This is a genomic window from Ruegeria sp. CDSC021 (genome assembly GCF_059610845.1).
The window spans coordinates 1-110,881 of the sequence record NZ_JBXWOK010000007.1 but is presented as its reverse complement, the minus strand read 5'-3'; the positions used below and the strand labels follow the sequence as shown (position 1 = coordinate 110,881).

Genomic DNA, 110,881 nt, shown 5'->3' with positions numbered 1-110,881 from the left:
AGCCTGTTTTGATGCCAATGGAGGGCTGTTTGAGCCTTTGTTAGGGCCTGAAGATGCCATAATCTCGGACGGTCTGAACCATGCCTCAATCATCGACGGGGTACGGTTGTGCAAGGCCAAACGTTATCGTTATCTGAACAACGACATGAACGATCTGGAGGCCTGGCTGAAGCAGGCACGCGAGGACGGCGCGCGTCACATCATGATCGCGACAGACGGTGTGTTTTCGATGGATGGCTATCTGGCTAACTTGCCGAAAATCCGCGAACTGGCGGACAAATATGACGCCATTGTCATGGTCGATGACTGCCATGCCACCGGATTCATGGGTCCGAACGGGGCCGGTACACCGGATCATTTCGGTGTCGCTGTGGATATTCTGACGGGAACCTTGGGCAAGGCACTTGGGGGGGCAATCGGCGGTTATATCGCCGGGCCGCAGCCGGTGATCGACCTGCTGCGGCAGCGGGCGCGGCCCTATCTGTTCTCAAATTCGCTGCCGCCTTCAATCGTTGCTGCCGGGATCGAAGCCATCCGTCTGGTCGAAGAGGGCGACATGCTGCGCGCGCAACTGTTCAGCAACGCCAAATATTGGCGCGCGGGGTTGGAAAAGTTGGGTTTTGACCTTCTACCCGGCGAACACCCGATCATCCCGGTTATGCTGGGCGAAGCACAACTGGCGCAGGACGTGGCCGCAAAGCTGTTTGACGAAGGCGTTTATGTTTCGGGCTTTTTCTTCCCCGTCGTCCCGCGCGGTAAGGCACGGATCAGAACGCAGATGAATGCGGCGCTGACAAAGGATGAGCTGGACCGTGCGCTGGCCGCCTTTAGCAAGGTCGGCAAAGAGCTGGGGATCATCTGATGCGACCCAATACGATGAAAGCGCTGGAAAAATCCAAGCCCGAGGAGGGCTTGTGGATGGTGCAGGCCCCGGTCCCCGAAATCGACCCTGATGAAGTGCTGATCCGCATCAACAAGACCGGCATCTGCGGCACCGATATCCACATCTGGAACTGGGACGACTGGGCCGCCGCCACGGTGCCCACCCCGATGATCACCGGCCATGAATTTGCCGGTGAAATCGTTGAGATCGGGCGCAACGTGACCGGGCTTGAGATCGGCCAGCGCTGCTCCGGCGAGGGGCACCTGATCACAACCGACAGCCGCCAAAGCCGCGCTGGCAAGTTCCATCTGGATCCCGGCACGCGCGGAATCGGCGTCAACGAACAGGGTGCCTTTGCGCAATACCTGAAACTGCCTGCCTTCAACGTGGTGCCCCTGCCCGATGACATTCCCGACGAAATCGGAGCCATTCTCGACCCGTTGGGGAATGCTGTGCACACTGCACTCAGCTTTGATCTGCTGGGTGAGGATGTGCTGATCACCGGTGCAGGCCCCATCGGCATCATGGCCGCCGCCGTGGCCCGCCATGCAGGCGCGCGGCATGTGGTGATCACCGATATCAATCCGGACCGCTTGACGCTGGCTGCGCATGTTGTGCCAACATTGCGCCCTGTCGATGTGACCAAGGAAGATTTGCAGGACGTGATCGCCGAACTGGGCATGCAGCAAGGTTTTGACGTCGGGCTAGAGATGTCAGGTTCACAAATTGCACTGGACCAGATGGTCGAGGCACTGGTGATGGGCGGCAAGATCGCTCTGCTGGGCATCCCACCTGGAAAATCCCCCGTGGACTGGTCCCGCATCGTATTCAAGGCCATCACCATCAAAGGTGTCTATGGGCGCGAGATGTTCGAGACCTGGTATAAGATGATTGCCATGTTACAGAACGGTTTGGATGTCAGCCGAGTGATCACGCACCGTTTCAAGGTTGATGAATTTGCCAAGGGCTTTGGCGAGATGAAATCAGGTCGATCCGGCAAGGTTGTTCTGGATTGGACCTAACCCTCTGGCGTTAAACGGCTTCACCCCCTAAACAGGAGGGAACTCAGGTGTTTGGAGGAGCAGATGAGCGACAAGGACAACCGGTATCTTGAACGCGGGATCGAGGACACTCTGGTCACGGATTTCGCCGAAACCCACCGCAAGAGCTATGGCGACTTCCTGCAGCTCAAAACCCTACTGAATCTGCAAAAGACGTTTCAGGATCCCGCGCAACCAGATGAGATGCTGTTCATCATCATCCATCAGGTCAGCGAGCTGTGGCTGAAGCTGATGCATCACCAGCTGGTCGAAGTGCGCCGCTTTCTGCAAGAGGACGAATTTGGCCCGGCAATGAAGAATCTCGACCGGGTCAAAGCAATCCAGCGGCAGTTGATTTCCGCGTGGGAAACGCTTCTGACCATGACCCCCGCCGATTACATGACCTTTCGGCAAGCACTTGGCAGCTCCTCGGGATTTCAAAGCTATGGCTATCGTCAGATTGAATTCATTCTGGGCAACAAGGATGCCTCGACCCTGAAGGTTCACCAGCATGATCCCGAAGTCATGGAATTATTGGATGCCGCACTGACCAAGCCTTCGCTTTACGACGAAGTGCTGCACATGCTGGCCCGGCAAGGGTTTGACGTGCCTGATGACCTGCTGAACCGTGACTTTGCACAACCCTATTCCGGCGACCCGCGCGTGGTGAAAATCTGGGCTCAGGTGTTTCACAATACCGATCAGTATTGGGACCTCTATGCGCTGGCCGAAAAGCTGATGGACGTTGAATCCCTGTTCCAGCGCTGGCGGTTTGACCATGTCACCGCGGTCGAGCGAGTTATTGGCAACCAGCCAGGTACAGGCGGGTCTAGCGGTGTGTCGTTCCTGCGCAAAGCGCTGGACTTGCGATTCTTTCACGATCTCTACGATGTGCGCACCGAATTGATGTATAGCGGGCAGGAGTAGGCGATGCTGTATCGTGGTTTCACTCAGACAGAGCTGGAGCAGGAGTATTCTCCCAGTTCGATGGTTGGCGGCGATCTGACACCCTATCTTGAAAGCTACGCCGCGCTGAGTGCGCAGAACCGCGCCCGGATGGAATGCCGGGAAAACCTGCCCTTCGGCGAAACATCTGAACAGGTGCTCGACTTCTTTCCTGCGTCGACGGCCAACGCTCCGCTGCATGTCTTTATTCACGGAGGTTACTGGCAGGCGCTCAGTCAGCGTGAGTCCGCGATGATGGCCCCTACACTGGTGGAAAACGGGCAAGCCTTTGCAACGCTGAACTATACGCTCGCACCTGAGGCCCGACTGGATCAGATGATCAAAGAGTGCCGCGATGCCCTGCTTTGGCTGGGATCACAGGCGACGGCCCTTGGGTTCGATCCGGCGCAGATCACCTTGTCGGGGCACAGCGCCGGGGCACATCTGGCGGCCATGATGATGGCGACTTCAGCCGATGCGCTAGCCCGCGCCGGCTTGCGGGTACGAGAGGTGATTCTGATCAGCGGCGTCTATGATCTTGAACCGATCAGCCTGACGCCGGTGAATGACCCGCTGCAACTGACCCCGGTCGAAATACACGATCTCTCACCCATTCTGCACCTGCCCGCCCCCGGTCCGCGTTACCATATAACCGTCGCCGAGCGTGACACACCCGAATTCATTCGTCAAAGCCGGGACTATGCGGAATTGCTGCGTAAGGGCGGGCATTCTGTCAGTTTTGATCTGCAGAAAGGGATGCAGCATTTCGACATCATCATGCACGCAAGCACGTTCCTGCCGGCTCCTCGGTAGTCATAGGTGTTGGGCGAAAGAATATTCTGACCTTTGCGTCATGCACTGAGCAAGTCGCCATATCCCTGCATTTGTGGCGGTACCGCAAGTGTCCGGTTTGAGCCCAGAGTGACAGATGCTGCGCTAGCTAGGAATGGCAGCGGTGCGCCAATGTCGACTCTGCAAAGTTGAACGAACGGAGTACACGGAACTTTTATCGCGCTCTCATCCATTCTGGTGCAGAATTCTCCAAACCGATCGATGATCGAATTCGCAGTTGGTGAAAAAAATCACGCTTTGACTGTCATCTGAAGCATTAGTCACTGGCTCAAAAGAGCCGAAAGCTGCTTTGCTCCCTTCTGAAGTATGCCCAGAAACGACATCAGACTGTTGACGTCATGACGTTGTGTCGGCGCGTGAACCGAAAGTGTGCCTACCAATCGGCCTTGTCCATCCTGAACGGGTACTGCTAGGGCAGTCATTCCGGTCATGAATTCCTCGTCATCGGTGGAATAACTATTCTCAGAGATACGTCGGATCTCCGATCGCAATGCCTTGGGGTCGGTCAGCGAGCGTTCGGTTTGTGGTTGTAGATGTCCTGCCGAAAGAAACCCATCCAGCTTTCTTTGCCGTAGTGTGGACAGGTACATCTTGCCGCTGGCCGTGCAATGGAAGGGCACCTGTGTCCCGACCGGCAGTTGAATTCGCAGGGGCCACTTCGTTTCCACCCGGTCGAGATAGATCATGCCCTCGCGGTCTGGAATGGCGAGATTACATGTCTCGCCAACAGTTTCAGCCACACTGCGCAAGATCGCCAGTCGCGCAGTGCGCAAATGCTCGGACGACATAGTGTTGACCGATAGCAGTCGCAGCCGGTGTCCCGGGCCATATGATCTGCCATCGAGATCCCGCTGCAGAAACCCTTCGGCTTCTGCGGTTTGCAGCAGACGGTGAATTGTTGGCTTGGCCAGACCTAATGCCTCAATCAGATCCGATGGTTTTACGGAAACGCCACGCCGCGCCACCTCCTCGAGGATCAGCAGGAGGCGGAGGTTGGTCGGTATTTGAGTTTCTTTTTCTTGTGTTTCCGTCTCGGCCATCCTGCAACAGTCTAGCTATTTGGAAGCAGTATCAAGGCCAGATCGGGCACAAGCGACACTAAAATCCAAACCGAAAGAAGCGCCACCAGATAGGGTACCGTATACCGAAGCAACCGGAAATAAGGTACTCCTGTTACTCCTGAAGCCACATAGAGGTTCAGCCCATAAGGTGGTGTGATGAATCCAATGGACGCCCCCACAAGGAAGATCACCGAGAAATGGATTGGATCAATCCCAACCGAGGCCGCGATTGGCGCAAGAATTGGGGCGAGAATTATGGTTACAGGTAGGCTTTCCAAAACCATTCCAGAAAAGAAAACGATCACCATCGATGTGAACAATACCGCGTAGTACCCGCCCATCGAGGTTACGAAATCTCCAATGGTTTGCTGCGCGCCAAGCAATGACAGGATCTGTTGCATCACCACTGATATCGCGATCAGAGGCGCGAGGATGCCGGTGATCTGGGCCGAGCGGATGACGATCGAGGGGATCTCGGGGATCGTAAAGCCTTCGACCACGAACATTTCGGCGTAACTCTTCTCGGTTGGCGATATGTCGTTTCTGGCCCCCATAATCCGGTTGATCGGATAGCTGACCAAACCAGCGATCACACAGAAGCCAACTGTCACGCCCGCGGCTTCTGTCGGGGAAAACTTGCCTGTGTAGATGCCCCACAGCACCAGCCCAATGGCGAAAAATCCAAGCCAGGCGCCAAATGCCGTTTTCAGTATCCGGTTGAGCTGCAAAGGGATCAGATGGCCCCACCCGTTCATGCGGCAAATGATCCAGCACGCGAATTGCATACCAAAGACCATGAGCGCGCCCGGAAGAATGCCCGCCACGAACAACTCGGAAATAGGAAGGTTCATCAAGAAGCCATAGACGATGAAGATAATGGAAGGCGGGATAATGATCCCTACAGTACCCCCTGCCGCAGCGGTCGCCGCGCTGAACCGTTCGTCATAGCCACCTTTGACCATCTCGGGGTGCAGCATCGAACCAATTGTGGCTGTCGTCGCCGAGTTTGATCCCGAAATCGCCGCGAATAACCCGCAGGCACCAAGCGATGCCATCGCCAACCCACCACGTATCCAGCCCAGACAGGCATAGGCGAAATCGCTGAGCCTTCGGGCAATACCAGACTTGTTGATCAGGTCTCCGGTCAGGATAAAGAGCGGCATCGCGAGCAGGGCAAAGCCTTTGTTGAACACGTTCAACAGTTCGGCCCCCATATTGTCCAGCGTCAAGCCTAGGACGAATGAGCAGCCGATCACCCAATAGCCGATGACCAAAAACACCGGCACGCCCAGCATGAACAGAAAGGTAACCCCAAGTGAGATCAGTGTAACCAAAGTTCCGTCTGTCATCAGTCTGCTCCGATCACGGCCTGCTTGATCAGCGGCTCACCTGTTTTCCAGTTTTGCAGATCGTCGGTGAGGTTCTGAAACACACGCCCGATCATCAAAAAGAACGAAAGAGGCGCGGCCAGCAAAAACCACCACTGCATGATATTGTCCGTGCCGAGAACGATCTGAAAATTTGACGCCGATAACGCAACCAGTCGCGTGGTCGTCACGATGACGATCACCGCAAAGATGAACCACAGCACCGCATCAAGGATCAAACAGGCCAACTGCCCGCCTCGGGGCATTGCGGTGCGGAACTCACTGAAACTCAGATGCGTCCGCAGGCGAACATTGTACGTGGCCCCGAACCACGCCATCACCATAAACAACAAGGGAGGGATAGTGGTGGACCACGGTTCTTGATCGTTGAACACGAATCGGTCGATCACGCCCCAGAAAATGATCAACGCAATGGCGAGGTAAGAATATACCATCACCGACCGCTCCAGATGGCGCTCGATAAACGGCACTGTCCGATAGATCAGCATGATCACGAATCCGCCCATGGCTGAAACAACCGCGCCCAACACCCATGCGGCGTCCGATTCCAGCGCTGATTGAATCTCGAACGAATCCTGGCTGAGAAAGGCACTGAAGATCGCGCCTGTGTCTGCCCAAAACGACATGTACCCCGTCCTCCCAGTCGGTGTGTATTAGAACCGGCCCGCTTGGGGCCGGTTCGTCTTTTGTATCAGGCTTCGCCTTTCCACCAACGGCGCGGTTCTACGTTTTCCGGCAGGGTGTCTGCCGGAATCTCACGCGCGATGTCGTAGATTTCCTGATAGGTATCGATGCCACCGGCCCATTTGTTCAAACGCTCACGCCACTGAGCCCAAGGTTCGGGGTTGTAGTTCGGGGCGCACATCTCTTCGGCCAGTTTGATCTGATCATCTGGCAGGAATGCCGGACGTACTCCATTTTCGGCGAAGATAGTATCAGGCAGCTGCGGTTCCGAGAAACCGACAGTGTTCAGCAAAGCCGCTTCATTGGCACCTTGAATCAAAGCCTGCGTAAAGTAGGAAGACTCCATCACAGCATCCTGCAGCTCCCCGCCCAGACTGTCGAACACTTTGGCCGACATTGAGGTATGTTCAGTGCCGCAGAAGAATTTCAGGTTGACTGACTGCGACACTACTGGAGCCATGTTGGCATATGCGACGGCCGATGCCCACGTTTCAGCCCCGTCGATCAGACCAGTCTTCAACGCATCCAGAGTTTCTTCCCATGCAACCGGTACCGGATTCAGGTTCAACAGCTGCATCGCAATGCGTCCCAGCTGTGTACCCGTCACACGGTTCTTTGTGCCGAACAGCTCTTCCAGTTTGGTGACGGTCGGCTTGTCGGCAAAGGTCGAACCCATTTGCAGGCCGCGCAATTCACAGTGGGTAAACAGGAACTTCAGGCCGTGCCGTTTCTCCAGCGGATCACGCAGAATGCGCTGGCTCGCCGGGCTGTAGAAGAAGTGATACTGCGCTGCCCGGCTGGGGAACATGTAAGCATAGTCCAGCACGTTGAGATACGGCGCGCCTCCAGCCGAGTTCTGGGTCGAGGCCGCGTAAATATCAACAATGCCCTGCTGAGTTTTTTCAACACAGCTCAGCTGCCCGCAGATCTGGTTGTCGCCAATGAACTCGATCCGAATTTCACCGTCCGTGCGCTCTTCCAGATCGCGTGCAAACTCGATCGCGCCGGCGCGTTCGATCAGCAGATTGCGGGTGTTAAAGCCCGATGCGCCAAATTTAAGCGTGTGCTTTGGCTCTTTCGAGAAGCGCTTTTCATAGGTTGATTCGGCTGCCTGCGCCAGATTCGCCAGGCTCATCGCGCCACCGAACCCACCTGCCGCCAGCAGTGTCGAACTCATGCCATACCGCCCGGCCACACGAAAAAAATCTCGCCGGGAAATGCCACTTAGTTTCTTACCGATCTCCATTGCCTACCTCCCTGATCGCAATTAATGAGACGTTTTGTATCAAAAAAGGCTAGTATATTTCTCGCATCTTGCATAGAGTTTTTTTCAGTCGCGTCGGGAGGAGACAGTTATGGAAGTCGATTATGCGGTAGTCGGAGCAGGATCTTCGGGCTGTGTCATTGCCAACCGTTTGAGTGCTGATCCCAATACGACCGTCGCATTGCTGGAGGCTGGCGGTCGCGACACCAACCCGTGGATTCACATTCCGGTCGGTTATTTCAAAACAATGCACAACCCGTCGGTTGACTGGTGCTATCGCACTGAACCCGATCCGGGGCTTAATGGACGATCCATAGACTGGCCACGAGGCAAGGTGCTGGGCGGCTCATCCTCGCTGAACGGGCTGCTTTATGTCCGCGGCCAGAAAGAAGACTACGATCGCTGGCGGCAAATGGGCAATGAGGGATGGGGGTGGGACGATGTCTTGCCCCTGTTTAAACGTTGCGAAGATCAAGAACGCGGTGAAGATGAGTTTCACGGCATTGGCGGGCCTTTGTCTGTTTCGAACATGCGCATTCAACGCCCCATCTGCGACGCCTGGGTTGCCGCAGCACAGGTTGCAGGCTACGCGTTCAATCCCGACTACAATGGCGCCGAACAAGAAGGCGTAGGTTATTTCCAATTGACCACACGCAACGGTCGTCGCTGCAGCGCGGCTGTGGCTTATCTCAAACCCATTCGAAGTCGTCAGAATCTTAACATCATCACCAACGCATTTGTGACGCGCGTGGTTTTGGACGGGAAAAAGGCGACCGGGCTGGTTTACCGTGACAGGTCAGGGGTCGAGCAAACTCTGAAGGTTCGACGCGAGATTATCCTGTCTGGTGGCGCGATCAATTCGCCCCAGATCCTGATGTTGTCGGGGATTGGAGACCCGGACCACCTCAAAGAAAACGGAATCGAACCGCTTCACGCCCTGTCTGGCGTTGGTAAGGGCTTGCAGGATCATTTACAGGCGCGCCTGGTGTTCAAGTGCAATGAACCAACACTGAATGATGAAGTCCGCAGCCTCTTCAATCAGGCGCGCATCGCTCTGAAATATGCACTGTTCCGTGCCGGGCCTATGACAATGGCGGCCAGCCTTGCCACCGGCTTTATGAAAACGCGCCCGGATGTAGAGACACCCGATATACAGTTTCATGTCCAACCCTGGTCCGCTGACAGCCCGGGCGAGGGCGTACACCCGTTCTCGGCCTTTACAATGTCGGTCTGCCAGCTGCGCCCGGAAAGCAGGGGGGAGTTGCGCCTGAACGGCCCCGATCCGTCCAAACATGTCAAGATCATACCGAACTACTTGTCCACAGAAACAGATTGCAGGACCATAGTCGATGGCGTGAATATCGCGCGGCGAATTGCCAAGAAAAACCCTTTGGCCTCGAAGATTTCGGAAGAGTTTCGACCAACAGAAGATCTGAATTGCAATGACTATGACGCTACGCTGGATTGGGCCAGGTCGAATTCGACCTCAATCTACCACCCAACCGGCACCTGTGCGATGGGAAGCTCTGAGGCATCTGTTGTCGATCCTAAACTAAGGGTTCACGGACTAGAAAATCTGCGCGTGGCCGATTGTTCGATCATGCCCGAGATCGTCAGTGGCAACACCAACGCACCGGCAATCATGATCGGGGAAAAGGCGAGCGATTTGATAATCGCGGATGCCTGACAGGCCCTCCATCTTGCCTGTGTGCGATGCAGAATGCCCAAAACACCCGCAACCGATGGATCGGTGTGCCAGTCGCGCAAGCTCAAGCTGTTCTGTTGATTATGTCTGATCGCAACTCGCACTTTGCCAACTCTTGTCTCATGACTGACCGTGATCTGGGAGGGCGACTCTTGGTCAACGATCTGTGCAGCATCCAGCTCAGATTTTGACGTCAAACCAATCTCGCGAAACATGCATAAGCGGTCGCGGACACTACTTGCTTTTCCAATAGTTCAAATCGGAACCTCCACTTTCCTATTTTTGGCGTACAAGTACTTCACTTGCAGAGAGATATACACAGCACGTGGTCGCGAGCCTGAGCCTGGCTACGGGCACTGCGTCGGTGAACCCTATTGGCCGCTAAGTCCGCATAGCCGACAGCAACCTAGATTTACTTTGCCTCTTGAACCAAGGCTACCCGGTGCGACTTGATGATTAACCTCAGAAAAACTCGCGCGAAAAGTCAAAGGCTCACGTCAGCTCTCCAAAAGAAAAACAGCGGCCCGTTGGAGCCGCTGTTTTCCGAATTTCAGTTCTGTCCGGATCAATCCAGTGTCCGGGTGACCTCTTCGCGCTCGAAGATTTCGATGACGTCGCCGGCGCGGATATCGTCGTAGTTCTCGAATGCCATACCGCATTCCTGACCCGACTGAACCTCGGCCACTTCGTCCTTGAAGCGCTTCAGCGTTTTCAGCGTGCCTTCGTGGATCACGACGTTGTCGCGCAGCAGGCGGACACCTGCGGAACGACGCGCCACGCCTTCTGTAACCAGACAGCCAGCAACCTTGCCAACGCCCGTAACCTTGAAGACTTCGCGGATCTCGGCATAACCGATGAACTTTTCGCGGATCTCGGCGCTCAACAGGCCTGATGCGGCGGCTTTCACGTCGTCGACCAGATCGTAGATCACCGAGTAGTAGCGGATTTCCACGCCCTTTTGGTTCGCGGTGTTCCGGGCTGAAGCATTGGCACGCACGTTGAAGCCCAAGATTGGGGCTCCGGACGCTTCCGCCAAGCCGACATCCGTTTCGGTGATCGCGCCGACGCCTGAATGCAGCACCCGCACGCGTACTTCGTCGTTGCCGATCTTCTCCATCGCCTGAACGATGGCTTCGGCAGAACCCTGCACGTCCGCTTTCATCAGAATTGGCAGCTCGGTGACGTTTTCGTCTTCCTTGGCCTTCTGCATCAGCTGTTCAAGGGTGGTTGCGGCACCGGCGGCGGCGCGTTTGTCCTTGGCGGCCTGTTCACGGTAGGCGGCGATTTCACGCGCCTGCGCTTCAGTCTCGGTCACGTTCAGAACGTCCCCGGCCTCGGGCGTGCCATTCAGACCCAGAACCTCAACCGGAACCGAGGGTCCTGCCTCTTTGACGCGTTCGCCCTTGTCGTTGATCAGCGCACGGACTTTACCGTATTGCTCACCCACAACAAAGATATCGCCCTGACGCAATGTACCGGTTTGAACCAGAACGGTAGCAACAGGTCCACGGCCCACATCCAGCTGCGCCTCGATCACGGCACCCTGGGCGGCGCGATTCGGGTTGGCTTTCAGCTCAAGAATTTCGGATTGCAACGCGATGGCTTCCAGCAGCTCGTCCAGACCCTGACCGGTGATGGCGGACACTTCGACGTCCTGAACCTCACCCGACATTTTCTCAACGATGACTTCGTGCTGCAGCAGATCGGTGCGCACCTTGTCCGGGTTTGCGTCCGGCTTGTCGACCTTGTTGATCGCAACGATCATCGGGACACCCGCCGCTTTGGCGTGGTTGATCGCCTCGATCGTCTGCGGCATCACCGCGTCATCCGCAGCAACAACCAGAACCACGATATCCGTGACCTGTGCCCCGCGCGAACGCATCGAGGTAAAGGCCGCGTGGCCCGGTGTATCCAGGAAAGACAGCGTTGTGCCGCCATCGGTTTTCACCTGATAAGCGCCAATATGCTGGGTAATACCCCCGGCCTCACCCGCCACAACGCGAGCGTCGCGGATCGCGTCCAGCAACGAGGTCTTACCGTGGTCAACGTGACCCATGATGGTAATGACCGGCGGACGCGACTGCAGATCGCCTTCGCTGTCTTCGATCTCTTTGATGACGTCCTCGACGTCAGAGGCCGAGACGCGCGTGACCTTGTGGCCAAATTCTTCGATGATCAGTTCCGCAGTATCAGCGTCAATGGTCTGGTTCTGCGTGACCATCATGCCCATGTTCATTAGCGATTTGACAACGTCCGCGACACGCTCGGCCATACGGTTGGCCAGCTCGGACACGACAATCGCCTCGGGCAGCTGTACGTCGCGGATAACCTTTTCCCGCTCGACCGCGCCGCCCATGGCTTTCTGACGCGCGCGCTCTTGCTTACGCTTCATGGCTGCCATCGAACGCTGACGATTACCTTCACCACCGGTCGCCTGACCCAGAGTCAGCTTGCCTGAACGGCGGTTATCGTCACGGCCCTTGGTGCGCGTGCCGCGTTGTTCACGCTCGCGATCCTGCTTGCGTGGCGTTGCTGCGGGCGCAGGCTTGCTGGCCGGGCTGCGGGCGGCTTTTGGCTCTTCAGGAGTCGGGGTCGCCGCGACACGCTTAGCGGCATCTTCAGCCTCTTTGCGCTTGCGTTCTTCCTCTTCGGCCTTGGCGCGCGCGCGTTCTTCGGCCTCGCGCTGTTCGCGCTCTTTGGCCTCTAGTTCCGCACGGCGACGGGCACGCTCTTCCTCGCGCGCTTTTTCAGCGGCCTGACGCTCGGCGGCCTCTTCGACCTCACGCGCCTTGGCAGCCTGCAGCGCCTTCATCCGGCGCGCCATTTCCACGTCGGAAATCCCGGCAGGACGACGCGACGGATCACCTGATGGCGTAGCTCCACCACCGGTTTTGGCCGCACCCGGCTTGGGGACCACCACGCGCTTGCGTTTGGTTTCCACCACGACATTCTTGGTACGTCCGTGGCTGAAACTTTGTTTCACATTTCCGGGGCGCGCCCCGCCACGAAGACCCAATGTCTTTTTGCCGTCACTATCGCTCATAAAGCTTCTTACCCTTCCGCGCGGCCCTTGCCGCCGTCATCCGTTTCGCGCAAGCCATGCAGGCGCTGCGCTTCCTCTACAACACGTTTGGCGAGTCCGCCAGAGGCCAAGGCCGCATGAATCACGGTTTGGCGCCCAAATGCCGCCCCAAGTTCGTCTGCGGTCAACCAGCCGATGTATTTCCCAAAGTGCGGCGTGCTGAGTTTCGACTTGCCGCGCCCCGATCCATCGGACGCCTGAAGCAATATCTGGGCCTCTTCCCGGTCCAGCATTGCCTTGACCTTTTCATAGCCAGCAACCGCATCACCGGACTTGCGCGCGAGGCTCAAAAGCTCGATCACGCGCCGCGCAATCTGCTTTTCAACCTCATCGGCCAGATCCTTTGACACAGTGACCTGCGCCTTGAACCCCCGCGCGAACAATTTCTTGCCGATGGCTTTATCCAACGCGCTACGGTCGGCCGAGACATAAACACCGCGCCCCGGCAGTTTTGCCGCGACATCAGGAAAGACCTGACCGTCTGGCCCGACCACAAAGCGGATCAGCCCATATCTAGGCTGAACCTCGCCAGTGGCAATGCACTTGCGTTCGGGTCCGTCAGACCGATCCTTATGGACGCCACCGCGACCCATGTGCGCCACCCGAAGCCTGCGATCAGGCCTCGGCTTCCTCGTCGGCCGCTACGCCGTCTTCTTCAGCTTGCTCCAATTCGGCAGGATCAACCCAGCCCAGCATGATGCGTGCGGTCATGACCAGATCCTGCGCCTCTTCCAGCGTTATGCCAAAAGGCTCCAGAACGCCGTCATCCTTGATACGCTCACCATCAACTGTGGTCCAACCACCAGCCAGTTCCCAGTCAGCGCAGGTGGCAAAATCTTCCAACGTTTTCACGTCGTCCTTGGCCAGCGCTTCTACCATCTGGGGTGTCAGACCTTCGAATTCAATAAGGCTGTCCTCGACACCCAGCTCACGCGCTGCATCCAGCGCTGCTTTGGCCTGTGCTTCCAGGTGCTCACGCGCACGAGTCTGCAGTTCCTGCGCGGTGCCTTCGTCGACGCCGTCAATGACCAACAGCTCGTCAAGCTCGACATAGGCGACTTCTTCCAGGTTGGTGAAGCCTTCCGATACCAGCAACTGAGCAAAGAATTCGTCTAGATCCAGGCTTTCCATAAACAGGCCGGTGCGGGCTTCGAACTCTTTCTGACGACGCGCCGATTCTTCGGCCTCGGTCATGATGTCGATGTCCAGGTTAGTCAGCTGGCTGGCCAGACGTACGTTCTGACCACGGCGACCGATGGCGAGGCTCAGCTGTTCCTCGGGAACCACAACTTCGATCTTGCCGGCTTCTTCGTCCAGAACCACCTTGGACACCTCGGCAGGCTGCAGCGCGTTCACCAGGAAGGTGGGCTGATCTTCATTCCATGGAATGATGTCGATCTTTTCGCCCTGCAGCTCATTCACGACGGCCTGCACACGGCTGCCGCGCATACCAACGCAGGCACCGACAGGGTCGATCGAGCCGTCATAGGAAATGACAGCGATCTTGGCGCGCGATCCGGGATCACGAGCAACAGCTTTGACCTCGATGATGCCGTCATAGATTTCCGGCACTTCCATCTTGAACAGTTCAGCCATGAATTCAGGCGCGGTGCGCGACAGGAAGATCTGGTGGCCACGAACCTCGCGGCGAACTTCCTTGATATAGGCGCGCACACGGTCATTGGGGCGATAGCTTTCGCGGCCAATCTTGTCGTTGCGGCGCAGAACAGCCTCGGCACCGCCCAGATCGACGATGACATTGCCAAACTCTTCGCGCTTGACCGCACCGTTGATGATGGTACCTGCGCGATCCTTGAAGTCTTCGTACTGGCGATCGCGCTCGGCTTCGCGGACCTTCTGCAGAATCACCTGCTTGGCGGATTGCGCCGCGATCCGGCCCATTTCGACCGGAGGCACTTCTTCGACATAGACGCTACCGACTTCTGGCGCTTCCATGTATTGCTTGGCCTGCTCGACGGTCATCTCGGCCTGATAGTTCTCAAGCTCCTCATCTTCAACCACGGTGCGGACACGGGTAAAGGTCGCCTTGCCGGTCTTGCGGTCGATGCTGACGCGGATATCCATCTCGGCGCCGTAGCGGCTTTTGGCGGCACGGGCGAGCGATTCTTCCATCGCTTCGACAACCAGACCGGGGTCGATCATCTTTTCGCGGGCCACGGCCTCGGCGGTCTGCAGCAGCTCCAGCTGGTTGGCTGAGGTGATTGCCATCAGTTCGTCTCCTCTTCGGACCCTTCGGTCTCAATCTCGTCGAAAGCGTTTTCGTTCAGGGCACCGGCGTCCTTGCGCTGGCGCAGCATCTCTTTGATCAGATCATCGGTCAGGACCAGCTTGGCATCGCTTAGCCAGTCAAACTGCAAGCCGATGGTGATTGTCTCATCTCCCTCGGAGATATTGATCAAAACCTCATCGCCTTCGATCCCGGCCAGCTCACCTTTGAAGCGGCGACGGCCGTCGATCAGTTCGGCGGTTTCAATCTTTGCCTCATAGCCCTCGAACATCTCAAAATCCTTGAGACGTGTCAGAGGCCGGTCGATGCCGGGGCTGGACACTTCCAGCGCATAGGCGTCAAGGATCGGATCTTCGACATCCAGTGTGGCACTGACTGCGTTCGATATCTCGGCGCAATCATCCACTTCGATGCCACCATCGGGCTTGTCGGCCATGATCTGCAAGGTGGTCTGCTTGCCGCTCATCAGGCGGATACGGACCAGCTCATACCCCAGATCTTCGATCACTGGGGTGATGATCTCGGCCAGTCTCCGATCGATGGCAGCTTTGGCTATCAGTTCGTTTGTCATCAGCTACTCTACCCTGTCAGTCGGGCACAAAAAAACGGGCGCGCGGCCCGTCGAAATTCCCGGTGGAGCCCCAGACCAGAAGTCTGACACGCCGCTGTTGCAACTGCATATACGCAGGGATTCCCGAGTCTGCAACCCCCGGCAGGAACCCTGACCGGAATTTACGCCAACCACCACCGTTCAGCGATGCGTCCGTCGTCCAGCGCGCGCGCGCCGCCGATCTGCTGGGGCATACCAACATGAGCAGCAGCAGCCAGCGCAATATCCGATTCGCTGGGGTGAAGGCGCAGACCGCGCAGTCCATTCAAGCCTTCGGATGATGGCAGGGCAGCAATATCCACATAGCCATCCCGCAATGCTTCGGCCCGGACGCGGGCATCAGGAATGACGATAATCTCAAAAGCATCCGCCCAGCCGGCCTGAGTGCTCTTATAATGGTCAACAACTTTGCGGCCCAGAAAGTGGCGATCATCCTCAGCCCGTTCGACACGGTAGCATCCGGTGCCATTGGCGATCTGCAGCGGTTTGACGCTCTGACCAGCCCGCGGGATGACAAATTGACTTTCGGCCAGCAGGAAAGGCAGGCCGGGATTAGGTTTAGCCAGTTCAAGGTGCAGCCGGTTAGGGGCCAGCGCTTCGGCGCGCCCGACTTCGGCCAAAACCGCCATCACATCAGCGATATCCAATGCTACGCCGTCGTGGAACACCGCATCATCGCGCAGATCAAACGTCCAGATCCGGGCATCCGTATCGGTCTGCCATCCTGTTGCCAGCTCACCTCGCAAGGTACCGTCAGGTGCGATTTCGGTCAGCGTGTCAAACACCGCCCCCCGTGCAACCTGTTCAAGACTGTCGTCACGCGGCACCGCAAGCCGCAGGGTTCCGCCCGGCTTGGGCGTATTCGCCAGTGAGGCGCCTGTTGCGGCCAACAGCGCCGCAGCGGCACCTGATGCAAACAACGCGCGGCGGTCAATGCGGGTCATGCTACCCCCTCGGCCACGCGGTTCATAATGCGGACCAGTTCGGCACTGATGCCGGGTTCAGACAGGGCATGGCCTGCCTGACGGACCATCTTCAATTCGACATTCGGCCAACGCTCGGCCAGGTTCCAGGCAGAATGCGGTGGGCAGATCATGTCATAGCGGCCCTGAACGATATGGCCGGGAATATGAGCGATCCGATCCATCTGCTCCAGAATCTGTCCGTCCTGATCAAGGAAAGCCCGATTGATGAAATAGTGATTCTCAAGCCGGGCAAAGGCGCGCGCATACTCACCCGGGCTTTCTCCGGTGGATCCGTTCGAATGGATTGACGCCAGCGCATTTTCCCAAGCGGACCAGGCCCGTCCGTACAGAACCTCAGTCGCCCGATCCCCTGAGAACAGACGTTTGTTATAGGCCCCAATCGTGTCGGAAAGCTCAGTCTCGGAGAGCAGAGCGGTGAACTTGGACCATTGCTCGGGCCAGAACTTGCCCGCGCCACCACCATAGAACCAGTCCAGCTCGGCCTGCGTTGCCAGAAACACGCCGCGCAATATCAGCCTATTCACCCGGTCGGGATGCGCCTGCGCATAGATCAACGCCAGGGTTGCGCCCCAGCTTCCACCGAAAACGGCCCAGTCACTGATGTTCAACAGGGTGCGCAGCCGTTCGATATCGGCCACCAGATGCCAGGTTGTGTTGTCTGTGACCGACGCGTGCGGGCGCGAGCGTCCACAGCCTCTCTGATCAAACAGAATCACCCGAAAGACGTCCGGATCGAAATAGCGCCGCATTGCGGGGCTGCATCCGCCACCTGGGCCTCCGTGCAACACGACCACCGGCAGGCCATCCGGATTGCCGCATTGTTCCATATAGATAAGGTGACCATCGCCCACATCGACCATTCGCTGATCGAACGGGTCGATCGGCGGGTAAAGATATTGCACTGCGCGCTTTTGGTCCGGGTACTTGTCCATTATGGCCCTATATAGTCCTTAAACGTAAAAGAGCATACGGAGACAGGAATGCAAGCGCATCCGAACACGGTAGACCCGTCCGAGATCGCAAAATTCGAGGCGATGGCCGCCGAATGGTGGGACCCGCATGGGAAATTCAAGCCCCTGCATATGCTGAACCCCTGTCGTCTGGATTATATCACACAGCAAATCGCAGGCGAATTTGACCGTGATCTGAAGGCCCCGCGCCCGTTCGAGGGCCTGCGCCTGCTGGATATCGGATGTGGAGGAGGCTTGCTGAGCGAACCCATGGCTCGCCTTGGCGCCGAGGTCGTGGGCGCCGATGCCGCCGAGGGCAACCTGCCCGTCGCCCGCATCCATGCCGAGCAATCGGGGCTTGGGATCGACTATCGCCACACCACTGCCGAGGCTATGGCCGCCGCAGGTGAGCAGTTTGATGTGATTCTGAACATGGAGGTGGTCGAACATGTGGCCGACCCGCTCAGCTTTCTGACAGCCACGCGGGATTTGTTGAAACCAGGCGGACTTGAGATTTGTTCGACCATCAACCGCAATCCGAAATCCTATGCGATGGCCATCTTTGGTGCCGAGGTGATCATGCGCTGGCTGCCGCGCGGCACGCATGAGTGGAACAAGTTCATCACCCCTGACGAGTTGTTCGACCTGTTGCGTCAAGCCGGGTTGGACCCGGTGGACCGCAAGGGTTTCGTGTTCAACCCGATACTATGGAGCTGGTCGATCTCGGACCGGGATTTGAGCGTGAATTATGTGACGGCGAGCGTGAAGCCGGGGTGAACCTACTCCCCCTCCAACTGCAATCGCAAATCCCGCAGCACGGGCAGCGTGCTGCGGACCCGCTCCAGCCCCAGCTCTCCGACCACGCGATTGATCAGCGGCGCAATGGAGGAGATCGCCTGATCCCGAGCACTCCGCCCAGCGGGGCTGATGGCGACCATCTTGCGGCGGGCGTCGTCCCAGTCGGGGCGGATGTGGATATATCCGGCCCATTCCAGCTTGGCCAAGGTATTGGTCATGGCACCTCGGGTCACGTGAAACGTATCGGCTAGCTGTGCCGGGCTGCGTTCGTTGCCGACAAAGACAAGATGGTTCAAAACCGAGAAATGCGAAATTTCCATGCCCCTGGGCAGCACCCGGCTGAGCCGGTTACGCAATAACTGGTCTGCGGTCAGGATCTCGCTGAACAGCGTGACCGCGAGGGCATTGGTATCGTTTGTCATAGTCCAGATTCTGGATCAGGGGCCGTCAAAGGGACGGACATGTGTCAGCGAAGGCACGCGGCTTCGTGCTTCTGTAACAGAACTATCATCCAAATTGAAAAAGTGAATGCCCTGATCGGTCCCTGCGTCGATGACGACCTCTCCCCATGGGGCAACGACCATGCTGTGACCGTAGGTTTTGCGGGTCTTTCCCCTGGTTTTAGGGTGTTCACCGGTCTGCGCCGGGGCCAACACCCAGCATCCGTTTTCAATCGCCCGCGCCCGCAACAGCGACTTCCAATGGGCCTCACCCGTGACCGGTGAAAAAGCGGCTGGAACCGTCAGAATGCGCGCTCCAGCCTGCGCCAGAGATTCGTACAGTTGGGGGAAGCGGATATCATAACATATACTCAGACCCACCTTGCCGAAATCTGTCTCGGCTATGACCGCTCGTGTGCCGGGACGGTAGTTTTTGGACTCGCGAAACGTCTCGGCCTCGGACACCTGCACGTCGAACATATGGATCTTGTCATACCACGCCACGATCTGCCCCTGAGGATCAATCATGAAAGACCGATTGGCAAACCGACCATCCGCATCATGTGTTTTGATCGCCAACGAGCCGATCAATAACCAGATCCCCAGGCTCGCGGCCTGCTCGCGCAGCCCCGCTAGTGTCAGGTCATCTTCTTCGTATTGCAGGATTTCCCGCTGCCGTGTGGACGAGGTGGACACGCAATTCGTCACCTCGGGCGTCAGAACGAACCGCGCACCCTGCCCTGCCGCTTCGGACATCAGGGCGCGCACCATTTTCAGGTTTTCAGCCGGATCATCCGACGAGGTGATCTGAAGCAGGGCGCTCTTCATCAGGCCGCCAGCAAACCGTCCAGCTTGCCCTGACGTTCCAGCTCATACAGGTCGTCGCATCCACCCACATGCTGCGATCCGATAAAGATCTGGGGTACGGTGCGCTTGCCACCGGCGCGCTGGATCATTTCAGGTTTGCGTTTTGGGTTCCTCAGGACATCGACTTCCTGAAACTCGACGCCCTTCTGATTCAACAGCCGTTTTGCAGCGTGACAGAAGCCACAGAGCGGCGAGGTATATATTTCTACCGATTTCATATTCCGTACCTTTGGGTTTCGCACAATCCTGGGCGAGTTAGGTATCCTTGGCAACGCGCGCTAGGGTCAACACAAAAATATGATTTGCCCCGGATGCACGACAGACACGTGCACATGAGGTCAATGTTGCGCCTGATGTCATGACATCATCGACCAGCAGAATATCGCGCCCCTGCATCTGCCGAAGCCGCCTGGGATGCGCTGCAATCGCATTCTCCAGCGTTTCCATGCGCTGTGCGGCTGTTTTTCCATCCAAAACCGGCGTTCTTGTCCGTCGGACCAAAAGGTCCGGACAGGCCTCCAACCCGGTTTGCCGCCCCAGATGCTGCGCCAACAGGGCGGATTGGTTGTACCTGCGTTTCAGCAACCGGGACCAATGCAGCGGTACCGGCGCGATCAGCATGTTCTCGCGAAACAAATCCCGACCCGCCAGGGCCATCCAGCGCGCCGCAGGGCGTGCAAGCTCGGGCCGGTCCCCGTGTTTCAGAGCCAGAATCAGGGATCGCGCCTTGCCATCATACAAAAGCGCAGACCGCCCATCGCGCCAGGGGCGCGGCGTTTTCATACAGTCATCACATTCGATTCGGTGGCCATCGGCCTCACCCGGCAAGGGCACGCCGCAGCTTTCACATACAGCGCCACCGATAAAGGGCGTTTCACGCCAACAGGAGCCACAGAGGCCGAAATCCGACTCGGTCAAATCACCGCATCCCAGACAGCGCGGGGGATAGATCATCTGGACAGCGGTTTGAATCCGCTGCCACATGCGATAGTTGCGCCCTATGAAACTGCCTGATTCCAACGCACCCTCACTGTTCGACCGCGCACTCCTTGCACGGCGTCGGTCCCGCGCACGGGAAGATGCCTTGTTCTTGCACCGCGCCGCAGTTGACGAGGTTCAGGATCGGCTCGCCTTGGTTAATAAAAGCTTTACGGACCCGGCGATCGTGACCCCTTTTGCGCAAGTCTGGCAGGATGTGTTGCCAATGGCGCGGATCATCCCGGATAACGAGGTGCTGGACTTGACCCCCGGTGCCCATGATCTGGTGATCCATGCCATGGCTCTGCACTGGGCTAATGATCCGGTTGGGCAGTTGATCCAGTGTCACCGCGCGCTGCAACCTGATGGGCTGTTGCTGGTGATCTGTCTGGGCGGTGAAACCCTGCGGGAACTGCGCGCCGCACTTGGGCAGGCCGAGGTTGAGGTCACGGGCGGCCTCAGCCCCCGCATCGCGCCTATGGCCGAGCTGCGCGATCTGGGCGGGTTGCTGCAACGCGCCGGACTGGCCCTGCCGGTTGCTGATACCGCGCGGCTGACGGCGGAATATCGCGATCTGACCCACCTGATGCATGACCTGCGGGCAATGGGTGAAACCAACAGCCTGCAAAACCGCATGAAACACCCCACAAACCGGCAGGTCTTTGCCCGGGCGCAAGACATCTATGCCAATCATTTCAGCACTGATCAGAAACGCCTCAAGGCAACATTCGAGCTGGTCTGCCTAACTGGCTGGTCGCCCGATGAAAGCCAGCCAAAACCGCTGCGTCCGGGCTCGGCCCAGATGCGGCTTGCGGATGCTCTGGGCGCAAGCGAAGGCAAACTGTCCGATTGACGAATGCGGAATTCCGGTTATCTCAGCCCGAAGCAAAGACATCTCAGGAAGTGAAACATGTTTGACGCCACACGCCCCGATCATGCCCCGGCGGATCACCCCAAAGTCAAAACGGGCCGCGTCGGCATCCTGCTGGCCAATCTCGGCACCCCAGACGATTACAGCTATTGGCCCATGCGCCGTTATTTGAACGAGTTTCTGTCGGACCAGCGCGTGATCGACTATCCCAAGTGGAAATGGCAACCAATCCTGCAGGGGATCATCCTGACCAAACGGCCCTTCAGCTCGGGTGAGGCGTACAAGTCGATCTGGAACCACGACAAGGGCGAAAGCCCGCTGATGACGATCACCAAAGAGCAGACCGCCAAGATGCGGGACGCGATGACGGAACGCTATGGCGACAGGGTCATGGTCGAGTTCTGCATGCGCTATGGTAACCCATCGACCAAATCAAAGGTCCGGGAAATGGTCGCAGCGGGCTGCGACCGGATTCTGTTCTTTCCGCTTTACCCGCAATACGCAGGCGCCACGACGGCCACGGCCAATGATCAGTTTTTCCGCGCCCTGATGGATGAAACGTGGCAACCCGCCAGCCGTACCGTGCCCGCCTATTTTGACGAACCCGCCTATATCGACGCATTGGCGGGCTCGGTTGAAAAGGCCTATGCCGCGATGGTGGACAAACCGGACATACTGGTCTGTTCCTACCACGGCATGCCGGAACGCTACTTGCAACAAGGCGACCCCTATCACTGCCAATGCGCAAAAACGACTCGGTTGCTGAAAGAAAGGTTGGGCTGGTCTGACGACCAGCTTGTATCGACCTTCCAGTCACGATTCGGCCCGGAAGAATGGCTCAAGCCATATACGGTCGACCATGTGGCCGAGTTGGCAAAACAGGGTAAGAAGAAGATCGCCGTTATCGCACCAGCGTTTTCCTCCGATTGCATCGAAACGCTGGAAGAGATCAACGAAGAGATCAAAGAGAGTTTTGAGGACGCGGGCGGCGAAAGCTTTACCTATATCCCATGCCTGAACGATGACGAATCGCACATAGCGGCCCTGGGCAAGGTGATCGAGGATAATTTGAAGGGTTGGCTGGACTAAGCCACCCAGTCGACTAGGCACAAAAAAAAGGCGGTGGAAAGCTCCACCGCCTTTTCTTTAGATATCGCTTGTCGAATTAGCTTGCTGCAACAGCTGCGGCAACAACAACCAACAGGATCAGCGGCAGGATGATGCCGTTTGACGAACCCTGAGTTTCTTCAACAACAACAGGTGCTTCAACAACCGGCTCTTCCAGGTTGCCTGCATAAGCGGTCGAAGCAGCAGCAGTCAGTGCAGCGGCGAGAACGAGTTTCTTCATATTAACCTCCAGGATACGCACGGTTCCGTATAGTGAAACCATGCACTCAAGACTTACCTCGTGTTTTTTTCTAATCAGCTATCCAACTGGAATGCAAATGGAAGTTGCGCCACAAGCGGGTACCTGCGCGGAAATGTCGTCAAATTAGCAACACTTGCGTGCCAACCCTGGCCATTGAGAACAGTTCGGCAATATCGTTGTTGAAAAGACCGATGCACCCATTCGAAGATCGGCGCCCAATTTTGCGCGTATCATGGGTTCCGTGAATTCGGTAATATTTCCAGCTTAGATATAAAGCATGTGTTCCCAGAGGGTTATCCGGACCCGGCGGGATATAGTCTGGCCATTCCGGATTTCTTTTCTTCATCGAAGGTGTTGGCGACCAGCTTGGGCCCTCGACCTTGCGGATCACACTGGTCCGGCCGCGGCGCGTCAGCTCTTCGGTCAGGGGAACCGACGACGGGTATAGTTTGTACACCGATTGATCGTCAGACCAGTAATGCAGCGCCCGCGACACTGTATCGACAAGGATAGCGCCGTTTTTCGTGTTGGAAAAATAGGGCTGCCAGTCCAGCGCCCTGAAGCCAGAGATGTTACGGCGCACCGCGGGTTCGTCCTCGGGTGCGGGGCGCAGCGGGTCTCCGGGGGTGTATTGGGCAATCGCAGGCGAGGCGACCAGAGCCGAGACACCCGCGACGAATCCGCGTCGGGTTGTATGAGTAATGCTTTTCTTGACCATGATCGCAGGTCCTTTTCACAGAAAATCTAAAAATCCTGTGCATTTTATTGCCAGAATGCTTCAGTCGCAATTGAAACCGGCAGAATCACGCAGAACAAAGCCATTGTGCGTTTGCCCACAGCCTTCTGTCACGCTATGCCGTATGGCAACACAATAATCAGGTCGATCATGACGCGTATCATTTCATTACTGTTTGCTAGCTTTATTGCACTGGCCGCCTGTACGCCGGGTGGATCCCCAACCTATGGGGCAGATGGGCGCCCCCTGCCAACGGTGTACAAGATCCGTGGCAATCCAGAAAAGCTGCAATTCCGGATGTTGGATTCGGTTAACGCCCTCCGCCAGGCATCGGGCCTTCAGCCGGTACAACTGAATGCTCAGCTCAATGCCGCGGCCGCCACCCATTCCAAGGATATGGCGCGACAGAATCGGCCCTGGCACTTTGGCTCGGACGGATCTTCGCCGTTGGATCGGGCGACGCGCGTCGGCTATTACGGCACCTTCCTCGGCGAGGCGATCTCGGAAACCTATGAGACCGAGACCGAAACGCTGGCCGCCTGGATGCAGGAACCCGGACCGCGAAATGTCATCATGGATGCCAAAGCCACTCAGATGGGCTTTGCCTGGCACCAGGAGAACGGCGGGAAAATCTGGTGGACCCTGGAAATGGGAACCGGCGGTTAAAACGCAAAAGCCCCCGAAAACCGGGGGCTTTTTTATTGCCTTTGGGACAGTTAAGCCGCCTGGACCGACTGCGCCTCGGTCAAAATTGCATAGAGCTTGACCGGATCAGGATTGGCGCGCAGCTTTGCGCAAACCGACGTATTGCGCAGCGTTCTGGACACCAGTGCAAGCGCCTTTAGGTGGTCCACACCTGCCTCTTCCGGGGCAAACAACGCAAAAGCGACATCAACCGGCTGGCGGTCTACCGCACCGAAATCAATCGGCTTTTCCAGCATTACGAAAACGCCAGCCACTTCGGCCAGATCACCCAGCCGCGCATGTGGCAGGGCGACTCCATGACCAACGCCTGTTGGGCCAAGGCTCTCCCGCTCGAGCAGGCCATCCACAACAACCTGCGCTTCAAGACCAAGGGCCCCCTCGGCAACATCGCCGATTTCCTGAAACAACCGCTTCTTGCTGGAAGCGGCGGACAATACACGTACCGCCTCGGGCTTCAGTATGCTCGAAAGCTCCATGATCACGCTCCATGGCCTTGCCCCTGCTTGCGCAGGGGCTTGCCTTGCTATTCTTGCCTGTTACGGATCAATCCAGCCGATGTTGCCGTCCTCACGGCGATACACGACATTCAATCCGTCCTTGTTTTCATTCCGGAACACCAGCACCGGGGCGCCGGCTAGTTCCATCTGCATTACGGCTTCACCAACACTCAACGATGGGATCTTGGTTTCCATCTCAGCCACGATCATCGGCTGCAGCGATTCAGGTTCATCAGCCGACTCTGATTCGTCAGAGGCGAGGATATAAGAGGAAGCACCAAAGAGTTCAACCGGCTCGGATCGGTCCTTGTGATGGTCCTTGAGGCGGCGCTTATACCGGCGCAACTGCGTTTCCATCTTGTCACAGCAGGCCTCGAATGCTGCGTAGATTTCGATAGCGTGGGCCTTGGCCTGCGCAGTCAGGCCGGTCGAAAGATGCACGGTGGCTTCGCAAACATACTCATGCGCAGAACGGGAAAAGACGACATTGGCGTCGGTCGGGCGCTGGGCATATTTTCCAACAACCTCCCCTAGCTCGGTCTGCACATGGGTCTGCAGTGCCTCGCCGATGTCGATCTGTTTTCCGCTAATTTGGTAACGCATGTGATCTCCTTCACAATTCACACCCATTTTGACGCTGCGTTACGCAGCGCACGTGTTTTTATCGGGTGGGGGATATCGGCATATTCCGCAGTTGCTGAGAAACGTACCCCTTAGCAAAGGTGTACCGCGATCCCGACTGGAACTGAAGAAATGCCATAACCCAATTGAGGCAAGAGACGGCGGCAGAGTCAATCAAAACAGGCGTGTATATACGTGATTTCGGCCATGCGCTGGGCGCAATTCCGCGCAAGCCTATGAAATACGGAAGTTTTCGCCCAAATAAACCCGGCGGACATTTTCGTTCTCGACGACTTCATCCGGCGTGCCCGACATCAGCACCTGACCATCATGCAGGATATAGGCCCGGTCCACGATTTCCAGTGTTTCGCGCACGTTATGGTCAGTGATCAGCACGCCGATGCCGCGCTTTTTCAGGTCCGCTACCAGATGGCGGATATCGCCGACGCTGATCGGGTCCACGCCTGCAAACGGCTCGTCCAGCAACAGATATTTCGGATCAGCCGCAAGACAACGGGCAATTTCGACACGGCGACGCTCGCCACCCGACAATGCCAATGCCGGGGCGCGGCGCAGATGTTCGATCGAAAAATCGGACAACAGCTCTTCCAGCCGCTCTTTCCTGCGATGGCTGTGCTTCACGGTGATGTCCAGAACGGCGGCAATGTTGTCTTCGACACTCATCCCGCGGAAAATCGACATTTCTTGCGGCAGATATCCGATCCCAAGCCGCGCGCGCCTATACATCGGCAGGGTCGTCACGTTTTGGCCGTCAATGGTCACAGTGCCAGCTTCGGGAAAGACAAGCCCGGCGACCGAATAGAACGTTGTGGTCTTGCCTGATCCGTTCGGACCCAACAAGGCAACCACCTCGGACCGGCCCAACGTCATCGAGACTTCGCGTATCACGGTCTTCTTACGGTATGATTTCCGCAGTTTCTCGATCCTGAGGCCGGAACCGCCTTCGGCCAAAGACAAATTCGGACGCTCCATCAGTTGCTATCCGGATTCAGAATGGTTTTGACGCGGCCAGTCATCTTTGCCGTTCCGGTCGTCAGATTGGCATTCATCTGATCGCCGCTGATAACGCTGGGGCCTTGCGTCAAAAGCACATTTCCGCGCATCACGATTTCGCCCGAGTCGATTGTGTATTCGGCCCAGTCGCCTTCGGCTGCATCAGGCGGGCTGACAAGAACCACATCATTTGTCGCCTCCATCCGCTCGATTCCAGACCTGTCGGCGTTGTAGATGACCAAGACCCGCTCGGCGGTCAGGCGCATCTCACCCTGCACGATCAGGACGTTACCGATAAACTCGGCCGTGCCGTCTTCTTGATTGACGTTTAGGGATTCCGAGGTGACCTCGACCGGCTGGCTTGGATCCGCCTTGGCTGACCCGAAGGCGACCTGCGTTTCCTGTGCCGACGCCGAAAAGGCACCGACCATCAGCGCAAAACTAACAACAGCAAATCGCAAATCAATCACGGCTTATCTTTCTGTTTTTTCAGGCTCGTATACCAGCTTAACACCATCTGTAAAAAGAATATGGACCGGCCCATCCTTTTTTTCGGTTCCAAATGTCATGCGTCCCGCGGAAAAATCTCCGATGATGCCGGTGCCATCGACCTGACCCGGAGTGTCGCCGCGGATTTCATCCAGAGAGGTATTCAGAAGATCAGTTCTGACCTGAATTCCGTCTGTCGTCGTTATCAGGACGTCCCCAACAAACGTTGCGGAATTCTTGTCCGGGCGGATCATACCGGAATTTGAATCCATCGTTATGACGCCGCCATTCAACAATCCCAACCGCCCTCTAAATTCGGCAGTCGTGGGCAATGACCCTTCGCGCCCCTGGGTCGCTTGGGCCGCCTGAATTTGAACTTCCTCGCCTTTTCTGGTTGTTCCAAGATAATGGGGTTGGGTCACCACTTGGTCGGCCAGACGTTCATCTATGTCTTTTTGGGTAAACGGAACGGACACGCTGGTTTCGATGCTGCGTGACAGCAGGAAAACCGTCGACAGCAGCACAATGGCTGCCAAAGGCAGCAACACCTTCAGAAATTGCACCATCCGGGAATGTCCGTCCATCGAACGCCCCTCTACCCCAAACCAACGCGCAGGCAATCGTGGATATGTAGCACGCCCAGGGCCTGGCGATCACTGCCCTCTTCGACCACAAACAAAGAGGTGATCTTGCGGTCATTCATGATGGCCACCGCCTCTTCGGCCAACGCGCCGGGCGGGATGGTTGTTGGGTTCTGCGTCATCACCTGCTCGGCCGTTTTGCCCAGCAAGCCCTCCATATGACGCCGCAGGTCGCCATCGGTGATGATGCCCACCACCTGACCTTGCGGATCGGTAACCCCGGCAACGCCAAAGCCCTTGCGGCTGATCTCGATCAGCGCATCGCTCATGGGTGTTCCGACCGAAACCAGCGGCAACGCATCGCCCTTGTGCATCAGATCCTGCACCGTGCTCAGCTGTGCACCTAGTTTGCCACCGGGATGAAAGGCGCGGAAATCTTCGGGTTTGAAGTTGCGATACTTCATCAACGCTATCGCCAGCGCGTCGCCCATGGCCAAAGTCAACGTCGTGGAGATCGAAGGCACCATGCCATAGCCGCAGGCCTCGCCCAGTGACGGGATCAAAAGATGCACGTCTGCCTGTTTCATCAGCGTGCTTTCCGGCTTGCTGGACAGGCCAATCAGTGGAATGCCAAAGCGGCGGGTAAAAGCCAGCAGGTTGGCAAGCTCTGGCGCTTCGCCCGAATTCGAGATGGCCAGAACCACATCGCCTTTTGAAACCATGCCCAGATCGCCATGGCTGGCCTCGGCCGGGTGCACGAAATAGGCCGGTGTACCGGTGCTGGCCAGCGTGGCCGCGATCTTGTGCCCGATATGACCCGACTTGCCGATGCCGCTGATGATGATGCGGCCCGAGGCCTGCAAAATCAGCTGAACCGCTTGGGCAAAATGTTCATCCAGACCGTCGGCCAGTACCTCCAGCGCGCGGGCCTCGTCTGTCACCACCTGACGGGCGGTTCTCAGAAATGCTTCGGTATCAGTCATGAGTGCGCAAAAATATCCGTTTCTGGCCAACCGGCGAGATCGAGTTTCGCACGCATCGGCAAGAAGTCAAAACAGGCCTGCGCCATCTCGGTCCGGCCCTCTCGCGCCAGGCGCTTGTTCAACTCCTCCCGCAGGCGGTGCAGATACAGAACATCCGAGGCGGCATAGTCCAGCTGCGCCTCGCTCAACGTTTCGGCGCCCCAATCGCTCATCTGCTGCTGTTTCGAGATATCGACGCCGATCAACTCGTTGCACAGGTTTTTCAGCCCGTGCCGGTCGGTATAGGTGCGCACCAGACGGCTGGCGATCTTGGTGCAATAGACTGGCGCGGCTAACGCACCAAAGGCATGATACATCGCGGCAATGTCGAAACGGCCAAAATGGAACAGTTTCAGCACATCCGGGTTTTCCAGCATGGCACGCAAGTTCGGTGCCTCGGTCTGGCCCTTTTCGACCTGAACGATATGCGAATTGCCATCGCCGCCCGACATCTGGATCACGCAGAGGCGATCGCGATGCGGGTTTAGACCCATGGTTTCACAGTCAATGGCCACCACCGGCCCCATATCCAACCCGTCCGGCAGGTCGTTTTTGTACAAATAGTTAGCCACCCGAGTAATCCTTTGCGCGGTATCGCCACCGAGATAGGCGCTTTATTCCCTAAACTCAACGCCATCCCTGTACGCCAGCCGGTTGCCGCTGTCGCAGTTGGTCAAGACCTAAACGAAGGTTTGGGGTGACAGAGCCTTTAGACTGCGGCAGATATCAATCAATGTTAAGCGTTCTAAGAAACCGGACCTATCGCCACCTGTTGGCCGCGCAGATCGTTGCCCTGACGGGCACTGGGCTGGCCACGGTCGCGCTGGGTCTGTTGGCCTTTGAACTGGCAGGGGATGCGGCCGGGCTGGTGTTGGGCACCGCGATGACCATCAAAATGGTGGCCTATGTCACGGTTGCGCCATTGGCGGCCGCGTTTGCCGAGCGGCTGGACCGGCGCAAGATGCTGGTGGTGCTTGACCTGATCCGTGCGGCTGTCGCGCTGTGTCTGCCTTTTGTGACCGAGGTCTGGCAGGTCTATGTCCTGATTTTCGTGCTGCAATCCGCCTCGGCCGGATTTACCCCTGCATTTCAGGCTACAATCCCCGATGTACTGACAGATGAGCGCGAATACACCCGCGCCCTGTCCCTATCGCGGATGGCATATGATCTGGAGAGCCTGCTAAGCCCCGTATTCGCCGCAGCCCTGTTATTGTTGGTCAGCTTCAACAGCCTTTTCTGGGGCACCGCCCTGGGATTTGTCGCTTCGGCGCTGCTGGTGGTGTCGGTGGCTTTGCCATCACCCAAACCAAGCAAACCGCGTGGGATATACGAACGGACAACACGTGGCATACGCATCTATTCGAACACACCCCGGCTGCGGGGCCTTCTTGCCCTGAGTTGGAGCGCGGCGGCACTCAGCTCAATGGTGATCGTCAACACTGTGGTCATCGTGCGATCAGATCTGGGGCTGTCCGAAAGCGCCGTTGCCGCTGCGCTGGCCGGTTTTGGTGGCGGCTCTATGCTTGCCGCTTTTATCCTGCCCCGGATGCTGGACCGGATCGAGGATCGAAAGGTCATGTTGGCCGGCGCCCTTCTGTGCTGCACCACCATGGCCGGGGCCGCCGCGATATTTGCGACAACCCCGCTGTCTTTGGGTCTGTTGATCGTTTTGTGGGCCCTAGCTGGCTTTGGCTATTCCACCACGCTGACTCCGTCTGGCCGCCTGCTGACCCGCTCGGCCCATCCCGAAGACCGCCCCGCCGTCTTTGCGGCCCAATTCACGCTGTCTCATTGCTGTTGGCTGGTGCTGTATCCTCTGGCAGGCGGGCTGATGACCCTGTTTGGAGCCCCAACCGCCCTGAGCTTTATGGCGGCGATGTCCTTTCTGGGTATTATCGGTGCGGTCACCCTTTGGCCGCGTTCTGATCTGCATTCGGTGATCCACGACCATCCTGACCTGCCGCGTGATCACCCGCACATGGCCGGCCCGCCACCGCATGCTCACCCCGTCATAATAGACGACCTGCACCCCCGTATCCCGCGTGAGCCTTGAGCCCTGCTGTCGTTTTGCCCTAAACCGGAAAAACCAGACCCGCACCGGAGCGCCAATGGATCAGCTTGACCGCCGCATCATCTCAGTCCTGCAACATAATGCCCGCGAGTCGACCACAAAAATCGCGGCAAAACTGGGCGTTGCCCGGACAACCGTGCATGAACGCATCAGCCGGATGGAAGAACGCGGCATCATTGCCGGCTATTCCGTGATCCTGAACAGCCCCGAAGATGCCCCCCGCGTCCAGGTTGTCGTTCTGCTCGAGGTCCAACAGAAGGAAACCACCCGTATCATCAAGCGGCTCGAGGCCTATCCCGAGGTTAAACTCTGTCTTTCGATCAACGGTGACTTTGACCTGCTGTTGACCGCTGACGCGCCAAGGATCGAGGATCTGGATATTCTCGTTGATGATCTGGCACGAATCCCCGGTGTTCTGCGCACCAATACGAGCGTTGTTTTTGGCCGGCGGATTGATCGAATCTGATTGACTGATAACCCTCTGTAAACCAAGGCAAGGCTAGCGTGGCCCGGACTGATCAGAATCCCGGACCGGCAGAATGCCAAATCGCCTATTCATTGTCATAGCATGTGTTGCGTTGCTTCTGGCAGCGCGTCAGAGCTTTGCGGGCGCGGAGACCCGGATGTCTCAGACATGTGATCAGGCCGCCCGCCGCGCGGCCCTCGCCCAAGACATACCGCTTGATGTTTTGCGCGCCATAACGCGGGTTGAAACTGGCCGCGCGATCAAAGGCCGACTTGAGCCTTGGCCATGGGCAATCAATGTCGAAGGGCGCGGCCATTGGTTCCGATCTGAGCAGGAGGCTAAAGCCTATGTCGCGGATATTTTCCAAGCCGGAAAACGCAGCTTCGATATCGGGTGCTTTCAAATCAACTATCGCTGGCACGGGCAGGCCTTTCAGTCGATTGATGCCATGTTCGATCCCGAGACGAACGCCAATTACGCGGCCCGGTTTCTGAAACAACTATATTCCGAACTTGGGTCGTGGCCGGCAGCGGCGGGGGCCTATCACTCGCGAACCCCGGCTTTGGCCAAGACCTATTCCAGCCGCTACCAGATTGTTCATGCTCAGCTTGACCCGGGCACGGCGGTGCAAACTGCCCGCATGTCGCGTGATCCCTTCACACAACCCGCCGCACCGCTGTTCCCGGTGCAAATCACCCAGTTTCCGACGGGTGCGATGGGCTCTTTGATGCCAGCTGCGGACACCCAAACAGCCTTCATCGCCTTCAACTAGGAGAAATACGTGCCCAGACTTGATGTCCGCTCCCTGTTTTCTCCGACTGTTTTGCTGGCGCTTGCGTTGATGACCGTCATCGTGATGATGATCCTGCCCATGCCGTCCTGGGTTCTGGATGTCGGACTGGCCACGTCCTTCGCCCTGGCGATCCTGATTTTCACGCTGACCCTGTTTATCGAGCGGCCGCTGGATTTCTCTTCCTTCCCGACCATCCTTCTGGGGTCATTGATGCTCCGGTTGTCGTTGAACGTCTCATCGACCAAGCTGATTATCGGTCAGGGGCACACCGGCCCCAATGCCGCCGGCGATGTGATCGAGGGATTCGCAAGCTTCGTCATGGGCGGCAGCATATTCCTGGGCCTTGTCGTGTTCGGCGTCCTGTTGATCGTGAACTTTATGGTCATCAACAAAGGCGCGGCCCGCATGGCCGAAGTTGGTGCGCGATTTGCCCTGGATGGGATGCCGGGGAAACAGCTGGCCATCGACAGCGATATGTCCGCGGGCGCCATCGATCATCAAGAGGCCAAGGAACGGCGCGAACGGGAACAACAGGAAACCACCTTTTTTGGCTCGCTCGACGGGGCGTCGAAATTCGTCAAAGGAGACGCGGTTGCCGGGCTTTTGATCACCCTGCTGAATCTGGTCATGGGTCTGGTCATGGGCGTGATCGTGCATGGGATGCCGGTGTCATCGGCGTTCGAAACCTACGCCATCCTGACTGTTGGCGATGGCTTAGTCTCGCAGATACCGGCTGTGATCATCTCGATCGCCTCCGCTTTGCTTCTGGCACGTGGTGGCACGCAGGGCGCAACTGACACCGCCATCTTATCGCAACTGGGGCGCCACCCGGCCGCGCTGGGCACTGTTGCCGGTCTGATGGTGCTGTTCGCCCTGGTTCCGGGTCTGCCGTTTCTGCCCTTTATTCTAGGGGCCTGCGTTTTGGGCTACGCCGCCTATGCGGTGCACCGAAAACAGCACCAGCGAGAAACTCCGGCACAAACCGCGTCGACCGAGGCAGACGAAGCGGTATCACAAGCGATTGGCGATATTCTCGACCTCGATGATGTTCACCTGGAATTCGCACCGGATCTGGTCAGCATGGTCCTGAACCAGGGCACCGGACTGGATGCACGCATTGCGAATATGCGGACCTATGTCGCCTCGACCTTTGGATTGATCCTGCCCGATATCCGTCTGACCGATCGGGCCGAGCTGCCGATGGGGACATATGTGATCAAGGTGCACGGCGTGGAACAGGCCCGCGGTGCCCTGAACCCCGATCTGATCTTGGCGCTTGTTCAGGACGGGCACGATCTTTTGCCCGAGGGGAGGGATGTCACCGAACCCGTCTATGGTGCGCCTGCACGTTGGATCCTGCCCAAGGATCAAGAGGCCGCAGCCATGAGCGGCGCTACGATTGTCTCGCCCCCGGAAATACTGGCCACGCATCTGCTGGAAATCATCAAACAGAACTTCTCGCGTCTGTTGACGCTGAAGGCGCTACGCAAGCTGCTGTCCGAGATGACCCGGCTCAGCGACCCGGTTCGCGCCGAGGCAAACCGGAAAATGCTGGACGAGCTGATCCCCGACAAAGTTCCAATCGACACACTTCACGCCGTCCTGCGCCTGTTGCTGGACGAACGGGTTTCGATCCGCAATCTGGCGCTTATCCTCGAAAGCATCGCCGAGGCGCGCCTGACCACCACGCAACCCGAGGGGATTTGCGAACTGGTGCGGCAGCGACTTGGGTTCCAGCTTGTGGCTGACATGAAACGCGAAGACGGGTCGATCCCGCTGATCCAGCTTGCACCGGAATGGGAAGACACATTTGCCACCTATCAGGTCGATGCACCCAATGCAGGGCTGGATGTCGCCCTGCCACCGAACCTGTTCAACAAGCTTGCAGATGGCGTGGTGAACAGTGTCTCACATTCTGCTGACCATGGCATCTTTCCCGCCGTCGTGACCTCGACCCGGCGCCGCAGGCTGCTGCGTACGATCATGCATGCGCGCGGCGTGTCCAATCCGGTCCTGTCATTTGAGGAAATCGGGCTCGAGGCGCGGCCCGCACTTGTAGGCACGGTACCCGCATGATCGCCCTCCCACCCGAACTCTTGCCGCACCTGGGCTCTGGGGCCTGGCATTTCTTTGGTGTTTTCCTGCGCGTTTCGGCAATGGTATCCTTGATGCCTGCATTCGGAGAACGCAGCATCCCCACCCGTGTCAAACTTGGCACTGCCGTTGCCTTTACGTTGATCGTGGCGCCAGCAGTGCCGACAAAGGAATTCGATCCCGAATTCCTGTCCATGGTCCAGCTGATCGGAACCGAAGTTTTTGTCGGAATGGCGTTGGGGATGGCGCTGCGCATCTTTGTTCTGACCCTGCAAACGGCAGGATCCATTGCGGCACAGGCGACGTCACTCTCGCAAATTCTGGGTGGGGCCGCCGCCGATCCAGTTCCGGCCATGGGTTATCTGCTGACGCTGGCCGGGTTGGCCCTTGCTGTACTACTTGGCCTTCACATCCGTTTGGCAGAGTTCTTGATCCACAGCTACGATCTGTTTCCCACCGGAACCACACCTGCGGCGCCGGATTTGTCCCAATGGGGCGTGGAACGGGTCTCGTACAGTTTCAGCCTGGCATTCGCCCTGGCGATGCCTTTTGTGATTGCCTCTTTGATCTACAACCTTGCGCTTGGTGTCATCAACCGCGCCATGCCACAGCTGATGGTGGCATTTGTCGGCGCCCCGGCCATCACATTTGCGGGGCTGTTCCTGCTGTTCGCCGGCGCGCCTCTGATCCTGTCGGTCTGGTCCGATGCCCTGTTTGATTTCATGCAGAACCCGCTGAAAGATCCGAGATGAGCGGACAGGACGACGACAGCGACAAGTCATATGACCCGACGCCGCAAAAGCTTCTGAAAGCGCGGGAAAAGGGTGAGGTCGCCAAGTCGAACGACCTGTCCGTGGTCGCGGCATATGTCGGGCTGCTGATCGGTTTGCTTTTCGCAGGCCAGATGGGCGTTCAGCATCTGGGCACCTTGTTTGTCGTCCTGATCGACCAATCCGATAAGATCAGCACCATGTTGACGGCTGGCCCCGCCGACGGCCTGGTGGGTGGGATGCTTGGCAAAGCTGCAATCTCGATGGCAACGATATTTGTTCTTCCTGCGACGGCGGTTCTGCTAAGCCTGATCGCCCAAAAGGCGCTGGTTTTTGCCCCCAGCAAGTTGCAGCCCAAGCTGTCCCGGATTTCGATCCTCTCCAATGCCAAGAATAAATTCGGGCGCGGTGGTCTGTTCGAATTTGCCAAAAGCTTTGCAAAGCTGCTGATCTACGGCATCTGCTTGTTTTTGTTTCTGCGCGCCAATCTGCCCGAGATTCTGACCGCCAGCGCCGCACCGCCGCAATCGTCGATCGTATTGATGATGAACCTGTTGTTCCGGTTTCTCTTCATCGTCGTCACCATCGCACTGGCCATCGGAGTCGTCGACTATATGTGGCAATACTCCGAACACATGCGCAAAAACCGGATGTCCCGCAAAGAAATTCAGGACGAGACCAAAGACGCCGAAGGCGACCCGCATGTCAAACAACAGCGCCGCCAGCGCGCGCAGGAAATTGCGGCAAATCAGATGATGGCGGATGTCCCAACTGCGGATGTAGTCATCGTGAACCCGACCCATTATGCGGTGGCTCTTAAATGGCAGCGGACAGCCGGGTCAGCACCGATCTGCGTGGCGAAAGGTGTCGACCAGATTGCCGCCGCCATCCGCGCCTCGGCCGCCGAGGCCGGGGTTCCGATCCACTCGGATCCCCCCACCGCGCGGGCCCTTCATGCGACCGTCGAAATCGGGAATGAGATCGCCCCCGAACACTATCGCCCTGTCGCTGCGGCCATTCGCTTTGCCGAAGCCATGCGCAAGCGCGCGAAGGACAGAATTTGATGCGGTTTACCGGACTTGCCGATCTGAAGCGTTTATCCGACGCGGCCTTCCAAAAAGAGCAGCAGGCCCTGCGCCCCTATATCGAAGCCGAGGCCGAGATTTTGCAAAAACTGAGCCGATTGGACGCACAGCTTCAGCAGACCCGTCAAAACAGCGGCCAAGCTGATGGATATCAGGTCACCGGCACTGATGTTCTGTGGCGTGGATGGGAAGAGGCAACCCGACGAAAACTCAATACAGACCTTGCGCGCGTCCGAGCGCAAAAGCTAACCAAGATGCAAGCCTTGCGGAAAGCGTTCGGACGCAAACAGGCCTTAGGACAGCTGCTTGAAGAACAACAAAAGGCCCGCCGAGACATGCTTATGAAAAAGCGATCGCGGCAATAAGCGGGCCGAAACAGGCTTCAAGTATCCTGACGGTTAACACTCATGATCAGGACTTGCAGCACGTCATCACCCAAATCCTTCTTGGCGACCTGCAGCAAAGCCTTTCGGACCAAATCCAGATTGTCGGATTCCGTAAAGTTGCCGTTGAAACCACCGGTATTTGCGTGATCGAAAAGAACCTGCAGAAACCCATCTCTCAACTTTGGCTCAAACTCATAAATCGTTTCAGCAACGCCGGGTTTGGTTTCCAGGCTCAGCGACATTGTGACCAACGCGGCAATCCGGTCGGACTTCACGACCGGGATCACAAACTGTTTCGTCATCTTCAGATATTCATACTTGCTGGACGTATCCTTTTTGTCCGACTTGGTCTTAGTGGCCTTCTCCTTGGCTTTCTTGGGTTCGGCGGCAGCGGATTTATCCATGTCACCATCTTTGGTTTTTCCAGAAGGAGACATGGCAATTCCCGCACCAATTCCACCGCCTAGGCCAACAAGCAGAAACAATATAGGAAGTAGCTTTTTCATTGTTATACGACCTCAGAACGGCAAAAGTGTATCGAGGACCTGCTGGCCGTAACGAGGCTGCTGCACATCCGTGATCTGGCCTCGGCCACCATAAGACACGCGCGCCGAGGCGATCTTGTCATAGGTGATTTCATTCTTCCGCGAGATGTCCTGTGGCCTCACATATCCCGTGACCAAAAGCTCTCGCAGCTCGAAATTAACGCGCAGCTCTTGCGAGCCGGATATGGCCAGCACGCCATTCGGTAAGGCGTCGATGACGGTCGCCGCAACCCGCAGGGTCAGCTTTTCCTTACGCTTGACCGAGCCCTTGCCTTTACTGACCGAGGATGAGTCGATCCCGACAGCTTCGTCCAGCGTCGCCCCATCGGGCAGCCGTTCCAATGCGCGCTGCGGCAGGCCGAACAGCTCTGGAACCTCAAGGCTTTCGGACCCGCTGCGTGAGCGATTTGTGTCGTTGGATATCTCGGCTTTCTCGTCCAACTCGATGACAACCGTCAGAATATCGCCTTTTTTGATAGCGCGCTGATCTCCCAAAAGCGATTGTTGGCCACCGCTCCATAGCGAGGACCGATCAACATTGCGCTGTGGCTGCGTGTGCAACGGCAAACCCGGCCACAGCATGGCAACATGTTCAGCAGATTCGTCCGCGGGTGTGAAACTTGGCGGTTTTCCCAAATGATCCAGTCGACCACAGGCGGTCAGAGCCAGACATGCCATCATCAACAGTTTTAGTTTTCCGAACATCATTTTACCTCGATTTGACCGTTAGGCCGGATAAAGCCAACAACAGTTGTACGTGACGACAGATTCATGACCCGAATTCGGTCGCCGACAGCCCCGCGCCCCAGGGCACGGCCTTCGGCCTTGATCGAAAGGGGACGACGGTCAAAGACCAGAACCACCAGATCATTGCGGTCCACCAGCGCGGGCGGCCCGACATCTGCTGCGCGAACCGGGCGTCCGGGGTAAAGCGCGACGCGTGCTTCCTGACCGATCAAATCATCAGGGTTTGTAACCGCTCCGAGGACAACCTGATCTTTGATCTCAAGATCGGCGGCCGAGATCACCTCTTTGGCGCGTATGGTCCGGATCGGCACCACGATCTCAGCCAAGGCACAAAGCGGGCTGATCGTCACCAGTGCTATGAATAGGGCGCGCATCACCGCACCTGCGTTGTTGCGCCCATCATCTGATCGACGGCCGAGATGACCTTGGCGTTCATCTCATACCCTCGCTGGGCTTCGATCAGTTCGGTGACTTCGCGCACGGCATCTACCGAGCTGTCCTCGAGATATCCCTGACGCAATGTGCCCATCCCACCCTCGCCCGGAGTGCCGATAACAGGCGCGCCCGAGGCTTCGGTTTCTTTGAACAGGTTGCTGCCGATCGCCTCCAGCCCCTTGGCATTGGAAAAACTGGCCAGGGTGAATTCACCGAGCAACTGTCCTTCGGCGGTATCATCGAAATAGGCGTAGACCTCACCCGATGCATTGATCGAGATCGACCTTGCATCGTCTGGGATTGTGATCTCTGGCGCGACAGCGAAGCCATCTGAAGTGACGATCAACCCTTCTGCCGAGCGTTTCAGGCTGCCGTCACGGGTAAAGCCAGACTGACCGCTGGGCAACGTCACCTCAAGATAGCCGCGCCCTTCGATTGCGACATCCAAATCGCTGCCAGTGGCCGCCAACGCACCCTGTGCCAGCTGCACGGTGACCGCAGCCGGGCGCACCCCCAGACCCAGTTGTATACCTGTGGGCAAGACGGTGCCGTCATTGGCATTCACCGTCCCCGCGCGCGCCATTTGTTGATAGTGCAGGTCTGCAAACTCAGCGCGGCGCGCGTTGTAGCCTGTGGTATTCATATTCGCCAGATTGTTCGAGATCGTCTCAACCCGCATCTGCTGCGCGGTCATGCCTGTCGCTGCGATTTTCAGTGCACGCATATCAATTCCTCCGTTATCAAATCAGCGCATCAGCACCTTAAGCGCCCCACGCACACGTTCGTCTTCGGTTTCAAGAAAACTCTGCCCCAACTCATAGGCGCGCTGGATTTCGATCATCCGGGTGACCTGTTCGATCGCGTTCACGTTCGATCCTTCGAGGAATCGGTGCACAATGACCGGCTCCTCCACGGGTTCAATCGCTGCATCTGACCGAAATTGCGTGCTGCCTTCGCGCACCAGGCTCGTGGGATCAGCAACGCGGTAGACGCCGATCTGTCCCAGAACCTGCCCTTCAATACTGAGCGTACCGTCGCTGCCGACATCAATCGACGCGGCATCCGGCGGAATGAAAACAGGAGCGCCATTGCTGTCCAGAACCCGGTACCCATCCATATTAACCAGATCACCCTCGGCACTGGGTGAAAACGCACCCGCCCGTGTCAGCCGGTTGCCGCTGGGGGTTTCGATCATGAAAAACCCGTCGCCTTCGATGGCGAAATCAAATTGCCCGCCGGTTTCGGTCAGAACGCCTTGTTGCAACGAGGTATTGCGTGCCTCTGCCCGCGCCATGGACAAGGACGGATTGCCCGGCGAGGCTTTCACGAACTCGGAAAACACCAAGCCCTGCTGGCGGTACCCCGTGGTATTGGCGTTGGCGATATTGTTCGCCACCAACCGCATTTCATTCATCAGCCCCGATTGGCGGGATAAGGTGGTATATGAGGTATCCATCAGCGGCCTCCGGCGATCAGTGGGATGAGGTTTGAGGTGAAGAACGTCACCAGCGTCTGGGTCATGAACCCCATCGAAATCCAGAAAACGATCACGATGGCGATCAGCTTTGGCACAAAGGTCAGCGTCATTTCCTGCACCGAGGTCAGCGCCTGGAACAGACCCACAACCAGACCCGAGACCAGTGCCACCGCCAGGATCGGGACGGATGTGATCACCGCGACCCAAAGCGCCTGGCGGACGATGTCATAATAGAGACCTTCGCTGAGCATCTATCAGACCGGCATCCGCAGGATTTCCTGATAGGCCTCGACCACTTTGTTGCGCACGATGACGGCGGTTTCGACGGCCAGTTCGGTCTGCGCCAACGCCTGAACCAGCGCGTGCGGATCGGCTTGGCCGGTCATCGCCGCGCCGGACATCTGCTCGGACTGTTTCAATGTTGCGGCAAAGTCCTGAAAGGTTGAGCGCAACCCCTGTGCCATTCCGGCAAGGTCGGGGTCGGGCTGCGTAGCGGGCCGCGCTACGGCATAGCTCTGCGCGGCGGTCAGGGATCGGATATCCATTCTGGTGTCCTTTATTTTCTGAGAAGTTCCATAAGGCTCGACGACATTTGTCGTGTCTGGTCGAACATCTTGAGATTGGCTTCGTAGCTGCGCTGCGCTTCACGCGCGTCAGCGATTTCGATCATCAAATCTACATTGGACCCGCGATAATGGCCGGTCTCATCGGCCAACGCATGGCCGGGGTCATAGATGCGCGACAGGTCGCGACGATCAAGCTTAACGCGCCCGGTCTCGACCATTTGCGCACCATCTTTGCTGACCGCTTCAAACGGCACGGTTTTGCGCCGATATCCCGGCGTATCCGCATTCGAGATGTTTTCGGAGACGTGCCGCAAACGGGCTGCCTGCGCGCGCAGAGCGCTGGCCGAGGCGGAAAGGGAATGGGAAAAATCGCTCATCTCTCAGCCCTCCTCACCCGCGACCAAGGCTGGTACGCAGGATGCCAATCGAGGATTTATAGATCGCCAACGCGCGGTCATGTTGACGCTTGACCTCAACCGATTTGAGCATTTCTTCCTCAAGGGAAACGCCATTTCCGTTGGGATCGCCCGAGGGCGCGGCATCGAACTCGGCCCAGGGCTGGGCTGCTGCTGCGCCGTTCAGATGCCTGGCCCGCGTGGCGGTCATCGCAACCTCACGCCCGGAACTTTCGAAAGCTTTCTGAAAGGTCTCGATATCGCGGGGCTGATAACCCGGCGTATCCGCATTTGCCATGTTTCGCGCAATGACAGACTGCCGTTGCCCGGCATGGGTTGCCATTGCGTACGCTGTCTTAAAGACGTTCAGGTCAGAGAACATCGGGGCTTCTCCCTCGATCAATTTCAATCAAGGCTTAACCCCGATTCCTTTAGAAACCGTTTTCAGAAACCCGTTGGAGAACCCACGATGACCGATCTCGACCCGATGCTTCTGAAATGCGAATTCGACCGTCTGTCTGCCATGCGCCATATGGGCCGCGTGGCCAGTGTTGGGCGCGGCGCCATAGAAATAAAGGGGTTGGAGTACGTTGCCCGCATCGGCGACAATCTGACCCTGCGGCGGCGCAGCGGCCCGGATCTGGCAGGTGAAGTTCTGCATGTCGAATCGGATCTGATCCACATGTTACCCGCCGCTGCACCCGATGGGGTTTGCTTGGGTGATCGGGTGATTCTAAATCAGACACCGGCATTTTCCCCCGGACTGCACTGGCTGGGTCGGGTCATTGATCCCTTCGGCAAACCGCTGGACGGCAAGCCGTTGCTGTCGGGCACTCAGGAAAGAGATATCCTGCAAAATCCGCCACCTGCCGTTGTCCGCAAACCGCTGGGCGCACGGATGGAAACCGGGCTGAGCATTATGAACACCATGTTACCTGTGGTGCAGGGGCAGCGTATCGGCCTGTTCGCCGGGTCAGGGGTCGGCAAGTCGACCCTGTTGGCGACCCTGGCGCGGTCGATGCAGGCAGACGCGGTTGTGGTCGCTCTGGTCGGCGAACGGGGTCGTGAGGTCAATGAGTTCGTTGAACATGCGCTTGGGGCCGAGGGGTTGGCACGATCTGTGGTTGTGGCGGCAACCTCGGATCAGTCAGCGCTGGCCCGCAGGCGCTGTGCATGGTCGGCACTTTCAGTCGCGGAATTCCTGCGGGATCAGGGGCTGAACGTCCTGTTTCTGGCCGATTCGGTCACCCGCTTTGCCGAGGCGCACCGCGAAATCGCCGTTGCGATGGGTGAGGCCCCCTCTTTGCGCGGGTTCCCACTTTCGGTCACGCCCTTGATCGCTGGTCTTTGCGAACGAACCGGGCCGGGCACGGCTGATCAGGGTGATATCACAGCAGTTTTCAGCGTTCTGGTTGCGGGCTCGGACATGGATGAACCGATAGCGGACATTCTGCGTGGCGTTCTGGACGGGCATATCGTCCTGAGCCGCGAAATCGCCGAGCGCGGCCGTTTCCCCGCCATTGACCTCAGCCGGTCGGTTTCACGCAGCCTGCCCGCGGCTGCCTCGGATGCGGAAAACCGGATGATCTCGGAAACCCGCAAGCTGGTTGGCAGTTACGAGCAATCCGAGGTTATGATCAAAGCCGGGCTTTATGCCGAAGGGGCAGACCCGTTATTGGATCAGGCAGTCCGGGTTCATGATGAGCTTGATGGTTTTTTCGGCAAGGCCGAACCGGACGGAATCAGCAACAGTTTCAACCACCTGCAACTGATTCTGCGACGCGCCGGGGCCGCGCTTCCGCAGTAAGGAATTCAAGACAGTTTTAAGTGTTAAGCCCACCTTAAGACCTGCCCGGCTACCCCTGTAACTGGGTGATAAAAAGGTGGTGGAGATGGGTGCGCAATCCAATGTGGCGCCAATCATCATCAAGAAGAAACGTGTGTCAGGTGGCGGTGGTCACCACGGTGGCGCGTGGAAAGTCGCATATGCCGACTTTGTCACGGCCATGATGGCGTTCTTCATGTTGATGTGGCTGCTGAATGCAACAACGGAACAGCAACGCAAAGGGCTTGCGGATTATTTTTCGCCGACCATTCCCATAAACCAGGTTTCGGGTGGCGGCGATGGGGCCTTTGGCGGCAATAACATGTTCTCCGAGGAAACTCTGGTCATGGACGGCACCGGCGCCAGCAAACGCAGCCCGACGCCCGCGCGACAAGCACGTGGATCGGTTGGCGTCAGCTCGGACGGCGGCGGAAAAGAAACGGTCGAAGACTTTTCCTCACTGGAATCAGAGCTTATGGGGCGAACCGGCGAAAGCATGGTGTCCGACAAGGTCCTCAAACATATCGTCACCCGCGTGACGGATGAGGGTCTGGTGATCGAACTCTTTGCCACCAAGGATCAACCTCTGTTCGAATCAGGGACGAACCAACCAACCAATATGCTGCGTGCTCTGACATTGTTGGTGGCCCGATCCTCTGATCTGGTGACAAATGACATGGCGGTCGGAGGGCATGTCGGTTCCTCGCCGGTGGTTCTGGCCAAAAACCCGGCCTGGGATTTGTCTACCTCGCGCGCTCAGCAAGTTCGCCAAATGCTGCAAGACAAGGGTGTTGCGCCGCTCAGGTTGGACCGCGTAACCGGCCATGCCGACCGAAAATTGTCGGATGAAAACCCGATGGCCGCACGCAACAACAGGATCGAGATCATCTTTCTGCGCGGCACCTGAGAATAAAAGGATAGACGGCATTTTACCTGTTAGCGCGCTGTTAAGGCCCAGCGCGTTAGCTGTTGCATCAAGATTTGACGCAACAGAAGGGCGTGCCAATGACAATTTCCTCTTCGCTGAACGCTGGCGTGGCCGCATTGAAGGCCAACGCAAACCGGCTGGCGACGATCTCGGACAATATCGCGAATTCATCAACCTTCGGGTATAAACGGGTGGAAACTGATTTCCATTCTATGGTCACCTCCGGCCAGGGCGGCAGCTATTCCGCTGGGGGCGTTCGCACCACCAGCCAACGCCTGATCGACCAGCGCGGTTCGCTGGTGACAACCAACAACTCCACCGACCTTGCGGTGCGTGGGCGCGGCATGATGCCGGTACGACCAAGTTCTCAGATCGCGGCCGGTTCGAATGAGATGTTGCTGACCACGACAGGGTCGTTCCGCACCAATGAAGAAGGATATCTGGTCACCGAATCAGGGCTTGTTCTGCTGGGTTGGCGTGCGAATGCGGATGGAACCATCCCTGCGGTTCCACGTGACACGCCTGCTGCGCTTGAACCCATTCAGCTCAGTGTTAATCAACTGTCGGGCGCGCCCACGACGCAGATGAATCTGCGCATGAACCTGCCCGCGACCGCTACGGATGCGGGTTCCCCTGGCGACATGCAGCCCTTGTCCGTTGAATATTTCGACAATCTGGGAAAATCCGAAAGCGTTGATATCGAACTTGTCCCTACAGTGCCGGCCACCGGCAGCAGTAACGAATGGACGATGATCATGCGCGATTCAGCCTCGGGCGGCGCCATTATCGGTGAATACACCCTGACCTTCACCGATAGCCGAACTGCGGGTGGCACGCTGGCCAGCGTAACTGCGGTCACCGGCGGTGCATATGACCCAGCTACCGGCAGCGTTATGGTGAACGTGGCCGGCGGCCCGATGGAGATCAATATAGGGGAAATCGGGGATGCCGACGGAATCACGCAACTGTCCGATACATTTGCACCAGTTTCGATCACGCGCGACGGTTCGGCGGTCGGCACCATGACCAGCGTTCAGGTTGACGAAAACGGGTATGTTTATGCGTTCTACGATACCGGCGTCAGCCGACGCATGTACCAAATCCCATTGGCGGATGTTCCGAACCCAAATGGACTGACCGCGCTGGACAGCCAGACCTATGCACCATCCCGGGAAAGCGGGACGTTCTTTCTGTGGAATGCGGGGGACGGGCCAACCGGCGACCTGGTTTCTTTTGCGCGCGAAGAATCCACTACCGATGTGGCGACCGAGCTGACCTCGATGATCCAGACACAGCGGGCTTACTCTTCCAGCGCAAAGGTTATCCAAACGGTGGATGAGATGCTTCAGGAAACAACCAATATCAAACGCTGATCAGGGTTTTGATTCAGGAAAGGGACCTGCAGAATGAATATGTCCACAGCATTGAACAACGCGTTGGGCGGCCTGACCGCCGCCAGTCGCGGTGCGGCGGTTGTGTCCGAAAATATCGCAAACGCATTGACGCCCGGCTACGCGCGCAGGTCTCTGGAACTGGCAACCAACACGATTTCCGGTCACGGCGTGCGTACCGTAGGTGTCATTCGTCATCAGGATCCCGTCCTCATGTCCAACCGTCGGGCCACGGATGCCGATCTGGCCTTTCACACCGCCATTTCGGACTTTCACACAAGGTTGGAATCTTTGGTAGGGTCCGCCGATGATCCCGCATCGCTTTCGGTTCGGCTGGCTGATTTCGACAGCAGCCTGTTAACAGCGGCAAGCCTGCCGGATTCCAGTGAACGACTGGACCAGGTCGCGCGCACGGCTCAGGATCTGGCACGCGGTCTGAACGAAGCCTCTGAAGGGTTGCGTCAGATGCGATCCAACGCGGACCGGTCCATCGGCAAACAGGTCGACACCCTGAATCAGACCCTCAAGGATATTGAAGAGCTGAATGCCAAGATCCCGGCCATTAAGTATTCCGGCGCCGATATTGGTGGGCTACTGGATCAACGACAGGTCCTGATTGATCAGGTCAACGAACTGGTTCCTGTAAATGTGATTCAAAGGGACAATGATCAGGTCTCGCTTTATTCTGATGGCGGCTTGATATTGCTGGAAAACACTGCGGCCGAGTTCTCCTTTTCGACAACCGGCGACACCAAGCCCCATATGACCCTGGCAAACGGGTTGTTGTCCGGGCTTGAGATGAACGGAAACCCTGTCCGTACCAGTGGCGATTTCGCCCAAATTCGCGGCGGTGCATTGATGGCCCAATTCCAGATTCGGGATGAAATCGCGGTTGAGGCTCAGGTCGATCTGGATGCTGTTGCGCGCGATCTTATCGAAAGGTTCGAAACGCCGGGGCTGGATCCGACCGCGCTGGCCACTGATCCGGGCGTTTTCACCGATGATGGCAGCCGGTTTGATCCGGCATCGGTGACGGGATTGGCCTCGCGCATCAGCTTGAACGCAATCGTCGACCCGGACGCCGGAGGAGACAGCTGGAAACTTCGCGCCGGGCTGGGTGCGACCGCCCCCGGCAGCGCCGGAGATGCCAGCCAGCTGCGCGTCTTCAGCTCAACTCTGAACGACGAACGCCCTGTTGCCGGCGCTGTTTTCGGGGCCGGAAACATGCGCGCCGCAGACATCTCCGAGGCGTTGCTGTCACGGATTGGGTCGGACGCACATGTGGCCGATGGGCGGCGGGTGTTTGCAAACAGCGCCAATCTGGAAATGACGGCCATTGAGGCCGAACAGGGCGTCAATACCGATCAGGAATTGCAGCGGCTAATGCAAATCGAACAAGCCTATGCGGCAAATGCCAGACTGGTTTCGGTCGTCGATGAACTTATGGACACGTTGTTGAGGCTGTGATGATGAATGTAACCTCTATGGGCGACCTCGCGCGCGGATTGACCCTGAAATCGCGGGCGACTGATATCAAAAATCAGATCGAAGCCCTGTCTTATGAGATGTCTTCAGGCAAAGTGCAGGATGTCTCCGGCCATCTGGATGGGGATTATTCCTATCTTCTGGATATGGATCGCAACCTGTCGCGCCTGGATGCCTTTCAAGTGGCCACAGCCGAAGCTGGCCTGTTCACTGACGCCATGCAGCTAAGCCTTACAACGGTCAACGACGCGGTGGGGCGCCTGACGTCGTCCTTGCTGGCATATGGGACATCCAATCAGGCGGTCACCCATAAACATGCCTCTGTTCAGGCCAGAAATGAGCTGGATACGGTCATGTCTGCTTTGAATACCCGTGCGGGTGGCCGAAGCCTGTTTTCCGGCGTGGATACTGATGTGTCGCCTCTGGCATCTGCGGATATCTTGTTGACCGCGTTAGAGGTTGATTTGACGGGGCTGACAACACTCACGGATATCACTCAAGCCGCAGAAGACTGGTTCAATGATCCTGCGGGGTTCGATGCGGTTATCTATCAGGGCTCAGATACAGCGCTGGCACCGATGAGCATTTCGGAGAATGAAAGTGTCTCTATTCCGATCACTGCGACCGATCCGACGCTCAAAGCCGCGTTGCGGGACATCGCCGTCGCCGCTCTGGTTTCGGACGATAATCTGGGACTGCCCAATGATCTGCGGACGTCCCTATTCACCCAGCTGGGGGTCGAGCTTGCCAATACGCAGGATGGCACAGTGAACCTGCGGGCGGATGTTGGCGCCGCCGAGGCCAGGATTGAACAAGCCGCCACGCGCAATGCGGCGGCGCGTACAAGCCTGGAATACAGCCGAAACTCTCTGATCGCCGCGGACCCGTATCAAACCGCAGTGCAACTGCAGACTGTCCAATTTCAATTGGAAAGCCTGTATTCTGTCACCGTTCGCAACGCGAATCTATCGTTGGTGAATTTCCTGAAATGAGAATACTTGCCCTTCTCCTGATCCTGCTTCCGAGCCTGTCTTTTGCCGGGGCAATCCGGCTGAAGGACCTTGTCGATTTCGACGGGGTGCGCGGCAATGACCTTGTTGGCTATGGCCTTGTGGTCGGATTGAATGGTACCGGCGACGGGCTCAGGAACTCTCCGTTCACCGAAGAGATCATGTCCAATATTCTGGAACGGCTTGGTGTGAACGTGAATGGTGAGGAATTTCGCCCCAAAAACGTGGCCGCCGTGCTTGTGACAGCCAGCCTGCCCCCCTTTTCGCGGGTTGGTGGACAGATCGACGTCACCGTTTCGGCCATCGGCGATTCCAAAAGCTTGCTGGGCGGGACGCTTATTATGACACCGCTGAATGCGGCAGATGGTCAGATCTATGCGGTGGCACAGGGGTCAGTTCTTGCAGGTGGCGCCGTTGCCGAAGGCGATGCGGCTTCGGTCACCCAAGGGGTTCCGACATCCGGTGTGATCCCATCCGGAGCTCGGGTCGAACGTGAAATCGACTTTGAGCTTTCCGATCTGACCCAAATGCGCCTGGCCCTGCGTGAACCGGATTTCACAACCGCCGGTCGGATCGAGCTGGCAATCAATTCGGAATTCAATCGGGCCGTTGCCATCATGCGCGATTCCGGGACGGTCGAACTGAATTTTGCAGCGACACAGGCGATCTCGACCGCGCATGCGCTTGGGCGCATTGAAAATATCCTAGTAGAGCCAGAAACAAAGGCGCGGGTAGTAGTCGATCAGCGTTCGGGCACGATTGTCATGGGTCAGGAAGTGCGGATCTCACGCGTGGCAGTCTCGCAGGGCAACCTGACACTGACGGTCGAAGAGGCCCCTATCGCGGTTCAGCCGAACCCGTTCGCCCGAGGCGAAACCGTCGTGGTTCCGCGTACCGTAGCCGGTATCGAAGAAGAGGAAGGCACCGGTTTGGCGGAAATTCCCGAGGCCACGACCTTGTCCGAAGTCGTCGCAGGGCTAAACGCTTTGGGTGTCTCACCCCGCGACATGATCGACATCCTGAAAACGATCAAAGCGGCCGGAGCATTACACGCCGAGTTCATCGTTCGATGAAGGGCTATCCCGGCGGTAGGCGCACAGCTCCAAGACCCGCCGGGAATTCACGTCACTTTGATTTCCAACTGTCCAACCATTTGCGGAATCGGTTGCGATGCTCACCGATGGCGTCGCCGGTTGCATACAACCCATCCTCGACACTCTCGATCATCGGATCGATCCGCGCCTGGCGGAACCTGCGCCAGCGCACCCAGATTGCCCAGACAATCGCAAAGAAGACCGTCAGGAAGACGATGTTGAACCAAGGGATCAGACGCGCATCCGGACCATCGACATGTTTGATAAAGACAGCGTTTGGAAAGATCGACATGAACTCATTCCGCCAGCCATAATGCGTCACGGCAACCCAGTCCGGGTCGTTTTTGTCCGAGATCGCGTCATTGGCTTCGGTATACAAATTGGCAGTGTCGAATTTGAAATAGGGCGGCCAACCCCAGCTGGTATCTTCGTTGCGATACACAATCGGTTTGCCATTGGCACGTACGGCCTGAATGAACTGTACATCCCGGTTCGACAGACTGGCCGACTGATCATCGGGCTCGGACCAGAAGATCCGGGTCCAGTCGTTCAGGTCCTGCCGTTCTTCATAGGTGTTGACGATCCGAACCACATCCCGTTGCGGCAGAGAATACTGAAGGACTACGGCGACCGTTCCCCAGAAAATCAGAATGAATGCCCATTTCAAATAGGCCATGCTTTACCTCTCACATGTAGTTCACAATGTAGATCAGCGACCCGATCGCTACCCAAGGCACAACATAGACACCCAGGATCAATTTGCGCCGGAACGAATTGTCATAGACGTGCAGCCCCCGTGCGACAAAGGCTGCCTTGTCTCCGGTTTTGCCCTTTTCGTCCCACCAATGCTCTAGCCTGCGGCGACGCACACTGCGTGAATACAGCGACAGGGCAAAATAGGCCACGGTCTGGATGACTAGCAGGACCAGAAACAGGCGCATCGCTCCGAACATTTCAATCCTTTCCTAACGCGCCCCAGGGACCAACGCGGGCGATAACGGTCTCGTTGATCCTGTCTCGACCGCTCATATCCGGCTCATGTCCGAACAGGGCAGCGCGGGCACCCGCCTTGTCCACCTGATACTCACGCGCGAGGAAATCAGCAACATAGGCCTTCTTGGCCTCGGACCAGGATTTGTAGGTGCTATAGAACAGCTCTTTGTGGCAGATGAACATCTGGCGCGGGTCCAGTGGGGCCAATTCGGCCAGCAGCATGTTCACCAGATCACGGTTCGGCGTATCGGCGGCCCGCAGCGTATAGAAATACGCCGAATGATCCGAGGTGATCCGGGGCCACCGCCCGCCATCCGTCGCCCAACGCAATAGCTGCGCCAGCCCATGATAGGCCTCTGGCAACCGATCCGCGTGGGTGCGCGCCAGCCGACGCATATCACTGCGGTTCAGGCCAGTCAGATCGACCCCGGCATCAGCGGCCGCGTCGACGGTCAGGAAGTCCATCTTTTGCTGCAGGATCGCAGCAGCATCCACGCCGCGCGCCTTGACGATGGGTTCGACCAGGTCGTTATAGTCCAGGAACTTGGCGATCTGGTTCCGCTGCGACGGGTCAAACGTGTATTTGATGTTCAGATCGTCGGGCTTTTCGCCCATGCAGATAGCCGCCGGATGATCCAGATCCGGGAACAGATAGAGCCCGCCGAAATGCGCCGTCCAGAAATTTTGCTGCTCAAACGCCGTATGGCGCAGACGGACCGGGTTGCGGGTGACGTCACCGGTTTCCTTCGAGGTTTCGATCATTTTGGCGATCAGGACATCGTCGAACCATGCATCCTCTTCGGTCTTGAAGCGTTCGACCATACCTGCCAGTTGCTCGGCCTTGCGCAGGGTGCCGCCTGCGGTGTCGGCCTCAATCTCGATCTTGCGCAGGTTGAACAGATCGCGGGGATTGCTGAGTTTGAAGACCGAGTTCACCAGTTCTCCGGCCACCGCATCGGTGGCGGTCAGGGCAAACAGTTGCGCCTCGTTCATCTCGATAAATTCGCGCAGGATATCGCGCGAGGTCGAGAATTTGACGTTCAGCAGAGGCGCACGTTTCTGTTCGGTCGTCAGCAGGATGAACTGCCGGTTGACCCCGTTGGGGTTGAGGTAGAGCTCATCCTCCAGCTCAATCCCCACCTCAGGCGAGTAGCCCGAGATATCGACATGGAAATCCGTCAACGCCGTGGTCCTGCCCGCCAGATGCTGCAACGCGCGGTTATACCGCTCGACCAGAGCCGGGCTGGAGATGTGGACGAGGTTGCCGAACATCAGGCCTTTTTCGATGAGGCGGATCATGACGTTTGCCTTCCCGCGCAACGGTAGCGATGCTCCCGGCCCGAGGGTGGGTGCGGAACGCGCCCGCCCTGGGGAGCGGGTCGGGCGCGTCGCGGCTTCGCCGCGATATCACGCTCAACCAGAACCACGATTTTCTCTAACTCAAAACTCATGCGCGCAATCCTCTTGCGAAGGCAAAAATGATCGCGAATCCAACGGGTATTGCTATCAACCAGAACTGTAGCTGAAAATAGACCATAACATCTGCGGGATTTGCGTTGCCAGCGTCCACAGCAAAGCGGTCGACAAAAACATCCGTTAAAGCATAGCTGGCAAGAATTGTTAGAGGTGCGCAAGCCGCACCGTAGGCCAACAATGGAAGAAGCCATTCCTTTCCATTCTCTTTGGTCGCACGAGCCGTGTGATAGGCTCGTAAACCTATTAGTATAGCAACCGCAGTACTCACCAGTAGCGGTAGACCTATGGCGATCAGATAGGTCACTTCCCCTCCAGATACCGCCGCTTGGCCTCTTCCATCCGGCCCATCTCACGCACCGCGTTGTCGATGGCGACCTCGTCGCTCTTGTCGGCATAGCGGAACTCGCTGTCGGCGTAGCGATTGATCTCTTGCATCACCATTTCCACCGTGATCGGCTGGCGCAGGTCCTCGATCATGGCCTTCTTGGTGACGTAGTCGCGGAACAGGAACAGGTCGGGGTTCTCCATCCATTCGTCGGGCAGTTCGAAATCCATCGCGCGGACCTTGACCGCATCGGTGATGTTCTTGATCGCGCGGCCGGTGAACCGTTCATCCGCCTGTTGGATCGCCTTCAGGTAGGTGCCCATCTTGGCAATCGTGTCCAACTGCCCGATCTGCCCTGAAACCCGGTCATAGACCTGCAAGAGAGCCTCTTCATGCGGCCGGGAGTGGCTTTCGAAACTGGCAGCGACGGCCTTCTTGATCTCTTGCGCGGCATAGGCTTCGTGCTCGCCCAGCGGGATGTCATGGTTGCGGCCCATCAGCAGGTGCAGGATGTCGATGTAATCCTCGCGTGTTTGCGGCCCGTCCACCAGAAACCGTGCGCCCGCCCTCTGGCGCAGGGCGTCGTCCACATTCTCGGGGTAGTTCGAGAACATGCCAAAGGTACAGTTGCCGCGCACGACGGTGTTGGCGCCCGCAAAGCTTTCCATCAGCACTGCGGTGATTTCCAACTGCCCGGCTGACGACTGCCGGTCGCCGCGTTTGCCCGCCAGTTGGTCAATATCGTCGATCGTGCCGAAGCCGATGACAGAGGGGTCGATGATCGTGTTGATAAACGCTTTGGCGTTCTGGCCGGATTTGCCCTGATAGCTGTCGATATTGTCGGTGCTCAGGTTCTGATAGCGGAACGGATAGCCGGCGTTCTGGCAATAGTCGTTGATCAGCCCGGCCATCATCTGGATCAGGGTGGTCTTTCCGGTGCCCGGTTTGCCGTCACCCATGAAGGTAAAGATGAACCCGCCAAGCTCGGCAAACGGGTTCAGGCGACGGTCGAAGTCATAGGCCATCACCATCTTGGCCAGCTTCATCGCCTGATATTTGGCGATATGGTTGCCGACCACCTCGTTCGGTTTCTTGAACGTCATGGTCAGGGTGGTGGATTTGGCTTTGGACGCTGGCTCAAACCCTCGGATCGTCAGATCATTAGCCTCTATATGCCAGGCGGCGTTCTGGAATGGGGCCAGATGGCCGGCGGATTGGGCGCGTAGGGCAGCCTTGTCCATCAGTTGCTCGGCATAGGCGCTGGTGGCCGCGATCAAATGCGCATCATCGGGCGCGTGTTTGGCGAGGGTCTGGTCCAGCTCCCACAGCGCGCCGTGTAGGGCAAGCTGGCCATTGTCGGTCAGAACTTCTTCGATTTCCCCGACATCAACTGTGGTTTCGCCCAGATGTGAGGACATCAAATAGGCCAGTGCATTGCCGAAACTGTGCGAGGTGATCAGCGCCTCGGCCGTCAGCAGTTCCGAGAATTCGGTCTTGCGCGCGGCGGGCAGATCCCCCGCCAGGTTCGCGCGTTTCAGATCGGTCAGCGGGGTCTGTTCCGCATAGGCCTCAGACACGGCCAGAGCGATGGCGATGGCGCGGCGAATGGCCTGTTGCGTGGTGGCCTGCGGGGGTGAAACCAGCGTATCGCCATCATCAGACGCCTCAATCCGTTCCACCAGATGCACCCCGTCGGCCCGCACAGTGCGCCTTGTCACCAGACCCGGCGTGGTAGACCGAAACCGCCGACCCGTGGAGACGCCCGGCGACCTCTCAACCGCGGCCTCAACCGCTTTGGCAATCCGCGGCGCGTGCTCGAACCCGTTCATCAAGGCGGTGGCCGCAGTGTAGTGCTTGCGAATATCGTCTTCGCGCAATTCCATCTGGTCTGACGTCAAACTCATCTCAAAATAGCCTTTACTGTCTTCAATATCTCAACACCTGCCCGGTCTTGCTGACGACGAACTTGCGCACGTCACCAAAACCCGGCGGGTTGCGCTCGGCCAGTACCTGGAACGGGCGTTGTGGCAGAATGATCGAGCGCTCGGTTTGCGTCGCCCCCGTCTCGGCCCCCTGCCCGCCGAATGGGTCCAGCGCAAAAACCTCGCGGTCTACGGTCCCGAACCAGCCTGAGCGTTCTTGAATCACATCCTCGCTTCGCAGCGCTTCAGTGGTCCAGGCCAAGGCCCAATCCTGACCCGCAGGGGATTTCGCATCCTCCAGCACCTGCCGCAGCGGGCCGGATTGCTCGGTAAAGGCCGAGGAGTACATCGGCCCCACATGAATGCGGCGCAGGTGTTTGGGATGCAGGTCGTCGAAATCCTGATCAAAGCCTTTGGCGATGGTCACCAGTTTCAGCCCACCCAAGGATTGCGCCATCAGATGCGCCTGCACTTCGGGCCAGCGGCGTTGATCTTTGGGCAGGGCCGTGCGCCCCGAATCCTCCAACTCCATCAGGTAGATGACCGGCAGGTTGATCTGGCTGTCGTACACCGCCCAGTGGATCAGGAATTTTCGCCGCTCGCCCTCATTGCCAATCCAGTGACATTCGGGATCGTTACGGGCCCAGAAAAGCTCACCCTTCAGCAATTCCTCGTAATAGAGCCTTTGGGACAGCGCGAATTGCAGCTTGGTCGGGATCTCCCGGTCGCTGATAATGGTGCGCACCATGTCGGTTTTCAGCTCATCCTCGGACGGCATATTCGCCAGATGCACTTGCGCCTGCTGCGCATCGTTGGCCATGGTCAGCAGCTCGGCCGCCACCGGAAACCCGCTGTCGCGCTTGTCCATGGCGAGGCTGCCAAAGAACCGCCCCGTATCGCGCCCGACCAGCAGGTATTTCATGGACAGCGCACGGAAGGTGTAGAGCAGCCCCGAGAGATAGCGCGACACGATCCGCACCTCTTGTTTCGAGATCGCGCCCTCCGCCTCCATCGTCGCGGCCACGCGCAGAAGGTGGACGGTGATTACCTCGAATTTGCGAAAGTAACGACGCGAGGCGAAGGTATCGGTCAGGCCGACATGGTCTTGGGTGAGGTTAAGGTCACTCATTCACGTTTGCCTGCGATTGACGCTTCTGTTTTCTTAATAGAACGAGAGCCCACATTACAGCCACGACGCCCGCCAGCATACTGGGAGTGCCCAGCAAAAACGCCAAATGGTAGGATACACGAGCTATGAACATTCCAAAGCTGCCCTGTGCAAACAAAAGCCCGGACAAAAACGCCGCCAAAATAGGCCAAAAAATCATCGCTATACCGAACCAGAGTATTCTGAAGCCGACGACCTTGGGTCTTTGTTGAATTTGTTCAGTCAACGGTTCCGTTCCACAAACGATGAGCCGAATGAGAAAGGCTGGCGACCACAAGAACGACGGCCACCCATCCAAACGGTCCGCCTAGAACGGCGTACATCACTGAGAACACAAGCCAGAAACTGCCGAGAACGATCCACCAAAACCAGTTCTCTGGAGCCACCAGAAATGTAAAAAACTCCAGCAGTTCCAAGATCAACCCCCATACAAATTCTTATCATGCTTCTCGACAATCGACGCAAACCGGCGGGCAAAGCGTTCATCTGCCTTGGCCTTTTTCTCCAGCACGTCGCGGGCAAAGACCATGTGGTCCTCATGCGCCTCGAGCATGTCGGCCATCTTCTGGTTGGTCGCGGTGCCGATCGAGGCCATGGCGGTTTGCGCCTCTTGGTCGGTCTGCACGCCGATCTCGTTGATGCGGTGGGCCACGTCCTGCTGCTGCGCGGTTTTCAGCGATTTGGTCAGGGCGTCATACAGCACCACGCGCTGTTGCGTGTCTGTCTGCAGCTTGTTGATCAGCACCATCTGCGTCGCCGCCTGGTTCTGCAGGGAATCGACCCAGGTCTTGCCCTTTTCGATATAGCGCTCAAGCGTTTGGCTTTTGGCCAGCTTGACCTGCTCTTCCTGAACCTTGGCGTTGTATTGCTTGTTCAGCTCAGCCAGCTCGGTCTCAAGCTGGGTGCGCGCGGCGGCGTCCTGTTCGACGCTGATCTTGTTCTCCAGCGTGATAATTGTCGGGTCCATGCCCTGAATCTCAGCCCGCAGCGCTTCCAACTCGGCCACGGTGGCCTCACGGTCATCCAGCGTGCCGGTCAGGTTGTTTTCGACCTTCACGCGCTGCTCTTCCAGCACCGACAGCTGCCCTTCCAGCAGTTTCACGATCACGTCGGATTTGGCGATCAGGTCCTGCAGCTTGTCGTCGATACTGGCTGTGCGCATCCGCTCCTGCCGCATCGATTCAGATTTGCCCTTCGAGAAGATACCAACAAACGTCTCCCACCCGGATTTTGAACGCATCTCGTCAAAATCCTTGGAAAACGCGCTGGTGACGTCATCCAGACCCATGATCAGCTCGGCGATATTGGCGTTCATGACTTCGGTATGGGCGTGCACATCTTCCAAAGTGGCGTTCTCGATATCGATATCCGCCTCGGCCGTACCGATCTTGGCCCGCGCAGCCTCAATCCGCGAGGTCAGCCCTTGGATCTGCGACTGGCTTTCGCGCACTTTCGTCTGTGTTTCTTCAATCAACGCTTCGAATTGCTGGTTCGACATCTCTGCTGTCCCCTGTTTTCTTTATTTACCCAATAAGATAGGGAATGTTATGTTCATTTACATCCCCTTGAGCCCTCAAATCACCGAGACTTTTACAATTTCGTATCGAAAAAGATAGGCCACGCAGGCGAGATATCTGCACTCTGCAACGACGAATTTGATCAAATCTGGATTGATCCTGCCCGCCGAGTGGACATAGACAAATGCGACGCCACCTGTTTGGGTGCGCACAAACCCTTTTCTGCCGGAGTCCGACCCATGCTGGATACTACGACCGACCTGAAATCCATTCTGAAAAACCCCGATCTTCTGGTGACCAAGGCCTATATCGGCGGCCAGTGGGTCGATGGTGACAATGGGACGTTTTCCGTCACCAACCCTGCGCGGGGCGACGTGATCGCCGAGGTCGCTGACTTGAGCCGCGCACAGGTTGCAGGTGCCATCGCTCAGGCCGAGGCCGCGCAAAAGGAATGGGCCAAGCTGACCGGCAAGGAACGCGCGGTGATCCTGCGCCGCTGGTACGATCTGATGATGGAAAACGCCGAGGATCTAGGCAAGATCCTGACCGCCGAACAGGGCAAGCCCCTGGCCGAAGCCGTGGGTGAAATCGGCTATGGCGCCTCGTTCATCGAGTTTTTCGGCGAAGAGGCCAAGCGCGTTTATGGCGAGACTATTCCAGGTCATCAGCGCGACAAACGCATCATGGTACTGAAGCAGCCCATCGGCGTTGCGGCCTCGATCACGCCCTGGAACTTCCCCAATGCGATGATCACGCGAAAGGCCGGACCGGCGCTTGCAGCCGGATGCGCCTTTGTCGCCCGGCCTGCCGCCGAGACACCCTTGTCGGCGCTGGTTCTGGGTGCATTGGCCCAGCAGGCAGGCATCCCCGCCGGTGTGTTCAACGTGGTGCCCTCGTCGCACGCCAGCGAAATCGGCAAGGAATTCTGCGAAAACCCCGGCGTGCGCAAGCTGACCTTTACCGGCTCAACCGAAGTCGGGCGCATCCTGCTGCGGCAGGCGGCGGAACAGGTGATGAAATGCTCGATGGAACTGGGCGGCAATGCGCCGTTCATCGTGTTTGACGATGCCGATCTGGATGCCGCCGTCGAAGGCGCGATGATGTGCAAGTTCCGCAATAACGGCCAAACCTGTGTCTGCGCCAACCGCATCTATGTGCAGGCCGGTGTCTATGACGCGTTTGCTGCCAAGTTGAAGGCTGCGGTCGAGGCTCTAAACGTCGGTGACGGCCTGAACGAAGGCATCACCACCGGACCGCTGATCAATGATGACGCCGTTGCCAAGGTGCAAGAACACATCAAAGACGTAACCGACAAAGGCGGCGCGATCCTGACCGGTGGCCTGCCGCACGATCTGGGCGGCACCTTCTTTGAGCCGACCATTGTCACCGGTGTGACGCAGGACATGCTGGTGGCGCAGGACGAAACCTTTGGCCCGCTGGCACCGCTGTTCAAGTTCGAGGATGAAGACGACGTGATCGCCATGGCCAATGACACGATCTTTGGTCTGGCCTCGTATTTCTATGCCAAAGATCTCAGCCGCGTTTACAAAGTGGCCGAAGCACTGGAATACGGGATCGTTGGTGTGAACACCGGCATCATCTCAACCGAGTTGGGCCCGTTCGGCGGCGTCAAACAATCCGGCTTGGGCCGCGAAGGCAGCCATCATGGCATGGAAGACTATCTGGAGATGAAATACATCTGCCTGTCGGTCTGATCCGCCCAAACCTTCGCTGAACAGCTGGCCGTAAAGGCAACGCCCCGCGTCTGGAGGAACGCGGGGCGCATGGTGCGGTAATCCAGAGAGGAACGATTACCGCGGCGTGGTGACTGACTGCCTCAGTTTACGGCTTTGGCGTCAACCACATCCTTTTCGATGGCCTTGCTGGACGAAATCTCGATCCGGCGGGCTTTCAGGGCTTCGGGCACTTCGCGCTTGAGATCGATATTCAGCATGCCGTTCTCATGGCTGGCACCGGTGACACGAACGTGGTCGGCAAGGGCAAAACGGCGCTCGAACGCGCGGGTGGCGATGCCGCGGTGCAGATAGCTGCGATCTTTGTCTTCCGCAGTTTTCTTACCGGCGACGACCAACGAATTCTCTTTCACTTCGACTGAAAGATCGGCCTCGGAAAAACCGGCAACAGCAACCGAGATACGATAGGTGTCGACATCGGTTTTTTCGATGTTGTAGGGCGGATAGCTGGGTTGAGCCACATCATTGGTCAGAACGCGATCCATCATGTCAGCAATCTGGTCAAAACCTACGGTGGCGCGGTGCAGCGGTGCAAAGTCAAATGTACGCATATGTCGTATCCTCATGTTTGAGCGATGAACGTAATGCCCTCCGATCGGACGGGCGTTCGATTGTCTCAGGCCCCGTTTGCGGCGACCTGATACATTTGACATGGGAAACGTTCTGGCCGAGTTCAACCCCCTCCGGAGCTGATGAATTTCGCACCGGTATCCGACTTGCCTGATCCCACCTGCAATCGCTTTATTGTCGCCTTTGGTTTAGGGGCATCCCGGCGCAGAGTCGCCTTCAGATCGGCCACAATTTCCTGCAATTCCATACCGAATCCCACTTTCTGCCGACCATCCGTACCAACTGCAGAGACTACTGAAAGTATTTGCCAGCGCGGACCGTTTCGCGCCAACAGGGCCGAACCCGAGGACCCAAAGGTAATGTCGCAGTTGAATGTGATCAGGCCCTGAAAGCGCTGCAGGATTTTGCAGGACCGTTCCCGCGTAATCGCATTCGATCGGCCCCGACCATACGATGCAAGACTGACCTCATCCCCCGCCACGCGCCCGTTATGCAACGCAAAGGGATCGGCCACGGAATAGGGGATCGGTTGATCCAGCCGCATCAACGCGACATCAACGCGCACGGCATCGGGCGACAGTTGAGCGAAACGTGTGTAATCCGGATGTACCGCGATCTGCACCACCTTGCGATCTGCCAACGCAGTTCCGTCGCTTAGCCCTGCCCGAAAGGTTACCTGCCCCGGCCCATAGGGTTGACCGGTTCTTTTGTCCAAGGCGCAATGGGCCGCTGTCAGCACCAGATCCTGTGCGATCAACGTACCCGTACAAAACCCCTCGGTGCCGATATCCAGGCGGCCGACGGCCTCCCAGCCATATAGGTCATCGCGGTCGGTGAGTTTGCGTTTTGCACTTTGCGCCTGGGACATCGTTGTCATCATAGCCAGGCATAAAAACAGACTTGCCCAAAATCGGATCATGGCCGGACGAACCTGGCGCCAATATGACGGCTTGCCGAATCGCCGGTTTCCGAGCCGCTGAATCCGCGCCCGGCGGACAGTTCACTCCGCAGCAAAGGCAGCGAAACCTCGACCGCGGTACCTATGGCCACAGGCTCGCCATTGAATTCCGCCTTGGCCGCCACGACCGAGACGATCCGTGGTCTTTCGCCCTCGAACGCAAATACCGGGGCGCCGGAGGATCCAAACTCGACATCACAGGACAGGACAAGAACCTCGGAAACGCCGGTCACGACCGAGCAGACCTCCTGCAATGATGGCGCCTCGGCGCGGTCCTTCGCATAGGACACAACCCCAACTTCCTGTCCGCGAACGGGCCGATCGCCGGTATCAAATGGAATGACCGAGGTACTGCGGATTGGCTGCCATAGCTCGATCAGCGCAATATCGCTACCGATCCGGTTGGTCGGGGTTTCGTCGTCGTAAAAGTAATCGGGGTGAATCACCGCCCTGCGCGCCGCACGATAGGCTGATGCCCGACCCAGACGCCAGGCGGCAAGAAACTCGACCTTAGACAGGTCAATACGTTGGCCTGTGGCCTTATCATAAAGACAATGCGCTGCCGTCAGCACCTGGTTCTGCGCAATCAGCGTCGCGGTGCAGAATGCTTCGCCGTCAATATTCAAGCGCCCGACAGCCATCCAGGCCCGCCCGGCATCTGTGGTGTCCAGACTTTTCAGCCCGCTATCCTGCGCCAGTACGGCCATCGGCATGAGTGCCAGCGCAAAAGCCTTGATCCAGTTTTTCAAGCGGTTCTCCGGCGTTGCTTCCAGCGCATACTCATAGCTGTCGGGTACGGCGAAAATAGGGCCGGTACGTTTCCCGTTCTATCTGATGCAGCCCTGCATCAGGCAGCTAACGCAGGATCGGCACGGCCGTTCCCATCTCATGACCCTGCTGCATCGCACGCGGCAACGGCCCGCCTGTGGACCAATCCAACAGCTCGACCGTATGCAAAATAGGTATCTGCGTGGCCGAACCGATCTGCATCATGCAACCAATATTGCCTGCAGCGATAACATCAGGGTTCTTAGCCTCAAGCGTCCGAACCTTGCGTTGCTTTAACTGACCCGAGATTTCAGGCTGCATCAGGTTATAGGTCCCGGCGCTGCCACAGCACAGATGGCTGTCAGAAGGCTCTAACACGGTGAAACCCGCATTCTTCAACAGGTCTTTGGGATGGTTTTTGATCTTTTGCCCATGCTGCAAAGAACAAGCGGCATGATAGGCGACGGTCATGCCCTTGTGCTGGCCTCCGGGCAGGTCCAGTTGCACCAGCAATTCGCTGATATCCATGGCAATCGCCGAAACCCGCGCGGCATCTGCCGCCAAAGCCTCGTTTCGGAACATGTGCCCGTAATCCTTGACGGTCGTACCACAACCTGAGGTGTTGATGACGATGGCATCCAGCCCCTGGCCATCGATCTCTCTGGTCCAGGCCTGTATATTGGCCGCCGCCGCTTTATGGCTGTCAGCTACCTTGCCCATGTGATGGGTCAGCGCACCACAGCATCCCGCGCCTTTGGCCACAACGACTTCGCAGCCCAGTCGGGTCAGCAGGCGAATCGTGGCGTCGTTGATATCCGTGTTCAGCGCCTTTTGGGCGCAGCCTGTCATCAGTGCCACGCGCTTTTTCGGCGCTCCTTTAGGGGCAAAGCGTTGCGGGTCATCGTTGCGGCTGACCGGAGGGATATGTTTTGGTGCCATCTCCAGCATCGCCCGCAGCCGCGCATCCGGCATCAGAAACCGGAAGGGACGGCCCAGCTTGGCCCCGATCAGGGCCCAGCGAAACCGCATCGGATAGGGCAGAATCTGCGCCAGAACCCAACGCAGAAGGCGATCGGTCAGCGGGCGTTTGTAATTCTGCTCGATATACTCGCGCGCATGATCGACCAGATGCATATAGTGAACGCCCGACGGACAGGTGGTCATGCAGGCCAGACAGGACAGGCAGCGGTCGATATGTTTGACGGTTTTCTCATCCGGGACACGCTCATTCTCAAGCATGTCCTTGATCAGGTAGATCCGTCCGCGCGGGCTGTCGAGCTCATCCCCCAGCACCTGATAAGTCGGGCAAGTGGCGGTACAAAAGCCGCAATGAACACAGCTGCGCAGGATCTGGTTCGAGCGTTGGATCGCCGGATCCTGCAGCTGTTTTTCGGTGAAATCTGTCTGCATTGCCCTACCCCATCAGCCCCGGGTTAAACAGCCCTCGGGGATCAAATTTCGCCCGAATGCCTTTTATTAGAGCCTGTATAGCTACACTCTCAGGCTGGAGCCGGCCCAGCCGCTCGACCGTTTCCGCATCGCCGCGCACAAGGGTTGCATGACCAGAAAAAGTGCCAAGTCGCGCCCGCAAATCGGTTCCCGCAGGAAGGCGCAGCCAGATCAGACCGCCGCCCCAGTCGTAGAACACCTGTTCAGCCTCGGCCCGCGCCGCGATCATCGGGGCGTCACCGGGCGTGACAGACAGACGCCACACGTCGCCAGCCTTGCCCCGGAACGCGTGAACATCGCGGGTCGCCGTCCACAGCGTTGCCGGTTCATCGACATTTGCGATCTGGCCGAACCCAGACAGTTCGGATGTCAGCCTCTCGGTTCTGTAAGCGACGGAGCCTGCAAATCCTTCGACCCTAACAAAGGCTTTTTCGCACTCCGGGTCATAAGCTGCGCCAGTGACCTCGAACGGAGATCTAAGCGCTGCGGACAGCGTTTTTATCGCTGCTTCTGCATTAGATACGGTCACTGACAGCGTTGCTGTGTGTTCCGGCTTGGGCAGGACTTTCAGCGACACTTCGGTCAGCACGCCCAACGTTCCCCAGGACCCACAGATCAGCTTGACCAGATCATAGCCAGTGACATTCTTCATCACCCGCCCGCCATTTTTGATCACCTGCCCGGTGCCATCGACATATCGCACCCCCAGTAAGAAATCGCGACATGCGCCTGCCTGAATGCGGCGCGGCCCCGAGATGTTGGCGGCAACCACACCGCCGATGGTCGGCTCGCCTTGGGTGCCCAACAGGCTGCGATGGTCCATCGGCTCAAAGGCCAGTTGCTGGCCCTCGGCGTCCAATGCGGCCTCAACCTCGGCTAGCGGTGTTCCGGCCTGCGCAACCAGCGTTAAGGCGCCGGGTTCATACAGTGTGATGCCTGTCATCCCGCAGGTTTCAATCACTTGGCCGGAACCCGCAATGCCACGAGTGCCGCCGCCTGTGATACGCACGGCACCTGTAAGTCCGGCAACCATCTGGGCCAGTTCAGTTTCGGACGTGGGTTTCATCATATATCTCTTTGTTAGAGCCTATTTTTCGGCTATTTGCGGGTTGCGACGCGGTTCGGAGGCGTCCAGCGGGAACACTTTAGCCGGGTTCAGCAACCATCCTGGATCGAACACATCTTTAACCGCCATCTGCGCTTCAAGATCGGCAGGGGCATATTGATGATGCATCAGATCGCGCTTTTCGATTCCCACACCGTGCTCGCCGGTCAGGCAACCGCCCTCATCCACACAAAGTTTCAGGATTTCCGCCCCGAACGCCTCACATTTTTCGAGGTCGCCGGGTTTGTTGGCATCAAACAGGATCAAAGGGTGCATGTTCCCGTCACCGGCATGGAATACATTTCCAACCGGCAGGCCGAACTCATCGCTCAGCTCACCAATCCGGCGCAATACGGCGGGCAGCGCCGATACCGGGATGGTCCCATCCAGGCACATATAGTCGTTCATCTGCCCCATGGCGCCAAAGGCCGATTTGCGGCCCAACCAGATCCGGGCGCTTTCATCCGCCGACTGGCTCTCGCGCAGCTCGACCGGATCGTGGCGTTTTGCAATCTCGACAATCTTGGCCAGCTGGCTGTCGATCTCGGCCTCCGAGCCTTCGACCTCGACAATCAACAATGCTTCGCATTCCGGATACCCGGCATGCGCAAAGTTTTCGCAGGCCTGAATGCACAGGCGATCCATGAACTCAATCGCGACAGGCAAGATACCGGACTTGATGATGTCCGAAACGCATTGGCCTGCGATTTCATTGTCATCAAACCCCATCAGGACGGGCCGTGCGCCTTCTGGCTTGCGCAGGATGCGCAAGGTCGCTTCGGTGACAACGCCCAGTTGCCCTTCGGACCCGCAGATCACCCCCAGCAGGTCAAGACCCGGCGCGTCCAGATGAGCGCCACCGATTTCGACTACGCTGCCATCCATCATTACCAGGGTCACACCCAGCAGGTTGTTCGTGGTCACCCCGTATTTCAGGCAATGCGCCCCGCCGGAATTCATCGCGATATTGCCCGCAATCGCGCAAGCCAGTTGCGACGATGGATCGGGGGCATAAAAGAAATCCTCTTCCTCGACCGCGCCGGTGACGCTCAGGTTGGTGCGCCCAGTCTGGACCTTGATGAATCGGTTGTCATAATCAACCTCCAGCACGTCGTTCATCCGGGCCACGCCCAGTATGACGCAATCAGCTGTTGGCAGCGCGCCCCCGGCCAGCGACGTACCTGCACCGCGCGGTACCACCGGTACGCCTTCGTCATGGCAAATGCGCAAGATATCCGAGACCTGCTGCGTTGTCGAAGGCAAAACCGCCAGCATCGGCGGGCATCTATAGGCGGTCAAAGCATCGCATTCATAGGCGCGTGTCTCGGCCGGGTCATAAATGATCGCGTCGTCCGGCAGAACCCCCGACAGGCGCGCCAGCACCGCATCTTTGCGACGCAGGACATCAGGGCTTGGCTTTGGCATTTCCATGGCAGGCTCCTTGGTTTGGTAAAATAATATTACCAATTTGTCAGTATGGCAAGTTCCGACTTCCGGAAGTACTGTCACGGCCATGACCTGGATTGACCGCGCCGCTCTGTTTGCCCCTTTGGATTTTGCCGCCATAACGCTGATGATGGGGGCCTGGCTGTGCCTTGGGTGGATGATCGAAAACCCGTCGCCAAAGAAGCGGTCAGTGGCCTTGATGATGGATGAGTATCGCCGCGACTGGATGCGCGAGATGGTCACACGCCAGCCAAGGATGTTTGACGCGCAGGTCGTGGCCACGATGCGGCAAGGCAGTACCTTCTTTGCCTCGACCACGATGATTGCCATCGGTGGTGGCCTGGCCCTGCTGGGCAATACCGAGCGTCTGGCCGGTGTCGCCAGTGATCTGGCCATCGGCAGCTTTCCAGCCCTGGTGTGGGAGATCAAGATACTCGCCGTCGTCCTGCTGCTGGCCAATGCCTTTCTGAAATATGTCTGGGCGCATCGTCTGTTCGGCTATTGCGCGGTACTGATGGCCGCGGTCCCGAATGAGCCCGAAAATCCCATCGCCTATCCCCGCGCCACGCAATCGGCCGAGATCTGTGTCACCGCCGCCCGCAGCTTTAACCGCGGGCTGCGCTCTACCTATTTCGCACTGGCCTTGCTTGCATGGTTTCTGGGGCCACTCGCGTTGATCGTCGGCACAGTTATCACTGCAGGCCTGCTTTACCGACGCGAATTCGCCTCGCAATCCCGCGCGATCTTGATGGCGCAGGTTGGCAACACGCAGTCGTGACCCCATGCCATCGCCGTGGCGTTGACGCCCGGCTTTTGGTTCTTACTTTTTGCCAGCAGGTTTTCATGTGGGTCGAAGCGAGCTTTTGGTCAACACGCAACGATTGTCCGATCTGAGTCCTGAGCAGCCGAGTAGCATTATCCTTGCCGACAAGATTTGACAGTTAACTCAAATCTGCCAAGATGCTTCAAATTTTTTAAAGAAAGATAGTTCCATGAAAAAAGTGTTCGTAGGCATAGCAATAACTTTGTTGACTTCGATGTCACCGGCCTTGGCTCAGGATATCGCGGCAGGGTCCAGACTTACGGTAACTTCCGACTGGCACTCAAAGAACGGAGGGCCTTACAGTCCGCAGATCGTATCTTGTAAATCCAACAGTGGTTTGTGCTTGCGAGACACTAATACTTCGCCGGCAAACAATCCGATGACAAAGACCAAGAACGGTCTGCAGGTCGTCTTCAAGGAATTCGGGGTCGTTTATTTGTTCAAGCCCAGTGGAAAGGGTACTTTTCACGACATGAACGGTAAACAAACTGGCAAGTTCAAGTGGTCTCAGTAGCTTGAGAATCGAACGCTCAATTCGTGCTCTAGACACGCTCCGATAACTGTCTGTTTCACCTTGCATAGCTTGCATTAAAAATATGCTTCCAAATATAAGCCTTGCTGCAGTGGGCAATTCCATAGACTTCGGCCGGGAGCTGATTCTATTAGAGCGAAGCTCTATACCGCCAAGAGTTTAGGATCGAAACATGCGATATGTGATTCTCTGCACCTTTCTGGCCAGCCCCACCCTAGCCGATCCGCCAACGATCGAGCAGGTCAACGCCTCGTCCAGCGGTGGCAGTTGGCGTTTCGACGTGACGATCCGGCATCCGGACACCGGATGGGATCACTATGCCGATGGCTGGCGTGTGCTGGATATGGACGGGAATGAGCTGGGGATGCGTGTGTTGCATCACCCGCATGAGACGGAACAGCCCTTTACCCGCTCGCTGGGCGGGGTGGCAATTCCTGATGGTACATCTCAGGTCCAGATACAGGCCCGTTGCAGCGTGGATGGCTGGGCAGACGAAACCATTGTTGTGCCGCTGAACTGACCTCAGAATACGCCCAACGCCAGCCCTGCGGCCATCGCCTGCCCCAAGTCGCGGCATGTCTGCAGCGCGTCTTGGGGGATGCGCTTTTCGGCTAGGATTGCTTCGGGCGTTTGTGCGTGGGTGCATATGATCAGAGGGGGCTGGACCTCTTTCAGCCGCCAACCGGTTGCGATCCGGGCCGTCTGGCGCGCGGCGTTTTCGCCGTCTGACCCGGCACAGATCATCTGGGCATAGGGGCGACCTTCGATGCGACCAAGAACCGGATAATAACAGCGGTCGTAAAACTCTTTCATCACGCCCGAAATCGCCGCCAGGTTTTCGGGTGCGCAGAAGATATAGCCATCTGCGGCCAGCAGATCTTGGGGTCCGGCCCGCTCTGCGGGCTTCAAAACGGTGTCGGCCTCATCGTGCGCACCTTCGGCAGCAGCTTCGGCCATCTGCCGGGCGCCGCTGGTGCGTGAATGGTAAACGATCAATAGCTGCGCCATGTCAGACCCGGTGATAGGGACCGCCCGACAGGATGGTTGCGGCCCGATAAAGTTGCTCGGCCAGCATCACACGGACCAGCATGTGGGGCCAGACCATGGACCCGAAAGAGATGGAGAAATCCGCTTCGGCGCGCAGATCAGGGGCTATTCCGTCGGCACCGCCAATGATCAGCGCCAGATCCTGCCGCCCCGCATCGCGCCAACCGCCCAGCTTTTGGGCAAAATCGGGCGAGGACATCACCCGCCCCCGTTCATCAAGCGTGCAGATTACGGTGCCTTTGGGCAGCGCCTTGCGCAGCAATGTGGCCTCGGCCCCAATCCCTGCGTTTTTCTTGTCTTCGACCTCGATCACCCGCGCAGGCCCAAGGCCCAGCGCGCGGCCGGTCCGATCAAATCGGGTCAGGTAATCATCAAGCAGGGACTTTTCGGGTCCGGCGCGCAATCGCCCGACCGCAACTATGCTGATCCGCATATCTCTCTCGCCGCCGACCCGTTAATGCAGGCCGGGATAGCGCCTCAGTTCGCCGAGGCGCTGCCGCCCGCAGGCTGCCACATCTTTTCCAGCTGATAGAATTCACGCACTTCGGGGCGGAAGATATGAACGACCACGTCGCCCGTATCGATCAGCACCCAGTCGCCAGCATCCTTGCCTTCGACCTTCGAGGTGAATCCGAATTCCTGCTTGATGCGATCCGTCAGCTTTTCCGCCATGGCCGAGACCTGACGGGTCGACCGACCCGAGGCAATGACCATGTGATCCGCGACGGACGACTTGCCCTGCAGGTTGATCTGCACGACGTCTTCGGCCTTGTCATCGGAAAGTGAGGAAAGGATACGTTCAAGCAGCTTGTCGCTGATTGACTGAGAGTGGGCCATCATATTGGCCCCATCTTCGGCGGGCAAACCCGCCTGAGTGTGTAGAGACAGGACATAGTCCTCCTTTGCTGCGCGCCATGATATCCCGGCGCCGGGGTACTAATAAGGTAGCAAGGAGATTGCAACATTTCAATGAACACAGACCAAAGGATCGCAACGATTGCTTACTCTGTGGCAAGCTGTTGCGCATCGGCGTCGTCGTTCAGCAGGCGAACCTCACGCTGCGGGAATGGGATCGAGATGCCTTCAGCCTTGAATGCGTCCCACAGCGCCAGATAGACATTGCCCCGTATATTGGTCAGCCCTTTGGTCGGATCGCTGATCCAGAATCGCAGCACGTAATCCACGCTGCTGTCGCCGAACCCGGTGATATGGCAGACCGCGTCATGCCCGCTGCCACTGAGCACTCGCTCGACAGATTTAACCGCATGGATGGCCGTTGCCCGCACATTATGGGGGTCATCCGTGTAACTTGTGCCAAATGTCAGATCCAGCCGCACGAACCGGTCCGAATGCGACCAGTTCACCACCTGATTGGTGATCAAATCCTCGTTCGGGATCAGGTATTCGCGCCCATCCCGCGTGACCACCGAGACATAGCGCGCGCCCAGCGCGTTGATCCAGCCGAACGTGTCGCCCAGCGAAATCACATCGCCCGGTTTGATCGACCGATCCATCAGGATGATGATGCCCGAGATCAGATTCGACACCACTTTCTGCAAACCAAAGCCGATGCCGACGCCAATGGCCCCCGACAACAGCGCAATACCCGTCAAGTCAAAGCCCAGCGTCCGAATGGCGGCCATGAAGACGGCGCCATAGATGACGACCTGTAATCCCTTGGCCAACAAGACCTGCATTGACGGCGAGATATCGTCATTGCGTTTGAGGCCACGTTCAGCAGCACCGGTGCCAAGACGGGCCAGCGTCAACAACACGCCAATCAGCAAAAGCGCCTTGAGGATACCCAACGCCGAGAGGTGCAGATCCCCGATCGAGATCGCCACCCCATCCAGAAACCCGGCGACGTCATCGGTCAAGTTCAGCGCAATCAGCGTCGCATAGGCCCACATTGCCCATTTGAAAATTCGCCGCAGCGTCCGGTTTCGCACCAGACGGGCCACTAGTGCAATCGCCAGCCAGGCGGTCGCCAAAGTTGCTACCACCCCGATGATATAGCTGCGCGATGGCCAGGTGATCTGCTGCATCACCAGATACAGCATCCAGGACAGCGTGACGAAATAGACAAGCGTCAGACGTTGCATCAGCTGGATCAGCGTGCGCAACCGCCATTTGGGCCAACCAGAGCGGGCACGGGCCCAGGCCTCCCATCGGCCCTGCGTAACCAGCTTCAACACATAGGCCAGCGCCCAGAGACCCAGGATGATGACCAGCTGATGTTGACGCCAGCCCGGTGTAATGACCAGATCGACCAGTCTATCGAATTGTAGGGAAAAGGCCTCGATCATGGTCTGATACAGATCAGACAGCGAACTGGGTATCAGGTCTGGGTTCATGCACGTCTCCTGCTTGCCAGCTTGGACAGCGTTGACGCATGATGCAAGCCCGCCGCAGGATTGCGCCTTGATTGACGGACTGACGCGATATATCTGATGCGCATGAGACTCAATCTGACCCCAGCACCTACGTTGCAAGACCGCACGCGACTGCGTGAACGGTTCTTTGGGGCCGCCCGCACGGTTCTGGCCCGCCTATAAGCGGCGTCCAGCCACTCGCCAGCTAAATCTCAATACATACGGGAGAGGACCGATGTCCCCCAAAACACTCTATGACAAGATCTGGGATGCCCATGTCGCGCACGAAGCCGATGATGGCACCTGCCTGCTGTATATCGACCGCCATCTGGTCCACGAAGTGACCAGCCCGCAGGCCTTTGAAGGGCTGCGCATGGCCGGCCGCCCGGTACGCGCACCGGAAAAGACCATCGCGGTACCGGATCACAACGTGCCCACCACGCCGGATCGCGTGAACGGCATCGAAAACCCCGAATCGCGCATTCAGGTCGAGGCACTGGACAAGAACGCCAAGGATTTCGGCATTCACTATTACCCGGTGAATGACGTTCGCCAGGGCATCGTGCACATCGTTGGCCCCGAACAGGGCTGGACCCTGCCCGGCATGACCGTTGTCTGCGGCGACAGCCACACAGCGACTCATGGAGCGTTTGGTGCGCTGGCCCATGGCATCGGCACGTCCGAGGTTGAACACGTTCTGGCCACGCAGACCCTGATCCAGAAGAAATCCAAAAACATGAAGGTGGAAATCACCGGCAAATTGCAGCCGGGTGTGACCGCCAAGGATATCACTCTGGCTGTGATTGGTGAGACCGGAACCGCTGGTGGCACCGGCTATGTCATCGAATATTGCGGCGAAGCGATCCGCAATCTGTCGATGGAAGGCCGCATGACCGTCTGCAACATGGCAATCGAAGGCGGCGCCCGCGCTGGCCTGATCGCCCCGGATGAGACCACGTTCGAATATGTCAAAGGCCGCCCACACGCGCCGAAAGGGGCCCAGTGGGAAGCGGCGATGGACTGGTGGAAAACGCTGTTCACCGATGAAGACGCGCATTTCGACAAGGTCATCACCCTGCGCGGCGAAGACATCGCGCCGGTCGTCACCTGGGGCACCAGCCCCGAGGACGTGCTGCCGATCACTGCATCCGTGCCTCACCCCGAGGATTTCGAAGGTGGCAAAGTCGATGCGGCCCGCCGGTCCATCGAATATATGGGTCTGGAAGCCGGTCAGAAGCTCAGCGACGTCGAAATCGACACCGTCTTTATCGGGTCCTGCACCAACGGCCGCATCGAGGACCTGCGCGCCGCTGCCGAGATTCTGAAGGGCAAAAAGATCAAGGACGGGATGCGGGCGATGGTTGTGCCTGGTTCAGGCCTTGTCCGCGCGCAGGCCGAGGAAGAAGGTCTGGCCGAGATCTTCAAAGAGGCCGGGTTCGAATGGCGTTTGGCGGGATGTTCCATGTGCCTGGCGATGAACCCCGACCAGTTGCAACCGGGCGAGCGCTGCGCCGCGACCTCGAACCGCAACTTCGAAGGCCGTCAGGGCCGCGGCGGGCGCACCCACCTGCTAAGCCCCGCAATGGCTGCCGCAGCGGCAATCACAGGACGGCTGACAGACGTCCGCGAGTTGATGTAAGCTGCCCTCATAACTGGATATTTGAGGGATTTAAGACATGAGTGACTGGATCAAATGGCTCCTGATGGGGCTTCTGTCCATAGTGTTCGGCCTTTTTGTGCTGGGCGCGCCTGCAGTGGCGTCGATTGCCGTAACGGTGGTGACCGGCGTACTGCTGCTGATTTCAGGGGCATTGCAGGTGGTCGGTGGGTTCACCGTCGAGGGCACCGGCAACAAAATCCTGTCGCTTATTATGGGTGCGGTGATGCTGTTTCTGGGCTGGTCCTTTCTGGATCACCCGCTGCAGGGCACCGTGACGCTGGCGACGGTCTGCCTGATCCTGTTCATGGCAGGCGGTATCGCGCGGGTCATTTTGTCGTTCCAGATGAAAGGTACGCAGTATTTCTGGGCGACACTGATCTCGGGCGTGATGTCGATTGTTCTGGCGATGCTCATCTGGCGGTTCGCAGCAACCGATCCTGTCGTGCTGTTGCAACTGCTCGGCATCCTGCTGGGGATCGAGATGGTGTTCAACGGTCTGGGCCTGGTGTTCATGGCGCTCTTCATCAAAGACGCACCCAAAGGCGAAACAACTGAAGCGAAACAAGCTTAAACGCGGGGCATGGGCGCGGCCCTCCCCCGCAGGAGTGTAGACATGGAAAAGTTTGACAAAGTCCACGGAGTGGCCGCCCCGATGCCATTGATCAATATCGACACCGATATGATCATTCCGAAAGTGCACCTGAAAACGATCAAACGATCCGGCCTTGGCGTCGTACTGTTTGACGAGATGCGCTATCATGATCACGGCGGTGAGAATGAAGAGTTCATTCTGAACAAACCCGCCTATCGGCAAACCGAGATTCTGGTGGCTGGCGACAATTTCGGCTGCGGCTCATCGCGCGAACACGCGCCCTGGGCGATCAAGGATTTCGGCATCAAGGTTGTGATCTCGACCAGCTTTGCCGACATCTTCTTCAACAACTGCTTCAAGAACGGCATCCTGCCCATCGTGGTCGAAGAAGAACATCATGCGGTTCTGATGGAAGACGCGCATAGAGGCGAAAACGCCCGCATGACCGTGCATCTGGAAGATCAGCAGATCACCACATCCGATGGTGTCGTGATCGAATTCGAGGTGGATTCTCATCGTAAGCACTGCCTGCTGAACGGTCTGGACGATATTGGCCTGACGATGGAAAAAGACCATCACATCGAGAAGTTCGAGGATCATGCGGGCCAGGCACGCCCCTGGGTGTGATTCTGGGAACGAATCTGTTGATACTCAACTTTATGGGGACGCCACGGCGTCCCCATTCGCCTTCTTGGGGTTCTGAACGGCGAAACCACTACATATAGGTCTCGACTTGAAACACACGTCGGATTTGCGTCAAAAATGATGCAATCCCGCACCAGTTGCGCCATCATTTTGCCCAAAATTGAGTGTTTTCTGCCACCTGGCTTGAGCGAAATGTCGCTTATCGCCAATGTCGGCGGGTACAGGCACCCACCATGGCAAAACATTGGTGAGAGATGACATCTGCTGCAACGGTAACGTGGCAGGCACAAGTTGGAATGAAGTCGGCAAAGAATCGGCTAATCCAGTTTGAAAGGGTTCGGATAGTGATTGCGCGCACAACAGGGGCGGCAATTCGGGGAATATTGGTTGCACTTTTGGTGCTGACACCCGCGTTGTACTTGCCCGTATCATCAACGAATGGGACCGAGATTGTCGTCTTTCTCGCCATTCTCGCGTTTTTCCTGACCTTCGCCGAATATAATTCGGCCTTCCCAAGCTTTATTGAATTTCGCGACGCACCACCAGTGAACCGCCTGCGCTTTGTTGGGCTGGTTTCGATGGTCGCTTTCCTGACGCTGATCTGCAAAAACGCCTATTCGCCGACAGAATTAACCTCAGGTTTTTATGTGATCGGGTTGGGCGTCGCCAATGTGGTCGATTTCCCCTATTCACCCGTGCGTCTGATCGTGTTGATGCTGCCTGTCAACGCAAGCGCGCCGCTGATCGAACTTGTTCGTATCGCTGCCAGTGTGGCCTATGTCGCAGCTATGGTCACAATCGCCAGTTTCTACTACGCGGTGAAAATGCGTGGTTGGCCCACCGGAAACGGAGCCTTCAACGTCTGGACCAATCTGCCGCTGTTCGATCCGACCAAGGGTGGCGATGTCGTTACCCGTCTGCAGCGTGATGGACGGTTGAACATCTCGATCGGCGTCCTGCTGCCGTTTGTAATCCCGGCTCTGATCAAGATCCTGACCGATTATGTGAGCCCGATCTCGCTGAACAGCCCCCAGACGCTGATCTGGACGTTGAGCGCTTGGGCCTTTCTGCCTGCTAGCATGATCATGCGAGGAATGGCGACACTGCGCATTGCAAACCTGATTGTCGAAAAACGCCGCGCCTATTCTACGACTGAATCAACACAGACCGCATGATTCGGATTTTTCTGCTGCTTTTGCTGCCATTCGCGGCACAGGCAGAGACGATACGCATAGCCACCTTCAACACCGAACTCAGCCGTAAAGGACCGGGCATTCTGCTGCGCGATATCCGGCGCGGGGATGCACAGGTTCGCGCTGTGATGCGGGTGTTGTTGGAAACCCAACCCGATATCGTTGCCTTGCAGGGCATCGACTGGGATCTCAATGGCGAAACGCTGACCGCATTCGGTGAGGCGCTGCGCAACGAGGGACTGGACTATCCCTATCACTTTACCGCCAAGCCTAATTCAGGAATGGAAACCAGTCTGGATCTGGACGGGGACGGGCAGGCCAATGGACCAAGAGATTCCCAAGGCTATGGCGAGTTCACCGGTCAGGGCGGGCTGGCCATTCTGTCCCGGTTTCCCATAGGCCATGACGACATGCAGGATTTCTCAGGAGTACTGTGGCGCGACCTGCCGGGGGCTGATCTGCCGACGGTCGATGGCACGCTATTTCCCTCTGAAGCCGCCCAGCGCATTCAGCGACTGTCCTCGGTGGCACATTGGATCGTACCAATCGAGTCCCCGATCGGCCACCTGAACCTGATGACATTTCACGCGACCCCGCCCGTTTTCGACGGACCCGAGGATCGGAACGGGTTGCGCAATCGTGACGAAATTCGCTTGTGGAACGCTGTGCTGGACGGTGCTCTAGGCCCTGCCCCACTCGGGCCTTTCGTAATTGCTGGGGATGCAAATCTGGATCCCACGCGCGGGGAAGGCCGGAAAGAGGCTATCCAGGGCTTGCTGGCAGACCCGCGGTTGCAGGATGCAAAGCCTGCCACCCCCTCGGGGGCATTGGCCACGGTTGAGTGGAAAGCCGTCGGAGAAATGCGGGTAGATTACGTTCTGCCCTCGGCAGATCTACGCGTTGTGGATGCGGGCATCTTTTGGCCCGACACGGGCGCAGACCTGCGCGCAATCGCCGAACAGGCCAGCCGGCACCGGCTTGTCTGGGTGGACCTGGGACATCGCTAACGCTGGTCAGGCCCGGGCAGTTCTGACCAAAGTCGCTTTCTGCTTGGCTGTTTTCGGGATCGCAGAAGCCATCGCCGCGTCCAAGTCGGTCGTCTGAAATCCAGGGATAAGGTCGTCAAAGAATGCGCCGTCCAAACTATGCGGCAGATCCCATAGATAGCGCATCTCAACCAGATGTGGCGCCAACTTCCAGAAAGGCCGCAGTGCCTGAATCGGCCACCATTTCATGGGGCTGACGGCTATTTCGGCACCGGTCACCCGCGACAAGGATTGCGCAATATCCCGGCCGGTCAGGGTAAACCCGGCATAAGGAACCTCGCAGAACCGGGGAAGGTCCTGGCGGATATCAGCCAACGCAACGGCCGCTCGGGTGAGGTCGGGCAGATAGGCCCAGGCGTGTGGGATATCCGGGCGACCGGGATAAACCATCTTGCCGCGTGCCAAAGGCTTGATCATGACCTGATCGAACCAGTTCCCCGAGGCGCAAGTGTCAATGAAATCACCTGCCCTGAGAAGAATCGTTCTTACCGAGGATTTTCGATAGGCTTCTTCCATCTCAACCCGGATCCTGCCCAGGGGATTATGCGCCGCATGCGGTGTTGCACCCGACCATGGCCCCGGCGTTTGCGCGCCAAAAACATAGACATTGCCGGGAAGGATCACAGTTGCACCGTGATCCGCTGCCGCATTGATCACATCACGATGCAGTTCGGGGACTTGTCGCGCCCAGTCCGGATAGGCCGGATTCCAGGCATTGACGACAACATCCACCCCTTCGACAGATCGCTTCAGATCCTGCGTCTTGCGATCAAAGCAGTGTACGATCCAGCCCGCCTCGCGAAAAGCTACTGCGGCATTGCGTCCAAACCGACCCGTCGCACCCAGAATAAGGACTGTTCCCGTCATATAAGCCTCCTCTTGTCCATCTAATATGAGCCATTCAGTTCAATTCAGGAATTGCCGCCAAACGTAGAACGTGTATTCATTTTTGAATGGACAAATCTATCACCCACTCTGACTGGTCTCTGATCCAGAGCTTTCTGGCTGTAGCGGAAACCGGATCTTTGTCTGCCGCTGCCCGGCAGTTGAACCGCAGCCAGCCCACGCTGGGTCGCCAGATCCACGCACTTGAGGATGAGCTTGGCGTCTCGCTGTTTGACAGGCATGCGCGGGGCTTGAAGCTAAGTGAAGTCGGAGCGCAGCTTTTCCCGATGGCGCAACAGATGCACGTAGCCATGAACGCGTTCAGCCTAACGGCCGCAGGCCAGTCTCAGGAATTGGAAGGGTCGGTGCGCATCACCGCGTCGGTCTTTGCCTCTCATCACCTGCTGCCGCCGATTCTGGCCCAAATACGGGCAGCAGAACCCGCGATACAACTGGAACTGGTCGCCACCGATGCCACCGAGAACCTGCTCTACCGCGAGGCCGATATCGCAGTGCGGATGTTTCGGCCGGAACAGATGGACATCATCACGAAACATCTGGGGGAAATCAGACTGTGCTTTTGCGCAAGCCGGTCCTATCTGGATCGTGCCGGCCGCCCCAATTCTCCCGACGATCTGTTGAGTCATGACCTTGTCGGGTTTGATGCGAACGAGCAGATCATTATCGGCATGCGCGAAATGGGCTGGCCCGTGAACCGGGACAACTTTGCCACACGCTGCGACTTTCAGACTGCCTATTGGGAACTGGTCCGCGCGGGCTGCGGTATTGGTTTTAGCGCCGTGAGAGTTGCCGAGGCCGACCCAGAGGTAGAGGTTTTGGACATAAACGTCGAAATCCCTGCGCTGCCGGTTTGGCTTGCCGCACCGCAGGCGATGCGGCAAACGACACGAATCCGACGAGTCTGGGATATGTTGGCCGAAGGGATAAAGGCCGATCTCTGACCGATTCACACTATCCGTGACGTAGCAAGGGCACGGAAACCCGATTTCCCGTCCAGAACCTGCGTTTAGGCCGGTTCGTCTCATTGACCCGATGCGGCGCAGGCGCTAGGGCCTTTGCTGTCAAACGCAAGGAGATCCTTCATGTCCAACCCCTCGCTCCTCATCCTGCCCGGAGACGGAATTGGCCCCGAAGTCATGGCCGAAGTGCGCCGCATCATCGACTGGTTCGGTGCCAAGCGCGGCCTGGAATTCGACGTGAGCGAGGATCTGGTCGGCGGTGCCGCCTATGACGCCCATGGCAAGCCGCTGTCGGACGAAACCATGGCCAAGGCGCAGGAGGCGGACGCAGTTCTGCTGGGTGCTGTTGGTGGACCCAAATACGACGATCTGGATTTCAGCCTCAAGCCCGAGCGCGGCTTGCTGCGGCTGCGCAAAGAGATGGACCTGTATTCGAACCTACGCCCGGCACAATGCTTTGACGCGCTGGCGGATTTCTCGTCTCTGAAGAAAGACATCGTTGCCGGTCTGGATATCATGATCGTGCGCGAGCTGACCTCGGGCGTCTATTTCGGTGAGCCGCGCGGCATCTTCGAGGAAGGCAATGAACGCGTCGGCATCAACACCCAGCGCTATACCGAATCCGAGATCGAACGCGCCGCACGCTCGGCTTTTGAGCTGGCGATGCGCCGGAACAAGAAACTGTGCTCGATGGAAAAGGCCAATGTCATGGAATCCGGCATTCTATGGCGCGAAGTCGTAAACCGGGTCGCTCAGGACTATCCCGAGGTCGAGCTGAGCCACATGTATGCCGACAATGGCGCGATGCAGCTGGTGCGTGCGCCCAAGCAGTTTGATGTGATCGTCACTGACAACCTGTTTGGTGACATCCTGTCGGACTGTGCCGCGATGCTGACCGGTTCACTGGGTATGCTGCCGTCCGCCTCCCTGGGCTCACCAATGGCCAATGGCCGCCCCAAGGCGATGTACGAGCCGGTCCACGGTTCCGCACCCGATATCGCCGGTCAGGGCAAAGCCAACCCGATCGCCTGTATCCTGAGCTTTGCCATGGCCCTGCGCTACAGCTTCGATCAGGGGGCCGAGGCTGACCGACTGGAAGCTGCGATAGAAAAAGTCCTGGCTGATGGCGTCCGCACCGGCGACCTGCTGGCGGATGAAGGCGTCACGCCGGTTTCCACCACGGAAATGGGCGACGCGATTCTGGCGGCGCTGGACGACAGCCTCTGATCAGAGGTCACACCCGAAAATAGAGGCGGCGCCCGATGCGCCGCCCATCTATAGCCGAAGGTGTGGATCACTGGCACGTAGTTTGCTCGGGCCCTTGCCACGGACGACGTTAGTCTGCTTTTGAGCCCCGAGCAGTCGTTACAAAGCTGGCTTTGAGCAAAGGACTTCATCTGGAACTCAGTCCAGCGTGTTCTTGTAGACTTTGCCGTCTTTCATGATCAGATCGAAATTCTCATGCGGGTCTGCGATCAGGTCGATATCTTGCAGCGGATTGCCGTCCACAAGGATTAAGTCGGCATAAGCGCCCTTTGCGATTACACCCAAATCGCCTTGTTGATAGGGGTGGCGCGGGCCTGAGAGTTTGAGCAGTTCAGCATTGGTTGAAGTCGCCATTTTCAGCACCTCGTATGGCGTGTACCAGCGCTGCAACTTGGCAAGGAACGCGCCTTGACGTTCGGCCAGTTTGGGATCGAACAGGATGTCGGTGCCGAAAGCGACTTTCACGCCAACTTCTTTCGCCGTTTTGTAGGTGAAATCTGTACCGTTGGTGACGTCGATCCATTTCTGCTGGCTAACAGGGTCGTCGAAAGAAAAGCCATCCTCGTCATCCAGAAGAGGCTGCACTGACAACCACACGTCGTTGTCGCGCATCAGTTCCATCGTTTCGCGGCTCATCAAGAAGCCATGCTCGATGGACTTAACGCCAGCGGCAACGGCTATCTCCACTGCCTCGTCCGTGAAGACATGAGATGCAACATAGGTGTTGTAGGTGTCAGCCACCTCTACGAATGCCTCGATTTCGGCCTTGGTGTATTGGCGTACATCCAGAGGGTCATAGGTAGATGACACCCCGCCGCCGGTGGAAATCTTAAGCTGGGTCGCGCCCATGCGCATGATCTCACGCGCGCGTTTGACCACTTCCGGAACACCATCAGCCTGCGCCATCAAACCAACGCTGTACCAGTACCATTGCGAATCCGCGCCGTTCGTCGGAACCGCTTGGTAGGGGCGATAGTCAAAGTGGCCGCCGGTTTGTGTCACGGGCGGGCCGGACGGCAAGATACGAGGGCCTTCGATCTCGCCTGCGTCAATCATCCGTTTTATGGCAAATGAATTGCCGCCAACGTCGCGCACCGTAGTGAAGCCGCGCATTAATGTGCCTTCGGACCCGATGGCACCCCGCACCGCGACCTCAAGAATATCGCCGGTCACAACCACGCTCTGCGGATTGCAGCAGTAAAGCGTGTGCCAGTGTACGTCGATCAGGCCAGGCATCAACGTGCGTCCACCGCCGTCGATGACGATACCATTAGCGACTGAAAGGGGTTCTAAGGAAACTTCTGTAATCAGATTGTCGGTTACAACGACATTGGCATTTGCAATCATTTCCTCATTCACACCATCAAACACGTTGACGTTTGTGAACAGTATCGGTCCCCCATCCTGGGAGAGCGCTTGCGAACTGGTTATTGCAAGAGCAATCGACGAAACTGCGGCAAGTTTGGGAAAATGCATTCGAAATTCCTCAGAAAATACTGTCGGATAAACCATCCCAGCGGAAGCAAGATTTTTCAAGCATTACCTCGCTTTTCTCCAATGGCAGTTTTGTCCGCATATCGGAAGTAGCAATGTTGGCAGCGGCAGAGCAGTTCAGACGTGGAATTCACGTTGATACGGATGCAAATCGGGCATTCCGCACAATATGCTGTCATTGGCTGACCCTGCGCGCCGACTTTTCCTTGCCTACATCAGTTGCCAAAGATGTTGTTCAGCAGGTTGTTGATCGCATTTTCGAACCCATTGCCCTGATTGCGGCGCTGACGCCTGGGTTGCTCTTGCCGGACGGGCGGATCGGGGGCCAGCATTGGCAGCGGAGAGGGTGTCATCCCCTCGGTCACGCGCACCATCGTCTCTTTCCAAATCTCCGCAGGTAACCCGCCGCCGGTCACGCCGGACAGGGGGGTGTTGTCGTCATAACCCATCCAGACCCCGGCGACGTAATCGGCCGTGAACCCGATGAACCAGGCATCCCGCGCCGCCTGCGTGGTGCCAGTCTTACCTGCCACCTGCCAGCCGGGCAGTTTCGCGCGCCCGCCCGTGCCTTCGGACACGACACGTTCCATCATCCAGGTCAGTTGCTTGGCAGCCTTATCGTTGATCACCCGCTCACCGATGCCGGTGCTCGTCGCCATCAGAGGAGCGTCGTCTCCCAGCAGCTTCAGCTCGGTCAACCCATAGGGCTCAACCGCTGAGCCACCATTCAGGATACCGGCATAGGCCCCCGTCATCTCGATCAGCGTGCTTTCCGATGCGCCCAGCGCCAGCGCGGGTCCCTCGGCCAGATTGCTTTCAATGCCGAACTCACTGGCGACGGTACGGACATTTTCAAGACCGGCAACCTCGGCCACTTTCACGGCCGGGATGTTCAACGAGTTCTTGAGGGCATCAGCAAGCGTGACGCGCCCATAATGCTTGTTGGTGTAGTTCTTGGGGCACCATTGCCCCGAACCGGCGATATTGATGCAATAGGGCTCGTCCACCACCGTATCCAGCGGCGAATAGCCCAGTTCCAGCGCGGTGGCATAAACGAAGGGTTTGAAGGATGATCCGGTTTGCCTCAGCGCCTGTGTGGCCCGGTTGAATGCGCCCGATACGCGGGTCTTGCGCCCGCCGACCATCGCCCGCACGGCCCCATCTGCGGACATCACCACGATGGCAGCTTGCGCCTTGGACCCTTCGCGGACCTTTTCCTTGAAGATATATTGCAATGCCTCTTCTGCGGATTTCTGCAGGCGCTGGTCCAGCGTCGTCCGGATCACCACGTCATCGGTGGTGTCCGAGCCGAAAAAGCTGGGCAGTTCCGTGATGACCCAATCGGCAAAATACCCTCCGGCGCGTGCAGCCGCAGCCGCAGACAATTGCGCCGGGTTGCTGCGCGCCCCGCTGGCCTGGGCAGTGGTCAGATAGCCCTGCGCCTCCATCAGCCCAATCACCAACTGCGCCCTATCCTGCGAGCGTTGCAGGTTGTTTGTCGGCGCATAGCGCGTCGGCGCCACCAGCAGACCGGCCAGCATCGCCGCCTGCGAGGGGCTGACCTCGGCTGCGGAGATTCCGAAATAGCGCTGGCTTGCGGCCTCAAATCCGCGTGCGCCAGATCCCAGGAAGGCGCGGTTCAGATAGATGGTCAGGATTTCATCCTTGGAGTATTTGACCTCCATCGCCATCGCATAGACAGCCTCTTTGCCCTTGCGCCACAGGGATCCCTGACGGCAATCAGCCTCATAGGCGGCCTCAGACTCCCATTCGCTTGGCACATAAGGCACGCCCAGACACAACAGCTTGGCCGTCTGCTGGGTGATCGTCGACCCGCCATGGCCAGACAAAGGCCCGCGTCCTTCGCGCAGGTTGATACGCACAGCGCTAGCGACACCCCGAGGACTGACGCCGAAATGGCGGTAGAATCGCTTGTCCTCGGTGGCGACCACTGCATTCTTCAGATACGGAGAAACCGTGTCCGCGGTGATTACCCCGCCGAACTGATCCCCACGCCAGGCAAAGACTTTGCCATCCCGATCCAACAACGTGACCGACCCGCGCGCGCGCCCGTCTAGCAAAGCATCGACATCAGGCAAAGAGGTATAGACAACCCCGACAGCCAGCGCCAGCAACAGAGCGGCCACAGCGCCCACGCGCCAGCTTACCCCCCAGATCAGGCGCCAGACCCAGCGAAACAACCGGCGAAAAAAGCCACCACCACCGCCGGATTTCCGGCGTGTCTTTCTCCGTGTGCTTTTGCGGGTTGTCGTTTTGCGCGCCGCAGCCTTTTTGCCTGCGGGTTTCGCAGTGCGTTTGGTCGCCGTGGGTTTTCGCCCCTTCGACGCGTATCTTTTGTCCGCCACAAGCGGTGCCTTGCGGCGCCTGGACTCAGTCATGCTCAAACTCTGCCCGGTTATCGTTTTGAGGCACCATACCCTGCTATACCGATGAAGTAGAGGTCTGAATTTCCGGAATACACCCTCTCTAACTCGCCTATAATTTAGTCGATATGCAGAATCTGTGCAAAAATTGTGCACTCACTCACCAATTCCTCCCGAATTTGACCACTGAACCGTTCCTTACACAGCTTCGGCACGCTCTTTTTCTGCAGGTGCAAACACGCCGGACAGACCGGGGAAGCAGAGGGGAACAGCGTGAAACTGATTATTGCAACAATCAAACCGTTCAAGCTCGAGGAGGTGCGCGAGGCACTGACCGACGCGGGCATACGCGGCATGATGGTAACCGAGATCAAGGGCTTCGGCTCGCAATCGGGGCACACGGAAATCTATCGCGGCGCCGAATACGCGGTGAACTTTGTACCCAAGATCAAGCTTGAGATCGTGGTGCCCGCCATGATGGCCGACCAGATCGTAGAAACCATCACCAAATCCGCCAAGACCGGCAAGATCGGCGACGGCAAGATTTTCGTCCTCGACGTTGAGCAGGCCCTGCGCGTGCGGACCGGGGAAACGAACGAAGAGGCGCTTTAAGCGCCCCCACTCAACACTATTCGAGGACTGACAATGAACCTGATGAAATCTCTCATCCCTGCCGCCGCGATAGTCGCGCTGCCGCAGATTGGCCTAGCGCAGGAGGCCGCCACCGGCGAAGCCGCGCTGCACACACAATACATCTTCACCACGCTGCTGTTTCTGATGGCAGGGTTCCTGGTGTTCTTCATGGCCGCCGGCTTTGCCATGCTCGAAGGCGGGCTGGTGCGGTCGAAAAACGTGGCCATGCAGATGATCAAGAACGTGGCGCTGTTTTCCTTTGCCGCGATCATGTACTGGCTGATCGGCTTCAACCTGATGTACCCCGGCGACGGCTGGACCATCGCGGGGTGGGTTGGACCGTTCTTCAATACCACGGTCCTGGATCCGGTGGGCGTGGGTGCTGACGCCGCGGCATTGGATTATGCTTCGGTTGGTTCGGACTTCTTCTTCCAGCTGGTGTTTGTGGCCGCAACTGCGTCGATCGTATCGGGTGCTGTAGCTGAACGTATCAAGCTGTGGCCCTTCCTGGTTTTCGTGATTGTTCTGACCGGCGTCATGTACCCGATCTCTGGCTCGTGGCAGTGGGGCGGTGGCTGGTTGTCCGAGGCTGGTTTCTCAGATTTTGCTGGCTCGACCATCGTGCATTCGGTTGGCGGCTGGGCGGCTCTGGCAGGTGCCCTGATCCTGGGTCCGCGGATTGGCAAGTACAAAGACGGCAAGGTTCATCCGATGCCCGGTTCGAACCTGGCGCTGGCCACTTTGGGGACATTCATCCTGTGGCTGGGATGGTTCGGCTTCAACGGCGGCTCGCAGCTGGCGATGGGAACCGTGGGTGACGTATCCGACGTGTCGCGCATCTTTGCTAACACCAACATGGCCGCAGCGGCAGGCGCAGTGGCAGCCCTGATCCTGACACAGCTGCTGTACAAAAAACCTGACCTGACCATGGTGCTGAACGGCGCGCTGGCCGGCCTGGTGTCGATCACTGCGGAACCGCTGGCCCCGACGCTGTTCGGCGCACTGTGGATCGGTGCCGTAGGCGGTATCATCGTGGTCTTTGCGGTCCCGATGCTGGACAAGTTCAAGATCGATGACGTGGTCGGTGCCATCCCGGTTCACCTGTTCGCCGGGATCTGGGGCACCATCGCCGTGATCTTTTACGGCGAAGCCAGCCTGGGTACGCAGCTGCTGGGTATCCTCGCCTACGGTCTGTTCACCTTTGTCGGCGCTTTGATCCTGTGGTCGATCCTGAAGTCCACCGTCGGCATTCGAGTCAGCGAAGAGGATGAGATCAACGGCCTGGACATGGCGGAACTGGGCATGGAAGCGTACCCAGAGTTCTCCAAGGGCTGATATCCAACCCAATCCAACAAAAAACCCGGGCGGTGTCGCCCGGGTTTCTTTTTTTTCCGCAGATTTAAACTCCGACGTCGATAATCGCATTGGCCAGAATCGGAACCGTGTTGGCATTCAGCCCGGCAATGTTCAGACGGCTGTCGCCGACCATGTAGATGCCGTGATCAGCGCGCAGTTGTTCCACCAGTTCCGGTGCCGCGCCCAAGCGCGAGAACATGCCGCGATGCTGGGCGACAAAGCCGAACCGGTCGGAGCCGCTGTGGCGTTGCAGCTCATCGGCCAGTTGCTGGCGCAGCCCCAGCATGGACAAGCGGATCTCTTCCAGCTCGGCCTCCCAGTCGGCCCGCAGGACGGGGTCGGTCAGGATCGTGGTGACCACGCGCGCGCCGTGGTCGGGCGGGAATGAATAGTTCTGGCGGTTCAGAAAGGCCAGCGTGCTCTGGTTCAACGCGGTCTGTCCCGCATCTGCGCTGATTGCCATCAATAGGCCCGTGCGTTCACGGTAGACGCCGAAATTCTTGGAACACGACGCGGCAATCAGGCATTCCTTGACTGAAGACGCAACAAGGCGGGTCGCCTGCGCATCCTCTTCCAGACCGTCGCCAAAACCCTGATAGGCAATGTCGATCATCGCCACGAGGCCAAGCTCGTTGATGATGTTCACCACTTCCTGCCACTGCACCAGGTTCAGGTTGGCCCCGGTCGGGTTGTGGCAGCAGCCGTGCAACAACACCACATCGCCCGACTTGGCGGTTTTCAGATCGGCAATCATGCCGTCGAAATCGACGCCACGAGTCTCGCCATCGAAATAGCGGTATGGAACCGCTTCGATCCCCAGGTAATTCAGGATCGACAGATGGTTTGGCCAGGTCGGGTTCGAGACGAACACGCGGGCCGAGGGGTTGGCCATGCGGATCATCTCAAATGCCTGACGGCAAGCACCGGTTCCGCCGGGCGTAGCCACAGCGGCAATGTTGCCACGCGGCACCGATGTGCGCAGGATCAGGTCAATCATCGCATCCGCATAGGCCGGATCACCAGCCAGACCGGTATAGGCCTTGCTTTCCTGCTCTTCCAGAATGCGCTTTTCGGCGGCCTTGACCGCGCGCATCACTGGCGTGATACCTTCGGCATTCTTGTAGACGCCAACACCCAGGTCGATCTTCTGATCGCGCGGGTCTTCGCGGTACATCTGCATCAGCGCTAGAATCTTGTCGGCAGGTTGCGGCTTGAGATGTTCAAACATCAGGTCTCTCCGGTTGCGACGGGCAGGGTCGGGAAGGCACCCCATTCAGCCCAGGAGCCGTCATAAAGCGAGTGGTCTTTCTTGCCCATGCGCTCGAGCGCAAGGCTGAGGATCGCGGCGGTCACACCCGACCCGCATGAGGTAATCGCCGGTTTCGACAGGTCGACGCCAGCGGCCTCGAAAATGGCGCGGCATTCCTCGGGCGATTTCATCGTGTGATTCTTGTTCAGCAAGGTGCCGAAGGGGACGTTTCGTGATCCGGGAATACGACCAGACCGCAGCCCTTCGCGCGGCTCGGGATCGGTACCCGCGAAGCGACCGGCTGCGCGTGCGTCGATGATCTCGTGATCCCCCAGCTTGGCTGCGGCAGATACCTGCGTGACATCACGCACCAGATGGTTCTGAACCCGCACGGTCATGTGGCGGTCGCGGATAACAGGCGGCAGGTCTTCAACCTCTCGCCCCTCGGCAAGCCATTTCGGCAAGCCACCGTCCAGAACGGCAATGTTGTCCTGCCCCATCAGGCGGAACATCCACCAGACCCGCGCGGCCGAGGACAGCCCCGAGCCGTCATAGACCACCACCTGATGGCCATCCCCCACGCCCATCGCCCGCAGGCGCGACATGAATTTCTCGACCGGAGGCACCATATGCGGCAGGTCCGACCGATGATCGGCAATATCATCAATGTCAAAGAATCTCGCGCCGGGGATATGGGTCGCGTCATATTCCGCTTTGGCGTCGCGTCCGTGTTGCGGCAGATACCATGATCCGTCCAGGACCCGCAGGTCCGGATCCTTGAGATGGGCCGCAAGCCATTCGGTTGAAACGAGGGTTTTGGGATCGTCCTGCATCAATGCCTCCCCTATGCGCGCTTGGTTTGTCCCTATACGCGCGCGCATGTCTGTTCAAGTCTGGATGGGGGCCTGTACCGCTAACGTGCCCGCCTGAGGCGGAAAAACTGAGCGATCCCGATCAGACTGATCAAAATCCAGAAGGATTCGATTAGCATCGAGGCCAAATTGAAGTTCTCAAACAGCGAATAGACGATCAGAATCGACCCCAATAGGTTTACCACCGGAAAGGCCAGGTCGTCGGAATTCATCATTCGCATCTGCGTGGCGAAATACGCAGCGACCACGATCATCGCCCCGATTGAGCCGATTCCATCCGCGATGGTCAAAGTGTCAAGAAACGCAGTCATGATCAGCCCTTGCCGTTTTCAGGAAACTCGCTGTGTTGCCCATAATGGTGCATGTTCAAAAACGCAGCCCCCTGCGCGCCCGCACGATAGCCATGAGGCAGATCGGCGGCAAAACGCAGCCCCTGTCCAGCGTTTAGCGGCACCCAGGCCTCGCCACGCAGAATTTCAAGCGTACCGGAAAGGACAAAAACCTCTTCGGTCACGCCCGCCGCATGCGCGGGCGACTCGTGGCATTGGTTTGGGGTCAGGCTGACGTGAAAGGTTTCGGCCCCTAGCGCGGAATCAAACGGAAAGACGATCTTGACCTCGATGCTGCCCGGAAAAGTCACGGTCTGAAAAACAGAGGGGTCCCCATTCGCGGTTTCAATCAGCGCGCTCAGCGGCAGTTGGAACCCCTTGGCGATCTTCCACAAAGTGGCGATGGTTGGGCTGGATTCGCCACGCTCGATCTGCCCCAGCATGGCTTTGCTGACGCCTGTCATCTCGGCGACTTTGGACAGGCTCAGCCCGGATGCCGCCCGCATGTCCCGTAATTTCAGCGTGATCTCGTCCGGTGCCATGATGCCGTCTTTCGAATCCTCTTGTGCGTTATAGCGCACATGTGGTACGTGCGCTATAACGCACAAACCCCAAGACATGCAACCCGAGGCAAAAGGGAAACAGCATCATGCCATTGTACCGATCCAGAACCTCAACCCATGGCCGCAACATGGCCGGTGCCCGCGGCCTGTGGCGCGCGACTGGCATGGGCGACGACGATTTCGGCAAGCCGATCATCGCCATCGTCAACTCGTTCACCCAGTTCGTACCGGGCCACGTGCACCTGAAGGATCTGGGCCAGATGGTCGCCCGCGAGGTCGAGGCGGCGGGTGGTGTTGCCAAGGAATTCAACACCATCGCGGTGGATGACGGTATCGCCATGGGACATGACGGGATGCTGTATTCGCTGCCCTCGCGTGAGGTAATCGCGGATTCTGTTGAATATATGGTCAACGCGCACTGTGCTGATGCGATGGTGTGTATCTCGAACTGCGACAAGATCACGCCCGGCATGCTGATGGCCGCGATGCGCCTGAACATCCCCGCCATTTTCGTCTCGGGTGGGCCAATGGAGGCGGGCAAGATCGACATCGCCGATCTGGACGCCAAAAAGATCGACCTCGTGGACGCTATGGTGGCCGCCGCTGACGACAAGTTCACCGATGAGCAGGTTCAGCATATCGAGGAAAACGCCTGCCCGACTTGCGGGTCGTGCTCGGGCATGTTCACCGCCAACTCGATGAACTGTCTGGCCGAGGCGCTGGGTCTGGCGCTGCCGGGCAACGGCTCGACTCTGGCCACACATGCGGACCGCAAAGAGCTGTTCCTTGAAGCCGGTCGCCGGATCGTCGAGATCACCAAACGGCACTATGATCTGGACGAGAAAGGCTTCCTCCCGCGCGAAATCGCCACGTTCGAGGCGTTCGAAAACGCAATGAGCCTGGATATCGCCATGGGCGGATCGACCAACACGGTGCTGCATCTGCTGGCCATCGCGCATGAGGGCGAGGTGGATTTCACCATGACCGACATGGACCGTCTCAGCCGTCAGGTGCCCTGCCTGTGTAAGGTCGCACCCAATACCGAGAATGTGCATATGGAAGACGTCCACCGCGCCGGCGGCATCTTTTCGATCCTGGGTGAGCTCAGCCGCGCAGGCCTGCTGCACGAGGATTGCAGCACGGTCCATTCCGGCACGATGGGTGAGGCGATTGCCAATTGGGACATCAAGGTGGCCAACAACCCCAAGGCGCAAGACTTGTTCAAGGCCGCGCCGGGCGGTGTGCGCACCACGCAGGCCTTCAGCCAGTCAAACCGGTACAAAGAGCTGGACACCGACCGCGAAGGCGGCGTGATCCGGTCGAAAGAACATGCGTTCAGCCAGGATGGCGGTCTGGCGGTTCTGTTCGGCAATATTGCCCGCGACGGCTGTATCGTGAAAACAGCCGGTGTCGATCCGGCCAGCCTGACCTTCACCGGGTCGGCCTATGTCTGCGAAAGCCAGGATCAGGCGGTGAACGACATTCTGACCAGCAAGGTCAAAGAGGGCGACGTGGTGGTCATCCGCTATGAAGGCCCGCGCGGCGGCCCGGGGATGCAGGAAATGCTGTACCCGACGTCTTACCTGAAATCCAAAGGTCTGGGAAAAGCCTGTGCTTTGCTGACGGACGGACGGTTCTCAGGCGGCACATCCGGCCTGTCGATCGGCCACGTCTCCCCTGAGGCTGCTGAGGGTGGCGAGATCGGACTGGTGCGCCAGGGTGACCGGATTGAGATCGACATCCCCAACCGCTCGATCCATCTGGCAGTCTCAGATGAAGTGCTTGCCGAACGACGCCAGGAGCAGGATGCAAAAGGCTGGATACCGGCAGCGCCCCGCAAGCGCAAAGTCTCAACCGCGCTCAAAGCCTATGCCAAACTGACAACCAGCGCGGCAAAAGGGGCCGTGCGGGAGGTCTAAGACATAAGGGCCGGACACCAAATCAAGTGATCCGGCCCAATCAATTCCCAAAGCGCTCCCGCGCCTTCTGGCGCTATCGGCTTCGGTCTTGGGCCTGGGGCGGCGCATAGCGCGGCGCCAGACCCAACCAGAGGAGATGTTTTGCGAGATACATTGACGATGGGCGGGAGAAGGTGATTTCCAGCTCAATCCCCAAGCTTGGCGTGGACTTCATCCAGATCAATCTCGGCGATCGGCATCTTGTTGGCCGGATCTTCAAAATCGTATTTGAACAGATCGAAATCCTGTTTGTAGATCTCGTAGACAAGATGCATCGACAGGTCGTCGAAATAGTCCTCGACAGGATGCTTTCGTTTAGGTCCGTGGCCTTCGGATTCGTTGAACCGCGGGATTTCGGACAGGGCCACCTTGTGTGGCGTGTCCAGGTTGCTCAGAACACCTTGCATCCCATCGTTGAACTTCTCGGTCCAGAAGATGCGATCATATCGTCCGCCATTTGCAATAAAGGTCGACACATGGCCAGACATGGCGGACCAGTGGATATCCGGATCCATGGGCCGGCGCCACCTGATCGTGTCACGAGCAAATAACAGGAATCTGCGGAAACTGGCGACCTGGTCGAAATCACCCTGACCGTCCTCTCCGCCAACCTCGATGCCGTAATTGTAGATCAGCGTCGGCACCAGATTGCCGCGATACCGTTTGCCGTTGCGCTGAATTCCACAGATCTTATCAAAAAACGAACTGAGAATTCGCGTGTACGGGTTCCGCACGCTGGTGAAAGAAAAGGAGTTATGATTTCGGACATTTGTCGAAATCGGCTCCTGGCTGGGACCGAACGCCCATTTATGCATCCCGTCCTTGGCATCGTGGATATCGCCGTCAAAAAACCGGCCATGATCCGAAAAATACATGATTTGCCCGATGGTTGAGCATGCACATTTCGGGACAACACGGTAAACCATGCTCTCGCTCTCGGTCATCCATGTACCGGGAAAACCCATTTTCTGCGCCTCCTCAACAGGTCGTAACTCACTATTCGCGCCTGCTTTTGTATCTACAGAACCAAAAATAATCTGTTTATTCAATCGCTCATCCTCAGTATCACAGAGGGAACCGGGCAGAAACGGATAACAAAGAACTGAAATGGCAAAAATTGCCTACATTTTGTTGTGCCACAAGGACCCTGACGCAATCATTGCGCAGGCCGAGCAGCTAACCGCTGCTGGCGATTGCATGGCCATACATTTTGACGCCCGCGCAAGTCGCGAGGCCTATGCACGCATTCAGGGCGCTCTTCAGGCCAATTCGAATGTCACTTTTGCAACCAAACGCATCAAATGCGGTTGGGGCGAGTGGTCTTTGGTACAGGCCACATTGAACGCAGTGCAAGCCGCCCTCAAGGCCTTTCCCCGCGCGACGCATTTCTACATGCTGTCAGGGGATTGCATGGCGATCAAAACAGCGGAATACGCGCATCAGTTCCTGAACGACAACGACAGGGATTTTGTCGAAAGCCACGACTTTTTTGCCAGTAACTGGATCAAGACCGGCATGAAAGAAGACCGGCTGATCTATCGCCATTTCTTCAATGAGCGCACCCAGAGCAGACGATTCTATACATCCTATGACGTACAGAAAAAACTTGGTCTGACCCGCGAGGTTCCGGCTGACATCCAGGTCATGATCGGCAGTCAGTGGTGGTGTCTGCGCCGTCATACTGTTGAAATGATCTTTGAATTCCTGGCCCAGCGCCCGGACGTAATCCGCTTTTTCTCGACCACCTGGATACCGGATGAGACTTTCTTTCAAACGCTTGTCCGCCACCTTGTTCCCCGTGAAGAGATCGACAACCGAACGCTCACATTCCTGATGTTCTCGGACTACGGAATGCCCGTGACATTTTATAACGACCATTACGACATGCTGTTAGGGCAGGATTTTCTGTTCGCCCGCAAAATCAGCCCCGAGGCACATGAGCTGAAGGACCGGTTAGGCCAGCTCTATTCTGCGGATGGGGTGGATTTTCACATCTCGGATGAAGGTCGCAATCTCCATAGTTTCTTAACCGCAAGAGGGCGCGTCGGACGCCGCCACAAGCAAAGGTTCTGGGAGGCCGGAAATACGCTGGGACCGGACCGCGATGTTTTCCTGATCGTGTGCAAGAAATGGCATGTGGCCAAGCGTCTGGTCGATCAGATTAAGTCCGAAACCGATATCCCTTGTGTCGAGTATCTGTTCAACGAACAGGATACGGCTCTGCCCGATCTTGGCGGCATCGAAACGACCTTGCTCAAACGGTCCCGCCACCGGCGTGCTCTTGTGCGGATGCTGTTTGAAAGTTTCGAAACCAACCGGCTGGTTCTGTGCATCGATCCCTCAGATATCGAAATCATTCAGGACTTCTGTGCAGATCAGGTCAAAACCCATGTGCTTGAAGTCGAGTGTGAATATTCCGACGATTACCTGATCGGCCACGCCCGCCGTGTGGGGTTGGCCGGTCAGGACAGCCCGACCGAAACCGTGGCACGGCTTGTCCCAACCTTGCACAACGCGATGGAATACGAATCCGAATTGATCCGGGGCACCGCGTTGGATCGACATGCACGCCTGCGGGAAACCAGCGACCGGACAGAAAACGAAGACGCCATTGTCCGGTTTCTGAATGTTTCACAGGAACAGGCGCAGGCCATCATGCGATTGGATTATCTGTTTGCAGATTGATGAGCCGGCGGCACCATCAGGTACCGCCGACAGCGCGATCAGATGTCGAACTTGACGCCTTGCGCCAGCGGCAGCTCGGCTGAGTAGTTCACGGTGTTGGTCTGACGGCGCATATAGGCCTTCCACGCATCCGAGCCGCTTTCACGCCCGCCACCGGTTTCCTTCTCGCCACCAAATGCGCCACCGATCTCGGCCCCCGATGGCCCGATATTGACATTGGCAATGCCACAATCCGATCCCGCTGCGGTCAGGAATTGCTCGGCCTCGCGCATGTTCAGAGTGAATACGCAAGACGACAGACCTTGCGGTACGTCATTTTGCAATTCGATGGCTTCGTCGAACGCGTCGTACCCCATGACATAGAGGATCGGTGCAAAGGTTTCGGTCTTTACGGTTGCTGTCTGGCCAGGCATCTCGACAATCGCGGGCTGCATATAGACACCGGCGGGGACGTTTTCGGTCACGCGGTCGCCACCAAAGACTGCGCCGCCTTCGGCCTTTGCAGCGTCCAGCGCAGCGGTCATGGCCGCGCCCGAGGCTTCGTCCACCAGCGGACCGATCAAAGTGCCTTCGATCAGCGGATTGCCGATGGGCAGACCGGCATAGGCTTTTTTCAACCGGCTTACCAGTTCTTCGCGGATCGAGTTGTGAACGATCAGACGGCGCAGCGTGGTGCAGCGTTGACCGGCTGTGCCGACCGCAGAAAAGACGATCGCGCGTACAGCCATTTCCAGATCGGCCGAAGGGCCCACGATCATGGCGTTATTGCCACCAAGCTCGAGAATGCATTTCCCGAACCGCTGCGCCACGATGGGGGCTACGGCACCGCCCATCCGTGTGGACCCGGTCGCCGAAATGACCGGCACGTCCTCGCTGGCCACCAGCGCCTCGCCCAGCGCGGCACCTCCGATCAGGGTCTGCAGCAGGTGGTCGGGCGCATCACCAAATCGGGCCAGTGCACGTTCAAAGATCTTCTGGCAGGCCATCGCGGTCAAAGGCGTCTTTTCAGACGGCTTCCAGATCACCGGATCACCGCAGACCAGCGCCAGCGCGGCATTCCACGACCAGACCGCCACCGGAAAGTTGAAGGCCGAGATCACGCCCACCGGTCCTGCCGGGTGCCACGTTTCCATCATCCGGTGGCCCGGGCGCTCAGATGCGATGGTCAAACCATAAAGCTGGCGCGACAGGCCGACGGCGAAATCGCAGATGTCGATCATCTCCTGCACTTCACCCAGACCTTCCGAGGTGATCTTACCAGCTTCCCAGCTGACCAGCGCACCCAAATCGTCTTTGGCGGCGCGCAATTCCTCGCCCAGCAGGCGGATCAGCTCGCCCCGGCGTGGGGCCGGAACCGTGCGCCACGCCTTGAATGCCGTCTTGGCATTGGCAAACACCGTGCCCATCCCTGACGCAGGCGTTTCATGTACCTCGGCCAGAATGCCGCCATCAATGGGCGAGCGTACAGCCAGCGTGCCGCCCATCAGCTCAGCGGCTGTCAGGTCCAGATTTGCAAGGGTTGTTTGGGCTGTCATAGCGATGTCTTTCATATCTCAGGCCGCCTTGTTCTGTTTGGTTATGTCCCCGGTGCGGTAAAGCTGACCGAATTCGGTGTTCAGGAAATCAGATAGGTTCACCTGCTCTTGCCGCACGAACCCTTTGCCGGGCAAAGCACCCGTTCGCATCAGATCAACCACACCCAGAACACCGGCAGCAGTGGTGACCTGAATGGCGCTCCAGACCTGACCATTGAGGGTACGGGCATAAGATTTGTTGATCAGGGATTTCTCGCGCAGAGCCCCATCGATCATGCCTTTTGCGGTGCAATAAACCAGAACCACATCCTGATCGGTCCGCGGCAGCGCGGTCTCGAAGATTTCCTTCATCAGGTCGCGACGACGTTCCAATCCAAGATCATTCAGCAGCAAACGCAGAATGTCACGGTGTCCCGGGTAGCGGATCGATCGGTACGACACGTCCCGCGCCTTTCCGTCCAGGGTTTCTGGCAACGTGCCCAACCCGCCCGAGGTATTGAAGCATTCATATTCCACCCCGTCATGACCCAAACGCTCGTAATCCTCGAGCGGAGCGGTCTTGACCCGTTCGCCATTCACGATGGCATCGCACGGATTGCAATATTCGTTGATCAGCCCATCGGTGGACCAGGTCAGATTGTACTTCAATGCGTTGGTGGGATAGAGCGGCAACGCCCCGACCCGCATATGCAGGCTGTCCAGCGTATCGAACTCCGCAGCCAAGGCCGCGCCGGCGATGCCGACAAAACCCGGTGCCAACCCGCATTGCGGCATAAAGGCCGTTTCGCTGTCGGCGGCCAACTCGCGCACCGCGTTGGTGGCGGCAACATCTTCGGTCAGGTCAAAATAATGCGCGCCGGCCGATTTGGCGGCTTTGGCAATCCGTGGGGTCAGGAAAAACGGAGCCGCCGAGATAACCGCATCGAAACCGTTCAGACCCTCAGCCAGCTGCGTTTCATCGCTGACATCAATCTGGCGGGTCGAAACTCCCTGCCGATTCAGCACGGACAACGCCGCCAGATCGCGGTCGGCAACTGTGACCGAATAGTTGGATGAAGTTTGCAGCAAAGTCGCGATCATCTGACCGATCTTGCCTGCTCCGATGACACAGATATTCCAGCTCAAAACGCGCCTCCTCTTTCGTTTCAGAAAGTATGAAGGCACAGTTGTTCAATCTGCAGAGGCAATCTTGACGAAAACGTCAAAACTATCGCCATATTGACGGACCTTCCGTCATACCGCCAATACTGGAATCGTCACTGCCTCAGGATTCGGCGTCCAACCCCTCGGTCGACAGGTCATCAAGCCTGGGCATCAGGCGCAACAATTCGCGGGCATAATCCGTCTGGGGGTTGGCGAACAAGTTATTGGTTTCCTGCAACTCGACAATTTGGCCCTGTTTCATCACTGCCACTCGGTCGCACATCTGACGTACCACCGGCAGGTCATGACTGATGAACAGCAGGGTCAGGCCCAGATGTTCCTGCAGGTCCTTCAAGATGTTCAGAATCTGCGCCTGAATGGACACGTCCAGCGCGCTGGTTGGCTCGTCACAAATCAGGAATCGCGGTTGCGTGGCCAGCGCACGTGCAATCGAGATGCGTTGCCGCTGTCCGCCCGAGAATTCATGCGGGTATTTCTGCCCGGCCTCATGGCCGAGTCCCACCTGATCCAACAACTCATCGACGCGGCGTTTGATATCTGCACCTTCCATCAACCTGTGATGGCGGATCGGCTCGGCCACGATCTCATCCACCCGCATACGGGGATTGAGCGAGGAATACGGGTCCTGAAAGATCATCTGGATGTTCTTGCGATAGGCATCCAGCGCGGTCCGATTGGTCAGATCGCTGACCACCTGCCCGTCGAATGTAATCGTGCCGCCATCCACAGGGTACAACCCTGCAATCATCCGTGCGACAGTCGACTTGCCCGAGCCGGATTCACCCACAACGCCAAACACCTCGCCTGCGCGGATGTCGAAACTTACTTCGTCAACGGCGGTGAAATAGGTGCGGTCCCAGGGCAACAGGCCTTTGCGCTGCAGGAACTTCTTGGTCAGGTTGCGGATCTCGAACACCGGTTTGCTGGTGTCATTATCCACCTTGGGCCAGTGGCGGGCCATGTCTTCGATGGCAAAGCGTGTCTCGCGTCCACCATAGCTGATCTGGGGAAAGCGATGCAGTTTCAGGGTCGGGCGCGGCACGGCAGCGATCAGCGATTTGGTGTATTCATGGGTGGGCTGCCCCATCACCTGCACGGTCGGGCCGGTTTCGACAACCTTGCCCGCATACATCACCGTCACCTTGTCCGTCGTGTCCGCGATCACACCCATGTCGTGGGTGATCAGGATGACGCCCACCTGACGTTCCCGCGCCAGTTCTTTGATCAGGTCCAGAATCTGCGCCTGAACCGAGACGTCCAGCGCCGTGGTCGGCTCATCCGCGATGATCACATCCGGTTCGGTACACAAGGCAAGCGCGATGACCACACGCTGCCGCATCCCGCCCGAGAACTGGTGCGGATACTGGTCCAGCCGCGTGTCCGGATCAGGAATGCCAACCCGGTCAATCAGGTCGCGCGCGCGTTGGTTCGCCTCGGCATCCGTTCCACCCAGATGGGCCTGAATGGTCTCGGTCAGTTGTTCGCGCACGGTGAATAACGGGTTCAGCGAGGTCAGCGGGTCCTGAAAGATCATCGAGATCTTTTTGCCGCGCAGCCCCCGCATCGCCTCGGCATCCAGACCACTGATCTGGTCACCGCTCAGCTGGATCGTGCCGCTGGCAATACGGCCGGGGCGATCCAACAATCCCATGATGGCCGCGCCAATGGTGGATTTACCGGCCCCGGATTCGCCAACCAAGCCGTGGATTTCTCCGGGTTCAACCGACAGGTCCACATGGTCCACGGCTGTGAACAATTTGCGGCGGGTGGGGAATTCGACCGTCAGGTCATTGATCGTCAGAAGGCTCATGAAATCACCGCAGCTTGGGGTTCAGTGCATCGCGCAGCCAGTCGCCCAGCAGGTTCACAGACAGGGCCAGCGCCAACAGGGTGCAGGCCGGGAAGAACAAAATCCACCACTCACCCGAGAACAGGAAGCCCTGCCCGATACGGATCAGCGTGCCCAATGACGGCTGGGTTGGTGGTGCCCCTACGCCGAGGAAGCTCAGCGTTGCTTCGGCAATGATCGCCAGCGCCAGTGAGATCGTGGCGATGACCAGAACCGGGCTGAGTACATTGGGCAGGATGTGGCGGAACATGATCGGGAAAGAACCGCGCCCGATCAGGCGGGCGGCCTGCACGTATTCCTTGTTCTTTTCCACCAACGCCGCACCGCGGACGACCCGGGCAAACTGCACCCAGTCGGACAGGGCAATGGCGATGATCAGAACATAGATTGCCATCTCGTCACGATATTCGGGTGGGGTCACGCCTTTGGCGATGCCAAAGATCAGCATGGCGACCAGAATGGCAGGAAAGGTCAGCTGCACATCTGCGACCCGCATGATCAGCGTCTCGACCCAGCCGCCGAAATAGGCCGCGACCAGCCCCAGAACAACTCCGATGATCAACGCCAGCAGCACCGCCGCTGCGCCGACAAACAGGGATATGCGCATCCCATAGAGGATGGTCGAGAACACATCGCGCCCCTGATCGTCGGTGCCCAGCAGGAACGTGTCCTGCGTAAAGGCATTCGGCGTGCCCGGCGGTGTAAATCCGTTCATCAGGTTCAGCGTTGCCGGATCAAACGGGTTATGCGGCGCAATCAGCGGGGCCAGTATTGCCGCCAGCACCAGCAGGACCACAACAAATGAGGCAACCATCGCCACGGGCGAATGACGGAAGGACCATGCGAAATCGCTGTCCCAAAATTGGGCCAGCCGCGATTTGGGCACTTGTCTCGAAGTTTCAGAAGTATCGGTCATGTGGCCCTCGCGTCGACACGCAGGCGCGGGTCAATGGCATAGTACAAAAGATCGACGATCAGATTGATCGACACGAACATGACCGAGATCAGCATCAGATAGGCGGCCATAACAGGGATATCGACAAACTGGATCGCATTTATGAACAGCAGGCCCACACCGGGCCACTGAAACACCGTCTCGGTGATGATGGCAAAGGCGATGATCGAGCCCAGCTGCAACCCGGTGATTGTGATCACCGGCACCAGCGTATTTTTCAGCGCGTGGCGAAAATTGATCACCCGGTCCGACAGCCCACGCGCACGTGCAAAACGGACATAGTCGGCACGCAGGACCTCAAGCATTTCCGACCGCACCAGCCGCATGATCAGCGTCATCTGATACAGGCCCAGCGTGATCGCCGGCAGGATCAGCGCCTTGAGCCCCGAGGTTGTCAGGAACCCCGTGGACCAGCCGCCAATCATAACGGTCTCGCCCCTCCCAAAGCTGGGTAAAAGATCCAATTCAACCGAGAATATATAGATCAGCAATATCCCGATTAGGAAGGTTGGCAGGGAAACCCCGATCAACGACACGGTCATGATGATATTCGCCGCCACCCCCTGTCGTCGAATCGCTGTGAAAACGCCCAGCGCGATGCCAAGGGTGATGGCCAGAAAGCCCGACACAAAGGCCAGTTCCAATGTCGCGGGGGCGCGTTCGGCTATGATGGTCGAAACCGGTCGGCCTTGCCGGTAGGACACGCCAAAATTGCCCTGCACCGCGCCTTGCAGGAACTTGAAATATTGCACCGGAAACGGCTGATCCAGACCAAGATCGGACCGCAGCCGGTCGATATCGGCCTGCGTACGTTCCTGCCCTAGCATGTTGTCGATCGGATCACCGACAAAGCGGAACATCGAAAAGGCAACCAGACCCACGATCAGCAGCACGATCACGGATTGGAACATCCTTTGGACAATATAAGCGAACATTCGTTTTCCTCGTTGATCGGACTGTCTATGCAAGCCCGGGCGGGGTGGTCAAGATACCGCTAACGCAAGCTAGCGTTTTCTGGCCCCGCCCCGGTTTCAGTTAACCGTTACCCAGCGCAGCAGAAAGAAGTTGTCCGGGCGCTGCGTCAGTTCGACATTGCTGCGTGTGCCCCAGACCAGAGGTTGCACATACATCGGCACATAGACCTGTTCGTCCTGAATGATCTGCGTGACCTCATCCAGCATCGCCTGCCGTTTGCCCGCATCCAACTCGGACTGGATCTTCGGCAGCAGCTCATCCACCCGCGCGTTCGAAAATCCGCCGAAATTCCAGCTGCCCAGCTTTTTCTCTTCGTTTGGGGTAGCCACAAGGAAGCGCACGGGGTGTTCGGCATCAAATGTACCGGGGCTCCAGCCCAGCAGGTACATATCGTATTTGCCTTCCCTGAGTTCCGGCCAGTAGTTACGGACCGGCATGGCATCCAGTTCCGCAGTGATCCCGATCTGGGCCAGCATGCTGACAACCGCCTGGCAAACGGCCTCATCATTCAGATAGCGGTCATTGGGGCATTTCAGCCCGAACGAAAACCCATCTGCATATCCGGCCTCGGTCAGCAGGGCCCTTGCGGCATCGACATCAAAGGCGGGACGGTCTGCATTCGCCTCGGAATAACCACTCATCGCCGGGCTGACCAGTTGCGAGGCCGCTTCGGCATTCCCCCGCATGATAGTCGCAAGAATGGCATCCACATTGACCGCCTGTGCCACTGCCTTGCGGACGCGCGGGTCACGGAACGGGTTCGGTTTGCCCGCATCGTCGGTGTATTTAAGCACCTCAGCCTGATGATCGAACCCCAACATGATGACCCGTGCCTCGATCCCCTGAATGACGTCGACATCCCCGTTTTCCTTCAGGCGCGCCACATCCTGAATCGGCACCGGGTTGATCATGTCCACATCGCCTGACAACAAGGCTGCAACCGCTGTCGCCGGGTTTTGGATCGGAGTGAACTCAGCACTTGTGATGTTGTGGTCGGCCTGATCCCACCAGCCGTCAAAGGGCTCAAGAACCGTGCGCAGGCCGGGCTCTCGTGCCGCAAGTTTGAAGGCGCCTGTGCCGTTGGCGTTCAGGGTGGCGTAATTCCCGACCTCTTTGTCGGGCACCGCTGCGTCATTGGCCTCGGCCCAGCCCTGATCCATGATCATCCAGTTGGCGATTGAGGATGGGAATAACGGGTTCGGCGCAGTCGTCATGAAATCGACCGTATAGTCGTCGACCACGATCACCTCGCTGATGGGCGCGAACCAGCTGCGGGTATCCGCCGCCTCGCCCGAGGCGCGCTGATAGCTGAACAGCACATCCTGCGCATCAAAGCTGCTACCGTCATGGAAGGTCACGCCCTCACGCAGGTTAAAGCGCCAACCTTCGCCGTCGCCTATCGTCTCCCAGCTGACGGCCAGCGCGGGTTGAACGCTCATGTCCTTGTCGCGGCGCACAAGGCCTTCGTAGACATTGTTCAGAAACCCCAGAACCGGGGCCGAGTTGACCGCGTGCGGGTCCATCGTCTGCGGGTCCGTGGTCGAGGCCCATTTGAATTCGGCAGCCTGAACGCTGGTGGTGGCCAGCAAGGCCAAAGCAATGGCACTGTTCCTGAGGGTCATGGCGAAATCTCCCTTTTTTGCCCCGCGATGCGGTGTTGCGCTTAACAATAGCGCAAAAGGCAGGGCGCGAAACCGCGCCCTGCCAAATCACTGATCTGAATGGCTTAGTTCAGAGTGAAATATTTGACCTTGGGCTGATCTTCGGCATCCACTTCGATGCCCACACCATCGGCCATACCCCAGTTCAGAACCTGGTGATGAATGGGGATGTAAAGCGCTTCGTCCTGCACAACCCGCCAGATGTCGGCGATGTCGGCATTCCGAGCGTCAAGATCGGTATTCGAGGCAAGCGACTTGATCTTCCCGTCCAGCGCATCGTCCTGATAACCGGTGCCGTTCCACGTGCCGATGTCATCTTCGCGTCCATGAACAAGGAAGTTGAAGATGTATTCCGAGTCATATGTCGGCACACCCCAACCCAGCATGTAGAAATCTGTCTTGCCATCGGTGATCAGCGGGAAATGCTGCGCCTTGGGCTTGGCGTCCAGATTCACGGTCACGCCGATCTGGCCCAGCATCCCAACAGCCGCCTGACAGATAGCTTCATCGTTGATGTACCGATCATTCGGGCAGTCCAGCCGAAGCGAGAAGCCATCGCCATAACCTGCCTCTGCCATCAGTTCCTTGGCCTTGGCCAGATCGGTGGAGGATTCGCCGTCCATGTCAGAGGTCCAGCCATTCACGAAGGGCGGTGCGATCATGCCTGCAGGCTGCGACTGGCCGCGCATCACGACCTGCTTGATCGCATCACGGTTAATCGCCATCGACATCGCTTGACGCACGCGCACATCGGCCAGAGGGTTCTTGCCGTCCACGTTATCCGCCTCGATGTCATCGGCACCCTGGTTCATACCAAAGAAGATCACCCGGTTCTGCGGGGCTTGCTTGACCATCAGACCGTCGACACCATTGACGCGTTCAATGTCCTGCACCGGCATATCCTGGAGGAAGTTCACCTCACCCGACAGCATCGCCGCAACGCGGGTCGCAGCGTTCTGGATCGGGGTATAGATGATCTCGGTCACTTCCATCGGGAACTGGTCGATGCCCCAATAGTTGTCGTTGCGCACCATTACCGTCTTGATGTCAGGTTCGCGGCTTTGAAGAACATAGGGGCCCGTACCGTTGGCATTGGTGGTGGCATAAGTGATTTCGCCGCCTTCGAAATCCTGAACATTAACGGTGTCATTCGACTCGGCCCAGCCCTTGTCCAGAATGAACAGGTTGGTCAGGTTCGACGGCAGGATCGGGTTCGGACCATCTGTGACAATCTCGACGGTGAAATCGTCAACTGCGCGCACTTCGACGATCGAACCGATCAGCTCTTTCATGTCGGAATTAGGTTGCTTGGCTCGGGTAAAGCTGAACACCACATCTTCGGCGTTGAAGTCCGCACCGTCATGGAATTTCACGCCCTCGCGCAGCTTGAAGACCCAAACATTCGGGTCATCGGCCTTGGGGCCCCACTCGGTCGCCAGCGCGGGCTCGAATGCACCGGTCACGTCGCGGATGATCAGAGGCTCGTAAATCTGGTGTCGCACGGTGTGCGTCGGACCTTCATTCTGCGAATGCGGATCCAGCGTCAGAGCATCACCGGCCCGCGCCCAGCGCAGCGTTTCCGCCGAAGCGCCCGCCGCCATCAGCGCCGTCGCACTTGCAGCGATCATCAGGTTTCTTAGAATCATTTGTAACTCCCCTTTTTGTTAACATCGCCCTTTGGACGACAGACCATTTTTACGGCCTTGGTGGTCCTGATCATCCAGATCATCGTTACAGTTGCAACACCTGATTGAGCATAAAAACGGCAGTTTGGCGGATGCCCCGACGCAAATCTGCCGTGCGCGCATGAACTTACGTAGCGGAAAGCTTACGCCAAGCTGTGGCCGCTGACTGTCTTACAAGTACGGATTTCCGCAGTTTTCAAAACATGCCTTCCGGTTGAACATTCCGGGAATGAAGTCAAGTTTCGAGCCACTTGCGGTCAAAAAACTGGTCCTTGGACCTTGCCCGAATCTGCTGAACATGGCGCATCGCCATGCTGCAGGTACCCGTCGGCCTGATCCGGGGCAACTAGGACACCTTTGCGCTGGTACAGCAGGCCTTGGACTTGCACATTCTTCGACCCGATGCCCAAATGGACACCTTGGCAGGGGTCAGGCAAATACCCCGGATTGAGGCCCGCAGAAATTTCAAACTGCGCTTAAAATCATTCTTGATCAGATGTCCCAGTTAACTTCGGGAGAAATCGAAAGATGAAAACATTTACCAGAAGGGCGGCCTTGTTTGCCGGCGGAGGGTTGGCAGGATGGGTTGCGTCACGGTGGCTGGGACCGGACCTTCCTGTCTATGAAGGCACAAGAAGGACATTTGCGGAAACCGGCGACAAAGTGATGAATGACGCCAGCGGACTGTCACCGACACCGATCCACAAACATCTGGTGCTCAGCGATGACCCCGGAGACACGCTGATCGCCGCCATCCGGCAAGAGCTTTCGGAGGCCAGATCAGAAGGACGCCCGGTCAACATTGGGGCCGCGCGGCATTCCATGGGTGGGCAAGCCATTCCCCGCAACGGCACAGCGATTACCTTTGACAATGGATCGGTTCAGATCGACGGTTCAGCCGGGACCTATCTGGCCCATGCCGGAGCCCGCTGGTCACAGGTCATCTCAGCGCTTGATCCCGCAGGCTGGTCCCCCAAAGTCATGCAGTCAAATAATGATTTCGGTGTCGCCGCCACTTATTCGGTCAATGCACATGGCTGGCCGGTTCCCTTTGGCCCGATGGGGGCGACGGTCCGATCGTTGCGCATGATCCTGCCCTCGGGTGAGTTGGTGACCTGTTCGCCCACCGAGAACACCGAGCTGTTCAATCTGGCGATGGGCGGGTACGGGTTGATCGGCGTGATCGTGGACCTTGAGGTCGAGATGGTTCCAAATTCACGCCTGACGCCGGGTTTCGACATTCTGGAAGCAGGAGCGTTTGCCTCGGCCTTTCGTGCGGCGATTGACGACCCGGCGGTCACAATGGCCTATGGCCGCCTGAATGTTGAACGCGATACGTTTTTCGAGAAAGCGCTATTAGTGACATATCGCGAAGGCTCGGACCAGTCGGACCTGCCACCAGCGTCCGGGTCGGGGTGGATGTCGCATGCGGCCAGCCGTCTGTACCGGGCTCAACTGGGCAGCGAGCCCTTCAAATCCTTCCGTTGGTGGAATGAAACACGGCTGGGCCCAGCGCTGGGTTCGGGTGAGGCGACGCGGACCACTTTGATCAACGAACCGGTTGTGACTCTGGACGACCGCAACCCGGACCGGACCGACATCCTGCACGAGTATTTCGTGGGGTTCGATGCGTTCGACGATTTCTTATCAGTGTGTCGCGCGGTAATTCCGGCCTCGTATCAAGAGTTTCTGAACGTAACGCTGCGCTATGTCGCACAGGACGATCAGGCCGTTCTGTCCTATGCAAGCGAACCGCGGATCGCCGCTGTCATGTCGTTCAGTCAGGAGCTGACCGAACGCGGCGAAGCCGACATGGCGCGGATGACCCGGGCGCTGATCGACGGGATCGTGGCGATTGGCGGAACCTATTACCTGCCGTACAGGCCACATGCGACACTGGATCAACTGACTGCAGCCTACCCCAATGCGGAAGGGTTTGCGCAGGCAAAACGAGAGCTTGATCCGCAACTGGTTCTGCGGAACAACCTTTGGGACAGCTATCTGGGGCGTCTATGAGCAACCTTCAAAAACTCTGTCTGGTTTACTTTGTCTCGCTGATGATCGCGGCATCGCTGAACTATGTTCCCGGCCTGACGGATCAGGATGGTCTGGCCTTTGGCATCTTTGCGCTGGATATCTATGACGATGCGCTGCATGTGGCCTCGGCCCTTTGGGCGCTGATCGCCGGGCTGATGTCACACCGCGCGGCTCGCAGCTTTCTGATCCTGTTCGGGCTGGCTTATCTGGGGGACGGCGTGTTCGGGTTTTTCACCGGTTATGGCTATCTTGATCTGGGTATCTTTACAAACCCATCGGCCGGGCCGGAATTGTCCCTGCCCCGGCTGTTTGCCAACTTTCCGCATCTGGCGCTTGGCGGGATTGCCGCCTGGGCCGGGCTGCGGGACCTGAGGCAAACCGCATGAGGTTCCTGTTTCGCTGGACCAAGCGGCTGGTTCTGGCGCTGATCCTTGCCGGGATCGCGCTGGCCGCTCCGATCCTCTATGTGGAAACAAGCTGCCGTGGTACGGGTCAGCCCCCGGCTTATACCGCCCTGATCGACCCGGCACATCACCGGGCCGAGACCCGCACGCTGATGACTTATCCCGAGTGGCACATTGTCCACGCATACGAGGATTACGCCGAGGTTCTGCGCACTCAGGACCCCCATGATTACGGGTTCTGGAGCAGTATCACCGGGTTTTGGGGGTCACTTTGCGACCTGAACCGGAACGCCTCCGCGCTCGGTCAGGTTGATGGGGCCACCAAACAGATGGTCTATGTGATCGGTGCCAGCTTTTCCGCCGAGCTGGCGCTGAAGGCTGCCTATGAGGAAACCCTCGGTCGGCTGGCCTCTGCCTTGCGGGGCCCACAGCGGGCACCTCTGGATGATTTGTCGGCACAGCAGGCCGCCGCATATGCCGCGTTCCTACAACAGGTTCCGTGGTATAAATGGCCCTTCGCCGACGACGCCCAGAGCCTGGTCGAACAAAACAGCGGCAGCCTGCGCGACAGCGAGAGGGCGATTGCGCTGGGTCTGGAATACGGTGCCAAACAGGCCTATGCGGGCGTGATCGAACAGGCGGTTGCGCAGGTCGGCGCTGATGAGCTGACGCTGAGGATGATCATCACCGGCGCCAGTGCGGACAGCCTGTCTGCCTATCCCGGCGTGAAGGTTATCTCTGAAGGCCCAAACGGAGTTGAGATCGAAACGCCGCGCTACCGCACCCTGACCAACCTAATGGCGGAAATGGCCAGCGCGGGGGTCGAGATTGTCGAGATCGCCGGCAATGACGACATTCTGTTCACCGCCCTGTCGGATCAACCAACTGCGCCGGATGCAATCTTCAGCGCCCAACGACAAGGGTTCGGGGACTATCGTCATCTGATACTGGTCAAGGTTCCGGACCTCTCGCAGCGTCTGCGCCAGATCCAGGGGGACGGCCTGACGCTTGAGCATATCCATGACTATTAGATCACTCCTGACAGCCATCCCCCTTATGGTGCTTGGATGGCTGTCGGTTCTGGTGGTCGTCGCATTGATAACGGACGAGGCCCCTGCCTATGTCGTGGTCTTTCCCTCAGAGGGGTTGATGCGAAATCTAGCGGATGATGTGGCGGTCATCGACTCTTCGCAAGTCAGTGTCACGGTCACATCGGATAGCAGCGGGTTCGCCCAATCGCTTTACCGGCAAGGGGCACGGCTGGTCCTGCCTGCGGGCCTGCCCGGTTGCCTTCCACTGCCTGCCCAACAGTGATCAATTCTGTCAAACATTCGGGGCCAATACACGAATGACCTATGGCCCCGATTAGAACCTGAAGAACCGCAATTCAAAGCACGCGCCACATGGGGCGGGCAGGTTTTCGATTTCACCGCGATGCGCAGACAGGATGTTACGGACAATAGCCAGACCCATACCCGTCCCGCCGCTTTCCCGGCGGGTGGTAAAGAATGGATCGAACACGCGGTCGACGTTACCGGGCGAAATCCCCACCCCATTGTCGGACACGGTCAGAATAACCGCATTTCCAGCTTCTTCGGAACGCAGATCCACCGCGCTGGCCCCATGATCTTTGGCGTTTTGCAGAATATGGCCCAGAACGATCCGCAACCCCTCGGCCGAAATCGGGAATGCGATATCATCCGCCCCGGACAGGTTTAGCTCAAGCGGAGGCGCCCCAGGCAACGCATCGCGCAGGGTGCTTGCCCCGACATATCGGGCCTCGCGCGCGCGGGCGGCATCCCGAAGTGCTGCAAGCTGGGTTTCGATCTGCTGACGCGCGCCGTCGATCTGCGCGATTAGGGCTTTGGAGTCATCGCTGCCATCTGGGGTGTCCTGTAGCATCTCAACCGCCGCGCGGATTGCGGTTACCGGCGATTTTAACTCATGCGTGACGTGATCGGTATAAGACCGGATGGTCGCCTCACGGTCACGCAGCGCCTCGGCCATGGTGACGACCTGAGTTGCGGTCTGGTGAAGCTCTTTGGTGCCGAAATGCTGGATTGAGGCCGCCTGGGTACCCGCCTCTTGCGCCCCGGCATAGGCCTGCAGGGCTTTGATCGGGCGAAGCAGTAGGCGCACCAGCAACCAACCCAGCCCCGACGTAGCCAGAAAGATCACCCCGCCCAGAACCAAAGCAGAGTTCCGAAATCCGAATTCTGGCCCCAGATAACGCAGAGCCACCAGACCCGCGAATGACAGACCCAATGTCCCGACCAGCGCACCGCCCAGCACAAATGCCAATGAAGGCCGCCAGCGCCGGGTCACCCCAGCCTCCGCATCCGGATGCCCTGTCCATGCACGGTTTCCACCGCGTCGGGCAAACCAACCTCTGCCAGTTTGTTCCGCAGGTTCCGCAGGTGGCTGTCCAAGGTCCTGTCCGAGACCTGGCTGTGCGCGCCCCAAATCTCGGCAATCAGGGCCGTGCGGGGAACAAGACGGCCCGGTGTTTCCATCAACATCACCATGATCTGAAACTCAGTCCCGGTCAGGGCAATTTCCGTGTCGTGGCAAGCACAGAGTCTTGCGGTCCGGTCCAAGGTCAAGGGGCCGTGCCGCAGATTTCCCGGCGCCGCCACAATGCGATTGGTGCGCCTTAGGATCACCTTGACCCGCGTCACCAGTTCGCGCGGGCTAAAAGGCTTGGTCACGTAGTCATCGGCCCCAAGTTCCAGCCCCAGAATTCGGTCGACCTCATCATCGCGGGCGGTCAGGAACAGGATCGGGACGTCCGAACGGGTTCGAATTTTCTGACATACGGCAAAGCCATCCAGTTCGGGCAGGCCAACATCCAGAACGATCAGGTCCGGTTCGTCGCGAAACGTGCTGATTACGGCTTCCTGACCGTTGGCGGCGGTCGAAACGCTGTAGCCAGCGCGTTCCAGCCCCAGACGCACAACTTCACGCAACCGCGGATCATCATCGACAACTAAGATATTCATATACCCGGACCGATACTGCTCAGATCGGCACCATAGCGGGACAGGCGCCACTTTCGAAAGCCCCATTCCTGCCAGCTGTTGATCGGGTCGGCTTCAAAATAGCACAGCGAATTCGGATACCCGTAGCTGTTATGCATCCCGGTCATGGGCCCCAACGAACACAGATAGGCATAGTCCGGTTCGGGCAGTTTCAGGTTTCGGGTCGCGATCACATGGGCAAAATTCACAAAACTGGCGCAATAGAGGACCAGTATGCTCAGAATGCCGGTTCGCGCGATCAACCAACTATTGGATTTCCTGAACGCTATTTGCCACCCAACCAGCGCCAGACCTGCCGCAACAAGACCCATCCAGATCTGCGCATAGATACGCAGGTAGGTCAGGCCATAGGTGCCGACATATAAATCCAGACGCATCAACGCCGCACCGCACAGAGCCACATTTTGTGCCAGCCACAACACCATCAGCGGTTTCAGCACCCGATTTTCATCCAGAAACGGCCGCGCTGCCAGGGCGAATGCACCGGCCAGCAGCGCCGTTACCAGCAACGGATATGCGCCGCGATGGGCATAGGATGCATAGCTCATCCCCTCGGGCAATGAGGCCCCGCCCAGCAGAATCGAAAGGTCCAGCACTGTCTGAACACCAATCAGTGCATTGAACACCCAGAGCGCCCGCAGGACCGAACCACCGTTGAGGCCGGGGATCGTCTGAGGGCCTGCGAATTGTCGCGGGTTCAGTCCGCGAAGCGGGTGATTGTCAACAAACGGCCAGATGATCAGCGCAATCCCTCCCCAGAACATGGCGCGCTGCAGCAGTTGACCGAAAGCGATATCCGGGGTGACAAGGGATTGGAATACCGGGTTCGCCTCGGCCAGCAGGGTAACAAAAACCATCGTCCCGCCAATCGGCAGACCCCAGTTGCGCAGGAACTGCCGAACCCGCTTCCAGCCGCCTCCGGCATCGCTGACAATCGTGGTTTTCAGGCCGGGTATCGCGCGGACCGGGCCAAGCCAGTTCTTTGGAAGATCAGTCAGAAACCCCAGCGCCAGCAAAAGCAGTTCCAGAACCTGGCCTTTCGGGTGCCTGACCCAGACAATCGCAACGACGAGCCCGGACAAAAGAAACGCGACCGATAATGGTTGAACGAAATCCACGACCGGCAAAACACTCAGCACCAAAACCGTTGCGGGCATAAGCACCCCTTTGCCAGACCGATCCGCGGGCAGGCCGCACAAAAAGACCGCCACAGCAAAGACCGCTAGAGACACACCCGCCTGATGCCCCCAGAACAGGTAATCCGCCAGCGCGACCAGCAAGATAAACCCGATCACGCGCCATGCGCGACCATCGGTGGCAAACCCCGGGGTTGAACCCGGCGGGCCCTTGGTGCCTGAAATCACCGTCTCTTCCGACAGCCACCAAGCGTCCAGCGCCACAGAATTCGGAACTCCAGATATTATAAGTTGCTGCGCCATTTCTTCCCTCTTGTGTTTTAAGGGACTGGTTTGACCCAAAGGTCGGGAAGCTCGGGTGCAGAAGATCTGCAGAAACTGTGCAGATCGGTGAAATGAGTGTCGGATTTGCAAAGCCTCGCGCGTCCTAGCAGGATGAAACCAACATCGCGGAGGTAAAAATGATCTATGCAATCTCGATCTATGGTCAGGCGGGTGTGTTCGAAGCGTTGCCACAGGACCGTCAGGACGATGTCATGGCTGGACATACGGTGCTACAGAATGCCCTCAGGCAGCGCGGGGATTTCCTGTCCGTCAAACTGATGCCCCCGACTACGGCTGTCACAGTCGAACCCGCGGCTGCCGAGACTCTGCAACCTATGATCGTCGACGGCCCGTTCGCTGAGACGAAAGAAAGTTTTCTGGGCTTATATCTGGCCGAGTTCAACGATCTGGATGAGGCGCTTGAACATGCGCGAATGATCTCGTCACCTGTTGCCCGGCTTGAGGTCCGCCCCGCCGCCTGGGCAGGCGGGTCGATGACCTTGGATTGACCGCGTGTCGGATTGGCTAGAGGCCACGTTCTTGCAGCAACGCCCGCAGGCCATCGCGGCCCTGACGCGGTATTTCCGGGACATCGACCTTGCCGAAGATGCATTTGCCGAAGCCTGTCTAAAGGCCCTGACCGTATGGCGCAAACAAGGCGCGCCGCGCGATCCGCTAGCTTGGCTTTTGACCACCGCCCGTAATGCCGGGCTGGATGGTTTGCGCAAATCCCAACGCCGCAGCGCAATCCTGACCCGCCACAGGGAAGAATTTCATTCCATGGCTGATGACGCACCAGATCCGGACGAGCTGCGCGACGATGTTCTGCGCCTGCTGTTCATCTGTTGTCACCCGGACCTAAGCCGGCAAGACCAGATTGCGCTGGCCCTAAAAATTGTTGCCGGGTTGCGTGTGGAAGAAATCGCCCGTGGTTTCCTTGTCAGTACAAAGGCAATGGAACAGCGAATTACCCGCGCCAAGAAAAGGATCGCAGGAAGTTCTGTCGCTTTTGAAACACCCACGCCACAGGAGCGGGCTGCGCGTTTGGGCGAAGTGTCTTTGATGATCTACCTGATGTTCAACGAAGGCTGGTCAACCTCGGGTGGCCCGGTGCAAATCCGGCTCAAACTATGCGATGAGGCGATACGTCTGGCCCAGCTGCTGGTTGCCTTGTTCCCGACGATGGCCGAGCAGATTTCACTGCTGGCCCTGTTGCTTCTGCAACATGCCCGTCGTGAAGCACGGCTAGACGATCAAGGTGATCTTGTAGCCCTGGAAGATCAGGACAGGGCCCTTTGGGACAAGGCCAACATCGCCGAAGCGACAGCCCTGATGCAAAAGGCCGAACGGCTGAACCAAGTTGGTGTTTACGGTATTCAGGCCGCAATCGCCGCCGTTCATGCGCATGCCCAATCGACAAAAGATACCGACTGGTCTCTGATCGAGGCGCATTATGCCGCGCTCTATCGCCTCCAGCCCTCACCTGTCATCCGCCTGAACCAGATCGCCGCCGGGTCCAGGGTTCATGGCCCACGCCGCACGCTTGTTGCGTTGGATACCGTGGCGAATGATCTGGCGTCTTATCGCTGGTTCCATGCCTTGCGCGCGGCAATGTTGCGAGAGATCGGCGATCTTCCCGCCGCGATCCAGTCCCTTAACCGCGTATTGAACCTTGGTCCGACGGGACCGGAACGTGTGGCGGTCCTGAAAGAAATCGCCGCCTGTGAAAAAGATTTGAACCAGTTGTAGGAAAGGCCGATCCTCACGCGTCCTTTGTTCAGTCCCGCATGCAGCGGGCAATCAAAGGGAGATAGAGATGAGCATTCTGGACATGACCACCGTTGGAAACTCGGGCTGGATCGGGCATTCCGGGCCAGACCAGACCAAGGCCAAGCAATTCTACAAAAATGTGCTGGGCTGGAACATTAACGAGATGCCGATGCAGGACGGGTCAAGCTATGCCGCCGCGGTGGTTGGTGAAACGCCAATCGGAGGGTTCTCGCCCATGCCCGAGACGGATGGCAACTGGACGATCTATTTTACGGTTGCTGATGTCGATAACAGCCTAGCAGCCGCAGTTGCACAGGGAGCCTCAGTCTTGCAACCCGCCATAGATATGCCCGGGGTCGGCCGGATGGCCACTCTGAACGACCCACAAGGCGCTCGGTTTGCGTTGATTACTTATGAAAGCATGGCGTCTTAATCTTGGGCAGACAGGAGAATTCCCATGGAACACACACCGCAAATCGCTCTGCTTGTGACAGCAATCTTTGTGCTTATGAGTATTCCGATGGGAATTCTTGTAGGCATCAGACGATCCCAGACCGGAATTTTACTGCTGCACGGGGATGACGACGAACTGCTGCGGCGGATTCGGGCACATGGGAACTTTACTGAATATGTTCCTCTGGCGCTGCTGGCTTTGGCGGGGGCGGAAATTGCCGGTGCCTCAGACTGGCTGGTCGGCGGATGCGGTCTTGTGCTGTTGGTGGCCCGCGCCGTACACTATGTCAGCCTGCGTTCCACCCCCGACGGCAAAGGTCGGGTGATCGGTGCCGCACTGACAACATTGGTGATGCTCGTCTTGTCCCTGTCAATTCTTTGGCAGTTGGCGGGATCAGTCTGATGCCAAATGATGAACACCTGAATCAACGTATGCGCCTCGCCCTCGAGGCGCATATTGGAATTTCCGAAATGCGGATGATGGGTGGCACCTGCTTTTTTCTGAACGGCAATATGTTGTGCGGCGCGCGCCGCGACAAAGACGGGTTTGGACGGTTCATGTTCCGTGTCGGCAAGGCCAAAGAGACCGAGGCGCTTTCTAATCCGTTTGCAAACCCGATTGTCCACGGAAAGCGAAAACTCGGTGGGTTTGTCGTTGTAGACGAGGTCGACTGCGATCCGGCTGCGCTGGGTGACTGGCTGAGCCTGTGCTTGGCGCACGCCGCCAGCCTGCCGCCGAAAAGTTGAATATCAGGAGAAGATGATGGATCAGTTCCGCTGCTTTTCGCCCGAGGCCCTTCAGTTTCTTTCTGAACTGCGAGCCAATAACCGACGCGAGTGGTTTCACGCCAACAAACAGATCTATGAGGCCGCGATCAAACAGCCCGCAGAACAATTTGCGGCCCAGATGTCACAGGCGCTGGCCGAGATGACGCACATGCCCCATTCGGTCAAGATCTATCGTATTCATCGAGACGTGCGGTTCTCAAACGACAAGACACCCTATAATCCTCATCTGCGCATGTCTTTCATACCCGGCGATTGCGGAGATCAGCCCCCGCTTTGGCATTTCGGGCTGTCCCCGGATTGCCTGTCCCTTGGGTGCGGCGTCTTCCAATATGAAAAAGCAGCCCTAGAGAAGTACCGGACCGGTATAGCAGGACCAGCGGGCGATGACCTCATGGCAATTATCAATGATCTTACGGCCAGGAATGTCAGGATCAGCGAACCCGAGTTGAAGCGTGGACCGTCAGGCTATTCGAGTGATCACCCTCATCTGGACCTTCTGCGCCGCAAGGGGCTTACCGTTTGGACAGATCTTACCGCCCAACCCACCGTAACCCAGGCAGGTCTTAGGGAAGAATGTCTAAATCAATTTCAGCTCTTCCACCCGGTGTTTCAGAACTTGCAATCCCTTGGCACCTAGCAGACCTAACACAGGATCATGTTATCCCTTGCCTTTTTCAACACCAGGGGCCTCACGAAGTGAGATCGTGCAGCAAAGAGTCCGGTGGGCTGTTTGTAGGTCTGACGGGCGGTTTAGCAAATATCGCTGGTTGCGGGAGTAGGGTTTGAACCTTTGGCCTTCAGGTTATGAGCCTGACGAGGTGAAGACGTTAAGCAATTGATCC

At 57.9% G+C, this 110,881-nt stretch carries 117 protein-coding genes (1 of these 117 cut by a window edge); 48 read left to right on the top strand and 69 right to left on the bottom strand.

Features of this window, described 5'->3' with window-relative positions; genetic code table 11:
- From AC2FGB_RS12570 to AC2FGB_RS12555, 4 genes are all read left to right on the top strand, one after another.
- Positions 1–862 carry the 3' portion of a glycine C-acetyltransferase gene (locus AC2FGB_RS12570; protein ID WP_281973591.1) on the top strand. Its footprint begins 323 nt before the window's first position, so 862 of the gene's 1,185 nt are visible here — the last part of the coding sequence; its start codon lies off the left edge, out of view; the stop codon is at positions 860–862.
- 14 nt (positions 863–876) lie between these two features.
- Positions 877–1,905: an L-threonine 3-dehydrogenase gene (tdh, locus tag AC2FGB_RS12565; RefSeq protein WP_496678619.1), complete on the top strand. Its 1,029-nt coding sequence runs from the start codon at positions 877–879 to the stop codon at positions 1,903–1,905.
- A 63-nt stretch (positions 1,906–1,968) separates the two neighbouring features.
- The gene (locus tag AC2FGB_RS12560) at positions 1,969–2,850 is read left to right on the top strand and encodes a tryptophan 2,3-dioxygenase (RefSeq protein ID WP_142638241.1); all 882 of its coding nucleotides are present in this window, start codon (positions 1,969–1,971) and stop codon (positions 2,848–2,850) included.
- A gap of 3 nt (positions 2,851–2,853) precedes the next feature.
- Entirely contained in the window at positions 2,854–3,681 is an 828-nt protein-coding gene (locus tag AC2FGB_RS12555) for an alpha/beta hydrolase (protein ID WP_496689851.1), read from the top strand.
- Between the two features lie 299 nt (positions 3,682–3,980).
- Here the strand turns inward: AC2FGB_RS12555 and AC2FGB_RS12550 are convergent, their stop codons facing one another.
- From AC2FGB_RS12550 to AC2FGB_RS12535, 4 genes are all read right to left on the bottom strand, one after another.
- Positions 3,981–4,760 carry an IclR family transcriptional regulator gene (locus tag AC2FGB_RS12550; protein ID WP_142638245.1) on the bottom strand — a complete coding sequence of 260 codons (780 nt, stop codon included), beginning with the start codon at positions 4,758–4,760 and terminating at the stop codon, positions 3,981–3,983.
- 11 nt (positions 4,761–4,771) lie between these two features.
- Positions 4,772–6,130 carry a TRAP transporter large permease gene (locus tag AC2FGB_RS12545; RefSeq protein WP_142638247.1) on the bottom strand — a complete coding sequence of 453 codons (1,359 nt, stop codon included), beginning with the start codon at positions 6,128–6,130 and terminating at the stop codon, positions 4,772–4,774.
- A complete protein-coding gene (locus tag AC2FGB_RS12540; RefSeq protein WP_496694101.1) occupies positions 6,130–6,795 on the bottom strand; it encodes a TRAP transporter small permease in 666 nt (221 codons plus the stop codon). Before AC2FGB_RS12540 ends, AC2FGB_RS12545 begins: the two co-directional genes overlap by 1 nt.
- 65 nt (positions 6,796–6,860) lie before the next feature.
- The gene (locus AC2FGB_RS12535) at positions 6,861–8,099 is read right to left on the bottom strand and encodes a TRAP transporter substrate-binding protein (protein WP_142638251.1); all 1,239 of its coding nucleotides are present in this window, start codon (positions 8,097–8,099) and stop codon (positions 6,861–6,863) included.
- A 109-nt stretch (positions 8,100–8,208) separates the two neighbouring features.
- Here AC2FGB_RS12535 and AC2FGB_RS12530 point away from each other — a divergent pair, with 109 nt between their 5' ends.
- On the top strand, positions 8,209–9,804 hold the full coding sequence (locus AC2FGB_RS12530) for a GMC family oxidoreductase (protein WP_271950774.1): 1,596 nt from the start codon (positions 8,209–8,211) through the stop codon (positions 9,802–9,804).
- Between the two features lie 583 nt (positions 9,805–10,387).
- Here AC2FGB_RS12530 and infB read toward each other — a convergent pair.
- The 6 genes from infB to pip all read right to left on the bottom strand — a co-directional run bounded on the left by infB (position 10,388) and on the right by pip (position 17,680).
- The gene (infB, locus tag AC2FGB_RS12525; RefSeq protein WP_496692727.1) at positions 10,388–12,865 is read right to left on the bottom strand and encodes a translation initiation factor IF-2; all 2,478 of its coding nucleotides are present in this window, start codon (positions 12,863–12,865) and stop codon (positions 10,388–10,390) included.
- Positions 12,866–12,873: 8 nt separating this feature from the next.
- Entirely contained in the window at positions 12,874–13,497 is a 624-nt protein-coding gene (locus AC2FGB_RS12520) for an RNA-binding protein (protein WP_142638257.1), read from the bottom strand.
- A gap of 22 nt (positions 13,498–13,519) precedes the next feature.
- Positions 13,520–15,133, bottom strand: coding sequence for a transcription termination factor NusA (gene nusA / locus AC2FGB_RS12515; protein WP_142638259.1), 1,614 nt, complete (start codon positions 15,131–15,133; stop codon positions 13,520–13,522).
- Positions 15,133–15,723 carry a ribosome maturation factor RimP gene (rimP, locus tag AC2FGB_RS12510; RefSeq protein WP_142638261.1) on the bottom strand — a complete coding sequence of 197 codons (591 nt, stop codon included), beginning with the start codon at positions 15,721–15,723 and terminating at the stop codon, positions 15,133–15,135. Before rimP ends, nusA begins: the two co-directional genes overlap by 1 nt.
- Before the next feature lie 161 nt (positions 15,724–15,884).
- A complete protein-coding gene (locus tag AC2FGB_RS12505; protein ID WP_496694100.1) occupies positions 15,885–16,706 on the bottom strand; it encodes an ABC transporter substrate-binding protein in 822 nt (273 codons plus the stop codon).
- Positions 16,703–17,680 carry a prolyl aminopeptidase gene (gene pip / locus AC2FGB_RS12500; RefSeq protein WP_142638265.1) on the bottom strand — a complete coding sequence of 326 codons (978 nt, stop codon included), beginning with the start codon at positions 17,678–17,680 and terminating at the stop codon, positions 16,703–16,705. Before pip ends, AC2FGB_RS12505 begins: the two co-directional genes overlap by 4 nt.
- A gap of 48 nt (positions 17,681–17,728) precedes the next feature.
- Between pip and ubiG the strand changes: the two genes are divergently transcribed.
- Positions 17,729–18,475 carry a bifunctional 2-polyprenyl-6-hydroxyphenol methylase/3-demethylubiquinol 3-O-methyltransferase UbiG gene (ubiG, locus tag AC2FGB_RS12495; protein WP_142638267.1) on the top strand — a complete coding sequence of 249 codons (747 nt, stop codon included), beginning with the start codon at positions 17,729–17,731 and terminating at the stop codon, positions 18,473–18,475.
- 2 nt (positions 18,476–18,477) lie between these two features.
- On the opposite strand, the gene AC2FGB_RS12490 is transcribed toward ubiG, so the two are convergent.
- Genes AC2FGB_RS12490 through AC2FGB_RS12475 form a run of 4 tightly spaced genes read right to left on the bottom strand, consistent with a single transcriptional unit; the run spans position 18,478 to position 20,787 of the window.
- Complete coding sequence (locus AC2FGB_RS12490) at positions 18,478–18,918, bottom strand: MarR family winged helix-turn-helix transcriptional regulator (RefSeq protein WP_142638269.1); 441 nt, start codon at positions 18,916–18,918, stop codon at positions 18,478–18,480.
- Positions 18,919–18,933: 15 nt separating this feature from the next.
- Positions 18,934–19,764, bottom strand: a complete 831-nt coding sequence (locus AC2FGB_RS12485) for a carbon-nitrogen hydrolase family protein (protein WP_496694099.1) — start codon at positions 19,762–19,764, stop codon at positions 18,934–18,936.
- A complete protein-coding gene (gene grxC, locus AC2FGB_RS12480) occupies positions 19,764–20,021 on the bottom strand; it encodes a glutaredoxin 3 (RefSeq protein ID WP_142638273.1) in 258 nt (85 codons plus the stop codon). The genes AC2FGB_RS12485 and grxC overlap by 1 nt, the downstream gene beginning before the upstream one ends.
- A 37-nt stretch (positions 20,022–20,058) precedes the next feature.
- Positions 20,059–20,787, bottom strand: a complete 729-nt coding sequence (locus AC2FGB_RS12475; protein ID WP_142638275.1) for a ComF family protein — start codon at positions 20,785–20,787, stop codon at positions 20,059–20,061.
- Positions 20,788–20,803: 16 nt separating this feature from the next.
- On the opposite strand from AC2FGB_RS12475, the gene AC2FGB_RS12470 reads away from it, so the two are divergent.
- Both AC2FGB_RS12470 and hemH read left to right on the top strand, forming a co-directional pair.
- Entirely contained in the window at positions 20,804–21,634 is an 831-nt protein-coding gene (locus AC2FGB_RS12470) for a methyltransferase domain-containing protein (protein WP_496694098.1), read from the top strand.
- Positions 21,635–21,691: 57 nt separating this feature from the next.
- Complete coding sequence (gene hemH / locus AC2FGB_RS12465; RefSeq protein ID WP_281995589.1) at positions 21,692–22,741, top strand: ferrochelatase; 1,050 nt, start codon at positions 21,692–21,694, stop codon at positions 22,739–22,741.
- 76 nt (positions 22,742–22,817) lie between these two features.
- On the opposite strand, the gene AC2FGB_RS12460 is transcribed toward hemH, so the two are convergent.
- Both AC2FGB_RS12460 and AC2FGB_RS12455 read right to left on the bottom strand, forming a co-directional pair.
- Positions 22,818–23,000 (bottom strand): hypothetical protein, encoded by a 183-nt coding sequence (locus AC2FGB_RS12460; RefSeq protein ID WP_142638281.1) that lies wholly within the window; start codon positions 22,998–23,000, stop codon positions 22,818–22,820.
- A 139-nt stretch (positions 23,001–23,139) separates the two neighbouring features.
- Complete coding sequence (locus tag AC2FGB_RS12455; RefSeq protein ID WP_142638283.1) at positions 23,140–23,739, bottom strand: L,D-transpeptidase; 600 nt, start codon at positions 23,737–23,739, stop codon at positions 23,140–23,142.
- 168 nt (positions 23,740–23,907) lie between these two features.
- On the opposite strand from AC2FGB_RS12455, the gene dalA reads away from it, so the two are divergent.
- Positions 23,908–24,423 (top strand): divisome-associated lipoprotein DalA, encoded by a 516-nt coding sequence (dalA, locus tag AC2FGB_RS12450; RefSeq protein ID WP_142638285.1) that lies wholly within the window; start codon positions 23,908–23,910, stop codon positions 24,421–24,423.
- 50 nt (positions 24,424–24,473) lie between these two features.
- On the opposite strand, the gene AC2FGB_RS12445 is transcribed toward dalA, so the two are convergent.
- The 7 genes from AC2FGB_RS12445 to AC2FGB_RS12415 form a co-directional block, all read right to left on the bottom strand.
- The gene (locus AC2FGB_RS12445; RefSeq protein ID WP_281973576.1) at positions 24,474–24,938 is read right to left on the bottom strand and encodes a PTS sugar transporter subunit IIA; all 465 of its coding nucleotides are present in this window, start codon (positions 24,936–24,938) and stop codon (positions 24,474–24,476) included.
- A 60-nt stretch (positions 24,939–24,998) separates the two neighbouring features.
- Positions 24,999–25,562, bottom strand: a complete 564-nt coding sequence (gene hpf, locus AC2FGB_RS12440; protein ID WP_142638289.1) for a ribosome hibernation-promoting factor, HPF/YfiA family — start codon at positions 25,560–25,562, stop codon at positions 24,999–25,001.
- A 252-nt stretch (positions 25,563–25,814) separates the two neighbouring features.
- Positions 25,815–26,573, bottom strand: coding sequence for an LPS export ABC transporter ATP-binding protein (lptB, locus tag AC2FGB_RS12435; protein ID WP_496689856.1), 759 nt, complete (start codon positions 26,571–26,573; stop codon positions 25,815–25,817).
- On the bottom strand, positions 26,573–27,025 hold the full coding sequence (locus AC2FGB_RS12430) for an LptA/OstA family protein (protein WP_142638458.1): 453 nt from the start codon (positions 27,023–27,025) through the stop codon (positions 26,573–26,575). The genes lptB and AC2FGB_RS12430 overlap by 1 nt, the downstream gene beginning before the upstream one ends.
- Before the next feature lie 42 nt (positions 27,026–27,067).
- Positions 27,068–27,667 (bottom strand): LPS export ABC transporter periplasmic protein LptC, encoded by a 600-nt coding sequence (locus AC2FGB_RS12425; protein WP_142638293.1) that lies wholly within the window; start codon positions 27,665–27,667, stop codon positions 27,068–27,070.
- A gap of 11 nt (positions 27,668–27,678) precedes the next feature.
- Complete coding sequence (locus AC2FGB_RS12420; protein ID WP_281973575.1) at positions 27,679–28,647, bottom strand: KpsF/GutQ family sugar-phosphate isomerase; 969 nt, start codon at positions 28,645–28,647, stop codon at positions 27,679–27,681.
- Complete coding sequence (locus AC2FGB_RS12415; RefSeq protein ID WP_281995587.1) at positions 28,644–29,258, bottom strand: ribonuclease D; 615 nt, start codon at positions 29,256–29,258, stop codon at positions 28,644–28,646. The genes AC2FGB_RS12420 and AC2FGB_RS12415 overlap by 4 nt, the downstream gene beginning before the upstream one ends.
- Before the next feature lie 161 nt (positions 29,259–29,419).
- Here AC2FGB_RS12415 and AC2FGB_RS12410 point away from each other — a divergent pair, with 161 nt between their 5' ends.
- The 7 genes from AC2FGB_RS12410 (at position 29,420) to AC2FGB_RS12380 (ending at position 36,330) form a co-directional block, all read left to right on the top strand.
- Positions 29,420–30,739 (top strand): MFS transporter, encoded by a 1,320-nt coding sequence (locus AC2FGB_RS12410; RefSeq protein WP_496689857.1) that lies wholly within the window; start codon positions 29,420–29,422, stop codon positions 30,737–30,739.
- 55 nt (positions 30,740–30,794) lie between these two features.
- Complete coding sequence (locus tag AC2FGB_RS12405) at positions 30,795–31,223, top strand: Lrp/AsnC family transcriptional regulator (protein ID WP_142638301.1); 429 nt, start codon at positions 30,795–30,797, stop codon at positions 31,221–31,223.
- A gap of 73 nt (positions 31,224–31,296) precedes the next feature.
- Positions 31,297–31,995, top strand: a complete 699-nt coding sequence (locus AC2FGB_RS12400; RefSeq protein WP_496694097.1) for a lytic transglycosylase domain-containing protein — start codon at positions 31,297–31,299, stop codon at positions 31,993–31,995.
- 69 nt (positions 31,996–32,064) lie between these two features.
- Complete coding sequence (gene flhA / locus AC2FGB_RS12395; protein WP_496694131.1) at positions 32,065–34,092, top strand: flagellar biosynthesis protein FlhA; 2,028 nt, start codon at positions 32,065–32,067, stop codon at positions 34,090–34,092.
- Complete coding sequence (locus AC2FGB_RS12390; RefSeq protein ID WP_496694096.1) at positions 34,089–34,862, top strand: flagellar biosynthetic protein FliR; 774 nt, start codon at positions 34,089–34,091, stop codon at positions 34,860–34,862. Before flhA ends, AC2FGB_RS12390 begins: the two co-directional genes overlap by 4 nt.
- Positions 34,859–35,944 (top strand): flagellar type III secretion system protein FlhB, encoded by a 1,086-nt coding sequence (flhB, locus tag AC2FGB_RS12385; RefSeq protein WP_496694095.1) that lies wholly within the window; start codon positions 34,859–34,861, stop codon positions 35,942–35,944. Before AC2FGB_RS12390 ends, flhB begins: the two co-directional genes overlap by 4 nt.
- Entirely contained in the window at positions 35,944–36,330 is a 387-nt protein-coding gene (locus tag AC2FGB_RS12380) for a hypothetical protein (protein ID WP_496694094.1), read from the top strand. Before flhB ends, AC2FGB_RS12380 begins: the two co-directional genes overlap by 1 nt.
- A gap of 17 nt (positions 36,331–36,347) precedes the next feature.
- Here AC2FGB_RS12380 and AC2FGB_RS12375 read toward each other — a convergent pair whose 3' ends face one another.
- The 9 genes from AC2FGB_RS12375 to AC2FGB_RS12335 are packed head-to-tail and all read right to left on the bottom strand — an operon-like array spanning position 36,348 to position 40,898.
- Positions 36,348–36,857 carry a flagellar basal body-associated protein FliL gene (locus AC2FGB_RS12375; RefSeq protein ID WP_271950818.1) on the bottom strand — a complete coding sequence of 170 codons (510 nt, stop codon included), beginning with the start codon at positions 36,855–36,857 and terminating at the stop codon, positions 36,348–36,350.
- 12 nt (positions 36,858–36,869) lie between these two features.
- The gene (gene flgH / locus AC2FGB_RS12370) at positions 36,870–37,601 is read right to left on the bottom strand and encodes a flagellar basal body L-ring protein FlgH (RefSeq protein WP_425596250.1); all 732 of its coding nucleotides are present in this window, start codon (positions 37,599–37,601) and stop codon (positions 36,870–36,872) included.
- Complete coding sequence (gene flgA, locus AC2FGB_RS12365; protein WP_281995580.1) at positions 37,601–38,017, bottom strand: flagellar basal body P-ring formation chaperone FlgA; 417 nt, start codon at positions 38,015–38,017, stop codon at positions 37,601–37,603. Before flgA ends, flgH begins: the two co-directional genes overlap by 1 nt.
- Complete coding sequence (gene flgG / locus AC2FGB_RS12360) at positions 38,017–38,802, bottom strand: flagellar basal-body rod protein FlgG (RefSeq protein WP_142638319.1); 786 nt, start codon at positions 38,800–38,802, stop codon at positions 38,017–38,019. Before flgG ends, flgA begins: the two co-directional genes overlap by 1 nt.
- Positions 38,803–38,823: 21 nt before the next feature.
- Entirely contained in the window at positions 38,824–39,534 is a 711-nt protein-coding gene (locus AC2FGB_RS12355; protein ID WP_496694093.1) for a flagellar hook-basal body complex protein, read from the bottom strand.
- Complete coding sequence (locus tag AC2FGB_RS12350) at positions 39,534–39,806, bottom strand: flagellar biosynthetic protein FliQ (RefSeq protein ID WP_496694092.1); 273 nt, start codon at positions 39,804–39,806, stop codon at positions 39,534–39,536. Before AC2FGB_RS12350 ends, AC2FGB_RS12355 begins: the two co-directional genes overlap by 1 nt.
- Positions 39,807–39,809: 3 nt before the next feature.
- A complete protein-coding gene (fliE, locus tag AC2FGB_RS12345) occupies positions 39,810–40,100 on the bottom strand; it encodes a flagellar hook-basal body complex protein FliE (protein ID WP_142638325.1) in 291 nt (96 codons plus the stop codon).
- A gap of 11 nt (positions 40,101–40,111) precedes the next feature.
- Entirely contained in the window at positions 40,112–40,498 is a 387-nt protein-coding gene (gene flgC, locus AC2FGB_RS12340) for a flagellar basal body rod protein FlgC (protein WP_281973567.1), read from the bottom strand.
- A gap of 13 nt (positions 40,499–40,511) precedes the next feature.
- On the bottom strand, positions 40,512–40,898 hold the full coding sequence (locus tag AC2FGB_RS12335; RefSeq protein ID WP_496694130.1) for a FlgB family protein: 387 nt from the start codon (positions 40,896–40,898) through the stop codon (positions 40,512–40,514).
- A gap of 87 nt (positions 40,899–40,985) precedes the next feature.
- Here AC2FGB_RS12335 and AC2FGB_RS12330 point away from each other — a divergent pair, with 87 nt between their 5' ends.
- The 6 genes from AC2FGB_RS12330 to AC2FGB_RS12305 all read left to right on the top strand — a co-directional run bounded on the left by AC2FGB_RS12330 (position 40,986) and on the right by AC2FGB_RS12305 (position 48,228).
- Positions 40,986–42,323: a FliI/YscN family ATPase gene (locus AC2FGB_RS12330; protein ID WP_496694091.1), complete on the top strand. Its 1,338-nt coding sequence runs from the start codon at positions 40,986–40,988 to the stop codon at positions 42,321–42,323.
- 85 nt (positions 42,324–42,408) lie between these two features.
- Positions 42,409–43,248, top strand: a complete 840-nt coding sequence (locus tag AC2FGB_RS12325; protein WP_496694090.1) for a flagellar motor protein MotB — start codon at positions 42,409–42,411, stop codon at positions 43,246–43,248.
- 98 nt (positions 43,249–43,346) lie between these two features.
- On the top strand, positions 43,347–44,642 hold the full coding sequence (locus AC2FGB_RS12320) for a flagellar hook protein FlgE (RefSeq protein ID WP_496694089.1): 1,296 nt from the start codon (positions 43,347–43,349) through the stop codon (positions 44,640–44,642).
- A 33-nt stretch (positions 44,643–44,675) separates the two neighbouring features.
- Complete coding sequence (gene flgK, locus AC2FGB_RS12315; RefSeq protein ID WP_496694088.1) at positions 44,676–46,127, top strand: flagellar hook-associated protein FlgK; 1,452 nt, start codon at positions 44,676–44,678, stop codon at positions 46,125–46,127.
- Between the two features lie 2 nt (positions 46,128–46,129).
- Positions 46,130–47,137: a flagellin gene (locus AC2FGB_RS12310; RefSeq protein WP_496694087.1), complete on the top strand. Its 1,008-nt coding sequence runs from the start codon at positions 46,130–46,132 to the stop codon at positions 47,135–47,137.
- Positions 47,134–48,228, top strand: coding sequence for a flagellar basal body P-ring protein FlgI (locus AC2FGB_RS12305; protein WP_496710125.1), 1,095 nt, complete (start codon positions 47,134–47,136; stop codon positions 48,226–48,228). Before AC2FGB_RS12310 ends, AC2FGB_RS12305 begins: the two co-directional genes overlap by 4 nt.
- A gap of 52 nt (positions 48,229–48,280) precedes the next feature.
- On the opposite strand, the gene AC2FGB_RS12300 is transcribed toward AC2FGB_RS12305, so the two are convergent.
- The 9 genes from AC2FGB_RS12300 to AC2FGB_RS12260 all read right to left on the bottom strand — a co-directional run bounded on the left by AC2FGB_RS12300 (position 48,281) and on the right by AC2FGB_RS12260 (position 55,631).
- Positions 48,281–48,925, bottom strand: a complete 645-nt coding sequence (locus AC2FGB_RS12300; protein WP_142638340.1) for a DUF1523 family protein — start codon at positions 48,923–48,925, stop codon at positions 48,281–48,283.
- Between the two features lie 10 nt (positions 48,926–48,935).
- The gene (locus AC2FGB_RS12295) at positions 48,936–49,202 is read right to left on the bottom strand and encodes a hypothetical protein (protein ID WP_271950857.1); all 267 of its coding nucleotides are present in this window, start codon (positions 49,200–49,202) and stop codon (positions 48,936–48,938) included.
- Between the two features lies 1 nt (position 49,203).
- Positions 49,204–50,541 carry a DUF6638 family protein gene (locus tag AC2FGB_RS12290; RefSeq protein WP_281995571.1) on the bottom strand — a complete coding sequence of 446 codons (1,338 nt, stop codon included), beginning with the start codon at positions 50,539–50,541 and terminating at the stop codon, positions 49,204–49,206.
- A gap of 148 nt (positions 50,542–50,689) precedes the next feature.
- A complete protein-coding gene (locus AC2FGB_RS12285) occupies positions 50,690–51,022 on the bottom strand; it encodes a hypothetical protein (protein ID WP_281995570.1) in 333 nt (110 codons plus the stop codon).
- Positions 51,019–52,947 carry an AAA family ATPase gene (locus AC2FGB_RS12280; RefSeq protein WP_496694085.1) on the bottom strand — a complete coding sequence of 643 codons (1,929 nt, stop codon included), beginning with the start codon at positions 52,945–52,947 and terminating at the stop codon, positions 51,019–51,021. The genes AC2FGB_RS12285 and AC2FGB_RS12280 overlap by 4 nt, the downstream gene beginning before the upstream one ends.
- Positions 52,948–52,969: 22 nt before the next feature.
- On the bottom strand, positions 52,970–54,094 hold the full coding sequence (locus tag AC2FGB_RS12275; protein WP_496694084.1) for a hypothetical protein: 1,125 nt from the start codon (positions 54,092–54,094) through the stop codon (positions 52,970–52,972).
- Positions 54,087–54,359 carry a hypothetical protein gene (locus AC2FGB_RS12270; RefSeq protein WP_282022195.1) on the bottom strand — a complete coding sequence of 91 codons (273 nt, stop codon included), beginning with the start codon at positions 54,357–54,359 and terminating at the stop codon, positions 54,087–54,089. The genes AC2FGB_RS12275 and AC2FGB_RS12270 overlap by 8 nt, the downstream gene beginning before the upstream one ends.
- The gene (locus AC2FGB_RS12265; RefSeq protein ID WP_281973554.1) at positions 54,352–54,549 is read right to left on the bottom strand and encodes a hypothetical protein; all 198 of its coding nucleotides are present in this window, start codon (positions 54,547–54,549) and stop codon (positions 54,352–54,354) included. The genes AC2FGB_RS12270 and AC2FGB_RS12265 overlap by 8 nt, the downstream gene beginning before the upstream one ends.
- Positions 54,550–54,551: 2 nt before the next feature.
- Positions 54,552–55,631 (bottom strand): coiled-coil domain-containing protein, encoded by a 1,080-nt coding sequence (locus tag AC2FGB_RS12260; RefSeq protein ID WP_271950875.1) that lies wholly within the window; start codon positions 55,629–55,631, stop codon positions 54,552–54,554.
- 258 nt (positions 55,632–55,889) lie between these two features.
- On the opposite strand from AC2FGB_RS12260, the gene AC2FGB_RS12255 reads away from it, so the two are divergent.
- Entirely contained in the window at positions 55,890–57,365 is a 1,476-nt protein-coding gene (locus tag AC2FGB_RS12255) for an NAD-dependent succinate-semialdehyde dehydrogenase (protein WP_496694083.1), read from the top strand.
- Positions 57,366–57,487: 122 nt separating this feature from the next.
- Here the strand turns inward: AC2FGB_RS12255 and AC2FGB_RS12250 are convergent, their stop codons facing one another.
- The 6 genes from AC2FGB_RS12250 to AC2FGB_RS12225 all read right to left on the bottom strand — a co-directional run bounded on the left by AC2FGB_RS12250 (position 57,488) and on the right by AC2FGB_RS12225 (position 63,685).
- Positions 57,488–57,955 (bottom strand): Hsp20 family protein, encoded by a 468-nt coding sequence (locus AC2FGB_RS12250; protein WP_142638359.1) that lies wholly within the window; start codon positions 57,953–57,955, stop codon positions 57,488–57,490.
- A 122-nt stretch (positions 57,956–58,077) separates the two neighbouring features.
- Positions 58,078–58,851 carry a trypsin-like serine peptidase gene (locus AC2FGB_RS12245; RefSeq protein ID WP_496694082.1) on the bottom strand — a complete coding sequence of 258 codons (774 nt, stop codon included), beginning with the start codon at positions 58,849–58,851 and terminating at the stop codon, positions 58,078–58,080.
- A 38-nt stretch (positions 58,852–58,889) separates the two neighbouring features.
- A complete protein-coding gene (locus AC2FGB_RS12240) occupies positions 58,890–59,681 on the bottom strand; it encodes a trypsin-like serine peptidase (RefSeq protein ID WP_271950881.1) in 792 nt (263 codons plus the stop codon).
- A 106-nt stretch (positions 59,682–59,787) separates the two neighbouring features.
- Positions 59,788–61,110, bottom strand: coding sequence for a glycolate oxidase subunit GlcF (gene glcF / locus AC2FGB_RS12235; protein ID WP_281995566.1), 1,323 nt, complete (start codon positions 61,108–61,110; stop codon positions 59,788–59,790).
- A gap of 4 nt (positions 61,111–61,114) precedes the next feature.
- Complete coding sequence (locus AC2FGB_RS12230) at positions 61,115–62,215, bottom strand: FAD-binding protein (RefSeq protein WP_281995565.1); 1,101 nt, start codon at positions 62,213–62,215, stop codon at positions 61,115–61,117.
- 21 nt (positions 62,216–62,236) lie between these two features.
- Complete coding sequence (locus AC2FGB_RS12225) at positions 62,237–63,685, bottom strand: FAD-linked oxidase C-terminal domain-containing protein (protein ID WP_496694081.1); 1,449 nt, start codon at positions 63,683–63,685, stop codon at positions 62,237–62,239.
- An 82-nt stretch (positions 63,686–63,767) separates the two neighbouring features.
- Between AC2FGB_RS12225 and AC2FGB_RS12220 the strand changes: the two genes are divergently transcribed.
- The 3 genes from AC2FGB_RS12220 (at position 63,768) to AC2FGB_RS12210 (ending at position 65,575) form a co-directional block, all read left to right on the top strand.
- Positions 63,768–64,478, top strand: a complete 711-nt coding sequence (locus AC2FGB_RS12220) for a DUF599 domain-containing protein (RefSeq protein ID WP_142638369.1) — start codon at positions 63,768–63,770, stop codon at positions 64,476–64,478.
- 424 nt (positions 64,479–64,902) lie between these two features.
- The gene (locus tag AC2FGB_RS12215) at positions 64,903–65,037 is read left to right on the top strand and encodes a hypothetical protein (protein WP_271950893.1); all 135 of its coding nucleotides are present in this window, start codon (positions 64,903–64,905) and stop codon (positions 65,035–65,037) included.
- 190 nt (positions 65,038–65,227) lie between these two features.
- Positions 65,228–65,575 carry a hypothetical protein gene (locus tag AC2FGB_RS12210; protein WP_142638371.1) on the top strand — a complete coding sequence of 116 codons (348 nt, stop codon included), beginning with the start codon at positions 65,228–65,230 and terminating at the stop codon, positions 65,573–65,575.
- A 2-nt stretch (positions 65,576–65,577) separates the two neighbouring features.
- Here AC2FGB_RS12210 and AC2FGB_RS12205 read toward each other — a convergent pair whose 3' ends face one another.
- The 4 genes from AC2FGB_RS12205 to AC2FGB_RS12190 all read right to left on the bottom strand — a co-directional run bounded on the left by AC2FGB_RS12205 (position 65,578) and on the right by AC2FGB_RS12190 (position 68,456).
- Positions 65,578–66,063, bottom strand: coding sequence for a flavodoxin family protein (locus AC2FGB_RS12205; protein ID WP_271950897.1), 486 nt, complete (start codon positions 66,061–66,063; stop codon positions 65,578–65,580).
- 1 nt (position 66,064) lies between these two features.
- Positions 66,065–66,535, bottom strand: a complete 471-nt coding sequence (gene rlmH, locus AC2FGB_RS12200; protein WP_271950900.1) for a 23S rRNA (pseudouridine(1915)-N(3))-methyltransferase RlmH — start codon at positions 66,533–66,535, stop codon at positions 66,065–66,067.
- Between the two features lie 44 nt (positions 66,536–66,579).
- Complete coding sequence (gene rsfS, locus AC2FGB_RS12195) at positions 66,580–66,942, bottom strand: ribosome silencing factor (RefSeq protein ID WP_142638376.1); 363 nt, start codon at positions 66,940–66,942, stop codon at positions 66,580–66,582.
- A gap of 161 nt (positions 66,943–67,103) precedes the next feature.
- Entirely contained in the window at positions 67,104–68,456 is a 1,353-nt protein-coding gene (locus AC2FGB_RS12190; RefSeq protein WP_496678537.1) for a mechanosensitive ion channel family protein, read from the bottom strand.
- Positions 68,457–68,558: 102 nt separating this feature from the next.
- Here AC2FGB_RS12190 and AC2FGB_RS12185 point away from each other — a divergent pair, with 102 nt between their 5' ends.
- From AC2FGB_RS12185 to AC2FGB_RS12160, 6 genes are all read left to right on the top strand, one after another.
- Complete coding sequence (locus AC2FGB_RS12185; protein ID WP_271950909.1) at positions 68,559–68,657, top strand: isopropylmalate isomerase; 99 nt, start codon at positions 68,559–68,561, stop codon at positions 68,655–68,657.
- A 52-nt stretch (positions 68,658–68,709) separates the two neighbouring features.
- On the top strand, positions 68,710–70,113 hold the full coding sequence (gene leuC, locus AC2FGB_RS12180) for a 3-isopropylmalate dehydratase large subunit (protein ID WP_496694080.1): 1,404 nt from the start codon (positions 68,710–68,712) through the stop codon (positions 70,111–70,113).
- Positions 70,114–70,150: 37 nt separating this feature from the next.
- A complete protein-coding gene (locus AC2FGB_RS12175; protein ID WP_271950915.1) occupies positions 70,151–70,705 on the top strand; it encodes an HdeD family acid-resistance protein in 555 nt (184 codons plus the stop codon).
- A gap of 42 nt (positions 70,706–70,747) precedes the next feature.
- Positions 70,748–71,353, top strand: a complete 606-nt coding sequence (gene leuD / locus AC2FGB_RS12170; protein WP_142638386.1) for a 3-isopropylmalate dehydratase small subunit — start codon at positions 70,748–70,750, stop codon at positions 71,351–71,353.
- A 362-nt stretch (positions 71,354–71,715) separates the two neighbouring features.
- Positions 71,716–72,546, top strand: a complete 831-nt coding sequence (locus AC2FGB_RS12165; RefSeq protein WP_142638388.1) for a hypothetical protein — start codon at positions 71,716–71,718, stop codon at positions 72,544–72,546.
- Positions 72,543–73,571 carry an endonuclease/exonuclease/phosphatase family protein gene (locus AC2FGB_RS12160; RefSeq protein WP_496689878.1) on the top strand — a complete coding sequence of 343 codons (1,029 nt, stop codon included), beginning with the start codon at positions 72,543–72,545 and terminating at the stop codon, positions 73,569–73,571. The genes AC2FGB_RS12165 and AC2FGB_RS12160 overlap by 4 nt, the downstream gene beginning before the upstream one ends.
- Before the next feature lie 6 nt (positions 73,572–73,577).
- Here the strand turns inward: AC2FGB_RS12160 and AC2FGB_RS12155 are convergent, their stop codons facing one another.
- On the bottom strand, positions 73,578–74,477 hold the full coding sequence (locus AC2FGB_RS12155; protein ID WP_496689879.1) for a sugar nucleotide-binding protein: 900 nt from the start codon (positions 74,475–74,477) through the stop codon (positions 73,578–73,580).
- A gap of 86 nt (positions 74,478–74,563) precedes the next feature.
- Here AC2FGB_RS12155 and AC2FGB_RS12150 point away from each other — a divergent pair, with 86 nt between their 5' ends.
- Positions 74,564–75,457 (top strand): LysR family transcriptional regulator, encoded by an 894-nt coding sequence (locus AC2FGB_RS12150; RefSeq protein ID WP_496689880.1) that lies wholly within the window; start codon positions 74,564–74,566, stop codon positions 75,455–75,457.
- Positions 75,458–75,598: 141 nt separating this feature from the next.
- Positions 75,599–76,702: a 3-isopropylmalate dehydrogenase gene (leuB, locus tag AC2FGB_RS12145; protein ID WP_142638396.1), complete on the top strand. Its 1,104-nt coding sequence runs from the start codon at positions 75,599–75,601 to the stop codon at positions 76,700–76,702.
- A 177-nt stretch (positions 76,703–76,879) separates the two neighbouring features.
- Here leuB and AC2FGB_RS12140 read toward each other — a convergent pair whose 3' ends face one another.
- Positions 76,880–78,217 carry a metal-dependent hydrolase family protein gene (locus AC2FGB_RS12140; protein WP_496690512.1) on the bottom strand — a complete coding sequence of 446 codons (1,338 nt, stop codon included), beginning with the start codon at positions 78,215–78,217 and terminating at the stop codon, positions 76,880–76,882.
- A 233-nt stretch (positions 78,218–78,450) separates the two neighbouring features.
- Positions 78,451–80,634, bottom strand: a complete 2,184-nt coding sequence (locus AC2FGB_RS12135) for a transglycosylase domain-containing protein (protein WP_496694079.1) — start codon at positions 80,632–80,634, stop codon at positions 78,451–78,453.
- A gap of 258 nt (positions 80,635–80,892) precedes the next feature.
- Between AC2FGB_RS12135 and AC2FGB_RS12130 the strand changes: the two genes are divergently transcribed.
- Positions 80,893–81,231 carry a P-II family nitrogen regulator gene (locus tag AC2FGB_RS12130; RefSeq protein WP_496694078.1) on the top strand — a complete coding sequence of 113 codons (339 nt, stop codon included), beginning with the start codon at positions 80,893–80,895 and terminating at the stop codon, positions 81,229–81,231.
- Positions 81,232–81,264: 33 nt separating this feature from the next.
- Complete coding sequence (locus AC2FGB_RS12125; protein ID WP_496694077.1) at positions 81,265–82,587, top strand: ammonium transporter; 1,323 nt, start codon at positions 81,265–81,267, stop codon at positions 82,585–82,587.
- 64 nt (positions 82,588–82,651) lie between these two features.
- Here the strand turns inward: AC2FGB_RS12125 and AC2FGB_RS12120 are convergent, their stop codons facing one another.
- From AC2FGB_RS12120 to AC2FGB_RS12105, 4 genes are all read right to left on the bottom strand, one after another.
- On the bottom strand, positions 82,652–83,836 hold the full coding sequence (locus AC2FGB_RS12120) for an amino acid aminotransferase (protein ID WP_496694076.1): 1,185 nt from the start codon (positions 83,834–83,836) through the stop codon (positions 82,652–82,654).
- Positions 83,836–84,690 carry a 3-mercaptopyruvate sulfurtransferase gene (sseA, locus tag AC2FGB_RS12115; RefSeq protein WP_496694075.1) on the bottom strand — a complete coding sequence of 285 codons (855 nt, stop codon included), beginning with the start codon at positions 84,688–84,690 and terminating at the stop codon, positions 83,836–83,838. The genes AC2FGB_RS12120 and sseA overlap by 1 nt, the downstream gene beginning before the upstream one ends.
- Positions 84,691–84,770: 80 nt before the next feature.
- Positions 84,771–85,040 (bottom strand): CBU_0592 family membrane protein, encoded by a 270-nt coding sequence (locus AC2FGB_RS12110; protein WP_142638410.1) that lies wholly within the window; start codon positions 85,038–85,040, stop codon positions 84,771–84,773.
- A 2-nt stretch (positions 85,041–85,042) separates the two neighbouring features.
- Positions 85,043–85,600, bottom strand: coding sequence for a helix-turn-helix domain-containing protein (locus AC2FGB_RS12105; protein WP_142638464.1), 558 nt, complete (start codon positions 85,598–85,600; stop codon positions 85,043–85,045).
- A 107-nt stretch (positions 85,601–85,707) separates the two neighbouring features.
- Here AC2FGB_RS12105 and ilvD point away from each other — a divergent pair, with 107 nt between their 5' ends.
- Entirely contained in the window at positions 85,708–87,540 is a 1,833-nt protein-coding gene (gene ilvD, locus AC2FGB_RS12100) for a dihydroxy-acid dehydratase (protein WP_271950937.1), read from the top strand.
- Positions 87,541–87,725: 185 nt separating this feature from the next.
- On the opposite strand, the gene AC2FGB_RS12095 is transcribed toward ilvD, so the two are convergent.
- Complete coding sequence (locus AC2FGB_RS12095; protein ID WP_496694074.1) at positions 87,726–88,544, bottom strand: sulfotransferase family protein; 819 nt, start codon at positions 88,542–88,544, stop codon at positions 87,726–87,728.
- Between the two features lie 142 nt (positions 88,545–88,686).
- On the opposite strand from AC2FGB_RS12095, the gene AC2FGB_RS12090 reads away from it, so the two are divergent.
- Positions 88,687–90,264 carry a DUF5928 domain-containing protein gene (locus AC2FGB_RS12090; protein WP_496679507.1) on the top strand — a complete coding sequence of 526 codons (1,578 nt, stop codon included), beginning with the start codon at positions 88,687–88,689 and terminating at the stop codon, positions 90,262–90,264.
- A 38-nt stretch (positions 90,265–90,302) separates the two neighbouring features.
- On the opposite strand, the gene amaB is transcribed toward AC2FGB_RS12090, so the two are convergent.
- The 7 genes from amaB to AC2FGB_RS12055 all read right to left on the bottom strand — a co-directional run bounded on the left by amaB (position 90,303) and on the right by AC2FGB_RS12055 (position 100,049).
- Positions 90,303–91,799 carry an L-piperidine-6-carboxylate dehydrogenase gene (gene amaB / locus AC2FGB_RS12085; RefSeq protein WP_496694073.1) on the bottom strand — a complete coding sequence of 499 codons (1,497 nt, stop codon included), beginning with the start codon at positions 91,797–91,799 and terminating at the stop codon, positions 90,303–90,305.
- Between the two features lie 18 nt (positions 91,800–91,817).
- Positions 91,818–92,924, bottom strand: coding sequence for a saccharopine dehydrogenase family protein (locus AC2FGB_RS12080; protein ID WP_496694072.1), 1,107 nt, complete (start codon positions 92,922–92,924; stop codon positions 91,818–91,820).
- Positions 92,925–93,063: 139 nt separating this feature from the next.
- A complete protein-coding gene (locus tag AC2FGB_RS12075) occupies positions 93,064–94,773 on the bottom strand; it encodes an ABC transporter ATP-binding protein (RefSeq protein WP_496694071.1) in 1,710 nt (569 codons plus the stop codon).
- Between the two features lie 4 nt (positions 94,774–94,777).
- Entirely contained in the window at positions 94,778–95,728 is a 951-nt protein-coding gene (locus AC2FGB_RS12070) for an ABC transporter permease (protein WP_271950952.1), read from the bottom strand.
- Positions 95,725–96,702: an ABC transporter permease gene (locus AC2FGB_RS12065; protein ID WP_142638424.1), complete on the bottom strand. Its 978-nt coding sequence runs from the start codon at positions 96,700–96,702 to the stop codon at positions 95,725–95,727. Before AC2FGB_RS12065 ends, AC2FGB_RS12070 begins: the two co-directional genes overlap by 4 nt.
- A 96-nt stretch (positions 96,703–96,798) precedes the next feature.
- A complete protein-coding gene (locus AC2FGB_RS12060; RefSeq protein WP_496694070.1) occupies positions 96,799–98,364 on the bottom strand; it encodes an ABC transporter substrate-binding protein in 1,566 nt (521 codons plus the stop codon).
- Between the two features lie 104 nt (positions 98,365–98,468).
- Positions 98,469–100,049 carry an ABC transporter substrate-binding protein gene (locus AC2FGB_RS12055; RefSeq protein WP_185956712.1) on the bottom strand — a complete coding sequence of 527 codons (1,581 nt, stop codon included), beginning with the start codon at positions 100,047–100,049 and terminating at the stop codon, positions 98,469–98,471.
- 567 nt (positions 100,050–100,616) lie between these two features.
- Here AC2FGB_RS12055 and AC2FGB_RS12050 point away from each other — a divergent pair.
- Genes AC2FGB_RS12050 through AC2FGB_RS12035 form a run of 4 tightly spaced genes read left to right on the top strand, consistent with a single transcriptional unit; the run spans position 100,617 to position 103,843 of the window.
- Positions 100,617–102,104: an FAD-binding oxidoreductase gene (locus AC2FGB_RS12050; RefSeq protein ID WP_496694069.1), complete on the top strand. Its 1,488-nt coding sequence runs from the start codon at positions 100,617–100,619 to the stop codon at positions 102,102–102,104.
- Positions 102,101–102,511, top strand: a complete 411-nt coding sequence (locus tag AC2FGB_RS12045; protein ID WP_496694068.1) for a DUF4383 domain-containing protein — start codon at positions 102,101–102,103, stop codon at positions 102,509–102,511. The genes AC2FGB_RS12050 and AC2FGB_RS12045 overlap by 4 nt, the downstream gene beginning before the upstream one ends.
- On the top strand, positions 102,508–103,560 hold the full coding sequence (locus AC2FGB_RS12040; RefSeq protein WP_496694067.1) for a hypothetical protein: 1,053 nt from the start codon (positions 102,508–102,510) through the stop codon (positions 103,558–103,560). The genes AC2FGB_RS12045 and AC2FGB_RS12040 overlap by 4 nt, the downstream gene beginning before the upstream one ends.
- Positions 103,550–103,843 carry a hypothetical protein gene (locus AC2FGB_RS12035; RefSeq protein ID WP_281995551.1) on the top strand — a complete coding sequence of 98 codons (294 nt, stop codon included), beginning with the start codon at positions 103,550–103,552 and terminating at the stop codon, positions 103,841–103,843. Before AC2FGB_RS12040 ends, AC2FGB_RS12035 begins: the two co-directional genes overlap by 11 nt.
- 51 nt (positions 103,844–103,894) lie before the next feature.
- Here the strand turns inward: AC2FGB_RS12035 and AC2FGB_RS12030 are convergent, their stop codons facing one another.
- The 3 genes from AC2FGB_RS12030 to AC2FGB_RS12020 are packed head-to-tail and all read right to left on the bottom strand — an operon-like array spanning position 103,895 to position 107,006.
- Positions 103,895–104,854 carry a sensor histidine kinase gene (locus AC2FGB_RS12030; RefSeq protein ID WP_281995550.1) on the bottom strand — a complete coding sequence of 320 codons (960 nt, stop codon included), beginning with the start codon at positions 104,852–104,854 and terminating at the stop codon, positions 103,895–103,897.
- Positions 104,851–105,528, bottom strand: coding sequence for a response regulator transcription factor (locus tag AC2FGB_RS12025; RefSeq protein ID WP_496694066.1), 678 nt, complete (start codon positions 105,526–105,528; stop codon positions 104,851–104,853). Before AC2FGB_RS12025 ends, AC2FGB_RS12030 begins: the two co-directional genes overlap by 4 nt.
- Positions 105,525–107,006, bottom strand: coding sequence for a DUF4153 domain-containing protein (locus AC2FGB_RS12020; RefSeq protein WP_281995549.1), 1,482 nt, complete (start codon positions 107,004–107,006; stop codon positions 105,525–105,527). The genes AC2FGB_RS12025 and AC2FGB_RS12020 overlap by 4 nt, the downstream gene beginning before the upstream one ends.
- 158 nt (positions 107,007–107,164) lie before the next feature.
- Here AC2FGB_RS12020 and AC2FGB_RS12015 point away from each other — a divergent pair, with 158 nt between their 5' ends.
- The 6 genes from AC2FGB_RS12015 (at position 107,165) to AC2FGB_RS11990 (ending at position 110,676) form a co-directional block, all read left to right on the top strand.
- Complete coding sequence (locus AC2FGB_RS12015; protein WP_142638441.1) at positions 107,165–107,536, top strand: YciI family protein; 372 nt, start codon at positions 107,165–107,167, stop codon at positions 107,534–107,536.
- Between the two features lie 4 nt (positions 107,537–107,540).
- Positions 107,541–108,776, top strand: coding sequence for an RNA polymerase sigma factor (locus tag AC2FGB_RS12010; RefSeq protein ID WP_496689889.1), 1,236 nt, complete (start codon positions 107,541–107,543; stop codon positions 108,774–108,776).
- A gap of 67 nt (positions 108,777–108,843) precedes the next feature.
- Positions 108,844–109,230: a VOC family protein gene (locus AC2FGB_RS12005; protein ID WP_142638446.1), complete on the top strand. Its 387-nt coding sequence runs from the start codon at positions 108,844–108,846 to the stop codon at positions 109,228–109,230.
- A 24-nt stretch (positions 109,231–109,254) separates the two neighbouring features.
- Positions 109,255–109,653: an MAPEG family protein gene (locus AC2FGB_RS12000; RefSeq protein ID WP_496689890.1), complete on the top strand. Its 399-nt coding sequence runs from the start codon at positions 109,255–109,257 to the stop codon at positions 109,651–109,653.
- Positions 109,653–109,997: a TfoX/Sxy family protein gene (locus AC2FGB_RS11995; protein WP_271950983.1), complete on the top strand. Its 345-nt coding sequence runs from the start codon at positions 109,653–109,655 to the stop codon at positions 109,995–109,997. Before AC2FGB_RS12000 ends, AC2FGB_RS11995 begins: the two co-directional genes overlap by 1 nt.
- A gap of 16 nt (positions 109,998–110,013) precedes the next feature.
- Positions 110,014–110,676: a DUF2461 domain-containing protein gene (locus tag AC2FGB_RS11990; protein WP_496694065.1), complete on the top strand. Its 663-nt coding sequence runs from the start codon at positions 110,014–110,016 to the stop codon at positions 110,674–110,676.
- Positions 110,677–110,881: the final 205 nt, after the last annotated feature.

What these genes read in the sequence shown, in the direction of transcription:
- pip (WP_142638265.1), bottom strand. Translation starts at nt 17,680, where the DNA reads ATGGACAAGTACCCGGACCAAAAGCGCGCAGTGCAATATCTTTACCCG.
- AC2FGB_RS12150 (WP_496689880.1), top strand. Translation starts at nt 74,564, where the DNA reads ATGGACAAATCTATCACCCACTCTGACTGGTCTCTGATCCAGAGCTTT.
- AC2FGB_RS12155 (WP_496689879.1), bottom strand. Translation starts at nt 74,477, where the DNA reads ATGACGGGAACAGTCCTTATTCTGGGTGCGACGGGTCGGTTTGGACGC.
- AC2FGB_RS12275 (WP_496694084.1), bottom strand. Translation starts at nt 54,094, where the DNA reads ATGAGTGACCTTAACCTCACCCAAGACCATGTCGGCCTGACCGATACC.
- tdh (WP_496678619.1), top strand. Translation starts at nt 877, where the DNA reads ATGAAAGCGCTGGAAAAATCCAAGCCCGAGGAGGGCTTGTGGATGGTG.
- AC2FGB_RS12000 (WP_496689890.1), top strand. Translation starts at nt 109,255, where the DNA reads ATGGAACACACACCGCAAATCGCTCTGCTTGTGACAGCAATCTTTGTG.
- AC2FGB_RS12245 (WP_496694082.1), bottom strand. Translation starts at nt 58,851, where the DNA reads ATGACAACGATGTCCCAGGCGCAAAGTGCAAAACGCAAACTCACCGAC.
- AC2FGB_RS12325 (WP_496694090.1), top strand. Translation starts at nt 42,409, where the DNA reads ATGGGTGCGCAATCCAATGTGGCGCCAATCATCATCAAGAAGAAACGT.
- flgH (WP_425596250.1), bottom strand. Translation starts at nt 37,601, where the DNA reads ATGTTCGGAAAACTAAAACTGTTGATGATGGCATGTCTGGCTCTGACC.
- AC2FGB_RS12535 (WP_142638251.1), bottom strand. Translation starts at nt 8,099, where the DNA reads ATGGAGATCGGTAAGAAACTAAGTGGCATTTCCCGGCGAGATTTTTTT.
- AC2FGB_RS12140 (WP_496690512.1), bottom strand. Translation starts at nt 78,217, where the DNA reads ATGCATTTTCCCAAACTTGCCGCAGTTTCGTCGATTGCTCTTGCAATA.
- AC2FGB_RS12025 (WP_496694066.1), bottom strand. Translation starts at nt 105,528, where the DNA reads ATGAATATCTTAGTTGTCGATGATGATCCGCGGTTGCGTGAAGTTGTG.
- AC2FGB_RS12230 (WP_281995565.1), bottom strand. Translation starts at nt 62,215, where the DNA reads ATGAAACCCACGTCCGAAACTGAACTGGCCCAGATGGTTGCCGGACTT.
- rimP (WP_142638261.1), bottom strand. Translation starts at nt 15,723, where the DNA reads ATGACAAACGAACTGATAGCCAAAGCTGCCATCGATCGGAGACTGGCC.
- AC2FGB_RS12320 (WP_496694089.1), top strand. Translation starts at nt 43,347, where the DNA reads ATGACAATTTCCTCTTCGCTGAACGCTGGCGTGGCCGCATTGAAGGCC.
- flhB (WP_496694095.1), top strand. Translation starts at nt 34,859, where the DNA reads ATGAGCGGACAGGACGACGACAGCGACAAGTCATATGACCCGACGCCG.
- AC2FGB_RS12455 (WP_142638283.1), bottom strand. Translation starts at nt 23,739, where the DNA reads ATGGTCAAGAAAAGCATTACTCATACAACCCGACGCGGATTCGTCGCG.
- AC2FGB_RS12105 (WP_142638464.1), bottom strand. Translation starts at nt 85,600, where the DNA reads ATGGCACCGGACGAGATCACGCTGAAATTACGGGACATGCGGGCGGCA.
- AC2FGB_RS12225 (WP_496694081.1), bottom strand. Translation starts at nt 63,685, where the DNA reads ATGGAAATGCCAAAGCCAAGCCCTGATGTCCTGCGTCGCAAAGATGCG.
- AC2FGB_RS12470 (WP_496694098.1), top strand. Translation starts at nt 20,804, where the DNA reads ATGAAACTGCCTGATTCCAACGCACCCTCACTGTTCGACCGCGCACTC.
- AC2FGB_RS12305 (WP_496710125.1), top strand. Translation starts at nt 47,134, where the DNA reads ATGAGAATACTTGCCCTTCTCCTGATCCTGCTTCCGAGCCTGTCTTTT.
- AC2FGB_RS12550 (WP_142638245.1), bottom strand. Translation starts at nt 4,760, where the DNA reads ATGGCCGAGACGGAAACACAAGAAAAAGAAACTCAAATACCGACCAAC.
- AC2FGB_RS12005 (WP_142638446.1), top strand. Translation starts at nt 108,844, where the DNA reads ATGAGCATTCTGGACATGACCACCGTTGGAAACTCGGGCTGGATCGGG.
- flgC (WP_281973567.1), bottom strand. Translation starts at nt 40,498, where the DNA reads ATGAGCGATTTTTCCCATTCCCTTTCCGCCTCGGCCAGCGCTCTGCGC.
- AC2FGB_RS12210 (WP_142638371.1), top strand. Translation starts at nt 65,228, where the DNA reads ATGCGATATGTGATTCTCTGCACCTTTCTGGCCAGCCCCACCCTAGCC.
- AC2FGB_RS12120 (WP_496694076.1), bottom strand. Translation starts at nt 83,836, where the DNA reads ATGTTTGAACATCTCAAGCCGCAACCTGCCGACAAGATTCTAGCGCTG.
- rlmH (WP_271950900.1), bottom strand. Translation starts at nt 66,535, where the DNA reads ATGCGGATCAGCATAGTTGCGGTCGGGCGATTGCGCGCCGGACCCGAA.
- AC2FGB_RS12475 (WP_142638275.1), bottom strand. Translation starts at nt 20,787, where the DNA reads ATGTGGCAGCGGATTCAAACCGCTGTCCAGATGATCTATCCCCCGCGC.
- amaB (WP_496694073.1), bottom strand. Translation starts at nt 91,799, where the DNA reads ATGACAGCCCAAACAACCCTTGCAAATCTGGACCTGACAGCCGCTGAG.
- AC2FGB_RS11990 (WP_496694065.1), top strand. Translation starts at nt 110,014, where the DNA reads ATGGATCAGTTCCGCTGCTTTTCGCCCGAGGCCCTTCAGTTTCTTTCT.
- AC2FGB_RS12330 (WP_496694091.1), top strand. Translation starts at nt 40,986, where the DNA reads ATGACCGATCTCGACCCGATGCTTCTGAAATGCGAATTCGACCGTCTG.
- infB (WP_496692727.1), bottom strand. Translation starts at nt 12,865, where the DNA reads ATGAGCGATAGTGACGGCAAAAAGACATTGGGTCTTCGTGGCGGGGCG.
- AC2FGB_RS12390 (WP_496694096.1), top strand. Translation starts at nt 34,089, where the DNA reads ATGATCGCCCTCCCACCCGAACTCTTGCCGCACCTGGGCTCTGGGGCC.
- AC2FGB_RS12530 (WP_271950774.1), top strand. Translation starts at nt 8,209, where the DNA reads ATGGAAGTCGATTATGCGGTAGTCGGAGCAGGATCTTCGGGCTGTGTC.
- AC2FGB_RS12400 (WP_496694097.1), top strand. Translation starts at nt 31,297, where the DNA reads ATGCCAAATCGCCTATTCATTGTCATAGCATGTGTTGCGTTGCTTCTG.
- AC2FGB_RS12095 (WP_496694074.1), bottom strand. Translation starts at nt 88,544, where the DNA reads ATGGGTTTTCCCGGTACATGGATGACCGAGAGCGAGAGCATGGTTTAC.
- AC2FGB_RS12355 (WP_496694093.1), bottom strand. Translation starts at nt 39,534, where the DNA reads ATGGATACCTCATATACCACCTTATCCCGCCAATCGGGGCTGATGAAT.
- AC2FGB_RS12445 (WP_281973576.1), bottom strand. Translation starts at nt 24,938, where the DNA reads ATGGAGCTTTCGAGCATACTGAAGCCCGAGGCGGTACGTGTATTGTCC.
- leuD (WP_142638386.1), top strand. Translation starts at nt 70,748, where the DNA reads ATGGAAAAGTTTGACAAAGTCCACGGAGTGGCCGCCCCGATGCCATTG.
- AC2FGB_RS12055 (WP_185956712.1), bottom strand. Translation starts at nt 100,049, where the DNA reads ATGATTCTAAGAAACCTGATGATCGCTGCAAGTGCGACGGCGCTGATG.
- AC2FGB_RS12335 (WP_496694130.1), bottom strand. Translation starts at nt 40,898, where the DNA reads ATGTTCTCTGACCTGAACGTCTTTAAGACAGCGTACGCAATGGCAACC.
- AC2FGB_RS12090 (WP_496679507.1), top strand. Translation starts at nt 88,687, where the DNA reads ATGGCAAAAATTGCCTACATTTTGTTGTGCCACAAGGACCCTGACGCA.
- AC2FGB_RS12205 (WP_271950897.1), bottom strand. Translation starts at nt 66,063, where the DNA reads ATGGCGCAGCTATTGATCGTTTACCATTCACGCACCAGCGGCGCCCGG.
- AC2FGB_RS12250 (WP_142638359.1), bottom strand. Translation starts at nt 57,955, where the DNA reads ATGCGTACATTTGACTTTGCACCGCTGCACCGCGCCACCGTAGGTTTT.
- AC2FGB_RS12380 (WP_496694094.1), top strand. Translation starts at nt 35,944, where the DNA reads ATGCGGTTTACCGGACTTGCCGATCTGAAGCGTTTATCCGACGCGGCC.
- AC2FGB_RS12310 (WP_496694087.1), top strand. Translation starts at nt 46,130, where the DNA reads ATGAATGTAACCTCTATGGGCGACCTCGCGCGCGGATTGACCCTGAAA.
- AC2FGB_RS12375 (WP_271950818.1), bottom strand. Translation starts at nt 36,857, where the DNA reads ATGAAAAAGCTACTTCCTATATTGTTTCTGCTTGTTGGCCTAGGCGGT.
- AC2FGB_RS12300 (WP_142638340.1), bottom strand. Translation starts at nt 48,925, where the DNA reads ATGGCCTATTTGAAATGGGCATTCATTCTGATTTTCTGGGGAACGGTC.
- lptB (WP_496689856.1), bottom strand. Translation starts at nt 26,573, where the DNA reads ATGGAGCGTCCGAATTTGTCTTTGGCCGAAGGCGGTTCCGGCCTCAGG.
- grxC (WP_142638273.1), bottom strand. Translation starts at nt 20,021, where the DNA reads ATGAAATCGGTAGAAATATATACCTCGCCGCTCTGTGGCTTCTGTCAC.
- AC2FGB_RS12015 (WP_142638441.1), top strand. Translation starts at nt 107,165, where the DNA reads ATGATCTATGCAATCTCGATCTATGGTCAGGCGGGTGTGTTCGAAGCG.
- flgG (WP_142638319.1), bottom strand. Translation starts at nt 38,802, where the DNA reads ATGCGTGCACTGAAAATCGCAGCGACAGGCATGACCGCGCAGCAGATG.
- AC2FGB_RS12280 (WP_496694085.1), bottom strand. Translation starts at nt 52,947, where the DNA reads ATGAGTTTGACGTCAGACCAGATGGAATTGCGCGAAGACGATATTCGC.
- AC2FGB_RS11995 (WP_271950983.1), top strand. Translation starts at nt 109,653, where the DNA reads ATGCCAAATGATGAACACCTGAATCAACGTATGCGCCTCGCCCTCGAG.
- AC2FGB_RS12045 (WP_496694068.1), top strand. Translation starts at nt 102,101, where the DNA reads ATGAGCAACCTTCAAAAACTCTGTCTGGTTTACTTTGTCTCGCTGATG.
- dalA (WP_142638285.1), top strand. Translation starts at nt 23,908, where the DNA reads ATGACGCGTATCATTTCATTACTGTTTGCTAGCTTTATTGCACTGGCC.
- leuB (WP_142638396.1), top strand. Translation starts at nt 75,599, where the DNA reads ATGTCCAACCCCTCGCTCCTCATCCTGCCCGGAGACGGAATTGGCCCC.
- ilvD (WP_271950937.1), top strand. Translation starts at nt 85,708, where the DNA reads ATGCCATTGTACCGATCCAGAACCTCAACCCATGGCCGCAACATGGCC.
- AC2FGB_RS12185 (WP_271950909.1), top strand. Translation starts at nt 68,559, where the DNA reads ATGAGACTCAATCTGACCCCAGCACCTACGTTGCAAGACCGCACGCGA.
- leuC (WP_496694080.1), top strand. Translation starts at nt 68,710, where the DNA reads ATGTCCCCCAAAACACTCTATGACAAGATCTGGGATGCCCATGTCGCG.
- AC2FGB_RS12350 (WP_496694092.1), bottom strand. Translation starts at nt 39,806, where the DNA reads ATGCTCAGCGAAGGTCTCTATTATGACATCGTCCGCCAGGCGCTTTGG.
- AC2FGB_RS12430 (WP_142638458.1), bottom strand. Translation starts at nt 27,025, where the DNA reads ATGGTCGGTGCCTTTTCGGCGTCGGCACAGGAAACGCAGGTCGCCTTC.
- rsfS (WP_142638376.1), bottom strand. Translation starts at nt 66,942, where the DNA reads ATGATGGCCCACTCTCAGTCAATCAGCGACAAGCTGCTTGAACGTATC.
- AC2FGB_RS12020 (WP_281995549.1), bottom strand. Translation starts at nt 107,006, where the DNA reads ATGGCGCAGCAACTTATAATATCTGGAGTTCCGAATTCTGTGGCGCTG.
- AC2FGB_RS12260 (WP_271950875.1), bottom strand. Translation starts at nt 55,631, where the DNA reads ATGTCGAACCAGCAATTCGAAGCGTTGATTGAAGAAACACAGACGAAA.
- AC2FGB_RS12050 (WP_496694069.1), top strand. Translation starts at nt 100,617, where the DNA reads ATGAAAACATTTACCAGAAGGGCGGCCTTGTTTGCCGGCGGAGGGTTG.
- AC2FGB_RS12135 (WP_496694079.1), bottom strand. Translation starts at nt 80,634, where the DNA reads ATGACTGAGTCCAGGCGCCGCAAGGCACCGCTTGTGGCGGACAAAAGA.
- AC2FGB_RS12190 (WP_496678537.1), bottom strand. Translation starts at nt 68,456, where the DNA reads ATGAACCCAGACCTGATACCCAGTTCGCTGTCTGATCTGTATCAGACC.
- AC2FGB_RS12505 (WP_496694100.1), bottom strand. Translation starts at nt 16,706, where the DNA reads ATGACCCGCATTGACCGCCGCGCGTTGTTTGCATCAGGTGCCGCTGCG.
- AC2FGB_RS12160 (WP_496689878.1), top strand. Translation starts at nt 72,543, where the DNA reads ATGATTCGGATTTTTCTGCTGCTTTTGCTGCCATTCGCGGCACAGGCA.
- AC2FGB_RS12075 (WP_496694071.1), bottom strand. Translation starts at nt 94,773, where the DNA reads ATGAGCCTTCTGACGATCAATGACCTGACGGTCGAATTCCCCACCCGC.
- AC2FGB_RS12065 (WP_142638424.1), bottom strand. Translation starts at nt 96,702, where the DNA reads ATGTTCGCTTATATTGTCCAAAGGATGTTCCAATCCGTGATCGTGCTG.
- AC2FGB_RS12035 (WP_281995551.1), top strand. Translation starts at nt 103,550, where the DNA reads ATGACTATTAGATCACTCCTGACAGCCATCCCCCTTATGGTGCTTGGA.
- flgA (WP_281995580.1), bottom strand. Translation starts at nt 38,017, where the DNA reads ATGCGCGCCCTATTCATAGCACTGGTGACGATCAGCCCGCTTTGTGCC.
- AC2FGB_RS12125 (WP_496694077.1), top strand. Translation starts at nt 81,265, where the DNA reads ATGAACCTGATGAAATCTCTCATCCCTGCCGCCGCGATAGTCGCGCTG.
- hpf (WP_142638289.1), bottom strand. Translation starts at nt 25,562, where the DNA reads ATGCGTTACCAAATTAGCGGAAAACAGATCGACATCGGCGAGGCACTG.
- AC2FGB_RS12410 (WP_496689857.1), top strand. Translation starts at nt 29,420, where the DNA reads ATGTTAAGCGTTCTAAGAAACCGGACCTATCGCCACCTGTTGGCCGCG.
- AC2FGB_RS12220 (WP_142638369.1), top strand. Translation starts at nt 63,768, where the DNA reads ATGACCTGGATTGACCGCGCCGCTCTGTTTGCCCCTTTGGATTTTGCC.
- AC2FGB_RS12485 (WP_496694099.1), bottom strand. Translation starts at nt 19,764, where the DNA reads ATGAAGAGCGCCCTGCTTCAGATCACCTCGTCGGATGATCCGGCTGAA.
- flhA (WP_496694131.1), top strand. Translation starts at nt 32,065, where the DNA reads ATGACCGTCATCGTGATGATGATCCTGCCCATGCCGTCCTGGGTTCTG.
- AC2FGB_RS12555 (WP_496689851.1), top strand. Translation starts at nt 2,854, where the DNA reads ATGCTGTATCGTGGTTTCACTCAGACAGAGCTGGAGCAGGAGTATTCT.
- AC2FGB_RS12425 (WP_142638293.1), bottom strand. Translation starts at nt 27,667, where the DNA reads ATGGACGGACATTCCCGGATGGTGCAATTTCTGAAGGTGTTGCTGCCT.
- AC2FGB_RS12255 (WP_496694083.1), top strand. Translation starts at nt 55,890, where the DNA reads ATGCTGGATACTACGACCGACCTGAAATCCATTCTGAAAAACCCCGAT.
- AC2FGB_RS12560 (WP_142638241.1), top strand. Translation starts at nt 1,969, where the DNA reads ATGAGCGACAAGGACAACCGGTATCTTGAACGCGGGATCGAGGACACT.
- AC2FGB_RS12110 (WP_142638410.1), bottom strand. Translation starts at nt 85,040, where the DNA reads ATGACTGCGTTTCTTGACACTTTGACCATCGCGGATGGAATCGGCTCA.
- AC2FGB_RS12520 (WP_142638257.1), bottom strand. Translation starts at nt 13,497, where the DNA reads ATGGGTCGCGGTGGCGTCCATAAGGATCGGTCTGACGGACCCGAACGC.
- AC2FGB_RS12460 (WP_142638281.1), bottom strand. Translation starts at nt 23,000, where the DNA reads ATGAAGAAACTCGTTCTCGCCGCTGCACTGACTGCTGCTGCTTCGACC.
- flgK (WP_496694088.1), top strand. Translation starts at nt 44,676, where the DNA reads ATGAATATGTCCACAGCATTGAACAACGCGTTGGGCGGCCTGACCGCC.
- AC2FGB_RS12060 (WP_496694070.1), bottom strand. Translation starts at nt 98,364, where the DNA reads ATGACCCTCAGGAACAGTGCCATTGCTTTGGCCTTGCTGGCCACCACC.
- glcF (WP_281995566.1), bottom strand. Translation starts at nt 61,110, where the DNA reads ATGCAGACAGATTTCACCGAAAAACAGCTGCAGGATCCGGCGATCCAA.
- AC2FGB_RS12405 (WP_142638301.1), top strand. Translation starts at nt 30,795, where the DNA reads ATGGATCAGCTTGACCGCCGCATCATCTCAGTCCTGCAACATAATGCC.
- AC2FGB_RS12540 (WP_496694101.1), bottom strand. Translation starts at nt 6,795, where the DNA reads ATGTCGTTTTGGGCAGACACAGGCGCGATCTTCAGTGCCTTTCTCAGC.
- AC2FGB_RS12040 (WP_496694067.1), top strand. Translation starts at nt 102,508, where the DNA reads ATGAGGTTCCTGTTTCGCTGGACCAAGCGGCTGGTTCTGGCGCTGATC.
- hemH (WP_281995589.1), top strand. Translation starts at nt 21,692, where the DNA reads ATGTTTGACGCCACACGCCCCGATCATGCCCCGGCGGATCACCCCAAA.
- ubiG (WP_142638267.1), top strand. Translation starts at nt 17,729, where the DNA reads ATGCAAGCGCATCCGAACACGGTAGACCCGTCCGAGATCGCAAAATTC.
- AC2FGB_RS12290 (WP_281995571.1), bottom strand. Translation starts at nt 50,541, where the DNA reads ATGATCCGCCTCATCGAAAAAGGCCTGATGTTCGGCAACCTCGTCCAC.
- AC2FGB_RS12175 (WP_271950915.1), top strand. Translation starts at nt 70,151, where the DNA reads ATGAGTGACTGGATCAAATGGCTCCTGATGGGGCTTCTGTCCATAGTG.
- AC2FGB_RS12545 (WP_142638247.1), bottom strand. Translation starts at nt 6,130, where the DNA reads ATGACAGACGGAACTTTGGTTACACTGATCTCACTTGGGGTTACCTTT.
- sseA (WP_496694075.1), bottom strand. Translation starts at nt 84,690, where the DNA reads ATGCAGGACGATCCCAAAACCCTCGTTTCAACCGAATGGCTTGCGGCC.
- AC2FGB_RS12215 (WP_271950893.1), top strand. Translation starts at nt 64,903, where the DNA reads ATGACAAAGACCAAGAACGGTCTGCAGGTCGTCTTCAAGGAATTCGGG.
- AC2FGB_RS12070 (WP_271950952.1), bottom strand. Translation starts at nt 95,728, where the DNA reads ATGACCGATACTTCTGAAACTTCGAGACAAGTGCCCAAATCGCGGCTG.
- AC2FGB_RS12420 (WP_281973575.1), bottom strand. Translation starts at nt 28,647, where the DNA reads ATGACTGATACCGAAGCATTTCTGAGAACCGCCCGTCAGGTGGTGACA.
- fliE (WP_142638325.1), bottom strand. Translation starts at nt 40,100, where the DNA reads ATGGATATCCGATCCCTGACCGCCGCGCAGAGCTATGCCGTAGCGCGG.
- nusA (WP_142638259.1), bottom strand. Translation starts at nt 15,133, where the DNA reads ATGGCAATCACCTCAGCCAACCAGCTGGAGCTGCTGCAGACCGCCGAG.
- AC2FGB_RS12490 (WP_142638269.1), bottom strand. Translation starts at nt 18,918, where the DNA reads ATGACAAACGATACCAATGCCCTCGCGGTCACGCTGTTCAGCGAGATC.
- AC2FGB_RS12295 (WP_271950857.1), bottom strand. Translation starts at nt 49,202, where the DNA reads ATGTTCGGAGCGATGCGCCTGTTTCTGGTCCTGCTAGTCATCCAGACC.